This window comes from Tardiphaga alba (genome assembly GCF_018279705.1).
Lineage (GTDB): Bacteria > Pseudomonadota > Alphaproteobacteria > Rhizobiales > Xanthobacteraceae > Tardiphaga > Tardiphaga alba.
The window spans coordinates 4242823-4355977 of record NZ_CP036498.1 but is presented as its reverse complement, the minus strand read 5'-3'; the positions used below and the strand labels follow the sequence as shown (position 1 = coordinate 4355977).

Here is a 113155-nt window from a genome sequence, read left to right as displayed (position 1 = left end):
GAGATCGTCGATGATCGCTATGCGGACTGGCGTGGCATGGATCCGCGTGCGCTGATCGCCGATGATTTCTTCGCGGCCGGCTGTGTGCTCGGCAAGGGTGTCGCACCCGGCAATGCGCCTGACCTGCTGTCGGTGACAGGCCGCGCCGTCGTCAACGGCGTCGAGATCGGACGCGGCACGGGCGCCGATGTGCTCGGCCATCCGCATCACGCACTGGCCTGGCTCGCCAATCACCTCGCGGCCCAGGGCAAGACGTTGCGCGCCGGTGAGTTCGTCCTGACCGGAAGTCTCGTGCAGACCGCGTGGCTGAATGCCGGCGATGAGGTGTGGATGGAACTGTCGGGCCTCGGCAGCGTCGCGGTCGACTTCAAGGCTTGATCGAAGGGGATGCGACGCCGCATCGCCTTTGAAATCATATCCCGCGCTTGAACTACCGGAACACTCGCTTGGCGTCCTCGTCCATGGCGACGAGCATATCCCTTGCGTGGACATAACTGGCCTCGACGATCTGGTCGAAGCGTTTCCATTCGAGCAGGCCCGTGCGCGGGATCTGGGGCTGAAACAGCAGATGCACGTGTTTGCGCATTGATTTCTGCTTGCTGGCCGAGGTGATGAAAGACGAAGCCAGCATGGTTTCGAACACGCTCGGCAGCCGGTAGCGCCGTTTCTTGCGCGGGCGGAATTTGTCGCGCAGCAGCGCCATCGTGCCCGGCACGCTTGCGAGTTCGAATGTACGGCCGTGATCGGTTGAGAGGTCGATACCGATGATCTTGCCGACACCCAGTTCGGCCATCACATCGACAGGGAAGTTGTTGAAGGTGCCGCCGTCGAACATCATATGGCCGTCGATGAAGACGGGCGGCAGCGCGCCGGGAATGGCGTAGCTGGCGATCACGTTGCGCGCCAGCGAGCCGTGTGTGAGCACGGCCTCGCCTCCGGTCGAATAGTTCGATGCGATGACGAAGAACGTCTTCCAGGTATCCTCCATGTCGATGTGGCTTGCAGCGGCATCGAACACGGCGGCGCTGATGGCATCGTGGCTGCGGCGGCCCCGGATCAGCGAAACCAACGGCAGAAAATTGTAGTCGCCGGTGATATTGCCCTTGGGATGCGCAACAAAAGCTTTGTGCACGGCGGTCCTAACGCCGCTCGCATCGAGGCCGAGCGCCATCACCATGCCCATGATGGCACCAATCGATGTGCCGCCGATGAAGTCCGCTTCGATACCGGCTTCTTCGATGGCTTTGACGACACCCACATGCGCAAAGCCCTTGGCGCCCCCACCGGCGAGAACAAGGCCGATGGCGCGACCCGATATGATCCGCGCGATTCGGCGCATGTCGGCATCGAGCGCGGGGCGGATGTGGAAGTGACGCGTCGCCGGCCGTTGCGCCAGCCAACGCGCCGTGCCCGACGGCGATTTCGTCGCCGCGTCGTGCTGCAGCACCAGCGTCCGGTTCGCGATGGAAATCGGCGTAGTGCCGTGCAGGCAGTCGCGTTCGACGGCCGACAGATCCGGTGTCGCGGCGGCGTCTGCGAGCAGCAGCACTTCGTCGGCATGCCGGAGGCAGAATCTCGTCCATTCCGTATCGGTGTGCTCCGCGACGAGATAGAGCGCGCCGTTGTCGGCCTCGACGCCGTTGACGTGGCGATCGACCGCGCCATAGCGCTTCCAGACATCCGCGCCGGTCTGGTTGCCGAGTTGGGCGGCGATATCCGCAGGCGTAATGATCGCGATCTTTGTCGGATCCGGCTGCGCAGTGCGCAGGGCTGCGGCGAAGCGGGCAGCATCGACGCCGGCAGAGATCGGCAGCACGCAGACATTCACGGGCACGGCCGGCGGCGTACCGGCCCGCTCCGCACGGCGGAAGCGCTCGATCACCAGCCTGGTCATCGACAGCGCGATCTGCGGGACCTTGCTGATCGCGGCTTCGACGACGCTGCGCGATACTTTGGCGACTGAAGAATCGCGCATTGCGATAATCGAGGCCGATCGCGGTTCGCCGGTGAACAAAGCCAGTTCGCCGATGGTCTCGCCCCGCCGGATCTCGCCCAGCACCTTGCGGTCGTTTCCATTCATAACGATCGCGCGCAGCCGGCCTGACAGCACGAAATACACATCGTCGCCGGGGTCGCCTTGCCGGAACAGCGTCTCCCCCGACGACAGGTCAATATAGTGAGTGCCTGCCTCGATCGCCGCGAGAATGCCGGCATCGTCGGTGGCGAAATGGTTGCCCAGAATGGTCTGCAGAAGCTGCCGACTGGGTTGATCTGCGAAGTCGGGCGCCGCGCGCATACATCCCCCGAATGCGATAATATTCTTATATGAATTAAGTACCGCCGCACGACATCATCAGTGGTGGATTTGAGTCAACGGAAATGGTGACGCAAGGCGCGCATTCGGCCGTCAAGGTTATTTCTGGTAGTGGGGCCGAAACGACGACGGCCTTCCGTCAGGGGAGCTAACGGAAGGCCGCGTTTGAACACCGCATCGCGTGGGAGCACGATGCGATGTGGGAGCTGGGAGAGCTTTAGAAGGGCAGCAAGACGTCGAGCACCTGCTGGCCGTAGCGCGGCTGCTGCACGTCGGAGATCTGGCCGCGGCCGCCATAGGCGATGCGCGCCTGTGCGATCTTCGAGCTGTCGATGGTGTTGTCGCTCTGGATGTCTTCCGGTCGCACGATGCCGGCGACGATCAGTTCGCGTACTTCGTAATTGACGCGGATTTCCTGCTTGCCTTCGACGACGAGATTGCCGTTCGGCAGCAATTGCGTGACGACGGCTGCGACGCTGGTCTGCAACGCTTCCTGACGCGCCACCGAACCCTTGCCGTCGCTCGACGACGTCGCGTCCGCGGTGATCAGCTTGCCCGGGAGGAGCGATTCCGCCGGCGTCGGCAGCAGCTTGCTGCCGAGGAAGTCGGTGATCCCCGCATCCTCCTTGTTGGTGCGGCTGCGCTGGGTCTGGTTGGCGATATTGGCGCGGTCGGTGAAGTTGACCGTGATGGTGAGAATGTCGCCGATCTGCCGAGCGCGCTGATCCTTGAAGAAGGCGCGTGAACCGCTGCGCCACAGGGAGTTGGCGTTATAGGACGCCACTTCCGGCTTCGGCATCGGCATCTGCACCGGCTTGTAGCCGGGCTGCGTCGTCGGATTCTCGATCGCCGTCAGGGCCGGCCTCTCGCCGATGGAGGCAAGGCGGTCGATGGACGAGCAGCCGCTGCTACCGACACCGGTCGCGAGGAGCGCTGCAAGGGCGAGTGGGCGATTGAACCGATACATCTACTTTACTCAGCTTTGCGAGAGACGGGCACGCGGTCGTTGGCAGCGAGGGCGATGGGAGAGGGAGACGCAGCGACGGGAGCTTGGGAGATCTTTTCAGACGCTGTGGGTTCGGGAGCGGATGGTGCGGGTGCCCGCTCGCCCGGGAGCGGGGCGGCGGACGGGGCGGACACGGTGATTTCGCCGCGACCGGTGACGACGCCGGCAACGCTGCGCTTCGACTGCAGGTTCATGACATTGACGACGTCGCCTTCGGTGCCGGATTCCTGTGCCTTGCCACGGACCGTCAGCTGCAAGCCGGGAGCGCGGTAGACCAGCGTGACGGCCTGGTCGCGCACCACGAGGTCCGGCTTGGAGAGGTCGGCATTGCGGAGCGCCTGACCTGCGCGCAGCTGGCGACGGCTCTGCATGCCGACGGCGCGGTCACGCGAGGCGCCGTCATTGCCGACTTCGCTCTTCGGGCGACGTTCCAGGACGACATCAGACGCTTTCAGAACTTCGTTGCGCTCGACGCCGCGCGCAAGAACGGCGACTTCCAGCGTTTCGACGGCGGTGCCGGTGAAGCGCAGCTTGGTCGCGGGAGCCGCGGTGTCGCTGTTGATAGCGAAGATGACGTCGAAGCGGCCGGTGCGCGTATCGAAGCGCGACGAGATCGGGTCGATGGCGCCGGTGTAGGACGGATCGAGCTGCAGGCTCTGCACGTCGCGGTCGAAAGTCAGCACCAGGTTGGTGGCGTCGCCGAGACCGTTGCGGTGCTCGAGCGCTTTGGCCACATGGTTCTCGAGTTCCTTGCTCTCGATGTTGCGCGACAGGCGCGTCACAGCAATCGACTGCAGGCCGCGGGTATCGACACCGATCACGTGATGTGTGCGCAAGGTTGCGATGATCTGCGCGGTGGTCAGCGTGCCGACCGTGCCGAGATCCGGCGCGCGATAGATCGCGATCTGCGCGGCGTGGCCGGCATTGTCGATGACGTCGCCGATGCGGACCACGTCGCCGGAGATGGAGACATTGGCGCGCAGCGCAGGCACGGCAATGGTGTTGTCGCGGATACCTTGCCCGAATGCAGTCGTCGCGGCAGCGGCGAGCATGGCGGTGGCGAGGAGGAGGGAGCGCATGGTCATGATCAACTCCCTCAGCGGAACATGCCGGATGTGGACTGCAGCATCTGGTCGGCGGCGCTGATGACCTTGGCGTTCATCTCATAGGCGCGCTGCGCGGCGATCAGGTCGGAGATTTCCGTGACCACTTCGACATTGGCCTGTTCGAGGTTGCGCTGCTGCATGTCGCCGAAGCCGTCGGCATTGGCGATGCCGTCCTGCGGCGGGCCCGATGCCGGCGTTTCCGTGAACAGGTTGTCGCCGATCGGGTTGAGACCGGCCTTGTTGATGAAGCGGGTCAGGTTAATGGTGCCCAGCACGGTCGGCGTCGTCGTGCCCGGTACGATGACCGAGACCTGGCCGGCGGAGTTGATGCTGAGCTGCGACGATGCGGTGGGAATGGTGATCGTCGGCTGCAGCAGGTTGCCCTGGGCATTGACGATGCGGCCCTGGCTGTCAGTGGAGAACGAACCGTCACGCGTATAGGTGAAGGTGCCGTCAGTCATCTGGATCTTGAAGAAGCCTTCGCCGCGGATGGCGACGTCGAGGTCGTTGCCGGTGATCGACAGCGTGCCCTGGCCCATCAGGCGCGGGGTGCCGACGGTCTTGACGCCGCCGCCGATATCGACGCCGACCGGGATCATGGTGCCCTGGTCCGATGCCTGCGCGCCGACGCGGCGCACGTGATCGTAGATGAGATCCTGGAACGCGGCACGCTGCTTCTTGTAGCCGGTCGTGCGCATATTCGCGATGTTGTTCGAGATGACCTGAACGTTGAGTTCCTGGGCCGCCATCCCGGTCGCTGCGGTATAAAGTGCGCGCATGGGTCTGTTTCCTTAAGCCGGAACGTCAGCGAGTTTTTCGATGGCGGTACGCCGCGAGTCGCCCTGCGACTGCAGCATGTTCGACAGTTCGGTGTAGGCGCGGGTGACTTCGATCATCCGCGTCATTTCTGTCACCGACGACACGTTCGAGCGTTCGATGAAGCCCTGGTTCAGCTTCGAGGTCACCGACTGCTGCGGATTGGCGCCGGGGCCGGCCGAATAGAGGTTCGAGCCTTCCTTCACCAGCTGCTGCGGCGAGGCGAACTGAACCATGCGGATCTTGCTGCGCACGCTGTCGACACGGTTGGTGCCTTCCAGCACCGTCACGGTGCCGTCCTGCGAGATGTTGATGTCGTGGTCGGTCTGCTGGAACACGATCGGGCCGTTATTGCCCAGCACCGGGAAGCCGCTCGACGTCACGAGCTGGCCCTGATTGTTGATCTGCAGGCTGCCGTCGCGGGTGTAGCGCGTGCCGGCCGGGGTCTGGACCTCGAGGAACGCGTTGCCGTCGATGGCGACATCCAGCGGATTTTTGGTCGGCTCGACAGGTCCGCCAGCAAAATCATGCATGGTGGCGCGGTCCTGCACGAAGGATACCCGGCGATCGCGGCCGACGAAGTTGTCTTCGTGCGCGGTCGGGCTCAGATATTCCTGGAACAGCATCCGCTCGGCCTTGAAGCCGACGGTGTTGATGTTCGCGATGTTGTTCGCCACGACGTCCATTTGACGACGAAGCGTCATCTGCCGCGACAATCCGACGAGACCCAAGTTCTCCATCGGGTAATCTCCCCTGGTCCCAACGAGCGGCTCTCCCAAGCCGGTTCGTGGATCTCGTGAACCACTCAAGCTCTCCCAAGCCGTGGTTCACACCAGTTGAGTAGCGAAACCCGTGCCAAGTCAAAAATTGTTGAATTATCAATCGATTGGTAGATTTTTGCCGGCGCGGGAGGGCGGCAGAAAGGTCTTGTTGACCATATTTGCCGGCAGAATTTTCCTAGTGGCGGCCGAAAATAAAGATTCCATTAACCATTGCGACCTAGCGTCCGGAACAGACAGGGCCTTTGGCGCTGGCAGCATTTGTATCGCGTCTTAGGGCCTGCTTTGCAGCATCGAGCCCATCCCAAACCCCGAACGGGCGAGCGATGGCGGATACCGAAAATTCTGAAGGCGGCGCCCCCGGTGGGGACGAGGCTGGAGCTCCCAAGAAGAGCAAACTCAAGCTGATCATCATCGGGGCCGTCGCATTGGCGCTGGTCGGCGGTGGCGGCGGCTACTTCTTTCTGGCCAAGGGCAAGAAGAAGGACGAGCACGCCGAGGCGGCGCCTGCCGCGGCGAAGCCGCTGTCTTTCGTCGAAGTGCCGGAGATCATGGTCAACCTCGCCGGTCAGCCGGGCGAGCGCGTGCAGTATCTGAAGGCGAAGCTGGTCCTCGAAGTGAAGGATGCGCCGCAGGTCGCGCTGATCACCCCGGCGATGCCGCGCATTACCGATATGGCGCAGGTCTATCTGCGTGAGCTGCGCTCGTCCGATCTCAACGGTTCGGTCGGCATGTTCCGCTTGAAGGAAGAGCTGACGCGCCGGGTCAATGCGGCGATCGCGCCCAATCACGTCAATGCCGTGCTGTTCAAGGAAATCCTCGTTCAGTGAGGGTGTGGGTCTAAAGCAATGTCTACCGAGCAGGTCGATCAGGACGCCATTGCCGCCGAATGGGAAGCATCTCTGGATTCAGAGGACCCCGTTGAGGCGGCTAAAGCTGCGGCCGAAAATGAACTGACCGGCACCATGGCCGAGCAGTGGGCCGCCATGGTGGAAGATGGCGGCCGCGATCTCGGCGGCGGCAAGAACGGCGGCGAGCGCGTCCTTTCACAGGAAGAAATCGACAATCTGCTCGGTTTCAGCGTCAGCGAAATCAATCTCGACGACAATTCCGGCATCCGCGCCATCATCGACTCGTCGATGGTGTCCTACGAGCGTCTGCCGATGCTCGAAATCGTGTTCGACCGCCTGGTGCGGCTGATGACCACGAGCTTGCGCAACTTTACCTCGGACAACGTCGAAGTTTCGCTCGATCGCATCACCTCGGTGCGTTTCGGCGATTACATGAATTCGATCCCGCTGCCGGCGGTGCTCTGCGTGTTCAAGGCGGAGGAGTGGGAGAATTTCGGCCTCGCCACCGTGGACTCCAGCCTGATCTATTCGATGATCGACGTGCTGCTCGGCGGCCGCCGTGGCCAGGCCTCGGTGCGCATCGAGGGACGTCCCTATACGACCATCGAGACCAATCTCGTGAAGCGCCTGATCGAGGTGGTGCTCGCCGATGCGGAGCAGGCCTTCCGGCCGCTGTCGCCGGTGTCGTTCAACATCGATCGGCTCGAGACCAATCCGCGCTTTGCGACGATCACCCGGCCGGCCAATGCCGCCATCCTGGTCCGTCTGCACGTCGATATGGAAGACCGCGGCGGCAATATCGAATTGCTGCTGCCTTACGCGACGATCGAGCCGATCCGCGCGACGCTTATGCAGATGTTCATGGGCGAAAAGTTCGGCCGTGATCCGATCTGGGAGAGCCATTTGGCCACTGAACTTGCGCAGGCGGAGATCGCCGTCGATGCCGTGCTCTACGAAGCCAACATTCCGTTGAAGCAACTGATGTCGCTCAAGGTCGGCGACACGCTGCCGCTCGACATGCGCGCCGATGCGCTGGTGGCCGTCCGCTGTGGCGCCGTCACCCTGACCGAAGGGCGGATGGGACGGGTCGGCGATCGCGTCGCGATCCGGGTCACCAAGCAGTTACGCAAACCACATACGACGCTTGCCATGTTTGAAAAGGCAGACGAACAAACCAAAATGATGGAGGCACAATGAGTCACTCACTGGGAATCGTGATCGAAGGCCTGGTTGCCGTCCTGCTGGTTCTGACCATCGCCTATTGCATGCTGCTCAACAAGCGGCTGAAGAAGCTTAAGGCCGATGAGCAGTCGCTGAAGGCGACCATCGGCGAGCTGATCACCGTGACCGAGATCGCCGAACGTGCGATCGGCGGCCTCAAGCATACGGTGCGCGACGTCAACGAGAATCTCGGCGCGCAGATCAATGCCGCCACGGCACTCGCCGATCAGCTCAAGGCGCAGCTCGCCGAAGGCGATCACGTGGTGCGCCGGATATCGAAGATTGCCATCGCTGCGCGCCCGCTCGTGGCGCAGGCTGAGCCCGAAGCGCCGGCTCCACGTGCCACGTCGGCGCGTGCCAATGCCGCCGCGGCGCAGGCATTTGTCGAGCGACGGAGGCCTGACGGCATCGCTGCATGAAGGCTTTTCGCGATATCCGTATCCTTCCTGTCGTTCTCGTTGCGGTCCTCGGGCTGGCGATCCTCAAGATCGCCGGCCTGGTGATCGATGGCGGCTATGTGTTTGAATATCAGCCGCAGCCCGTGAAAGCGTCATGGGCGCAGGAGATGTTCAATTTCCCCGGCGCACCCAAGCCGGTCGAGACGGATATCACGGGCTCTGTTCCGGACAAGAAAGCCGATCCCGCCAAGCCCACAGTCGGCGCACCCGACGCGATCGCCGTGACCAATACGCGCCCCGTCGAGCAGGCGCCGCATGTCTCCGACGCCGAACGCGCCATTCTCGAACGTCTGCAATCGCGTCGTCAGGAGCTCGATGCGCGCGCCCGCGAGATCGAGATTCGCGAGAGCCTGTTGAAGGCCGCCGAAAAGCGGATCGAGACCCGGGTCGATGAACTGAAGGGCGTCGAGGCCGGCATCAAGACGGCGACCGAACAGAAGGGCGAGGCAGATAGCGCGCGCTTCAAGGGCATCGTCACCATGTATGAAAGCATGAAGCCGAAGGATGCCGCCAAGATCTTCGATCGCCTGGAAATGCCGGTGCTGTTCGAGATCGCCTCGCAGATCGCCCCGCGCAAGATGTCCGACATTCTCGGCCTGATGCAGCCGGAGGCCGCGGAAAAGCTTACCGTGGAGCTCGCGCGCCGTGCACAGGGCGGCGAACGCACGCCGTCCACGGCGGAACTGCCGAAGATCGAAGGCCGGCCGGTCCAGCCGGTGCGTAATTAAAGCGTGATCCCGAAAAGTGGTGTCCGGTTTTCGGACAAGATCACGCTCTTAAGGAGCAAGATCCAGATACATCGAAGATGAATCTGAATCTTGCGAAAATCATTAACAACTCCTTAGAGGGCCGCTTCTAGATTTGGCGTGAGACGGACGAATGGCCGTTCCTCGTACAACGGGCTGAGAGACTCTTCGGAATGCCGCGCAGGACGGACGCTGCATGTTGGACGCGACCCCGCGCTTGGGCGTGGGCGGCTTCGCGCTGCGCCGGTGTCGCCGTGGTCCTCACGCTATCGACGGGCTTTTCCCTCAGTGCATTTGCCCAGAGCGTCAAGGGCACCGCAGCGCTCTCGACCTCCGGCGGCTATGCCCGCATCGTTCTCAAGCTGGCCGAAGATGTCGAATCCGAAGTGAGCCAGGCGGGCTCGGTCGTCATCGTGCGTTTCAAGCGCCCGGTCGATGTCCCCGTCGAAATCCTGTCCGATGCCGCGCCGGACTATGTGGGATCGGCACGTCGCGATCCCGATGGCACGGCCATCCGCCTCGCGCTGTCGCGCCGCGTCACTGTGAATTCGATGACCGCGGGCGAACGCGTGTTCATCGATCTGCTGCCGGATGGCTGGAAGGGCGCGCCGCCCGGCCTGCCGCAGGATGTGGTCAAGGAGTTGTCGGAACGCGCCCGCGCTGCCGAGCGCGCCTTGCGCCAGCAGCGCGCTTCGGCCGACCTGCAGAAGAAGCCGCCGATCCGCGTGCGGACCTCGGTGCAGCCGACTTTCGTGCGCTTCATGTTCGAAACGCCGCCCAATGTGAGCGTCTCGTCGTTGCTGGACGACAAGCGCCTGACGATGACCTTCGGAGCCGCGCTGGTTTTCGATCTCGCCGATGCCAAACTCTCGGCACCGGCCAATGTCGCGTCGATCGGGCAGGCGATGGACGGCAACCGGACGGCTGTCGAGATCGGCCTGATCGGTGATGTCGATGTAAAATCGTTCCGCGACGACAAGAACTACATCGTAGACATCGGTTTCCAGCAGACGGACAAGCCGTCGCCGCTCGCACAGGTCCCACCCGCGACGCCGAAGGCGCCAGAGCCGAAGCCGGCCGAACCTGTGCCCGCGAAAGCCAGCGAGATCAAGCCACCGACATCCGAGACGATCGCGCGCGAGACCGCGGGCGAAAAGCGCGGCGAAGCACCAGCCATCGCTCCTGTTGCGACGGTCGAAGCGCCAAAGGTCGAAGCACCGAAGGTCGAGGCCGCCAAATCTGAGGCCATGAAGCCTGAGGCGGTGACTGTTGTCGAAGCTGCGCCGGCTGCCGCGCCCGTTGTGGCGGTTGCACCGAAGGAGCCGCCACCGCCTGCACCGGCTACGCCTCCGCCATCGCCGGCTGTCGCCGCGCCTACCGGCATTCCGGTCGAGATCAAGCGCAGCAGCGAAGGCACGCGCATGACCTTCGCGTTTCCGGCGCCGACGCCGGTGGCGCTGTTCCGCCGCGGCGACATGCTGTGGCTGGTCACGGATTCCACCAAGCCGATCGATACCAGCACGATCCGTCGCGACAGCGGCTCGATCGTCGCCGATGCCGATGCGATCAAGCTCGACAAGGGGCAGGCGGTGCGCATGCGCCTCAATCGTCCGCAGCTCGCCTCATTGGCGGCCGACGATGCCGGCGGCAACGGACAGGCATGGGTGCTGACGCTGGCGGATACGCGGCAGGTCCAGCCGCAGCCGCTGTCGGCCGTGCGCAACATCGCCGATCCGTCGAAAGCAAGTGTGCAGGTGCCGCTCAGCAAGCCCGGCCTCAAGCATCGGATCACCGATCCCGATGCCGGCGATCTTCTGACGGTGATCACCGCACTGCCGCCCGCGCGCGGTTTCATTCGCCGTCAGGACTTTGTCGAATTCTCTCTGCTTGAGTCCGTGCATGGCGTTGTTGTGCAGACCAATTCGGACGATGTCGCGGTCGATGCCAATATCGACAAGGTCATCCTGACGAAGCCTGGTGGCCTCACGCTGTCGCCGGCGGATGCAGCACCGCAGCGTGCCTCGACGGTCGCCCGTCCGATCTTCGACGTTGGCCAGTGGCGGATCGATCAGGAAGGCCCGTTCAAGGATCGCTACGACAAGCTGATCGATGCCGCGGCGACCGCCGATACCGGTTCGGTCGCGAATGCGCGTCTGGATCTCGCCAAGTTCTACATGGCGCGCGGCATGTATCACGAAGCCAAGGGCGTTGCCGATCTCGCGATCTCTGACATGAAGGTCGGTGAGGAGAGCCCGGCGGCGCTTGTCGTTCATGCCGTGGCGAGCGCGCTGATCGGACGCCCCGAGCAGACCTTGAAGGACATCGCACAGCCGGTGCTGGGGCCGGGTTACGATGCCGAGCTGTGGAAGGCATTCGCATTCGCCAAGCAGGGCAAGTGGGTCGAGGCACGCGAGCGTTTCAAGAATTCGGAATTCACGCTGGCCGCGCTGCCGGCCGATCTGCAGCGGGCCGGCTTGATGCTTGCGCTTCGTGCGTCGCTCGAAGTGAAGGACTATGCCAGTGCATCGGCGCGCGGCAGCGAGCTTGAAGTCGTGGGGATTACGCCCGAGCTGAAGCCGGCAGCGACCATGCTCAGCGGTTGGCTCGATGAAGCGCTCGGGCGCGAGAAGGACGCTTTGTCGAAATACAGCGAGGTGACGAATTCCGTCGATCGCCTGTCGGCATCGGAAGCGAAGCTGCGCGAGATCCTGCTGCGCCAGAAACGCAACGAGATCAGCGACGAGGACGCGCTGAAGGAATTCGAGACGCTGGCCATCACTTGGCGCGGCGACGGGATCGAAGTTCGCGTGCTGCAGCTGCTGTCTCAGATGTATGCCAAGCTCGGGCGATACCAGGAATCGCTGATGGCGGCGCGCACGGCGACCGAGCGCCAGGCCAATAGCGAGGCTGCACGGCAAGTGCAGGACGACGCACAGGCGCTGTTCTCGGAAGTCTATCTGTCGCCGAAGGGCGACAACCTACCGCCGGTGGAAGCGCTGGCGATGTTCTATGAGTTTCGCGAATTGACGCCGATCGGACGTCGCGGTGACGAAATGATCCGCCGGCTGGCGGACCGCCTGGTGGCGGTGGACCTGCTCGATCAGGCCGCCGAGCTGTTGCAGTATCAGGTCGATCACCGTCTCGAAGGTGCTGCCCGTGCGCAGGTCGCGGCACGTCTGGCGACGGTCTATCTGATGGCGCGCAAGCCGGATCGCGCCATCGCGGCGATGCGCACGACGCGTATCGCGGATCTATCGGGCGAGTTGCGCCAGCAGCGCCTGTTGCTCGAGGCGAGGGCGCAGAGCGATATCGGCCGGCGCGAACTTGCGCTCGATATCATTTCGCATGTCGCCGGACGCGAAGCCGTGCGCTTGCGTTCCGACATCTACTGGTCGTCGCGGCGCTGGCGCGAGGCGGCCGAACAGATCGAACTTTATTACGGCGATCGCTGGCGCGACTTCACGCCGCTGACCGATAGCGAGAAGAGCGACGTCATCCGCGCCGTCGTCGGTTACGCCATCGCCGATGATGCGCTCGGTCTGGCGCGGTTTCGCGAGAAATACGCGCCGCTGATGAATACGGGTGCCGACAAGATCGCATTCGACACGGCCAGCAAGCCGAACACCGGCAACAGTTCGGAATTCGCGGCGATTGCGAAGATGGCGGCGTCGGTGGATACGCTCGATGGCTTCCTGCGCGAGATGAAGCAGCGCTTCCCGGACAGCAGCGCCAAGGCGACCGTGCCGGGCATGGCCGACATGAATCCGACCGGCTCACTCCCGTCGATGCCGACGCGGCCGGTGGTGAAGGTGCGCAAGATCGAGATGACGCGGTAATAGAGCGGGCAGCCTCGCTACTGCCCGTAACTCTGCACCAGACTTCCGGCGACCAGCGCCCAGCCATCCACCAGCACGAAGAAGATCAGCTTGAACGGCAGTGACACCACCGCCGGCGGCAGCATCATCATGCCCATCGCCATCAGCACCGAGGCGACCACGAGGTCGATGATCAGGAAAGGCAGGAACAGAAGGAAGCCGATCTCGAAGGCGCGCTTCAGTTCGGAGATCATGAAGGCCGGCACGAGAATGCGCAGCGACAGTTCGTCGGGTGTCGCCGGGGGCGGTTCACGCGACAGGTCCATGAACAGCTTCACGTCCTTCTCGCGCACGTTCTTCTGCATGAAAGTGCGCAGCGGTCCGGAGGCACGGACCAACGCTTCCTCGACAGTGATGTCGTTGGCGATCAGCGGCTTGATGCCGTCGTCATAGGACTTCTGCAGCACCGGTCCCATCACGAATGCGGTGAGGAACATCGCCAGTGCTACGATCACCGTGTTCGGTGGTGCCGTCGCGGTGCCGAGCGCCGTGCGCAGCAGCGACAGCACGACCACGATGCGCGTGAACGACGTCATCATGATCAGGATCGACGGTGCGATCGACAGCACCGTCAGCAGCGCAATCATCTGCACAGCGCGCTCGGTGACGCCGCCGCCACCGCCGCCGAGATTGATGCTGATATCCTGCGCCATCGCCGGGCTCGCGAGGAGCCCGGCGGCGATCAGAACGGAGGTGAAAACTACTCTACGCGGAAGGCTGGCCGGCCTCACGAAGACGACTTCGGACGGCCCAGCAGGGACGCCATCTCGTCTTCAAGATTCTCGAAGCCCGTCTTCACGGGTGGTGCGACCGGTGGGGCCTCGGCGCGGGCGGGAGCAGCGATCGAGACTTCCGGCGAGCGACGCGTTGCGGCAGGCGCATCGGGGGCTACCGAGGGGGCGCCGATACGCGGCTCGGGGGCTTCCACCTTCGCGGGCTCGCCGGCCGGGCGGCGCAGGGCGGCTTCGAGGCGCTGCGCCATATCGGCGAGGTTCTGGTCGGCTGCCGAGATCGCGGCGGGGGTAGATGGCGTGGTGACGGCAACAGGTTCCGGCGTCGGCGCCGCAACGGGAGCGGGCGGCGTGATGGCCGGCGCGACACTGACATTGGCGCGTTCCAGCGGCCGAGCTGGCGGCATGGTACGGATCGGCGGGTCTGCACGCATCGGACGCGGCATCATCGACTCGCTCCGTGGCATTTCGCTGCGAAGCGGACGCGCCGGGGCTGGTTCGGGACGTTCCGGGCGAACGATGGGTTCTGAGCGGATAGTTGGCTCCGGACGAATGGTCGGCTCGGGACGTGCCGGGGGCTCCGGCGCAAGGCTGGCAATGACGGGTTCAGGACGGCGCTCGGGCAGCGGGGCGACCGGGCGGCGCGGCTCCTCGACGAAGGACGGGCGGGCAGGGCGCGTCGGCGCGGGCTCCGGTGCCGGTTCCTGATCGGTCGCGCTGTCGCTGGTGTCGGCCCAGCTCGGCGTGTCGGCGAATGATGGGCCGCGTGCCTCGCGCTGCGGTGCGCCGGCGTCGCGCTCGCGGCCGGGCACGGCGCGCACGATATTGGGCTCCACCACGATGTCCGACGGGCCGCCGATCATCAAGAGATGCTCGACATTGTCGCGACGGACCAGGACGAGCCGGCGGCGGCCATCCACTGCGGCTGCGTCGATCACCGCCAGGCGCGGCAGCCGTCCCCGGCTCGCATTGGCGCCAATCCGGTTGCCGCCGAACCGGCGCACCAACCAGGCCGCGAGGCCGATCAGTGCCAGCACGAACACGAAGGCAAGGATGAAATTGACAGATGATGACATCATGAAGTCCCCAGCCAGACGGTGGCTGTCTCCGCTCGCGCGTTCGAAGCCTGTCGATCATGCGATCGAACACGCCGAACGACGCGGGAATCACGCCCCGTCTGTTAACGCCCCCCGGCAGAACCCGCCGATGGTTAATAATAAACTATGAATCGCCGCAGCCAAAACGACTTCTAACCGCCCCGTCCCTTGGCTGAGTTTTGTGGTTAATCGAGCAATTCGGGCAAAAAAGCGATGCGCGATGCAATAATCCCGTATTTTCGGGATTTCCTTTACGTTTCGGTAATCATCTGCGCCGGAAGTTAACCCCTTATTAACCATACAGGCGGCAAATTCTGCCTAGCGCCGGACATGCCGTCCGGAGCAGAGCGGGGCCCCGATGGCGATCAGCGACATGCCGATGTTGTCGGCGCTGCGGACCAAGATGCAGTGGCATCAGGAGCGTCAGCGTGTGCTGGCGGAGAATGTCGCCAATTCCGATACGCCAAAATTCCGGCCGCGGGATCTCGTGGAACCGAAATTCGACAAAGTGGGTGGCCCCGCTGCAGGTGGCGGCATGGGGCAGTTGCCGATGATGCGAGCCCAGGGCGTCAACATCTCGCCGGCCGGTGCATCGGCCACCTTCGCCCAGAACAATCGCGTCGGCTACGAGACGCGTCCTGCCGGCAATGCGGTGAATCTTGAGGACGAGATGCTCAAGGTCTCCGCGAACCAGATGGACTTCGCCGCGGCAAGTTCGCTCTACAGCCGCAGCCTCGGTCTCCTGAAGACCGCCATCGGCAAGCGCTGAGCCGAGATAGGGGAGAGCTGTCATGGCCAACGACACCAGCGACTTCACACGATCAATGGGCATTGCGACCTCGGGCATGCGCGCCCAGGCCGGCCGCATGCGGATTATCTCCGAGAACATCGCGAATGCGCAGTCGACCGCGCAGACCCCAGGCGGCGATCCCTATCGCCGCAAGGTGCCGACCTTTACGTCCGAACTCGACCGCACGCTCGATGCGCGCACCGTCGGTCTCGGCCGCGTGCGTCCAGACATGTCGATCTTCCCCACGCGTTACGAGCCCGGCAATCCCGCGGCCGACGCGGCCGGCAATGTGAAAGTGCCGAACGTCAATTCGCTGGTCGAAATGACGGACATGAAGGAAGCCCAGCGCTCCTACGAAGCCAATCTCAACATCATCAGCGCCACGCGCCGGATGATCCAGCGCACCCTCGATATCCTCAAGGCCTGAACAGGACACATAGATCATGGCAGCCCCGAACGTCGCCGCGAACGCCTATGCAAGCCTCGCCCGTATCATGGACGGCGCCGGTGGCGTCGGCGGTCTCAACAAGGTCGCCGAAGGTCCCGCCGGTCCCTCATTCGGCGCCGTGCTCAAGGAAGCGCTCGGCAGCGTGATGGATGCCGGCCGCAAGTCGGACGCGCAGACCGTCGCGATGGCCAACGGCAAGGCGAATGTGATGGACGTGGTCACCGCGGTGGCCGAGACCGACGTCGCCGTCTCGACGCTGGTGTCGGTGCGCGACCGCGTCATCCAGTCCTACGAAGACATTCTGAAGATGCAGATCTAGTCGCTGCGCTCTCCGCCGTCATTGCGAGCCCTGACGAATTGCGTAGCAATTCGTTTGGGCGAAGCAATCCAGTTCTTTCGTCCCACACCCCCTGGATTGCTTCGTCGTCAAGTGGCTGCTCGCAATGACGGCGATTTTCTTTCTTGAAGGAACACTCCATGACCGGCCCAGAAACTCTCGACGTTGCCCGCGATGCCATCTGGACCATCGTCCTGGTGTCCGGCCCGCTGATGGTGGTGGGGCTCATCGTCGGCGTGGTGATTTCGCTGGTGCAGGCGCTGACCCAGGTGCAGGAGCAGTCGCTCGTCTTCGTCCCGAAGATCCTGGCGGTCTTTGCCACGATGATTCTGACGCTCCCTTTCATGGGGGACCTGCTGTCGGGCTACATGCTGCGGATATCGTCGCGAATCATCGGGGGGTGATAGACATCCCCATGCGTATCGACATCTCGCTCCTGCCGGCGCTCGCCGCCGCCTTCATGCTGGCTTTCGCCCGCATCGGCGCGATGGTGATGCTGTTGCCCGGCTTCGGCGAGAGCAATATTCCGATGCGCATCAAACTCTCGATCGCGCTGGCGCTGACCCTGATCATGCTGCCGGCGCATCGCGCCGCCTACAATGTCGATATGGGGGCGATCATGCCGATGCTGGTCATGCTGCTGCATGAGATCATCATCGGCATCGTGCTGGGTACCACCGCGCGCGTGACGCTCTCCGCGCTGCAGGTGGCAGGCTCGGTCATCGCGCAGCAGCTTGGTCTCGGCTTCGTCACCTCGGTCGATCCCACGCAAGGCCAGCAGGGCGTGCTGATCGGCAACTTTCTCAATCTGCTCGGCATCGCGCTGATCTTCGCCACCGATACGCATCACCTTGTGATTGCCGCGCTGAACGACAGCTACAAGATCTTCTCGCCGGGTGAGGTGCTTCCCGCTGGCGATGTCGCAGCACTTGCGACCAGCGCCTTTTCCGCTGCCTTCAAGATCGGCGTGCAACTCTCGGCGCCGTTTCTCGTCTTCGGCCTGGTGTTCAATATGGGGCTCGGCGTGCTGGCGCGCCTGATGCCGCAGATGCAGGTGTATTTCGTCGGTGTGCCGCTCTCGATCGTGATCGGTTTCCTGATCTTCGCGCTGGTGCTCACCACGATGATGAGCACCTACATGGATTACTTCTCTGGTGTGATGTACCAGATGATGCCGCGGACATAGGAGGGCGCCTATGGCCGAGGAAAGTGAGAACGAAAAAACACACGACCCCACACAAAAGAAGCTCGACGACGCACACCAACGCGGCGACGTTGCCAAAAGCCAAGAGGTCAGCACCTGGTTCCTGCTGGCCGGCGCGACGCTGGTGCTGTCCAGCTTTCACAGCTCGATCGGTACCGGCCTGCAGACGCCGCTGAAGAACCTGCTGCAGAATTCGTGGATGATCCGCACCGATGGCGCCGCGCTGATCGAACTGACGAAGGAACTCTGCGTCTCGCTGCTGTCCACGCTGGGGATGCCGTTCCTGTTCATCGTCCTGGCTGCGGTGGCCGGCAATCTGATCCAGCATCGGCTGGTCTTCTCCACCGAAGGTCTGACGCCGAAATTCAGCAAGCTCTCGCCGATGGAAGGTGCCAAGCGCATTTTCGGTAAGCAGGCGCTGGCGAATTTCCTCAAGGGGCTGTTCAAGCTCATCGTCGTCGGCACCGTGATGTGCGCGGTGCTGTGGCCGGAGCGCTTTCGGCTCGATGCGATCGTGCGCAACGATCCCAGCGCCATCATCGATATCTCGACGACGCTGGCCTTGCAGTTGCTGGGCTCGGTGGTCGCGATGCTCGCTTTCATCGCAATCGCCGACTTCTTCTTCCAGTATCGGACCTGGTTCGAGAAGCTGAAGATGTCGCTGCAGGAAGTGAAGGAAGAATACAAGCAGTCCGAAGGCGACCCGCATATCAAGGGCAAGATCAAGCAACTGCGCCAGCAGAGCATGAAGAAGCGCATGATGGCGGCGGTCCCGACGGCATCGGTGATCATCACCAACCCGACCCACTACTCCGTCGCCCTGAAATACGAGCGCGGCATGACCGCGCCGATCTGCGTCGCCAAGGGCATGGACGCGATCGCGTTGAAGATCCGGGAAGTGGCGGGCAAGCACGACATCCCGATCGTCGAAAACGTGCCGCTCGCCCGCGCGCTCTATGCCACGGTGGAGATCGACGACGAGATTCCGGGCGAGCACTATCAGGCGGTGGCAGAGGTCATCGGTTACGTCATGGGCCTCAAGCGTGGCCTGTCCGGGCGTCCGCTATGATGCCAAAGAGGTGTTGGAACGCGTGGCAAATCGACGGATTGCCAGCAAATGACGGCCCGGACGGCTTGCGCAGCCCCGTCCGGTTGAGGCACTCAGAAGATGCGCGCAGGCGCGACCTAACCCTTCTAGATAACAGGCGAACCCCCGTCCGATGACTGTCGAGACCGATCACAACGGCCAGATCTTGCCGGCGGAAACGCCGGCAGCGCAGGAGCCGGTCCGCCGCAGTGGCAGCATCGTCCTCGTGCTGCTGATCGCGGCCGCCATCGTCGCTTGTGCGGTCGCCTTCATGACCCTCGGGCGTGCGCAGGCGCAGCCCTATATTCTCGGCCTGCTGGCGCTGCTGGCCATGGTCGGCCTGTTCATGCTGTTCGCCTTTGCGGCAGGCATCATCCGCTTTGCCGAGCGCAATTCCAACGACCCGATCATGCGCGCCGTGGCTGACCACGCATTCGACGGTATTGCAGTCACGGATGGGCACGGCCATGTCGTCTATGCCAACGCGGCCTATCTGACGCTGACCGGCGCGGCCTCGGCCCAGGAGGCGCGCCCGGTCGAGCGTGTCTTCATCGGCAATCCCGATGTCTCGGAAGCCGTATTCCGCCTGCTCAAGGCCGCCCGCGAGGGCAAGCGGCAGCAGGAGGAGGTGCGCGTCACCGTCGCCGACGGCTCGCATGGCCGCTGGTTGCGCATGCGGGTGCGGCCGCTGGGGGCCGGCAAGCGCGAGGCAAAATCGACTGTGTGGTCGGTGGCGGACATCACCCGCGATCGCCAGCGCCAGGAAGACGTGTTCCAGGAGCTGCAACATGCGATCGAATATCTTGATCACGCGCCGTGCGGTTTCTTCTCGGTCAATCCGAAAGGCGAGCTCGTCTATGTCAACGCGACATTGGCAAATTGGCTCGATCACGACCTCGCCGAGATCGGCTCCGGCGGCCTGAAACTGGCGGATATCGTGTCCGGCGACGGCGCGTCGTTGCTCACCTCCATCGTGCCGATCCCCGGCGAGGTGAAGACCGAAGTCTTCGACATCGACCTCAAGCAGCGCGGCGGAAAAGCCGTGCCGGTCAGGCTCTATCACAAGCTCGCTTTCGGCGCGGACGGCGTGCCCGGCGCGTCGCGCACGCTGGTGATCAGCCGTGCCCGCGACGAACGTTCGGATCCGCAGCGCGCTGCCGAAGTGCGCTTCATGCGCTTCTTCGACCACACGCCGATGGCGATCGCCACCGTCGATCTCACCGGCACCGTCGTGCGCGGCAATGCGCGCTTCGCCAAGCTGGCGCAGAGCCTCAATGCCGACGGCACCGTCAACAAGTCGATGCCCGCGGCGGTCAGCGAGCGCGACCGTGCGCAGTTGCTGACGGCGATCGGCCAGGCCGCACAGGGCCAGGGTGACATCGCGCCGGTGGAGTTGCTGCTCGATGGCGCAAAGGAACGCTGGGGCCAGTTCTTCGTGACCGCGGTGGACGAACAGGAGCGCGAGAGCGAATCCGCCATCGTCTATATGCTGGAGACCACCGAGCGCCGCGCGCTCGAGAACCAGGTCAACCAGGCGCAGAAGATGGACACCATCGGCCAGCTGGCCGGCGGCATCGCGCATGACTTCAACAACGTTCTGTCGGCCATCATGATGGCCAATGACTTCCTGCTGAACGCGCACAAGCCGACCGATCCGTCGTTCCAGGACATCATGCAGATCAAGCAGAACGCGATGCGTGCGGCGACGCTGGTGCGCCAGCTGCTGGCGTTCTCGCGCCGGCAGACGCTGCGTCCGACCGTGCTCAATCTCGGCGATGCGCTGTCCGATATCGATCTGCTGCTGAAGCGGCTGATCGGCGAGAAGGTGAAGCTGGACGTCGTTCACGGCCGCGACCTGTGGCCGGTGAAGGTGGATATCTCGCAATTCGAACAGGTGATCGTGAATCTCACGGTCAATGCCCGCGACGCAATGCCGGATGGCGGTTCGCTCACGGTGCGGACCAGCAACATCCCAACCGAGCAGACGGAGAAGCTTGCTTACAAGGGCATGCCGTCCGCGGATTATGTCGAGATCGCCGTCACAGATACCGGCACCGGCATTCCCGCCGAGATCGTCGAAAAGATCTTCGAGCCGTTCTTCTCGACCAAGGATGTCGGCAAGGGCACCGGTCTCGGCCTCTCCACGGTCTATGGCATCGTCAAGCAGACCGGCGGCTTCGTCTATGTGGATTCCAAGGAAGGGCAGGGCACCACCTTCCGCATCTTCCTGCCGCGTCATCACCAGGACAAGGAAGCCGCACCGGATCCCGCCATCGCAGCCGCGATTGCCGCCAAGGAAGCCGCGAAGCCCAAGGCTGATCTCACCGGGCAGGGTACGATCCTGCTGGTGGAGGACGAAGAGGGTCTGCGCGGCCTGAACGCCCGCGGCCTGCGCTCGCGCGGCTATACCGTGGTCGAAGCCTCCAACGGTGTCGAGGCGCTCGAAATGTTCGAGGAGCAGGACCGCAACATCGATCTCGTCGTCTCCGACGTGGTCATGCCTGAAATGGACGGCCCGACGCTGCTGAAAGAAATGCGCGCCCTCAATCCGGACCTGAAGATCATCTTCGTGTCGGGCTATGCCGAAGAGGCGTTCGAAAAGAGCCTGCCCGAGAATCAGCAGTTCGCCTTCCTGCCCAAACCCTTCGCGCTCAGCGCGCTGATCGAGAAGGTGAAGGAGACGATGGCGCCGGACTAACGGCGCTATTCGGTTGTTCCGATATTCCGCGCTGCACCATAAGCGGTTGAAATTGCAGGCCTTGCGCGCTTTAGAACGCCCCTAAACCCGCGACTGAGCGCCGCAGCCATGCGGCGTGAAGCGCGCTTTCTTTTTCCTGCGGCGTCGCCATCTTAGGGGGCGATTTCCCCGTGCCGGGGATTAAGGGAAAAGACCATGACTTTCACGTTCAGCATGCGCGGCGCGATGAAGACGCTCGCCGTTGTTCTGTCGCTGGCCATGCCGCTCACGATCGCCGTCTCGACGATCGCCGATGCGCGTCCGGGCGGCAAGGGCAGCATGGGCTCGCGCGGCTCGAAGACGTTTGCCCCCACGCCGGGCACGGCTACGGCGCCGAATGCGGCCCAGCCTATGAACCGCACCATGCAGCAGCCGGGTTCGCCCGGCATGGCCGGTCCCGCCGCTGCGGGCGCCGCCAGCAAGGGTGGCTTCTTCAACCGTCCGGGCATGGGCATGCTTGGTGGCCTCGCCGCCGGCTTCCTCGGCGCGGGCCTGCTCGGCATGCTGTTCGGCGGCGGCTTCCTCAGCGGCCTCGGCAGCATGATGTCGATCATCGGCCTGCTGGTGCAGGTGGCCCTGATCGTTATCGTCGTCCGCCTTGCCATGAAGTGGTGGCAGCGCCGCAACCAGGGCCAGACCGCATCGGCCTATGCCGGTCCGTCGGCTTCGCCCTATGCCGGTCCCGGCAACGGTCCGGATGCGAACCAGAACGCCCAGAGCAACCACGCTTACGGTGCGCAGCAGCAGGAAGCTCCGCAGGCCGCTCCGCGCAGCGCGCTCGGTGGCTTCGGCTTCGGCGCTTCGCGCCAGGACGAGCGTCCGGTTCAGATCGGTCCGAAGGACTATGAGGACTTCGAGCGCCTGCTGACCGAGATCCAGGCCGCCTGGTCGAACGAGGACACCGACGCGCTCGGCAAGCTGGCGACGCCGGAAATGACCTCGTACTTCGCGAAGGATCTCGCGGAGAACAAGGCCAACAACGACATCAACAAGGTGTCGGACGTCAAGCTGCTGCAGGGCGACCTCGCGGAAGCCTGGCGCGAAGGCAACGACGAATATGCCAGCGTGGCCATGCGCTTCTCGCTGATCGACAAGACGCTGGAACGCGGCACCAATCGCCTCGTCGCCGGCAGCGAGACCCCGACCGAAGCCACGGAAGTCTGGACCTTCATCCGCACCAATGGCGGCAACTGGGAACTGTCAGCGATCCAGCAGGCGTAACACGCCCGCAAGATCGAGAGTGATGCAAGCGCCGCGGGCAACCGCGGCGCTTTTTCGTTGGGCTCTTTGGCGATGTCGGCAAGATGCCCGCGCAAAAATTGTAGGCGTGAAATAGTGGAATAATCGATGCGGTTGCTTGTTGGTCTGTTGCGGCTCACCGCGACTGACTTGTTCATGTTTCAAAAAATGCATTGGAGGAAGCCATGACGAAACTTTTCACGACGCTGTCCTGCGCCGCGCTTTGTGCCGGCGCTGTGGTGCTGGCAAGCAAGCCGGCTGCTGCACAAGGGGCCGATACGAGTTTCTTCGTCACCAGCAACGGCATCGGCAATGGCGGCAATCTCGGCGGCCTCGCTGGCGCTGACAATCACTGTCAGACGCTGGCGCAAGCAGCGGGCGCGGGTGCCAAGACATGGCGCGCTTATCTCTCCACCCAGGCGGCCGACGGCAAGCCTGCCGTGAATGCCAAGGATCGTATCGGCAATGGACCGTGGAAGAACGCCAAGGGTGTCGTCGTCGCCAAGGACGTTGCCGACCTGCACAGTGCCAACAATGCGCTCAGCAAGCAGAACTCACTGAGCGAGAAAGGCGATGTCATCAATGGCCGCGGCGATACGCCGAACCGCCATGACGTGCTGACGGGTTCGCAGGCCGATGGCACTGCATTCGCCGGCGCCGATGATCGCACCTGCAAGAACTGGACGAGCAGCACTCAGGGCGCGGCGATGGTCGGCCATATCGACCGCATCGGCCTCAACGAGGAGCCGCCGGCAAAGTCGTGGAATACGTCGCATCCGTCGCGCGGACCGGATGGTGGCTGCTCTCAGAACGATCTGAAGAGCACCGGCGGCGACGGTCTGCTCTACTGCTTCGCGGCGAACTGAAATCGCTCGCAAGGTGATACAGGAGATCGCCGCGATGTTTACGCCGCGGCGATCAACATCATTTCGGCCGCTGCTGCGGTTCTGGCCTCGGCCTGAGCCACGGCTTCCGCCATTTCGATTATTGCGGGCACCTGCGCCAGTGGGACCGGTCGGGCGTACAGGTAGCCTTGCCCCTTGCTGCAGCCTTCGCCGAGCAGGAAGTGCCATTGCGCCGAGGTTTCGATGCCTTCGGCGAGCACCGGAATGCGCAGGCTGTGGCCGAGCGCCAGCACCGTACGGACGATCGCGCAGGCTGCGGCGTCATCGGGAATGCGGCGGACGAAAGATTGATCGAGCTTGATCTTGTCGAACGGAAAAACGTGCAGCGTGCTGAGCGACGAATAGCCGGTGCCGAAATCGTCCATGGCTATGGAGATGCCCATCGCTTTCAGCTTGCGCAGGATGTGCAGCCCGCGTGTCTGGTCCGCCATCAATGTCGTTTCCGTCACTTCGATCTCGAGGCGCTGCGGCGACAAGCCAGTATCGAGCAGGATCGCGTGAATCGTTTCGGCAAGATCGGCTCGGCCGAACTGCACGGGTGACAGATTGACGGCAATCGTGCCGGGCAGGCGACCTGCTGCGGCATCGCGACAAGCTGTGCGCAGCGCCCATTCGCCCATGTCGAGGATGGCATCGGTTTCTTCCGCGAGCGGAATGAAATCGGCCGGCGACACGCGGCCGAGTTTCGGATGGTTCCAGCGCATCAGCGCCTCGGCGCCACAGATGGTGCCGTCTTCCAGCAGCGCCTGCAGCTGATAGTGAAGTTCGAGTTCGCCATTGGTGACGGCGCTTTGCAGGTCGCGCGCCAGTGCCCGGCGGGTGCGGGCGGCAGCATCCATCTCGCCGTGATAGGCACAGATGGCGCCGCGTTGTGTGGCCTTGCCGCGATCCATCGCGAGTTTGGCATTGCTGAGCAGCTGGTCGCGCTCGGGCGTATCGGTCGGGAAGACCGAATAGCCGATCGCGACCGTGAGCGCGATCGTGTGGTCGCGAATGACGAACGGGGCGGCGAATGACGCCGCAATGCGCATGGCAAACTGTTCGGCATCCGCGGGCTGGCTGCCCGACATCTGCAAAGCGAGAAATTCGTCGCCGCTCTGCCGCGCCAGGAATTCGTCTTCGCCAAGCGCATGCCGCATCCGCGCCGCGGCCTCGATCAGCAGCAAATCGCCGGCGCCATGACCGTAGAGATCGTTGACGTCCTTGAAGCCATCGATATTGATCGCCAGCGCTGCAAGCTTGTGCGCGCGTTCGTGGGATTCCGCGGCCCAGAAAGCGAGGCGCTCGTTGAAAGCGATGCGGTTCGGCAGGCCGGTCATGCTGTCGTTGAACGACAGCTGGTGAATGCGTTCGGCCGACTCCGTCCGTGCTCGCATGTCGATGACATATGACGAGAAGCCGCTGCCCATCACCAGCAGCACGGCCAGCACGACGCCGACACCGAGCATCTTCGCCGGCACCAATTCCGGGGCCAGCACCGCCGATGGATCGGGAACGACATTCGCAGACACCGTCAATGCGTAGTGCATGGTGCAGATCATGAATGCGAGCACGATGGCTGCGCCATGCCGGCACCAGCGCGTCACCGGACGGTTGGCGCGATTGACGGAGAGCGCCGACAGGCCGAGGCCGAGCAGCAGCAACAGCGCGAGTCCATAGCCGCTCCATTGCGTCGTGCCGCTGAAGTGCCAGGCATCGACGCCGATGTAGTGCATCAGGAGAATGCCGACACCCATCACGCCGCCGCCGAGCTCGGGCGCCAAGGTGAAATGCCGGCTGCCGATTTCGAAGCCGACAAGACATGAGAGGATCGCGATGGCGAGTGTGATCGCCACAGGGACGAGGTCGAAGCCGCTATTCAGCTGCGGATCGAGTGCAAGGATCGATATGTAGGTCGAGGCCCAGAGCGCCGCGCCGGTGCCGACAGATGCCATGAACAGCCAGCCGATTCGCGTCGATCCCAATGTGGCCCGGGCGCGCGCGAAGTGGCGCATGCCCACCCAGGTTCCAAATAGGCAGACCGATCCCGCGAGCAGCACGAGAATCTGATGGACGACGAACGTAAAGTGACCCGACATGAAGCTTCCCCTGCGTATCATCCTACGAGGGACAGCCTTAATCGGTTGTAAGGTGGTGCCTTTATCCGCATCGATATAGGTCGCATCGCCAAAACAGGGTTGAAGCCGGGTTAGCATTTCCGCTCGCTGAGGTTGGGGTCTGCGGTCGTAAACGCGCAGAACGAATTCAGCGGTGTTTTGTTAACCCGGCACGTGAACGCGCGAGGAGGTTCCGGAATGCGATACGAGCTGTATTACTGGCCGATGATCCAGGGGCGCGGCGAATATGTCCGCCTCGCGCTGGAAGAGGCCGGCGCCAACTATGTCGATGTCGCCCGCGGCAAAGCCGGCATGGGCGCGATGACGAAAATGCTGGAGGCGAAGAAGGATCTGCCGCCTTTTGCGCCGCCGTTCCTGAAGGCGGGCAATCTGGTGATCGGCCAGACGGCGAACATCCTGCTCTATCTCGGTGCGCGGCACGGGCTGGCGCCGAAGACGGAAGCCGGGCGGCTCAAGCTCAACGACCTGCAACTGACCATCGCGGATTTCGTGATGGAAGTGCACGACACCCATCATCCGATCGGCACGTCGCTCTATTACGAAGACCAGAAGGGCCGGCCAAGCTGCGCACCAGAGAGTTCTGGAACGAACGCGTGCCCAAGTTTCTCGGATACTTCGAGAAGCTGGTGAAGGCCAGCGACGGCGCCTATATCACCGGCCGGAAGATCACCTATGTGGATCTGTCGCTGTTCCAGATCGTCGAGGGATTCCGCTACGCGTTTCCGAAGCGGATGAAGAAATTCCAGCGCGACATCCCGACGCTCGTCGGACTGCATGATCAAGTTGCCGAGCGGCCGAACATCAAGGCCTATCTCGCTAGCGACCGCCGCATCCCGTTCAATGAGGAAGGTATCTTCCGGCGCTACAAGGCGCTCGATAAGTAGCATCTGTAGGGTGGGCACGCTGCGCTTTGCCCACCCTACCAGTGTCACTCACACGTATTGATCGATCCGCGTGCCCTGGCCCGGCGGCAGCGGCGGGCGCGCCGGCGGTGGCGGATTGCGTTCTTCCTGATCCTGCTTCTTCACCTCAGGCGTCCGCGCCTGGATCGGCTGGATCGGTGTGGCCGGGGGCGTGCTGCTCACGCTTGAAACACTCATGACAATGTCCTTGCTTCCAAATATGTCCAGGAAACATGGGCGCGTCTGCACAAAGAGTGATGAATCATTTCCTGCAATTTGAAGCGATCGCCATCGGATATCGCCGCTGGCGAATGATATATTTCCGCGATCGCTAAAATTGTAGCGATGTCACTCGTTGCGGCCGCGCGACATCGAGATCGTCGCAGTGGTCTTGTCGCGGGTGCAGCGGAAGTCGAGGCGGCGAAAGCGCATCTTGATGTCATTGCCGCGCAGTAGCCCCATCCGGCTCAGGCAACGCTGCGAGCCGCGCAGCGTGTCCTGCTTGGGGATGGTGAAGACAACCGCGCCGGCACTGGCGACAAGATCCGTGAAGGCCGGCGCGGGCTTTCGCGTTGGCGATTGCGCGAACAGTTCGTTCGTCACCGTGCGGTTGATGCAGCCAAGCCGGAGCTGTTTTGCCGCCGGGTGGGAGAGATAGATCACATTGGCCGCGGTGCGCCCGATGCTGATGCCGTCGATCTGGCTCTTGAGCTGCTTGGCAAGGTCATCGCAACGATCGGCATGCGCCGGCGAGGCGAGGGCGGCGAAAAGAGCGATGGCGAGATAAGCGGATCTGGATGTCATGATGTCCCCAAGACGATTGAAGCCGGGTGGCGGCTTTGATGCAAGGCCGGAACGCGAGGGTCTTCGCCAATCCCCTCATTGGTGCTACACTCCGGCTATGACCAGAGATCAAGTCAAAGCTGTTCTCGATCGTGTTCTCACCTGGCCGCCAGAGCGGCAGGAGGATGTCGTTCGCATCCTTGAAGAGATGGAAGAACTGGACGCGAGCGAATACCGTCTGTCCGACGAGCAGGTCGCCGAGGTCAAGCGGCGGATGGCGAAGCCCGATCCGAAATATCTGACGCTCGAAGAATTCAACGAGCGGTTCAAGGATTAGAGCTAGCCATGAGGATCATCGTCGAGGAGGAGGCTGCTGCCGATCTCGATGATGCGATCCGATGGATTTCACATGAAAGCCCGCGTGCCGCCGTCAAAATGCGTCGGCGCATCGTTGTGGCGATCAATCGGCTCTCGAACCCGAAGCTCACCGGAATGGGACGCCCTGGTCAGATCAAGGGGACGCGCGAATTGATCGAGCACCCTTATGTCATCGTTTATCGGGTAGATGCCCCCACGAAGGCCGTCATTGTACAGGCCATCATCCACGGCGCCCGCGACCGCCCATCTTCCCCGACATCCGACGAAAACTGACCTTTCCCGCCGGAATCGCGCCCCCGGCCATGTCTTTTGAACCCTTCAAAACTGTGCGGAAACCTCTTAAAAGGGCTCCAAATTCCCGTCCCTTGAGGCCCGTCCCATGAACGCTCCCGCCGCTTTCCCCGACCAGCAGAAGCCGGTTCCGCCCTATAAGCACACCCCGCTGTTCCCGCTGGGCAAGGACACCACGCCTTACAAGAAGATCACCTCCGAGGGCGTGAGCGTCGAAAAGGTGCTGGGCAAGGAGATGCTGGTGGTGTCGCGCGATGCGCTGAAGGCGCTCAGCGAGGCGGCGTTCGGCGACATCAACCACTATCTGCGCCCCGGCCACCTGCAGCAGCTGCGCAACATCCTCGATGACAGCGAGGCCTCGCCGAACGACAAGTTCGTCGCCTTCGACTTCCTGAAGAACGCCAATATCGCCGCCGGCGGCGTGCTGCCGATGTGCCAGGACACCGGCACCGCCATCATCATGGGCAAGAAGGGCTGCAACGTCATCACCGATGGTGAGGACGAAGCCGCTCTCAGCGAAGGCGCGCGCGACGCCTATCTGCGCCGCAATCTGCGTTACTCGCAGGTCGCGCCGCTGACCATGTATGAAGAAAAGAACACCGCCAACAACATGCCGGCACAGTGCGAGATCTATGCCGAAGGCGACGACGCCTACAAGTTCATGTTCATGGCCAAGGGCGGCGGCTCCGCCAATAAGAGCTTCCTTTTCCAGGCCACGCCGTCGGTGCTGACCAAGGATCGTCTGCTTGCGTTCCTGAAGGAAAAGATCATGACGCTGGGCACCGCCGCGTGCCCGCCCTATCACCTCGCCATCGTCATCGGCGGCACGTCCGCCGAGCTGTGCATGAAGACGGTGAAGCTTGCATCGGCGCGCTATCTCGACGCGCTGCCCACCCAGGGCTCGCCGGATGGCAATGCCTTCCGCGATCTGGAGATGGAGCAGGAAATCCTCAAGATGACGCAGTCGTCGGGCGTCGGCGCGCAGTTCGGCGGCAAGTATTTCTGCCATGACGTCCGTGTCATTCGCCTGCCGCGCCACGGTGCGTCGCTGCCGATCGGCCTCGGCGTGTCCTGCTCGGCCGATCGTCAGGTGCTCGGCAAGATCACCAAGGACGGGGTCTATCTCGAAGAGCTCGAACATAACCCCGCGCAATATCTGCCGCAGGTGGAGCAGGAGCTCGGCGGCGAGGTCGTGAAGATCGATCTCAACCAGCCGATGAAGGACATGCTGGCGACGCTCAGCAAATATCCGACCAAGACGCGCCTCTCGCTCACCGGCACCATGGTCGTCGCGCGCGACAGCGCGCATGCCAAGCTGCGCGAACGCCTGGAGAAGGGCGAGCCGCTGCCGGATTACTTCAAGAACCACCCGGTCTATTACGCGGGCCCCGCCAAGACCCCGGATGGCTATGCGTCCGGCGCCTTCGGCCCGACCACGGCCGGCCGCATGGATTCTTTCGTCGATCAGTTCCAGGCCGCCGGCGGCTCCATGGTGATGGTCGCCAAGGGCAACCGTGCGGTCGCCGTGCGCGAAGCCTGCAAAAAGTATGGCGGCTTCTATCTCGGCTCGATCGGCGGCACCGCGGCGAACCTTGCCGAGCACTGCATCAAGAAGGTCGAGGTCGTCGAATATGCCGAGCTCGGCATGGAAGCGATCTGGCGCATCGAAGTCGAGGATTTCCCGGCTTTCATCATCATCGATGACAAGGGCAACGACTTCTTCAAGGAACTGAACCTGGGCTAACGATTAGAGGGGCGGAACCAGATCCGCCCCTCATCCTGAGGAGCCGCGCAATTGCGCGGCGTCTCGAAGGATGGCCGCCAGACTCCGGAGCCAGGCCATCTCATGGTTCGAGACGGCGCTCCGCGCCTCCTCACCATGAGGGGACGGAGCCCCATTCATCCCCGGTTTCCGCACGCTTCCACCCGCACGAAGCCTTGCGGAATTTCTCGCCTCTCGCTAGAACAAAAAGAGTACGCGAGAGATGCCCGTGACCGAATTTACTCCCTATTTTCCGATTGCCACGCTGGCTTTGGCTTTCATCGCCGCGCTGTTTGCGATCGTGGCTGTCATCGTGGTCGCGCGTCGCCCGGTTGCGCTGGAGCGCGCCGAGGTCAGCGAGCTGCTGCGCTTCGAGGGCGACGCCATTCGCGCGGCGTCCGACGCCGAGATCCGCGCTGTCCGGCAGGAGCTGCTGCAGACCATGAGCCAGCAGCAGGGCGCGGCGGCGGACATGATGCTGAAGCTGGAGGACCGCTTGCTCAAGCAGGTCGATAATTTTGGCCAGCGTCTCGCTCTATCGAACCAGACCACCGAAGCCCGCATCAACGAGATCGGCACCAAGCTGAATGCCGATATCGGCCGCATGGAGCAGTCCTCCACCGCCAATCGCGAGGCGTTGCGCACGATGGTCGAACACAAGCTCGATCAATCCGGCGCCGCGCATGCGGAGTCCGCGCGCAACCTGCGCGAGGAGCTGAACAACAGCTTCCACAGCCTGCGCCAGAATGTGGCGGGCACGCTGGGTGAGATCAGCAATCACCAGAAGGAGCGTCTCGACGCGACGAAGCTTGCGATCGACGAACTCACCCGCACCCAGGGCCAGAGCGGCGAGCAGTTGCGCCAGACGGTGGAAGGCCGTCTCGATCAGCTGCGCACCGAAAATGCTGCCGAGCTGGAGAAGGTCCGTACCACCGTCGACGAGAAGCTTCAGACCACGCTGGAAACACGGCTGAACGAGAATTTCGGCCGCGTGGTCGAGCAGCTCAATAAGGCCTATGAAGTGTTCGGCGAGATGCGCAGCATCTCCACCCATGTGGGTGATCTCAAAAACGTCCTCACCAATCCGAAGCTGCGCGGCACGTTTGGTGAGGTGCAGCTGGCGATGCTGCTGCAGGATTTCCTGTCGCCGACGCAATATATCAAGGACGCGCAGATCAAGCCGAATTCGGCAGAGCGCGTCGAATATGCGATCCGCCTGCCGATGCTCGATGGTGACGAAATGCTGCTGCCGGTGGATGCGAAGTTTCCGCGCGAGGATCACGAGCATATGCTCGAGGCGCTCGAAGCCAATGACGTCGAACTGGCCGCGCATTTCCGCAAACAGCTCGAAAACCGCATAAAATCCTTCGCCAAGGACATCGCGAAGAAATACATCAACCCGCCGCGCACCACCGAGCGCGCGATCCTGTTCCTGCCCACCGAAAGCCTGTTCGCGGAAGTGCTGCGCATTCCCGGCCTGTTCGATCACGTCCAGCGCGAATGCAATGTGATGCTGGCAGGGCCGACCACCTTTGCCGCCATCCTCCACGCCTTCCAGGTCAATCATCGCTCGATGGTGATCGCGGAGCGCTCCGGCGATGTCTGGAAGATCCTCAGCGCCGTCCGCACCGAGTTCAAGCGCTACAACGATACGGTGGGCAAGGTCGCCCGGCAGCTGAATACGGCCGCGGGCTCGGTGGCCGAGCTCGACAAGCGCAGCCGCCTGATGGATCGCGCACTGCGCGATGTCGCCGTCATGCCAGATGACGGCAGTGCAGCCCGGATGCTAGGGCTCAATGAAGCGCTGCCCGATGATGGCGACGACGATCTGATCAAGGCCATCGGTGGCGCCGCACGCGACGCCTTGCTGGACGACGACGCACCGTCGCCGGACTGAGACCGATGATGGCCATCGGTCTCGACGGTTTTCGTAAAGGCTGGGTCGCCGTCACCCTCGATGGTGACCGCCGGAGCATCGCTTTTCCATCGGACATCTCGTGGCTCGCAGCGCAGCGCTTCGACCGGGCGGCCATCGACATTCCCATCGGGATGACCGAGGACGGCGATCGTCTCTGCGATCGCCTGGCCCGTGCGAAGCTCAGGCCTCACGGTTCGCGCGTCTTCTCCGGTGCGCGGCGGTGGTTGTGGCAGGAATTCACTGATCCCGCTCGTGCCAATGAAGAGGCCGTGCGGCGTGGACAGTCGCGTGTGTCGTTGCAGCTCTGGCATATCGGCGCCAAGATCATGGAGACGGACGTGTTCATCCGACGGCATCGGCATCTCGATCTGCGCGAGGTGCATCCCGAACTGGTCTTCCTGCGTTTGAATGATGACAAGCCATTGCCGTCGAAACATACGGAGGAGGGGCTCGCACTTCGTCGCGATCTACTCGCTGCAAACGGCTTGCGCGAACTGGATGAGTGGTTGTCGGTCCGGCGCAAAGGCACCGGCGCCAAGCGCGACGATGTGCTGGATGCCTGCGCCGTTGCGCTCGCAGCACGCGATGCGCGGGATTGTTTGCCGAGCGGAGACGCGCCCCATGATTCGCATCAGCTTGCGATGCAGATCTGGTTCTGACGCGTCGACATTTTCATCGACAAAGCGCGACTCAGCCACGCAGTCCATCACGCCGATTAACCATCATCTCCGGGACTCGATTCTGTGCGGACTCACAAGCCCGTGGAGAAAAAAGAAAAGCGGTGACGACTCGCGGACTCCTGTTCCAATGGCATCGGAGACAGAACCGGGATTCGAGGCGGGGCCATGATCGATGCATTGAAGCTGAATGTGACGGTGGTGACCTTGCTCGCCGCGGCCAGCGCGATCAACGGCGTGATGTTTTACCACTATCTCTGAGGTCAGCCGTTACGGCACCGACACCGCGGCCGCCCGTAGGCGGCGGCCGACCAGAATTCTGAAAACGACATATTGCAGTCCGAAAGCGGCGACCTTGGCGCCCATCAGAACCACCGATACGTAGAACGCCCACAGCTTCATGTCGCCGCTCATCGCCACGCCGATGGTGCCGGCGCCCAGCGCAAACATCAGCGCTGCCCAGGCATAGCCTGCAATGGTCACATATTCCGGAATGGTCTCGCTGACGATCGGCGGCAGGTAGCGCAGCATCCAGCCTTTGCGCAGCATGATCGCGCCGATGGCGAAATGGCCGATGCTCGGCTTGGCCAGCACGAAACGCGGATCATTGGTGAGCAGCGTTGCGCCGCCCAGCACAATGACCAGTGCAAGGCTGGCATAGGTCATCACATCGAGTTTCTCTCCCTTGATGCGCGCGCGGATGAATTGCGCGACCGCGCCTGCAATCGCGACGCAGGTCGCCAGGACCACATCGCCGGTGATCAGATAGAGCACCAGGAAAAGGACGGTGGAGAAGAAGTCCTGGCCCAGCTTGGCGAATACGTCCTTCATCGCGGTCTCCGGAAGAGTGAGGGGCAGGTGGTAACGATCAGGACTTCAGCGGCGGCGTCTGGCCGGCGGCATATTTCGCGCGCCGATATTGCGGATACCATCTGGTGAAGTACAGCGCCGCGTTGCGTGCAGCGAATGCAATGGCAAAGCCGATCCATAGCGGCAATCCCGGCACGAACATCACCAGCATGTCGGCCAGCAGCATCAGCACGAAAGCGAATGTCCAGGCCCAGGTGATCACGTAATTGGCGGCAAGGAAGCCAGGCAGCTTCATGGTTTCGGCGTCCACCTGCTCGCGCGCATATTGCAGCGTGAAGGGCGAGCGGATCACCAGCGACAGCAAAGCGATCGCCAGCACGCCGAGATCGACGGCCAGATGCAAGGCTGTCCGGCTCCAGTTACCGTCGATCAAAGTGACGTAGCAGCCGATGGCCGCGAAGAGGAGCGCGGAGCCTGCGGCAAGCATTTTCACCGATCCGCCGCGCGCGACATCCCAGACCACGATGCCAAGCGCCAGCGCGGCAGTCGCGAACAGGCTTGTGGCGGCAGAGGTAAACAGCATCAGCAAGGCGAAGCTGCCGAACGGGGCGAGGATGAGAAAGGTGGCCATGCGGGGTATCCGGTTGCCATTATCTTTACGATGTAAAGATGCGTTTAAGCCTGCCGTTGATATCCGTCAAGCGAAATCTTTACAGTGTAAAAATCATTGTTATAAGCGGGAATGGCCAAATCCGACCGCACCAAGTCTCCCGGCAAGCCGCCGCCAGCGCGGCGCAAGCCCGCCGCTCAGGCAAAGCGCGGCGCGAAGCCTGCCGCAAAGCCGGGCGTCACCGAATCCCCCTATCATCACGGCGACCTGCATGTTGCCCTGCTGAAGGGCGCGCAGATCGTTCTGGAGCGCGACGGGTTCAACGGTTTGACGTTGCGTGCGGTCGCGCGCGAAGCCGGCGTGTCGCATGCCGCGCCGACCCATCACTTCGGCGATCTGACGGGATTGCTCAGCGAACTCGCGGCCGTGGGCTTCCTTAATTTCAACGCGGCGCTCAATGCCGCCAGCGCCACCGGCACCACCCCTGCGGAAAGCGGGCTGGCGCGGGCGCGGGCCTATCTCGCTTATGCGCGCGCGCAGCCCGGCATGTATCAGCTCATGTTCCGCACCGAGCGTCTCGACATGAACCGACCGGCGTTGAAGGAGGCGAGCAATATTTCGTTCGCCAGCCTGGCGCGCGTGGTCGGTGTCGTTCATGCCGGTGATGTCGCCACCGATGCGCTGTCGATGACGCAGGCAACGCAAATCGCGCGCACCTGGTCGCTGGCGCATGGCTTTGCCATGCTCGTGCTGGCGGGGCGGCTGGACTACATTCTGGAGCGTCTGCCCGGCAAGCCGGATGCGGAGACGCTGTTTGTGGAGACGCTGAAGATCAGCGTGCCGCCGCCGCAATAGCGGTGTGAAACCCTGCACGAAGATGCGCGTTGACCGCGCATGGCCAAGAGCACAACCCGCAAGGCTCCCTGGAAACGCGCAAACCCGCGCAAGCGCGCGGGCAAGGCGTCCAAACATCTCACGCCCGCGAAGAAAGCTGCCGCAAAGGCCCGCGCCAAACGCGCCGGTCGGCCTTATCCCAATCTCGTGGACAATATGAACATGGCAAAGTCAGCGAAGAAGAAGACCGCCAAAAAGACTGCGAAAAAGGCTGCCAAGAAGACGGTGAAAAAGAAATCGTCGAAAAAATCGACGAAGAAAGCCGCCAAGAAAACCGCCAAGAAAACTACAAAGAAAACGACCAAGAAGACCGCGAAGAAAAAAGCTTCCAAGAAAGCCGAGAAAGATCCGAAGGGCGGGCTGACGGCCGCTGGCCGCAAGGCTTTTGCGAAAAAGGATGGCGCGCATCTCAGGCCGGGCGTCACCAAGAAGGTGTCGGAGATGACGCTCACCGAGATGCGGCGCAAGGGCAGCTGGGCCGTGCGCTTCTATGGACGTGCGAAACTGCCGCCGCTGGTGGATGGCGAGGGCCGCCCGACGCGTCATGCGCTGTCGGCCCATGCCTGGGGCGAGCCGGTGCCGAAAACAGTCGCAGCTGCGCGAAAAATTGCAGCGAAAGGCGAGCGACTGCTCGAACGTTACAGGGCAGCGAAGGCCCGCGCCTAGCGCGGCAGCGCGAGCTCGATGCTGCGGCCGTTCAGGCCGGCGACTTTCACCTTGTCCTTCTTGCAATCGAAATTGCGCGCGAGATCGTCGGCGGCCTTGCGCGCGATCTCGTTGGCATCCGGATTGGCTTTCACGTCGATATAAGCCACGTGGCAGGCGCCGCCGGGCGGCAGCCGCGTCACCACCAGCATCTGCTTGCTAAGCGGGCGTCCATCCTTGCCGGTGTCGTCGTTGTCCGCGATATGCCAGCGCTGGATCATTGCAAATGGCTTGCCGGCATGCAGCCGCCATTCGATTGTGGGCGTGGTGGAGTTGAACGGGCCGAAGCCTTGCCCCGCGGCGGGCTGGTCATTGGCAGACTTGGCGGTGCGGCCGACTGAAATGGTTTCGCGCAGGTCGTCCTCGCTCTTCACCACCTTGAAGCCGGCCGGGCCGCGGCAGACGCGTTCGGATGCGATATCCGCACCGTCGATCTTGGTGCTGGATATCTTGCGACAATCCTTGTCGGCGGTGGACGAATAGGAACTGCCGATCGGATCGGCGGCGGCAATGGTGGCCGCGCCGACAATCAGCAGCAGGGTGGCGGAAAAACTGGCAATCGTGGTCATGGCGCAAATCCTGAGGCAAATCCTGAGGGACAATTTGCGATTATGACGTCGGCAAGCTGGGGAAGGTTCATCGGAGCAGGCGCAGGGCTGCTGGCCCCGCAGGCGGAATCGATCTAAAAGGCCCGATCCGCATTCCCTTTTTCAGCAGTGTCAGCCCCGCCTCATGTCCGTCTCCACCGCCTCGAAGCCCTATCGCATCGGCCGTTCCAAGACCGGTCTCGGCCTGTTCGCCACCCAGCCGATCAAGAAGGGCGTGAAGATCATCCGCTATTTCGGCCCGCTGCTGGATTCCAAGAACGAGAAGCACGACGCGATCGAGAACAAGTATTTGTTCCAGATCAGCAAGCGCTGGACCGTGGACGGATCGATCCGCAAGAACGTTGCGCGCTACATCAATCATTCCTGCAAGCCGAATGCGGAATCCGACGTCAATCCGGCGAAGAAAAAGATCATCATCCGCTCGATCAAGAAGATCGAGCCGGGCGAGGAGATCAACTACGATTACGGCACGGAGTATTTCAAGGAATACCTGAAGCCGATCGGCTGCAAGTGCGAGGGCTGCGAAGCCAAGCGCGCGAAGAAGCGCGCCAAGCTTCGCGCCGAGAAGGCGAAGGCCAAGGAAAAGGCCGAGCGCAAGGAGCAGAAGCGCGCCGACAAGGCCAAGCGCAAGAAGGACAAGGCGAAAGCCAAAAAGGCTGACGTCAAGAAAGCGCTGAAGAAGCCAGCAAAGGCTGCGAAGAAGGCCAAGGCTGCGAAGGCCACCAAGACGACAAAGGCCGTCGGCAAGAAAGCCAAGGCGAAGAAGGCCAAAGCGAAGAAGGCCAAAGCGAAGAAGGGCTGAGCGGCTCTCGCTTTACCTCTCCCCACCGGGGAGAGGTAAAGTAGAGAATGCGGCGACTGTGAGTTCTTCCTCACGCCGTCTGCACCGCACTGCTCTTGCGCAGCCCGATGAATTGCAGCTCCGCAAATACGCCGACTGCAACCGCCTGCATCGCGACAAAGATCTGCCCGAGCAGGTTCGGGCTCACGGCTCCCGAAAACAGCAGGCCGATGCTGCCGAGGGTCCAGGCGGCATTGCCGATGATGACGGCGAGCACCAGCAATCTCGGCATGGTGTCGCGGGTGCCGAGCCAGCCGATCAGCGCCACATAGGCAATGAGGAACAATCCGGACTCCAGCAATAGCGCGGCGGGAAGCTGCGTCAGTCCCGCCACCAGCCCGGTGGCAAGCGTGAGCAGCAGCGCCATGGCGCCGCTGACCACGGCGTCGATCTGGATGGCACGGCGGAGCAGCAGGGATGGGGTGATCATGGTCGTTCTCCTTCGGTGATCGGTTGCGATGTCGCGAAGATGTCCGGCCAGGGGAGGCAAATCGATTACCTCGGAGGTCATGGAAGCGCAAAAAATCGCATGTTAGCTTTTTGCCATGACCACACAGCTTGCCACGTCATCTTCCGCCCGCCCCATGGCCATCGGCGATCACTTGCGCGAATGGCGGCAGCGCCGTCGCCTCAGCCAGCTCGATCTCGCCGGCGATGCGGAGATTTCCACGCGCCATCTCTCATTCGTCGAAACCGGCCGCGCGGCGCCATCGCGCGACATGGTGATGCGGCTCGCCGAGCGCCTCGATGTGCCGCTGCGCGAGCGCAATGTGTTGCTCGTCGCGGCCGGTTTTGCCCCGGCCTTTCCGCAGCGGACGCTGGACGACCCGGCGCTGGCCTCGGCGCGGCAGGCGATCGATGTGGTGTTGAAGGCGCACGAGCCGCATCCGGCGCTGGCGGTGGACCGGCACTGGAATCTCGTATCGGCCAACCGCATGGTCATGCCGCTGCTCGCGGGCATCCCCGCTGAACTGCTGGCGCCGCCGCTCAATGTGCTCCGGCTGAGCTTCCATCCGCAGGGGCTGGCGGCGCGCACGGTCAATCTCGGCGAATGGTGCGCGCATCTGCTGGAGCGGCTGCATCGCCAATGCGAGGCGACCGCCGATCCCGAACTGATCAGGCTGTATCAGGAGCTGAAGTCCTATCCAGTGCCGGCACGGTCCGCGCCGATCCCGGCGGACAGCGTTGTCGTGCCGTTTCGCATGAAGCATGGCGACGACGTGCTCAGCTTCATGTCCACCACCATGACCTTCGGCACGCCGCTCGATATCACTTTGTCCGAGATCGCCATCGAGACGTTCTTTCCGGTCGATGAGGCAACGACGCAGAGGCTGCGCCTGCTCGCAACTGCGGGATAGGCGCGGGGAACCGCGGCCTTGCCGTGCATCCGCGCGCGGCCTATCTGTGGACGGCAAGACCAAAGGGAGCCTGCCCATGAGCGCCACCAAGCCGCTTCAGATCGATATCGTGTCCGACGTCGTGTGCCCGTGGTGCTATATCGGCAAACGCCGGATCGAGAATGCGCTGGCTTTGGCGCCCGATGTGCCGGTCCATGTGAACTGGCGGCCGTTCTTCCTCAATCCCTGGATTCCGCGCGAAGGCATCGAGCGCTCCACCTATCTCGAAACCAAGTTCGGATCGGTGGACGCCTATAAGGGCATCGCGCAGCGCGTCGTCGCCGCCGCCGAAGAGGAAGGGCTTAGCTACAAGCCCGACTCGGTCAAGCGCCAACCCAACACCATCGACTGCCATCGTCTGATCCATTGGGCCGACGCCATCGGCAAGGCGCCGGAGATGAAGCAGAAGCTGATGGAACTGTATTTCCGCGATGGCGGCGATCTCACATTGACGGACACGCTGGTGCAGGCCGCGGCCGAGATCGGCCTCGATGCCGATGATGTCCGCAAGCGCCTCGCCACCGATGAGGACGTTGCGAAGATTTCAGCCGATGCCAAGGAGGCATCGGACAAGGGAATCTCCGGCGTGCCGACCTATGTCTTCGCCGGCAAATATGCGGTGTCGGGCGCGCAGGATCCGGAGAAGCTGGCGCGGGCGATCCGGCAGGTCTCGGCCGAGATCAATGCGGAAGCTGCGGAGTAGGCGCTGCTAACGTTTGCGTAGCCGACGTATCAGTCGCTTGGCCTGTTCGCGCGCATGGTGGCGTACGGACAGCATCGCGTAAGCGAGTGTCGCCACGGGATCGTGCGGCCGCAATGGCAGCACGACATCGCCGATGGCAAGCCGGTCACGCCAGATCGGATCGATCATCGGATGACCGGGCGCGGCGGTCGAGTCCGCGGACGCGATGGCGGGATCGGCGCAGAGATGGCGGGTGACGTCGAGCGTGAGCTGCACGCCCGGTGAGTATTTCGCGAAACGCTCGTCGATGCCGATCTTGAAGTAATAGGCACGGTCGAGGTGACGCACCATCAGGGCGGATGCCACCGGCGTGGCGCCGGCCATCAGCGTGACGATCTCGCACTGGCCGCGCGCCGCAAGGGCACTCGTCGCCTGCCGGATGAAAGCTTCGTCGCCGGCATTCTGGCTGAGCGCCGTGCCACGCGTGCCCTTCCAGCCGCTGGCTTCGAGCACGAGAAATCTGTCCAGCGCAGCAGCCACATCGTCCGGCGTGCGCGCGACATGGAAGCTGACATCGCCATGCTCGGCGAGGCGATTGCGCTGGCGCCGCAGGTCCTTCAGCTTCTTGGATCCGAGCGCATCGCGCAGCACGTCCTCGGCATCGCGCGTGGCGTCGAGGCAGGCGCGATGATGCGAGGTGATCACGCGCGGCCCCAGATTGTTGGCGCCGAGCACCTTGCGGAGCGTCTGCATCGCCGGACCATCCAGCGAGACGTTGAACAGCACCAGCGCGCGGGCGCCGCGCTGCCGGGCCTGCGTGATCATGGCGCTCAACGCTTCGGGCGCCGCATCGCGATCAAGCAGCGGCGTCGATAGCGTGCCATAGACGTCGGCATTGATGAGGACGGGGAGCGGCAGGCGGAAGGCGCGGCTGAACGGGATGACCGGTAGCAGTCCGATCAGCCGGTTCGGCGCTTTGGCTGCCCAGGCCGTCAGAACGGAGACGTCGGTACGCTGATGCGCGAAGGCATTCACCGCCAGCGCCCAGTTGGCGAGGACATAGCCGCTCGGCTCGATGGCACGGGCTTCGAGCGCGTGCCAGGCGTCCAGCGGCACGTCGATCAGATCGCGCACCGTCTCCAGACCTGCGGCACGCGCCGGTCGCTGCGCGCCATGTTCCGCGACATCCCGCTTGGCCATTGAATGGGCGATCTCGACCACGTCCCGTTTCCCGTTTGGAGAAACGCTAGACGAAAAATGCCAAGATCTGGTTGTCGCAACCGACAAATGCCGGATGATCGGGAAACCCGATATTCACCCTGGAATTTCCCGGGTTCGGGTGCTTCTCACAGGTTTGTGGCGTGAGGGCGGGAATTCGCCTTCGGAGTGCTCTTGTGGAACCCGGTATCTCCGTCGATGGACCGGCCGCGATAGGACTGGAAAAGGACGGGAGCGTCGGGGTATCAACGGGCAGGAGAGGGGATATCGCATGAAAGCATTGATACTGGCCGTGGCGGTCCTGGCCGCCTTCGCAACCACCGCAAATGCGCAGGCACGCCGCAGCGCTCCCGAGGAAAAAGGCCCGCACGCCAATCCGCCCGAGCCGCCGAAGCCGGATGACCGGGCCTACAAGGCCGCTCTCGATCGCATTCCCGATCCCAAGCAGAAATACGATCCGTGGGGCAACGTGGCGCCTGCGCAGACCCCGGCCGCTCCGGCCAAGAAGAAGTAGGCCGTCTATCGCGCACTGCGCGGTTCGCCGTGAACCGCGTTTGCGCTGGTCGCGACCAAATTCATGCAGCGGCAGCCCGTCGCATTGCTGGCGTACGGGCCACCTGATTTCACTTGAAACAGGCGGGGATCATCCGTCGCGCATCCGGCGGTTCCGGGGAGGTCGTTCGATGGTGGGTCCAGTTATCCGCAATGCCGTTGTGGCCGCGGCCGTGATGCTCGGTTCGCAGGCTGCTTGGGCAGAGAGCCGCATCGCGCTGGTGATCGGCCAGTCCGCCTACAAGGCGGTGACGCCACTGCCCAATCCTGCCAATGACGCCAAGGCGATGGCCGCGATGCTGACCGATGCCGGCTTCGAGGTGCAGTCGGCATCCGACCTGTCGCAGAACGAGTTGCGCGCCAAGATCAGCGAATTCGCACAGACCGTCTCTGCCAAGGGACCAGACACCGTGTCGCTGGTCTTCTATGCCGGGCACGGCGTGCAGGTCGACGGCGAGAATTACCTGATGCCGGTCGATATCGATCCCAAACGGGAGATTGATGTCACGCTGCAGGCCGTCCGTCTCAATGACATCATCAACACGCTGACCACGGTGCCGAGCAAGAGCCGGATCATCCTGCTCGACGCCTGCCGCAACAATCCGTTTCCAGGTCTCGCCAAAACGACGCCGCGGGGCCTCGCCCATGTGGATGTGAAGTTCGGGACGGCCGGCACGCTGCTGTCGTTCTCGACCGCGCCCGGCTCGGAAGCCGAGGACGGCAACGGCGCCAACAGCCCCTATACGACCGCGCTGCTGAAAGCGGGGCGCGAACCCGGCCTCCCCATCGAGGATGCCTTCAAGCGCGTGCGCCTGGCCGTCAATCAGGCCACCGAGGGACGCCAGACGCCGTGGGAAAGCTCGTCGCTGGTGAGCGACTTCCGCTTTTTCGGCGCCAGCGCGAGCACCAACGCCAATTCCAGCGCAGGCGGGGATACGAAGGCGCCGCTCGGCAAAAAGTCGGCTGACGACTGGAAGAAGGATCTGAAGGGCAAGACGATCCAGCAGGCCCACGACATGATCGTGTTCGACGGCTCGGTGGAAGCCTATGAGGCGTTTGTGAGCCTCTATGCCGAGCCGCCCTTCGGTCCAGAAGCGCGGGACTGGCTCGATCGGCACTACCGGATGGTCGCCTGGAATATCGCAGTCATCACCAACACGGTCCCGGCTTTCGAGACCTTCCTGGCCAAATTCCCCGATAGTGAACAGGCCCCGACAGCCCGCGGCCTGATCGAGCGCGTGCGCAACAAGCCGGTGCCAGTGGCGACGGCTGCCGCGCCGACCACATTGGCTGCACTGGCCACGCCGGCGCCGACCTGCCCCTGCAATGCCCCCCGGCGGCTGCCCCCGCATCAAAGAAGGCCGAAAAGCCTGCAAAGGCCGACACGAAGAAGCGTGCCGAGCGCACGCCGCGGCGCGAGATCATCGAGGAAGAGATCGTGGTGCGCCGTCCGCCTCCAGCCTATTACGCGCCGGCCCCGCGCATTTATTACGGCGGTGGTGGCGGGTATGGCGGCGGCTACAACCGCGGCGGCGGTTATGGCGGCGGCAGCCGATACTGAGGCGCAGTCCTAGTCGAAGGCGATCCCGATCTGGCGCTCCGTGCTCCAGACGGGATGGCCGCGGCGGATGAACTGATCCGCCTCGATCACCAGATGAAATTGTTCGGGAATGCCCATCGGGCTGGCCACGTCCACCCGTGCGCCCGAGGCCGACAGGTTTCGCACGGTGCAATCGACGCCGCCTCCGCCGACGAAAGTCAGCATGCCGCGTTTTAGAACCCGTTGGCGTGGATGTTCACGTCGCTCGATCATGGCCGTCGTCCGTCTGGTGTCGGACGGGACGCTAGCAGTACCATCTTGCCGGTCATTGAACCCGATCGCAGAGATCCGGGCCTATCCGTTTACGGCTCGTAAATGTCTGGCAGACAATTACCAGCAAAATTTCAGGGAAACTTCAGATCGTGCGCGCCGCGGCGGTGGTAGCCTGGGTTGCGAACCGCCGCTGCCCGAGGGCCGGTGACGTTCGCTTTCGCATCTGTGGGGACGACCATGAAGAAGACCGCCTGCGCTTTGCTGGTTTCACTGACGACATGCCTGGCTGCGCCGGCCGGCGCCGTCACGCTCGATCTGGCGACCATGTCCTGCAAGCAATTCATTGAATCCAAGCCTGACGAGATCCAGATGACGCTGATCTGGCTCGACGGCTGGTACAAGGGCGACTCCGACGAGGCACTGATCGATACCGAAGTCTTCGTGGAAAATGCCAAGAAGTTCGGGGCCTATTGTGCCACCAATCCCAGCGTCAGCATCGTCACCGCTGCCGAGAAGATCCTGGGCGATTAAGGCAGGTGGTCGCGCAGCTGTGTCCGGATATGTCCGCAAGGGCCGATCGGGAAGGGCTGCGCGGCGCCCCGCGGCTTGGCGCGCATGACGTGCGGATGATATAGAGGCCTCGTCAATGACGGAGCCTTTTCCCATGAGACTGTTCAGCGTCCTCGCGGTCCTCACGCTAATGACCGGACCTGCTGCCGCGCAGATGATGAATCTGCTGCCGGAAGTGAAGACCATGAGTCCGGAGGAGAAAGAGCAGGATGCGATCCGGCAGAAGGCCTATCGCGATTCCCTGCGGCAGATCCCCGATAACAAGGCAACGCAGGATCCGTGGGGCAATGTGCGAAGCGACGCGCCGAAGCAGGCCGCACCGGCCAAGCAGCCGCGCACCAAGACCGGCAGCAACGCGAACTGAGCAGCTATATGCGGGGGCGCGAGCAATTGCGCCCGCCCAGGCCGGCCTAGTTGTTCCAGGTCGCCAGCGGGACTTCGAACAGGCCGCCGGCCTCCTCGTTCTCGACCACGATCGCGCCTCTGACGAGACCCGTGCTCCGCACCAGCTCGGCCGCGAGTTCGCGCGCATGCGCCATCGCGCCCTGCTCGGTGTCGAAGCTCACACCTTCCTCATCAAGGAAGGAATTTTCCGAAATGATATGAAAATAAAACAGGGGCAACGGAAACGACCACATCTTGGACGCGTCAACTTTACCGGCAGCACCGGAGGTTGCCGTGGATGATGGTACCGCTAACGCAAGTCATCGGCCGCGTCGATTAAAATCGTACAAATTCGCGGCAAATGCGCGGTTTTTTTAAGTTGCAGCTGCGCGGTGGTTCCATTCCGGACCGCGCTTGATCGGCGTCGCCGGTCGGATGCTATGATTGTCCCGGTGTTGGCTGGTCAGCCGGGCGCCGTCGCCATTCTGTGGCGATGTCCGCCACGGCTGGTCGTGAGGGGACTGCATGACGCGCGATCAATTCTGGTTTTTCCATCCGTTCCGGGTGCGCTACTCCGAAGTGGATGCCCAGGGCGTCGTCTTCAACGCGCACTATCTGACCTATTTCGACACCACCATCACCGAATACTTTCGTGCCCTCGGCTATGACCAGTTTGCCGACGCCAAACAGAGCGGCGTGGATTTTCACGTGGTGAAATCGGTCATCGAATACAAGGCACCGATTCTCTTCGACCAGGAACTCGACGTGGGCGCGCGCGTCGCCAGGATCGGCAATTCCAGCGTGGTGTTCGCGCTCGGCATTTTCGTGAAAGGCAGCGACGCCGTTCGCGCCACCGGCGAGATCGTCTGGGTCAATACCGACCAGGCGACGCATCGTCCTGTCCCGGTGGCTACTGCCGTGCGCGACCTGATCGCATCGCGCGAACAGCATCTGAGGCAGCCGGCATGATGAACGCCGACATCGTCTTCTGTGCAGCGATCGCGGTGATGATCGTCGGCAGCCTCTATGCCGCGCCGCGGATCGTGCGTGATCGCATCGATATGCAATGGGGCCTCGACGGCAAGCCGACATGGTCTGCGCCGAAGGCGCTGGACCTGTGGGGGGTGATTGTTTTCGCACTCGCTCTTCGCGCCGTCATCTGGGCCGCGATGACCTGGACGCCCGATCGCGTTCACGGCGCAGAACTCGGCATCGTGCTGATGTCGATCATCGTCGCTCTGTCGCATCTGTATGTGCTGATGCGCGCGGCGAAGGCTGCATAGGCAGGTGCCGTGATGAGCAAACAGGAGTGTCGATGCCAACGGCTCTGATCTATGTCGGTGCGGCGATCGCCGAGATTGCCGGCTGCTTTGCATTCTGGGCCTGGCTGAGAATGGGGAAACCGGCCTGGATCCTGATCCCCGGTATCGCCTCGCTGATCCTGTTCGCCTATCTGCTGACGCTGGTGGAGAGCGAAGCGGCCGGGCGCGCTTATGCGGCCTATGGCGGCGTCTATATCGCAGCATCGGTGATCTGGCTGTGGCTCGCCGAAGGATTTCGGCCGGATCGCTGGGACATGGCCGGCGCTGCGATCTGCCTTGTCGGTGCCGCCGTGATCATCGCCGGGCCGCGCTGATATCAGGCCGCATCGTTGCACGCCGTTGTGATATCAGGCGCGCTGGCCATTGCGAGCGCAGCAGTGTAAAAGCTCATAGCTTCTTCTCGCATTTGAAGAGGCTACAATGAACGATCTCAGCACGTGGTTTCAGCAGCAGCACCACGGCCTGCACAGTTTCCGATCCTTCCAGCAAAAATTGTCCGATCTCAGCCGCCGCGCGCCCGAGCACAGCGCGCTATGTCAGCTGCTGAGCCATCTCGTCACACCCTATATCGATGCGTATGACGAAGCGCCTCTGCCTGCCGCGGATGCGGCGCGTGCGCATCGGCGGCTGAGCGAGCTATTGGCGAGCATCGATTTTGCTGCACCCGCGGAGCAGCGTCTCGCCGACGTCAACCGTATCGCGCGCTATGAGCTGGTGAGCTAGCGGGCATCGGTCGCTGATATCTGCATCAATCACTGATGCCGTCGCGATCCCTCAGCGTCATCATGGTCGCAGTGAGCAGCGCGACCAGTTTTTCCTGACCGTCACTGACCGCGAACACATCCGCTTGCGTAAGCGTCAGCGTGCGGCCGGGCTTGATCACGCGCCCACGTGCGATGATGCGCTCGCCCATGGCCGGCGCCACCAGGTTGATCTTGAATTCGGTGGTAAGCACGCCCGCGCCGTCCGGCATCAGGCTGAGCGCCGAATATCCCGCCGCACTGTCGGCGATTGCACTCACCGCGCCGGCATGGACGAAGCCGTGCTGCTGCGAGATCGCCGGCGAGGGGATCATCACGATCTCCACCGCCCCCGGGCGATGCTGCCGAGCGAGGCGCCGAGGGTGGTCATGAGGCCTTGTTTGGCAAAGCTGGTGCGGATGCGATCCGGGGTCATGGCAGGGCGTTCCGGCTGGAGGAAGACAAGGTGGCGGGCCGCGTACAGGTTAGCATCGGGCTGCGTCGGAACTGAATGGCGCACAGGGCCGGCAAGGCCGGTGCATGGAAGATCGCGCACCGGTGGCCGGGCCTCTCAAGTTGTCTGTTTTTGTAGACAAATCATGGACGGTCCTGTAATAGCGGCGATATTGCGCACTCACCTGATCGGCTTTTTCGCCCCATGGCCTACAGCATCTACGGCACCCCGCATCGTCCGACCGAGAAGGTATTTTACGGCACCGTTGCGACGCTTGAGCTTGCGGCGAGCGAACTGAAGCGGCTGCGCAAGGCGGGCGTCGCCCAGGTCTATGCGATCGGCATGGCGCCGGAACTCATGACCCAGCCGGTGCGGGCGGGCGCTTCCAACGACTGACACGGTCAGGAACCGCGGGACATGGGCATCACTGCAGGCAAGAGAAAAGCCCGCCGGATGATCCGTGCGGGCCTTTAGAGCGCATGATCCCGGCACATCGATGCCGGTTATCAAAGTCGATCATGCGCCTGCAAACAGTGTCGTCGCGCGGTTGCTAGAGCATGATCCCGAAAAGTGGATACCGGTTTTCGGATAAGATCATGCTCTGACAAACAAAACACTGCAGTTAGATTCGTCGGAGATGAATCTAACTCTAGTGACGAAATCCGAGATACAGGCCCATCATGGTGACGGCCGATATCAGCACGAAGCAAAACAGCCCCCAGCCGATCATGGTCGCTTCGTCCGGCAATTTGCGCGCGGTTCTTTCTTGAACGTTCAAAAGCTCACTCCCTGAAATTCATCGCTTGCACCCGCATCTTGTGGCGAGATTCCGCAAAGCGTAGCGATGGGGATAGGGCAGTCTAGACCGTTTCGATGTTGCGGTGCGGTCTGGGGAAACGTGTAAATTGGTGTAACGGGCGGCTGCAGCGACGCGGACTAGCGAGCGATGTGCAAGACCAGGATAGCGACTGCGGCCCACAACAGCATTCCTGTGAAGATCGTCACAAGCGCAGGCGGGCGCATACCCACAAGGCCGAACAATCGGCGCCCGGTCCTTTCGAAAGCGACATCGATCACCGTCTCGATGATGCTGCCGATCACCACCGTTCTCCGCCATCCAATCTGCCCGACATTAGCATCATTGCTGGACCTCTGCCGACGACGGTGGGACGCAGGCGCGTGTTGGCGACAGGAGGACGCCGAGTGCGTTGATAAATGCCATCAACGCAATGAAAGGCTTCCATAAACTGAAAGAGGCCGCCCACTGAGGCGGCCTCCACATACTTCACTACAGCTGAATTCTATCCCGTATGAGCATAAACATGCTGTTCATGCTCTTGGCTCTCCAGGTCTTCTTGCTTTTTCTTCTTATGTTCGGCGAGCTTCTCGCGTTGTGTCTGGGTGCCTTTGACCACTCCAACTTCGTTGGAGGTCCAGCGAGCGACGGCGCCCTTGGAGAGAGCGACTACATCTGACCGCTTCATCTGCATGCACCTCCTTCTATGTCTAATCAGGTTGCCTTGAAGCCTTGCATATATGGTCGCATCGCACAACGTGCATTCTGTAACGACCTATATTTGATTGCCCTGCCAGATAAGTGGCCAGCATCATCCTTGTTTCTTAAATAGCCAATAATTGATGCCGTCAGGCTCTCTCCAGCTATCTTGCGGTAGGTATCCTGATGTTGACAGCGTGTCCTCTACAGCATCGTACTTCCTAAGAGCTTTAGGCTCCAAGTTGGGATAAAAAGTCTGCATTATAATATATTCAGGATCAGCGTCCGATATTAGCAGCTCAATTGCTTCCCTTAGTCTGATGGTTACTTCCATTCTATTGTCTTTTGGGATGCAAAAGTCTGTCTTTTCCTTAGAGTAATCGGGAAGGGATACGACATCTAGCTCTGGTCCGCTTTTAGTGCGGATGCCAAAACAAAGTTCCAGCTTGTTGTTTTCGTCTGTCTCGAAAAGCAGCACAGACATCACGTTGAGCTCATCGGTGTCCGCGTCGAAGCCAAGGATGAACTCCACGACCCACGCATTGCCGTCCGTTTGATCGGCAAGAGGGCCTTCCAGTTCCCCCAGGTCAAACTCATAAGCCATTCAAATCGCAACCTATTGCAAGGATTTACAACCTAGACGGCAAATTCCTTTTCCAAAAGGGTATTGTTCAAAACAGGTCACTGCCATTTTCAAACTAGGCCACTGAGGTCGGAAACAGGCCAGCATTGAATTTTCTAAAAGAACATATTGCGAACAAGGAACAGATAGGGTACGTTGATTCAGCCGAGCGGCGCTGCCGTTCTGCCCGTCTCTTCGATTTGTCCCCGTCGCGAATCCCTTCATAAGGAGCTAGATCAATGGCTGCCAATCCGACTGCCCTGCGTATCGTTGAAGGATCCTCCGTGGACAAATCCAAAGCCCTGGCGGCTGCGCTCTCTCAGATCGAACGTCAGTTCGGCAAGGGCTCCGTGATGAAGCTCGGCAAGAACGACCGCTCGATGGATATCGACGTGATTTCGTCCGGCTCGCTGGGTCTCGACATCGCGCTCGGCGTCGGCGGCCTGCCGAAGGGCCGCATCATCGAGATCTACGGGCCGGAATCCTCGGGCAAGACCACGCTGGCGCTGCATTGCGTGGCCGAAGCGCAGAAGAAGGGCGGTATCTGCGCCTTTATCGATGCCGAACACGCGCTCGATCCGGTCTATGCCCGCAAGCTCGGCGTCAATGTCGATGAACTCCTGATCTCGCAGCCCGATCACGGCGAACAGGCGCTGGAAATCGCCGACACGCTGGTGCGTTCGGGCGCTGTGGACGTGCTAATCATCGACTCCGTGGCCGCGCTCGTGCCGCGCGCCGAACTCGAAGGCGAAATGGGCGATGCGCTGCCCGGCCTTCAAGCTCGTTTGATGAGCCAGGCGCTGCGCAAGCTGACCGCCTCGATCAACAAATCCAACACCATGGTCATCTTCATCAACCAGATCCGCATGAAGATCGGTGTGATGTATGGTTCGCCGGAAACCACCACCGGCGGCAATGCGCTGAAGTTCTACGCGTCGGTTCGTCTCGACATTCGCCGCATCGGCGCGATCAAGGAGCGCGACGAAGTGGTCGGCAACTCGACCCGCGTCAAGGTCGTGAAGAACAAGCTGGCACCGCCCTTCAAGCAGGTCGAATTCGACATCATGTATGGCGAAGGCGTCTCCAAGATGGGCGAAATCCTCGATCTCGGCGTCAAGGCCGGCATCGTCGAGAAGTCCGGCGCCTGGTTCTCCTATGACAGCCAGCGCCTCGGCCAGGGCCGCGAGAATTCCAAGGCGTTCCTGCGCCAGAACCCGGACATGACCGCCAAGATCGAAGCCTCGATCCGCCAGAATTCCGGCCTGATCGCTGAACAGATTCTCGCCGGCAAGCGCGAAGCCGAGGATGGCGACACCGAAGGGTCGGAGCCCGCGGAAGATTGATGCGCTCATCCGGCTTCGCCGCGCGCGGCCGGATAACGCAAACCCGTTTCGCGGCGGGAGGGTGTGAGGGTCTGTTGCCGATGCCTCGCAATGCCTGCCGCACACACAAGGGGCCCCGCTTGCGGGGCCCTTTTCGTTGTGGGGATTACGGCGCGGGCCGGTTCACCGCATGACACGCCACCCCATCGATCAGCAGCGGCACCTCGCGCCGGCACAGGTCGAACACATCCGGGCAGCGCGGGTGAAACGTGCATCCGCGCGGTGGATCGATGGGATTGGGGATCTCGCCGGACACGGCGATACGCGCGCGGCCGGACATTGCGAGATCAGGCACGGCGCCGAGCAGCATGCGCGTATAGGGCATGCGGGGATGGCTGAAGAGCTCGCGGCCGTCGGCGAGTTCGACGATACGGCCGAGATACATCACCCCGATGCGATCGGCCATGTGGCGGACGACCGCGAGATTGTGGCTGATGAACAGATAGGTCAGTCCCAGCCGGTCCTGCAGGTCGCGCATCAGATTGAGGATCTGTGCCTGCACCGACACGTCGAGCGCCGAGGTCGGCTCGTCGCAGACGATGAAGTCGGCTTCGGAGGCGAGCGCGCGCGCAATCGCAATGCGCTGGCGCTGGCCGCCTGAGAACTGATGCGGGAATTTCACGCCGTCATCGGGATGGAGGCCGACGAGGCGCAGCAACTCGCCGACGCGTGAACGAATCTCGCGCGCGCCGGTGATGAGATCGAAGGCGCGTATCGGCTCGGCGATGATGTCGTCCACCCGCAGCCGCGGATTGAGGCTGGCATAAGGGTCCTGGAAGATCATCTGGATGCGCCGCCGCAGCGCCTTTCGCGCGGCGGCCTGTCGGGGATCGCTCATGGAGACGCCATCGATGCTGACGTCGCCCGCGCTCGGCGGCAGCAGGCCGACCACCATCCGCGCCACCGTGCTCTTGCCGGAGCCGGATTCGCCGACCAGCGCAAAGGTCTCGCCGCGTTTGATCTCAAACGACACGCGGTCCACCGCGGTGAGATATTCACGTGGCGTCCGCTCGATCACGCGGTTGAGCCAGGGCTTCGAGACATCGAACACGCGGCGAAGATCGCACGCCTGCACCAAAGCGGTCATGCCGTGATCTCCACGGGCGCGCGCACCGGCGAGGCCGGGTCATGCAGATGGCAGGCGACGCGCTGCGGGCCGACAGCGATCGGCTCAGGCCTTTCGCTGCGGCAACGGTCGAAGGCAAAACTGCAGCGGGGATGAAAGGCGCAGCCGGCGGGTATCGCCGACAGCCGCGGCATGCTACCCGGAATCTGCACGAGGCGTTGCGATGCATCGCCGGTCAGCGTCGGGATCGCGCCCATCAGCCCCTTCGCATAGGGATGCAGCGGATGCTGCACCACATCGCGCACCGGGCCGATTTCGGCGATGCGGCCTGAATACATCACGGCCACGCGGTCCGATGTTTCCGCGATCACGCCCATGTCGTGGGTCACCAGCATCACCGCCGTGCCGTGGTCGCGGCCGAGCCGCTTGATCAATGCGATGATCTGCGCCTGCACGGAGACGTCGAGCGCGGTGGTCGGTTCGTCCGCGATGATCAGCTCGGGCTCTGCGGCGATCGCCAGCGCGATCACCACGCGCTGCCGCATGCCGCCGGAGAATTCATGCGGATAGGCATCGACGCGCTTGTCCGGCGCGGGGATGCCGACTTCGGCCAGGAGATCGATCGCGCGCTTGCGCGCCGCGCTTTCGGACAACGTGAGATGCGTGCGGATGGTTTCCACCAGCTGGTCGCCGATCCGGTACAGTGGATCGAGGCTGGTCAGCGGATCCTGAAAGATCATCGCGATGCGCTTGCCGCGGATGCGGCGCATCTCGCGCGGCGGAAGATTGTCGATGCGCTGGCCGGAGAGATTGATCTCGCCGCCGCTGATGCGTCCGGGCGGATCGATCAGGCCGATGGCGGCAAGGCCCGTCACCGATTTTCCGGCGCCGGATTCGCCGACCACGCCCAGCACCTCGCCCCGCGCGATCGCGAAGGACACGCCATTGATCGCATGCAGCGCACCGCGCCGGCTGGCGAATTCCACATGTAGGTCGCGGACATCGAGGACGGGCGTGTTCATCAGGATGATCCCGTCATTGCAGCTTCGGATTCAGCGCATCGCGCAGCCAGTCGCCGACCAGATTGATGGACAGGATCAGCGACGCCAGCGCGATGCCGGGAAAGGCGATCACCCACCATTCGCCGGAGAACAGATAATTGTTGCCGATGCGGATCAGCGTGCCGAGCGACGGCATCGTGTCCGGCATGCCCGAGCCGAGAAAGGACAGCGTCGCTTCGGTGATGATGGCGAGCGCCAGATTGATGGTGGCGATCACCAGGATCGGCCCCATCGTATTGGGCAGCACATGGCGCAGCATGATCACGCGCGCGGGCAGGCCGATCAACTGGGCGGCAGCGACATAGTCCTTGTTCTTCTCCACCATCACTAAGCCACGCACGGTGCGCGCATATTGCACCCAGAAACTCAGGCCGATGGCGATCACCAGCACGATCAGCATGGTGCTGGCATCGAGATGATTGCCGAGCAGCGACTTCACGACGCCGTCGATCAGGAGTGCGATCAGGATGGCAGGGAAGGTGAGCTGCACATCCGCGATCCGCATGATCAGCGAATCCACGGCGCCGCCCACATAGCCGGCGATCAGGCCGAGCCCGATGCCGAGCACGGCAGCGAGGCCGACGCCGAGAATGCCGACGATCAGCGAGATGCGCATGCCGTAAAGGATGGCGGAGAACACGTCGCGGCCCTGTTCGTCGGTGCCGAACAGGAACGGCTTCTGTCCTTCCGCCGTCCATAGCGGCGAGATGCGCGAATTCATCAGGTCGAGCTGCGCGGGATCGAATGGATTCTGCATGGCGATCAGCGGCGCCAGCACGGCCGCCAGCACCAGCAGCAGCACGATGCCGGCAGCCACCATGGTCAGCTTCGAGCGGCGGAACGCATAGAAGATGTCGCTATCGATGGCTCGGGCGAGAAGGCCGGGCGTTTGGGGGAGGGGCGCGTCGGTCATGTCGTCCCCCTCACGCCGGCCGGTTGATGGTCGCGCGCAGGCGCGGATCGACGATGGTGTAGAGGATGTCCACCACCATGTTGATGGTGACGAAGATCAGCGACACCACGAGCAAGTAAGCGGCCATGATCGGGATATCGACATTCTGCACGGCCTGCACGAATAGCAGCCCCATACCCGGCCACTGGAACACCGTCTCGGTGATGATGGCAAACGCGATCACCGAGCCGAATTGCAGCCCGGCCACGGTGATCACCGGCACCAGCGTGTTCTTCAGCGCATGGCCGAAGTGAATGGCGCGCGTGGTGAGGCCGCGGGCGCGGGCGAAGCGGATATAGTCGGTGCGCAGCACTTCCAGCATTTCGGCGCGGACGAGTCGCATGATCAGCGTCATCTGGAACAGGCCGAGCGTGATCGACGGCATGATCAGCGCCTTCCAGCCGGAGACGGTGAGGAAACCGGTTGTCCACCAGCCGAGCTTCACCACCTCGCCGCGGCCGAAGGACGGCAGCCAGCCCAGCGTCACCGCGAACAGATAGATCAGCAGGATGCCGATCAGGAAAGTCGGCAGCGAGATGCCGATCAGCGACACCGCCTGCAGCAGTTTCGCCGTGAACGAATCCCGCCGCAGCGCCGAGTAGATGCCCATCAGGATGCCGAAGAACAGCGCGATCACCGTCGCGCAGGTGGCAAGCTCCAGCGTTGCCGGCATGCGCTCCTGCAGCAGCGACGAGACCGGCTGGCGGAATTGATAGGAGACGCCGAACTTGAACTGCGCTGCATTGATGAAGTAGCGCGCGAACTGCACCACCACGGGATCGTCGAGGCCGAGCGAGGCGCGAATCTCGGCGCGCTGCGCAGGCGTGGTGTCGATCGCCACCATCTGGTTCACCGGATCGCCGGCGAAGCGGAACATGGTGAAGGCGATGATGCCGACCGCGATCAGCACACCGATGGATTGTAGGGCACGGCGCAGGATGAAAGCGAGCATGCGATCCTTTCGCTTTCGATGAACTCAGCCCCTCATGGTGAGGAGGCGCGAAGCGCCGTCTCGAACCATGAGTTGGCGAAGGCTGAGCTTGTGGCCATCCTTCGAGACGCGGCCAAGTGGCCGCTCCTCAGGATGAGGAGAGAGTGGGGGGCGGCAGCGCATACGGCGCGCTTCACCTCGCACTACTCCGACTTCACCGCCCAATATGGCAGCACCTGGTTGTCCGGGCGCTGCACGACCTTTACCTTCTTCGACACGCCCCAGGCCAGCGCCTGCTGGTGCAGCGGGATATAGGCCCACTCCTTGTTGGCGATCTCATAGGCCTGCTTGATCAGCTGGTCGCGCTTGGCCGTATCGGTTTCCTGCAGCACTTGGTCGGTGAGCTTGTCGAACTCCTTGTTGCAGTAGCCGCCGAGATTGGTGGCGCCGCGCGGGCTGTTGGGGTCGTCGCGGCAGCCCATGATGTCGAACATCACATTGTGGGAATCCTGCGTGCCTGGCGTCCAGCCGAGCAGATAGAACGAGGTGTTGAAGCCGCCGGTCTTGAAGACCTTGGCGAAATACAGCGCCTTCGGCTGCGCATTCAGGTTCACCTTCACATTGATGCGCGCCAGCATGCTCACCACGGCCTGGCAGATCGCAGCGTCGTTGACATAGCGATCATTCGGGCAATCCATGCCGACCTCGAATCCCGTGGGATAGCCGGCATCGGCGAGCAGCTTCTTGGCGGCGTCGAGGTCGTATTTCGGCCGGGTGAAATCGCCCGCTAGCTTGAACAGCGGCGGCGCGATCATCAGTGCGGAAGGCGTCGACAGCCCGCGCATCACCCGGCTCTTGATCGCCTCGATGTCGATGGCCTTGTAGAAGGCCTCGCGCACGCGGGCGTCCTTGAATGGGTTCTTGCCCTTGATGTTGGAAAACAGCAATTCGTCGCGGATCTGGTCCATGCCGAGGAAGATCGTGCGCAGCTCCGGTCCGGCCAGCACGCTTGCATTGGCGGTGCCATTGACGCGGGCGATATCCTGCACCGGCACCGGCTCGATGATATCGACTTCGCCGGACAGAAGTGCGGCGACGCGGGTGGCGTCGGAGGCGATCGGCGTGAAGATGATCTCTTTCAGATTATGCTCGGGCTTGCCCCACCAGTTCGGATTGACCTTGAACACGGTCTTCACGCCCGGCTGATGGCTCTCGATGGTGAACGGCCCGGTGCCATTGGCGTTGAGCGAGGCGTAGCTCGGCGAGGTGGCCGCGGCCGGCGTCGGCGCCGTCGCATTGTTCGCCTCCGCCCATTTCTTGCTCATGATGTACCAGACGTCCCATTGCGACGTCAGGATCGGGTTCGGTTTGGTCAGGACGATATCGACGGTGTTGTCGTCGATCTTGACGAATTTCGCATCGGCAGGAACCACCGTGGTGAAGTCAGATCCCTTGGCGCGCACGCGATCGGCGGAGAAGATCACATCATCGGCGGTGAAGGGATCGCCATTCTGGAACTTGACGTTCTTGCGCAGGTGAAAGCGCCAGCGCGTCGGCTCCGGCGTTTCCCAGCTTTCGGCGAGCGCCGGAATGAGTTGCAGATCCTTGCCGCGACCGACGAGGCCTTCATAGACCTGGCCATGATGGGCGATGGTCGTGGTTTCGCGCAGCGTATAGGGATCGAGAGATTTGAGGTCGCCTTGATTGGCGTAGCGCAGGGTCTGCGCCGAAGCCGGGGCGCTCGCCGCGGCGAGCAGAATGGTGAGCGACGCCGCCGCACCCGCAACATATCGAAGAAACGACATTCGCATCTCCCGTCACGCTGCAGCCCGACAGTTGAGCTGCACAACCATTGTTGGCGGAGTTCGGCCGGCGCGCAAGCGCGATTTACCAACTCCGGGATGTAATTCCCGGTGATACATGCAAGGTGCAAGCCACTCGCTCGGTCCAACGGCCGTCGCTTGCATCGGGGCGGCGACCGCGGCGATACTGCCGGCGTTGCAGCGATCTGCGGAATGGACAGAGGATATGACGATGAAGGTGACCGTGACCGTGGACTGCACGCCGCTCGAGGCGCGCGAATTTCTGGGTCTACCCGACGTGCAGCCGATGCAGGCGGCGATGATGGATCAGATGCAGCAGAAGATGATGGAGAACATCGACAAGTATTCCCCGGAGTCGATCATGCAGAGCTGGTTCTCGTTCGACCCGAAGGTCGGCGAACGCTTTCAGGACATGTTTGTGAACATGGCCGGGCTGGGGGCGAAGCCGAAGGACAAGAAGTAAGCGTGCTGGAGCGAGCATATCGGTGACGCTCGATCACCTCTCCCCGGTGGGGAGAGGTGAAGAAAGAGCGAGTTGATCACTCAGGGAGCTTACCCCGCCTTCCGCAATCCCGTCATGGCCGCACGCGCCTGCGCGCTGGCCGCATGGGCGTGGCGGGCGATGGCGTCGATCACCGTGGTCCACATGGAGATCGGCAGCGCATGTCCCATGCGGTCGATCAGCATCAGGCGCGCACCGGGGATCGATGCCGCCGTGTCGCGGCCGGCAGCCGGATGCACGAGCGGATCGACCTTGCCATGGATCACAAGCGTCGGCGCGGTGACCTTGGCGAGGCGTTCCTTGCGGCTGCCGGAGGCGAGGATGGCGCGCAACTGGCGGCCGACGCCTTCGGGGCTGAGGCCACGCGCATAAGTGCGCTCGGCGCGGTCGAGATCGCGCGCCTCGTCATCGGGGAAGCTGCCGACGCGCAGGAACAGCCAGGTCTGCTTGAAGCGTTCGATGAAGGCCTCGTAGCCCGTCGGTTGCGGCTTCAGCAGCGTCAGCGTCACGGCGTGGCTCGGCTGTGGCAGGCGAGGATTGCCCGTCGTCGACATGATGGAGGTCAGCGTGCGCACGCGGCCGGGATAGGTGATCGCGATCTCCTGCGCGATCATGCCGCCCATCGACGCGCCGACCACATGGGCCGAGCGGATGCGCAGCACGTCGAGCAGGCCGACCACATCGTCCGCCATGTCGCTGAGCTTGTAGGGCGCGGCCAACGGCGTACCGAGGAAGCGCAGCTTGGCGAGTTCGAACAATGTGAACGGCTTGCCGCCGGTCATCTTCGAGGACAAGCCGATGTCGCGATTGTCCATGCGGATGACGCGAAAGCCATGGCTGGCGAGTTCGCGACAGAAGTCGTCGTCCCAATGGATCAGCTGTGCACCGAGGCCCATGATCATCACCATGGGTTCCGCATCGGAATAGCCGAACACGTCGTAACAGATATCGATCCCGTTCGCGCGCGCCAGCTGGGGCGGCTCATACGGGATCTGGATCTGTGCGGGAAGTGGTTCAGGACGGGCGTTCATGTCAGTGATATGACATGAAATGCGAATGTGAAAAAGTGACAACCGCGTCATCTGTCAAACAAATCGTCGCAGCAATTAACGAGAGATTGCGCAAACCGCTATTATGACAGCGGCTGCGGCATTTGTGACAGCGATTGTGACAATGGAACTGACGCGGCTCGCGCTCAGCTCCCCGCCCAGACGTCGAGCACATAGCGATTGCGCGTGCCGAGATCGTCGATCCAGTTTAGCGCGGCCTTGTCGTCACCGCCGCTGCGTTCGCGCTGGATCGCCATCAGGGCCGCCTTCACATCCGGCTCCATCTTGCCGCCATCGCCGCAGACATAAGTGATGGCGCCTTGCTGGATCAGTTCCCAGACGCGGTCCTTCTGCTGGGTGATCAGGTGCTGCACATAGGTCTTCGGGGTGTCGCCACGCGAGAAGGCGACGTGAAGTTCGCAGATACCTTCCGCTGCAAAGCGCTTCAGCTCCTCTGCATAGAGGAAGTCCTGATCCGGATGACGGCAGCCGAAGAACAGCAGGGCAGGGCCGAGCGTCGCGCCCTGCGCCTTCAAGGCTGCACGCTCCTGCAGGAAGCCGCGGAACGGCGCGAGGCCGGTGCCGGGGCCGATCATGATCAGCGGCACCGCGGGATCGGCGGGCAGGCGGAAGCCCGCTTTGGTCTCGCGCACGATGGCATGCACGGTGTCGCCGGCGCGCCGGCCGCTGAGATAGTTCGAGCAGACGCCGCGATAGATGCCGCGACCGGAAAAAGCGGGCGCCTGCACCACGGCGGTGGTCACGGTGCAGCGCGCAGCATTGCCCTGCGGCGATGACGAGATCGAGTAATAGCGCGGCGCCAGCAGCGACAGCATTTCCAGATAGGCATGGAAGGGCAGTTCGCAGGCCGGATGCTCGTCGAGCAGGTCGAACACCGATTTGCGCTTGGCGAGAATGTCGCTGCGATAGCGTTCGCTGGCGGCGGGATCGTCGCCGACATAGCCGAGCAGTTTGGGCTTGGTCATCGGGCAGCGGGTATTTTCCGCCATGATCTGGATCTGCTTGCGGGTGGCCACCTGCTGCAGTTCGACGAATTCGGTGAGCAGCCGCCCGACCGAGACGACGTCGCCCACGGGCAGTTGCGCGCGGCGGCCGGCGGCAACCTGCAGGCGGATCTGGTCGTCGGGGAGGAAGCCGAAACGCCGTGCCACCGCGTCCACCAGCGCAGGATCGTTGCGCGGAATGACGCTGAGATGATCGCCCACACGGTAGCTCACGCCTGCCGGCAATTCGATCTCGATATGCCGCGTCGAGCGATCGGAGGCGCCGTTCTGCAATTCCCTGTTGGCCTGCACCTTCATCGGCACCACGCCGCCAAGCGTGACCACCGTATTCACCGCGGTCGGCGCCACCGGCTCGATCTGGTAGAGCGGCGCGTCATCGGCGCTGCGCTCGAACCCGGTGGCGAGGCCGAACTCCTTCACCGCGAGCGGGCGCAGCTTGGCGAACCAGTCCTCGAATTGCCCGTCGAGATCGTCGCGGGCATCACCTTCGCCGCGCACATAGGCATTGGTCGCGCCGTGTTCGCGCAGTCTGTCGTCGATATAGCGCGGGATGGATTGATAGGTCGCGAGCCAGTCGCTGTTGCCGCAGCCGAACACCGCATAGCGCACGCCGGCGAAGGCGTCCTTCGGCAGGTCGGTGCCGAGCCAGTTGACGAATTGCGTGGCGTTGTCCGGCGCAGCGCCGTTATAGGAGGCGCAGAAGATCAGCACGCCGCCTTCGGTCGGTAGATGGCCGGCGACATCGTCGAGCGCTGCGAGCTTCGTGGCGAAGCCGTTGACCTCGGCGAGATCGGCGACGCGCGTCGCCAGTTCTTCAGCGGTGCCGAGATTGGAGCCGTACAGCACCAGCAGCGGCGTGTTGTGCGTCGGGCGCGCGCGGCCGGGTGCGACGGGAGCGGCCGGTGCAGCCGCCGTCGCTGTGCCCGCACGCCCCGCAAATGCCCCGCGTTCATGGTCGGCGCGAGGGCGCACCTTGATCTTGAAGCCGTCCGGCTTGATCGTCAGCGTTTCCTTGAGCGCCATCTGGTAGCGCTTGTGGTCGGTCATCTTGAAGCGCTGCAGGATCATGCCCAGCGCCAGCGCCGCCTCATGCATGGCGAAGCCGCGGCCGATACAGGCGCGCTGGCCGTTGCCGAAGGGCTTCCAGGCGTTCGGCGGGCGCTTCGCCTCGGCTTCCTTAGAGAAATTCTCGGGATCGAACACATCCGGGTTCGGTCCCCACACCGAGGGATCACGATGCAGGCCGAGCACCAGCACGGTGACGAAGGTGCCCTTGCGCAGCTTGTATTTGCCGCCGCCGATGGTCTCGTCCTGCACCGGCGCGATTCCATAGGCCGGTGCCGGCGGCCACAGCCGCAGCGCTTCCTTCAGGATCTGGGTGATGTAATGGAGCTGCGACACCTGCTGATAGGTCGGCTTGGCATTGGTGTCGGGGCCGAATACGCGATCGACCTCCTCATAGGCCTTCTTAAGCACCTCGGGATGCTTGAGCATCGCATAGATCGCGCAGGACAGGAGGCCCGACGTGGTTTCATGCCCGGCGATCAGGAAGGTGTTGATCTGGTAGCGAATATTGACGTCGTCGAGCTGCTCGCCGGTCGTCCGATCGACGCCGGTCATCATCGCGCTCAGCATGTCCTTCTTGCCGTCGGTGGCATCGGCAGCCTTGCGGCGTTCGGCGATGATCTCGTCGACCATGGAATTCATGAAGGCGACGTCGCCGGCGAGGTCGCGGCGGCGCTTCTGCATCCAAAGATTTTCCAGCGGCAGGCCGCGGGTCATCATGATGGTTTCGAGTGACCGCACCAGCGATTCCACAAACGGGTGATAGTCGCTGCGATAGAATGAGTTGAAGCGATATTCGAAGCCGCACAGGCCGATCGTGTCGAGGGTCAGCGCCGTCATGTCGTGAACGACGTCGATTTCCTCATCGGTGTTGAGGCGCTCCCATTTCTTCACCAGCTGCTCGGCGATATCCACCATGCTCGGGTGATAGGACTGCATCGCGCGATTGCCGAATGGCTGCAGCAGGATGTTGTGCGCCTTGCTCCAGTTCGGCTCCTTGGTGTCGGCGGTGAACAGCCCGTCACCGCCGACCGCGCGCACCCGGCGCAGCGCGCCGCGCACCGCCTTGTCGAAGCGCTTTTCGTCGCTGAGCTCATCGATGAGGTCGTGGCCCGCCACGATGACGATGGGCGCGCCCATCATGTCGAGCCAGAAGATCGGCCCGAGCTCCTTGGCCAGCCGCGCGAGATCCTGCACCGGCGCATTGGCGTCCAGCGACAGCATATTGCCCACCACCGGCTTCTTCGGCGGATGCGGGATCGGGGCGAGTTTGTTGGTGGATGGCATGTCGCGACGTGTCCTGCGCTTACCCTCCCCTGCAGGGGGAGGGTCGACAGACACTGAAAGTGTCTGTCGGGGTGGGGCTGTTGTCTGTCAACGCCTTCGCATGGGTTTGCAAAAGCGTCATTGTCGTTGGAGCCTGCGGCTACTCCCCACCCCGGACGGCCGTCGCGATGCTGCGCATCGCTGGGCCATCCGACCCTCCCCTGCAGGGGAGGGTGAAGGAAGGGCTGCCTGATCACTATCCAAATCGCTTCCGTCGCCAGTCGATCAGCACCTGGCTCACCTCGTCGGGCTTTTCCTGCTGGGTCCAGTGGCCGCTGTCTTTCACCAGATATTTTTCGAGATCGGGAATGATGTTCTCCATGCCGTCCGCCGAGGAGGGCGGCAGCACCGCGTCGTTTTCCGCCATGATCATCAGCGCCGGCACATGCACGGTGTGATCGAGGCCTTCGGCGCGCGCCCAGTTGGCGCTCATATTGCGATACCAGTTGATGCCGCCGGTGAAGCCCGAGCGCTTGAAGGCGTCGACGAACACCTGCTTCTCCTCATCGGAGAGAATCTTCTGGCGCGGATCATTCGCCGGATCGTAGCCGGCCACCATCTGCGGGAAGGCGAGATTGGTTTTCGCCGAAGCCCCGATGCCGCCGGCGGGCGCATCGCCGACATTGGCATGCTTGCGCGGCATCGGCTTGCGCATGAACATGTCGAAGGTCTTCTCGACATTTTCGCCGAACAGGCGATCCGGCTCGCGGGCGGGATCCTGGAACTGGACGATATACATCGTGTCGCCGAACCGCTTGCGATAGATCAGCAACGGGTCCACCGGTGCGCGGTCCGTATGCGGCGTGTTGACGCCGATCACGCCCGCGGTGCGGTCCTTGTAGCGCAGCGGCATCTGCCAGACGATGAAGCCGCCCCAGTCGTGGCCGACAAAGATCGCCTTGTCGATGTTGAGATGATCGAGCAGGCCCACGAGGTCGCCGGTGAGATGCTCGATACTGTAGTCCTCCACGGCCTCGGGCCGCGATGTCGCGCCATAGCCGCGCTGGTCCGGCGCGATGACGCGGATGCCGGCGGCAGCCAGCGCCTTGATCTGGTGGCGCCAGGAGAACGCCATTTCCGGCCAGCCATGGCACAGCACCATCGGCGGCGCGTCGCTTTTGGGACCGGCGTCGTAATAGCCCATGCGGATGCCGTTGATATCGGCATATTGCAGCGGCGGCATCTCGATCATGGGCATTCCCTAGCTTGCGGATTTGAGCGCATCGGACGACGCGAACGCCGCCTGCAATGCGGCGAATTCATCCGGCATCATGTCGGCCAGCACCTGCACATGCGGGATGATGTTGGCGCCGGCGATGAAGCCGAAATCGAGCTGGTCGCGATAGCTCTGCACGGTGATGTTGAGCGCCAGCCCGTGGGTGGAGATGGAGACCGGGAAGATGTGCAACAGCTCGGCGCCCGCCGCATAGAGCGTCTGTCGCGGGCCGGGCACGTTGGACACCGTGATGTTCGCCGCCGGCGGCAGCACGTCGGAGAGATTGGTGCGGCTGTAGAGCAGCGCCAGGATCTGCACCATGATCGGCGCGCCCAGCAGCGAAATGTTCGACACCTGCGGCATCAAGGCGCGCAGCGGATGCGACATCTCCTTGGATTTGGTGGACTGCGCGATGATCGCTTCCAGCCGCTCCTTGGGATCCTCGATATTGCTGGCGATCGAGCAGATCATGCCGAACACCTGATTGTTGGAATCCGTATTGCCTTCCTCGCGCAGCGAGATCGGCACCGCTGCCGTCATCGCCTTGGCGGGCAGGGCGCCCTTTTCCTTGAGATAGCGCCGCACCACGCCCGACGAGAGCGCGAGCACCACGTCATTGAGCTTGCCGCCCGCCTGCTTCGCCACCGCCTTGGCGGCGGACAGCGACACCGAGACGCCGGCAAAGCTGCGCTCCGACGAGATCGTCTTGTTGAGCAGCGTCGGCGGCGACACCATGCTGGCGATGCTGTCGCGTGATTTCGGATCGGCGATCTTGGACAGCACGTCCGACGTGCTCTTCAACATGGTCGGGATCGAGCCTGCGAATTTCACCGCGCTCTCGATCTGGAACATGGCGTTGTCGAACAGGATCGAGCCGATATCGCTCTTGCCCGAGCGCGGCAGCTCGATGCCCTTGGAATTTTCCAGCGGCTGGGTCCAGAGCTGCTGGTAGGAATTGAGGAAGGAGGCGGCGATGTCGCGCGGCTCCTGCTTGATCTTGGCGCGGACCTCCGGCGCCTCGATCTCGCGCGGGATCGGCGTCACGTCAAAGATCATGTTGGTGAGGGCCGCGCCGGCGCCGCCGTCGATACACGCATGGTGCATCTTCGAATACAGGCCGATCTCGTTGTTCTGCATGCCCTCGAAGACATAGAACTCCCAGAGCGGCCGGGCGCGGTTCAGGAGCTTGGCATGCATCCAGCCGACGATGCGCTCCAGCGTGGCGCGGTCATGCGGGGCGGGCAGGCTGGCGCGGAAGATGTGGCGGTCGATGTCGAACTGGTCGTCCTCGACCCAGTGCGGGTGATCGATGTCGAGCGGCGCCTTTTCCAGCCGGGCCTTCAGGATCGGCGCGACATGCAGCCGCGAGGCGATCATCGCCTTGAAGTCCTCGAAGAAGTCGCCCTGGTAATTCTCCGGAAGGCGGAAGATCGCCATGCTGCCGACATGCATCGGCATCTCCGGCGTTTCCAGATACAGAAACGACGCGTCCATCGAGGACAGCTTTCGGCTGGCTTCCGCCATGATACGACCCTCCCTCATCACCACCTGGACGCCTTGGTCGGCGTTCTACCGGGGAGTGTGCCCGCAGGACGAGCGACTCCGCAATGGCAAAGGCGAGGTCAGGAACGGGGGCGAGGCCCGACTTAAGGCGGTGTCGTATGGCGAGTGATCGGCGCGCCGTGCTGCCAAGACGTGCATCTCAACAGCCGGATTGCCTACTCAGGCACCATCGTGGGTTTCGTTAAATAGCTAATGTTTAAAGCTATTTACGGGTTGGTTGCTGAGCTGCTCCACGATGTTTTGGTCAAGGTGGCATCATGGTGCCTATTTCTTGCTCATTATCACGGATTCGTGATATCGCAGTGCACCATCGATGTTGCGGTGCATTATTTACTATGTCATAGAAGTTGCACCCCGGGCCCACAACGGCGGGACGGGGCGAGCCGAGCCTGACAGCAAGCAAAGCTTTGCGAGGCGGCGCAACCCGAGGATGGAGACGACAATGACGATCGAAACCGAGACCAATTCCGTGCTGAACAACGTCAAGCAGGCCTTCGCGCCGGTGACGGATGCGTTCGCCAAGCTGCAGAACATGGAAGTGCCCGAGGCGACCCGTGATTTCGTCAAGCGCGCTGCCGGCACTGCCAAGGACAAGACCAGCGAATTCCAGGCCAATTCCGAGAAGGTGACGTCGGCGATCGAAACTGCCGTGTCGAACTCGGTCAACGAAGCCGCCAAGATCAGCCGCAACGTGCAGGACGCGTTCTACGCGGACGTGCAGTCTTTCTTCGCCGGCATCGACAAGCTGGCTTCGGCCAAGTCGTTCAGCGAAGCTTTCCAGGTGCAGACCGATCTCGTCCGCGCCCATGGCGAAGTGCTGACCGCCCGCGCCAAGGCCTCGACCGAATATCTCGGCACCCTGGTGTCCGAAGGCGCCAAGACCGCGCAGGACAATTTCTCGAAAGCCACGTCTTTCGCCAAGACTGCGTAAGCTTTCTGCGATCGAGTGATCAGAGTTTTAAGGGCCCGCGCAAGCGGGCCTTTTTTGTGTGTAACGCGCCATCTCCTCAGCCGTCATTGCGAGGAGCCCTTGCGAAGAAGCAATCCAGTTCTTACGGCGCTTGCCACCTTCTGGATTGCTTCGTCGCTTCGCTCCTCGCAATGACGGGGGAGAGTGACAGTTCTTAATTCACCTGCCGCTCTTTTCCTTCCCAATAGGGATCGCGCAGCTGCCGTCGCAGGATCTTGCCGGATGCATTGCGTGGCAGGGCCTGGATGAAATCCACCGTCTTCGGCGTCTTGAACGCAGCGATGCGCTGGCGCGTGAAGGCGATGATATCGACGGCGCTGGCCTCCTTGCCGGGCTTCAGCGCCACCACGGCTTTCACCGCTTCGCCCCAGGTGTCATCGGGCACGCCGACCACGGCAACCTCGGCCACGTCGGGATGATCGCAGATCGCGCTCTCCACTTCGGCCGGATAGATGTTCTCGCCGCCGGAGATGATCATGTCCTTGATGCGGTCGTGGATATAGAGGAAGCCGTCCTCGTCGAGATAGCCGGCATCGCCGGTGCGCAGCCAGTTGTTGCGGTCCAGCGTGCGCGCGGTGGCGTCCGGCAGATTCCAGTAGCCCACCATGTTCGATGCCGAGCGCGTCGCGATCTCGCCGACATCGCCGACGGGCAGCGGCTTGCCGTCGGGATCGAGAATGGCGATCTCGATGCCCGGTAGCGCCTTGCCGGCCGAGCGCATGCAGTTGCGGCCCTCGACATGATCCTCCGGCGCCAGCACGACGATGGTGCCGGTGGTTTCGGTCATGCCATACATCTGCACGAAGCCGCAGCCGAACACCGCGATGCATTCCTTCAGCAGCGCTGCAGGGATCGGCGACGCGCCATACATGATGTATTTGAGCTGCGAGAAATCCATCTCGCGGGCCCGCGGCTGCCGCACGATGAACTGCATCGCCGCCGGCACCAGGAAAAGTTTGCTGATGCCGTAGTCGCGGAAGAAGTCGAGCACCTTGTTGGGATCGAACTCGCGCGCGATCACACTCTTGGCGCCGTGATAGAGGCCGAACACGGCCCAGCCGACGCCGCCGATGTGAAACACCGGCATCGCCACCAGCGACACGTCGGTGTCGGTCCAGACATTCCAGTCCGGGTTTTCATCGGTGCCGCCGATGCGCAGCAGCGACAGGAAATTCTGGTGCGACAGCATCGCGCCTTTCGGCTTGCCCGTCGTGCCCGACGTATAGAGCTGGATCGCGACGTCGTTATTCGTTGTCGCAAGGTTCGGATCGCTGTCGCTTTGCGCATCGCGCCAGGCGGCAAAATCCTGCCACTCCGGCGCGCCGCCTTCCATGGTCATGATGGCGCGGACATGGGGAAGCTGATCCTTGAGGCTGCGGACGAGATCGATGAATTCTGGCCCGACGAACAGCACCGCAGCCTTGGCGTCATCGACGATGAACCCAATCTCCGGCCCGGCCAGGCGCCAGTTCACCGGCGCGGTGACCACCTTGGCCTTCACGGCACCGAGCAGCAGTTCGATGAAGAGATCGCTGTTCTTGCCGAGATAGGCGATGCGCTCATCCGGCTTCACGCCCAGCGCGATCAGGCCGTTGGCGACCTGGCTGGCGCGGCGATCGAGCGCTGCGTAACTGGTCTCGCGCCCCTCGAAGACGAGCGCAGTGGATGCACCGCGGGTTTTGGCTTGCACACGAATGACATCGGCGAGCGTAGCGGCTTCCGCAACGGACATGGTTTCCCTCCCTCCAACTATTTTAGTTGCGAGGAGTGTGAGGGTGTCCGTGCAGGCTGACAAGATGGGAAAGGTGTTGCGGTGCGGTGAGCAAGCGGAGCTTCACTCCTCCGCCGTCATCCTGAGGTGCTCGCCGACTTCGGCGAGCCTCGAAGGATGCGGAGCGGTGCGCCGGCGCTTGCGGCCGTCCTTCGAGGCCGCCGCTGCGCGGCGGCACCTCAGGATGACGGCGGAGTGTGTTGTGAAAGGTGGCGCGTTTACCCGCGCTTCGCCTTGTCCTTCTCGTTCTGCGCCTTGATGCTTTCCTTGGCGGCATCCCAGTCGGCATCGCTCCAGTCGCGCAGCTGATAGAAATTGCCGCCCATCGCGAGGGCCTGCGCGCCGTCCATGGCGATGGTCTCGCCATTGATCCAGTCGCAGCCGCCCGAGATCAGGAACACTGCGAGGTTCTGCAGCTCTTCCATGGTGCCGGTGCGGCCCATCGGGTTCAGCGCCCGGGTCCGCGCGCCGGCTTCATCGCCGGGCTTGATGCGCTTGCTCATGCCTTCGGTGGGGATCTCGCCGGGCGCAATGGTGTTGAGGCGGATGCCGTAGCGGCCCCATTCGGTGGCGAGCGACATGGTCATGGCATGGATCGCCGACTTGCTCATGGCGGACGGCACCACATAGGGCTGCCATTGCGCACCCAGGTGACGGTGATCGATACGACGTTGCCGCGCGTCTTGCCGGCGATCCAGCGGCGGCCGACGGCATGGGTGACGTAGAACGTGCCGTGCATGACGATGTTCGCCACCGCATCGAAGCCGCGTGGCGACAGGTCCTGCGAGCGCGAGATGAAATTGCCGGCGGCATTGTTGATGAGGTCGGTGAGGGGCCGTCGGCCCAGATGCCCTCGATCATCGCATCTACCGCGGCGCTGTCGCGGATGTCGACGCCATGGCTCGTCACCTTGCCGCCGAATTCCGCCATCAGCTCGGTGGCAGTCTCGTCGCACACGCTCTTGCGGCGACCGCAGATGTGCACCTCCGCGCCCAGTTGCAGGAATTTGGCGGCCATGGATCTGCCGAGGCCGGTACCGCCGCCGGTGACGAGAATATTCCGGCCTGCGAGGAGCTGCTGATTGAACATGGGGTGGTCCTGCTTTTGGTGGTTGCGGACGTTTTAATTAGTTGGTTGACTAAAACCTCACAAAGGCGGCGCTGTAAAGCCGGCAAAGAAGTCTAGGAAGGAAACCTCCCATGGAAGATCGCGTCCAGGTGTCCATCACGGGCGGCGTCGCCGATGTCCGGATGGTCCGCGCGGACAAGATGAATGCGCTGGATGCCGCGATGTTTGCGGCCCTGGTGGATACCGCCGACAGGCTTAGCCGTGAAAAGGGGCTGCGCGCGGTGGTGCTGTCCGGCGAGGGGCGGGCCTTCTGCGCCGGCCTCGACATGGGACGATTCGCCGCCATGAAGGAGAGCGGCGGCGACGGGATCGGCGGCGCCCAGAAGCGCGACCTTTCGCTCCGCACCCATGGGCTTTGCAATCATTCGCAGCAGGCGGTGTGGGGCTGGCGGCAATTGCCGGTGCCGGTGATCGCCGCCGTGCATGGCGTCGCTTTCGGCGGTGGCTTCCAGGTCGCACTCGGCGCCGACATGCGTTACGTCGCGCCCGACACCAAGATGTCGATCATGGAAATCAAATGGGGCCTGGTGCCGGATATGGCGGGCACGCCGATCCTGGCCTCGCTGGTGCGCGACGATATCCTGCGCGAGCTGACCTACACCGGACGGATTTTCACGGCGCAGGAAGCGCTGAGCTACGGCCTCGCCACGCGCGTGGTCGATGATCCCCGCGCCGCGGCGCTCGAAGTCGCGCGCGAAATCGCCGGTAAGAGCCCGGATGCGATCCGCGCCACCAAGCGCATGCTCAACAATCTCTCGGTCGATCCCGGCCCGGCGCTGCTGGCGGAGTCCGTCGAGCAGATGAAGCTGATGGGCGCCCCGAACCAGACCGAAGCCGTGCGCGCGAATATCGAAAAGCGCGCGCCGAATTTTGTGGACTAGCGACCTTACACTCCGCCCTCATCCTGAGGAGCCCGCCAAAGGCGGGCGTCTCGAAGGATAGCAGCGGAGCTCCGGCAACTCATGGTTCGAGACGGCGCTACGCGCCTCCTCACCATGAGGGGCTGAGATTTTAAGAAGAACAACAAACTCGGAAACACCATGTCCAACTCCCTCCGCCACGGCGTCATCTCCGGCGACCGTCTGCGTTCCTTCGACGACATCAATGCCCGTGCCAGCCGCATCGCTTCGGGCCTGACAAAACTCGGCGTCAAGCAGGGCGACAGCGTCAGCATCCTGATGCGCAACGACATCGCGTTTCTCGAAGCCGCCTATGCGGTGGCGCGGCTCGGCGCCTATGCGGTGCCGGTGAACTGGCATTTCAAGCCGGAAGAGATCACCTATGTGATCAGCGACTCCGGCAGCCACGTCCTGATCAGCCATGCCGACATGCTGCATCAATTGCGCGATGCGATCCCGGCCGGCATCACCAGCATCAGCGTCCCGACGCCGCCGGAGATCGTCGCGAATTACAAGATCGATCCTGCCATCCTCGGCACGCCCGATGGCGCCATCGATATGGAAAGCTGGATCAACGAGCAGCCGCCCTATGACGGCCCGGCCGTGCCGGCGCCGCACAACATGATCTACACATCGGGCACCACCGGCCATCCCAAGGGCGTGCGTCGTTTTGCGCCGACGCCTGACCAGCAGAAATCCGCAGATGCCATGCGCGTCCGCGTCTATGGCCTCAAGGAAGCCTCGCGCGCGCTGTTGCCGGGGCCGCTCTATCACTCGGCGCCGAATGCCTTTGCGTTGCGCGCCGGCAAGCTCGGCGGCCTGCTGGTGATGATGCCGCGCTTCGACGCCGAGGAATTTTTGCGCATCATCCAGGACGAGAAGATCGACACCATCTTCATGGTGCCGACCATGTTCATCCGGCTGATGAAACTGCCGGAGGACGTCCGCAACAAATACGACATGTCCTCGCTGCGCCACATCATCCATGCCGCAGCCCCTTGCCCGGCCGATGTGAAGACCGCGATGATCGACTGGTGGGGCCCGGTGATTTTCGAATTCTACGGTTCGACGGAATCCGGCGCGGTCACCTTCGCCAATTCCGAGGATGCGCTGAAGAAGCCCGGCACCGTCGGCAAGATCGCCCCCGGTGCGGAACTGCGTTTCCTTGGCGATGACGGCGAAATCCTGCCGCAGGGCGAGATCGGCGAAATCTATTCGCGCATCGCCGGCAATCCGGATTTCACCTATCACAACAAGCCGGAGAAGCGCGCCGAGATCGACCGCGACGGTTTCATCACCTCGGGCGATGTCGGTTACATCGACGCCGACGGCTACGTCTTCATCTGCGACCGCAAGCGCGACATGGTGATCTCCGGCGGCGTCAATATCTATCCGGCCGAGATCGAATCGGCGTTGCATGCGCTCCCCGGCGTGCATGATTGCGCAGTGTTCGGCATCCCCGACGCGGAATTCGGCGAGAGCCTGATGGCGGTGATCGAGCCGCAGCCGGGCGTGGTGCTGGATCTCGCCAAGGTGCGTGTCGACCTCAAAAAAGCGCTGGCGGACTACAAGGTGCCGAAGGCGATGGAGATCCAGAGCAATCTGCCGCGCGAGGATTCCGGCAAGATCTTCAAGCGCCGTCTGCGCGATCCCTATTGGGCGAAAGTGGGGCGGACGATTTAGTCCGTAGGGTGGGCAAAGCGCAGCTTGCCCACCTTGATATTCCGAGCAAGTGATGGTGGGCACGGCGCAAGCGCGCCTTTGCCCACCCTACATATGTCAACTTCATCTTGCATTGCAGCAAGACATGCGACCAAATGCGCTCCCGGCCATTTTTCCCGGAGCTGACTTGTGTCCATGACTTTGCCGAACGATCAGGAAGCCGCCCCGCTGCATGGCGGGCCCATTGCCGACCCGCAGGCTGACGCCCAGCTGAAGGATGACATCCGACTGCTCGGCCGTATTCTCGGCGATACCGTCCGGGATCAGGAAGGCGCCGCGGTCTTCGATCTCGTGGAGAACATCCGCCAGACATCGGTGCGATTCCATCGCAATGAGGACAAGGATGCCCGTCGCGAACTGGAAGCGATCCTCGACGGCATGTCGACGGCCGAGACCGTGCGCATCGTCCGCGCCTTCAGCTATTTCTCCCACCTCGCCAATATCGCCGAGGACCAGAACAATATCCGCCGCATGCGTGCCCAGCGCGCCGATGCCGCCTCCGCCAATGGCACGCTGGCGCATGCCGTGGCGCGCGCGCAGGAGGCCGGCATCGATGCCAAGATGCTCGGCAAGTTCTTCAGCCAGGCGCTGGTGTCGCCGGTGCTGACCGCGCATCCCACCGAAGTCCGCCGCAAGAGCACCATCGATCGCGAAATGGAGATCGCAGCTCTGCTGGATCGCCGCGAGCGCATGCAGCTCACGCCGGAGGAAAACGAGGCGCTGGATGAGGCGCTGCGTCGCGCGGTGGTGACGCTGTGGCAGACCAATCTGCTTCGCCGCAGCAAGCTCACCGTGCTGGATGAAGTCACCAACGGTCTCGCTTTCTACGACTACACATTTTTGCGCGAAGTGCCGCGGCTGCATGGCCGGCTTGAAGACGCTCTGTCCGAACAGGGCGGGCCGGAGGCATTGCCGGCGTTCCTGCGCATGGGCAGCTGGATCGGCGGCGACCGCGACGGCAATCCGTTCGTCACCGCGGATGTGATGCAGGGGACCGTCATGCTGCAGGCGAGGCGCGCCTTCAGCTTCTATCTCGACGAACTCCATGCGCTCGGCGCCGAACTCTCGATGGCCGCGCATCTCTCGGAGGTCTCCGACGAGCTGCGTGCATTGGCCGAACGCTCCCCCGATCCGTCGCCGCATCGTGCCGGGGAACCGTATCGCCTGGCGATCTCCGGCATCTATGCGCGGATGGCGGCCACGGCCCATGCATTGAAACTCCCGAACCGCCGCGCTGCGGTGGGCGATGCGCCGCCTTATGGCTCGGCCACCGAGTTCAGGGCCGATCTCGATGTGCTCGATCGTTCGCTCCATGCCGACAATTCCCGCGTCATCGCGCGCGGCCGGCTGCGCTCGCTGCGCAGCGCGGTGGATTGCTTCGGCTTCCATCTCGCCAGCCTCGACATCCGCCAGAACTCGGCCGTGCATGAGCGCACCGTCGCCGAGCTGATCGATGCAGCGATGCCCGGCAAATCCTATCTGTCGCTGGACGAGGACGCGCGCATCGCGCTGCTCGCGGCGGAGCTAAAGAACGCACGACCGCTGTCGTCGCTGTTCGTCAAATACAGCGAAGAAACGCTCGGCGAACTCGCCCTGTTCCGCATGGCGGCGGAGGTGCACAACAAGTTCGGCGCGGCGGCGATCCCTCAATGCATCATCTCCATGTGCAAGGGCGTTTCCGATATGCTGGAGGTCGCGGTGCTGCTCAAGGAAGTCGGCCTCGTCGACTCCTCCGGCCGCAGCGGTATCAATATCGTGCCGCTGTTCGAGACCATCGAGGACCTGCAGGCGTCTGGCAAAATAATGGACCGGCTGTTCGCGCTGCATGACTATCGCAAGCTCGTCGATAGCCGCGGTGGCGTCCAGGAAGTCATGCTCGGCTATTCCGACAGCAATAAGGATGGCGGCTTCGTCACCTCGGGCTGGGAGCTTTACAAGGCCGAGATCAAGCTGGTCGATGTGTTCGAGCGCCATCACATCCGCCTGCGCCTGTTCCATGGCCGTGGCGGCTCCGTCGGCCGCGGCGGTGGTCCCAGCCATGACGCGATCCTGGCGCAGCCCGGCGGCGCCGTGGACGGCCAGATCCGCATCACCGAACAGGGCGAGATCATCTTCAGCAAATATTCCAATGCCGAAGTCGGTCGCAACAACCTGGAGATTCTCGCAGCCGCCACGCTGGAAGCGAGCCTGCTGGCGCCGAAGCACTCGGCGCCGCGCAGCGAATATCTCGAAGCGATGGAGGAGATTTCCGAACTGGCCTTCAAGGCCTATCGCGGCCTCGTCTACGAGACCGATGGTTTTGTGGACTACTTCTGGGAATCCACCGTCATCAACGAGATCTCGACGCTGAATATCGGCAGCCGTCCGGCTTCGCGCAAGAAGACGCGGGCCATCGAGGATCTGCGTGCCATCCCGTGGGTGTTCTCATGGGCGCAGTGCCGGTTGATGCTGCCCGGCTGGTACGGCTTCGGCAGCGCCATCAAGGCCTGGCTCGACAGGCATCCCGACAAGGGCATGGCATTCCTGCAGGAGATGCACCGCGAATGGCCGTTCTTCCGCACGCTGCTGTCGAATATGGACATGGTGCTGGCCAAGAGCTCCATCGCCATCGCTTCGCGCTATGCGGAACTCGTCGCTGACGAGGTGTTGCGTGAAAAGATCTTCGGCCGTATCCGCGCGGAGTGGCATCTGACCATCGAAACCCTGCTCGATGTCATGGAGCAGGACGGGTTGCTGCAGGGCAATCCGCTGCTGGAACGCTCGATCCGCAACCGCTTCCCGTATCTCGACCCCTTGAACCATGTGCAGGTCGAACTGCTGCAGAAGCACCGCGCGGAAGGCGAGGGCGGCGACGAGCAGGTGCTGCGCGGGATCCAGATCACGATCAACGGGATCTCGGCAGGGCTGAGGAATAGCGGCTAGCTCTTTCCCTCCCCAAGCGGCGAAGCCGCGCAGTGGGGAGGGTGGATCGAACGCGAAGCGTTCGAGACGGGTGGGGCATCCCACGCTCCGACGTCACGTGGTGTTCCCAACCCGTCACGTCTCCTCGCTACGCTCGTCGCCGCGCCACCCTCCCCACGGCGCCGCTTCGCGGCTTGGGGAGGGAGAAGAACATCTCAACAGAAATGCGCGCCCTGTGTTTCCACATAGACCGCATACAATGACTGGCTTGCCGTCATGAACAGCCTGTTCCGCTTCTTGCCGCCGAAACACACATTCGCGCAGGTCTCCGGCAGCCGGATCTGTCCGATGCGTTGCCCGTCCGGTGCAAAGATCTGCACGCCGTCATAGCCGTCGCCCACCCAGCCGGCACCGACCCAGATATTGCCTTCGGTATCGACACGCAGGCCGTCGGGGAAGCCTGACTTGCCGTCCAGCGTCATGTCGATCAGCGGCTTGCCATTCGTGAGCTTGTCGCCGTTCACGTCATATTGCCAGACGACGTTCTTCGCATTCGGATAATGCGTGATGCCGGTGTCGCAGACATAGAGTTTTTTGTAGTCCGGGCTGAAAGCGAGACCATTCGGCTTGAACGCATCGTCGGCCACCTTGCTGATCTGGCCATTGGTCGGATCGATGCGATACACCGCTTCCTTCTGGTTCGGCTGGGTGACGCCCGCCGCCGCGCGTTCGCCTTCATAGAGGTTGATGCCGCCGTAACCGGGATCGGTGAACCAGATCGCCTTGTCGATGGGATTGACCACCATGTCGTTCGGCCCGTTCAGCGGCTTGCCGTTCGCGGCTTCGGCCAGCGTCGTGGTGCCGCCATTGTGCTCGAAGCGGACGAGGCGCGTGCGCTGCGCGGAGAGTTGGCGGCCCTCGGTGTCGAACGAGTTGCCGTTGCTCTCCTGCGAGGGATAGCGGAAGCGCTCGGAGATGTGGCCGTCATCGTCGAGATAGCGCAGCTGGCGATTGGCGGGAATGTCGCTCCAGATCAGATACTGGCCTTGCGCATTCCATGCCGGCCCTTCCGCCCACAGGCAGCCGGTATAGAGCCGCTTGATGACGGTGTTGCCGACCTTCGCCTTGAAGCGCTTGGCGTCGATGACGACGATGTCGGGATCTGGATAGCGCTGCGGCTCCGCATTCGGGCCGAAGTCGCGCGCAAAAGCTGTCGGCGCCACGATGGTCGAGGCGGCGAGGGCACCTGCGGTTTGCAGCAAGCGCCTGCGATTCAGCGATGGGTTGGATGGGGGATCGGTATCACGCGCAGCAAATGGATTTTGCATCGTCGCCTCCCTGTTCGTCTGGCTTTGCTGCCAGTTGCGCAAAGGCTAACGCGTTACGACACGGATACCAGCGAATTCGTTGCTGCCGCGCGGTGGCGGCGCTGCACAAGGTGGACGAATGCGCGTGGGCTGAACGTTTCGGCGGCGAGCGCGACAAAGTTGAAACCTCAATCGTCACATCGGGTTCCTCATGTCGTTCCGTCGTCATATTCATGCGTCGGTGGCCGTCGCCACACTGTTGCTGGCTGCGCCATTCACGGGCGCCGTACGCGCATCGGATGTATGCGCGCCGCCGATCAGCCCGCGCATGATCGTCGCCTGCACCGCCGTCATCGACGATCCCGCCTCGACCGCTGCGCAGCGATCGGAAGCGCTGCGTGGCCGCGCCATCGGACAGGTGCGGCTTGGCAATCGCGCTGCTGCGATCGAAGGACTGACGGCCTATATCACCGCACATCCCGGTGATTTCGACGGTTACAATATGCGCGCCTGGATCCATGCCTGGCTCGACAATCATGACAGTGCGATCGCCGACTACAGCAAGGCGATCGAAATCAATCCGGCCGCAGCGCTGATCTATCTTTATCGCGGCCAGTCCTATCAAATGCGGGAAAACGTGGCCAAGGCACGCGCCGATTTCGACGAGGCCATCCGCTTGAAGCCTGAGGGGGCCGACACCTATCGCAGCCGTGGTCTGTTGCGGCGTCACCACGGCGACACCGATGGTGCGATCGCAGATTTTTCGGCAGCTGTTTCGCATGCGCCGCGGGATGCCTTGTCACTGGCTTTTCGGGGCGAGGCCTATGTTGCTAGGAAAGATTTCGACAAGGCCTTGATCGACTTCGACGCGTCGATCGCGATAGCGCCGAAATTCGACAACGCCTTCAACGGCCGCGGCGAAATCCGGCTGATGCGTGGCGACAATGAGGGTGCTATCGCCGACTTCACGAAGGCCATCACGCTGAATGCGAACAATATTGGCGCGCATGTCGATCGCGCCATCGCGCTGAGCCGGAAGGGAGATTACGTTGCAGCCATCCCCGACTACGATGCGGCGCTGAGACTGACACCCGACGACTCCAGCCTCCGTAATCGCCGCTCGCATGCACTGTTCATCACCGGTCAATATGCGGATGCTGCGGAGGATTTTGCGGACGTGATCAAGAGCGCGCCGGAATATGGCCTGGCGAAGCTGCTGCGCTATATCGCACAGGCCCGCAGCGGCAACGACGCGCTCGCCGAACTCAAACGCAACACGGCGAAGTTCGATCGCAACGACTGGCCATGGCCGATGGTCGCGGTCTATCTCGGTGAGATAACCCCGGACGAGATGATGAAGCGCATGAAGCAGATGCGTCTGGAAGATGATTTCGGCGCTTGCGGCGTGTCGTTCTATCTCGGGCAGTATTGGATGGTGAAAGAGAAGCCGCATGAGGCATTGCCTCATCTAAAACGGGCGGCCAAGGTCTGTCGCGGTGACGGCGAATTCGAGCAGGCGGCTGCGCGCTTCGAAATCAAACGGCATGAAGCGTCACGCTAGAGCGTCGGAGCCAACAAAAAAAGGGCAGCATGTGTGCTGCCCTTTTTCAGATCGAAACGCGCGGTGGAATCACACTTCCTGTTTGCCCGACGCGAAGATCGCGAGCAGCGAGATCACTGCGGCGGCCAGCACGTAGTAGCCGATATAAGCGAGACCGTAATTCGCCTGCAGATAGGTGGCGATATAGGGGGCCAGCGAAGCGCCGAAGATGCTCGCCATGTTGAAGGTCATGGACGAGCCGGTATAGCGCACCGCGGTCGGGAACGGCGACGCCAGCGCTGCGCCGATCAGGCCGTAATTGATGCCGAAGATGGCGAGGCCGATCAGCGCGAAGGCGTAGATGCCGGCGACGCCGCCGCCGAGCAGCGGGGCCACGCAGAACGAGAACGCAATCACCATCAGGCAGTTGGCGATCAGCATGTTGCGGCGGCCGAGCTTGTCGGCGAGCAGGCCGGCGAGGATGTTGGTGGTGCCGAAGGCGATGGCGCCGGCGATCTGCACCTTCAGCGCGTCGAGCAGCGACATCTTCGCCACGCCGACATTGTAGGAGAGCAGATAGGCCGTGCAGACATAGAAGAACACGAAGGTCATCAAGCCGACCAGAGTGCCCAGCACGAGGCTGCGCTTGTGCTTCTTCAACAGCTCGATGCCCGGGACGGCGACGCGCTCGGCCTTGTCGATGGCCTTCTGGAATTCCGGCGTCTCGGTGATGGACAGGCGCACCCACAGGCCGATCACGATCAGCACGATGGAGGCGAGGAACGGCACGCGCCAGGCCCAGCTCAGGAACGCTTCCGGCGACACGAAATGCAGCAGCAGCCAGAAGGTGCCCGATGCCAGGAACAGGCCGAGCGGCGCACCGAGCTGCGGGAACATGGCGTACCAGTTGCGCTTGCCGGGAGGCGCGTTCTCGGTGGCGAGCAGCACGGCGCCGCCCCATTCACCGCCGAGGCCGAGACCCTGGCCGAAGCGACAGATCACCAGCAGCAGTGGCGCTGCGATGCCGATCTGGGCATGGGTCGGCAACAGGCCGATCACCACGGTGGAGATGCCCATGGTGAGCAATGCCGCGACCAGCGTGGTCTTGCGGCCGACGCGGTCACCGAAATGGCCGAACAGGATGGCGCCGAACGGGCGCGCGAAGAAGGCGATGGAGAACACCGCGAAGGACGCGAGCAGGGCAGCCGTATCGTTGCCGGCCGGGAAGAACAGTTTCGGGAACACCAGCACCGCGGCAGTGGCATAGACGTAGAAGTCGAAGAACTCGATGGTGGTGCCCACCAGGCTCGCGGTGAGGACGCGCGCGGGAGAGTTCAGGGCCTTGGATTGCGGCGCGGCCGCGGAGGGCATGGCGCCCGCGTGATCAGTCATTGTCATGTCCAGCAAATGTGGCCCGGCCTGCGGATGCGCGGCATTGGGCCTTGTTATTTGCCGGTCACATAACCGACTTGGGCGGGAACTGGAATTCTTTATTGCGAAATTCGGGCAGGCACGGGTCAGATAAGGGTGATTTGCATAGCTAATTTTAGAATATAATTTCGTTTTCGATTTTGGGTTGTGAAGTTACGCACAACTCCGAAGCTTGAGAGAGGGCGCCGATCTCTCAGCCGTCATGCCCGGGCTTGTCCCGGGCATCCACGTCTGTGTCTCGTGAGAGGAAGAAGTGGATGGCCGGGACGGGCCCGGCCATGACGGAGAGTGTAAGCTTACACCGGATCCCAGCTGAAGATGTCGGCCGAACGGTCCAGCTTGTAGAACGACGACTTCAGCGCCGGCATGCCGTGGTCGGCGAGGGTCTGCGGGGTCCAGCCTTCGTCGCGGTGGATCGAGCGGATCGGGCGCGACTGGCCCATCAGGAAGATCTCGTTCATGCGCGCGGCAAAGATCTGGCCGGAGACGTCCTTGCCGGCATCCGACAGCAGGAAGGCCACCAGCGGGGCGATCTTTTCCGGGCCCATGCGCTGCATGCGTTCGACGCGCGCCTTTTCGGCTTCGGTCTCGGTCGGGATCGAGCCGATCATGCGGCTCCAGGCGAAGGGCGAAACGCAGTTCGAGTTCACGCCGTAACGCTGCATGTCGAGCGCGATCGACTTCGACAGGCCGACGATGCCGAGCTTGGCGGCAGCGTAGTTCGCCTGGCCGAAATTGCCGACGAGACCCGAGGTCGAGGTGAAGTGTACGAACGAACCGCTGTTCTGCTCGCGATAGATGCGGGCGGCGGCATGCGAGGTGTAGAACGAGCCCATCAGATGGACCTTGATCACGGCCTCGAAGGCGTCGATGGACATCTTGTGGAAGATGGCATCGCGCAGAATGCCGGCATTGTTCACCACGCCGTCGAGACGGCCATAGGTGTCGACGGCCTGCTTGATGATCTTGCTGGCCGGAACGGCTTCAGCGACGGATTCAAAGTTGGCAACGGCCTTGCCGCCGGCCTTCTTGATTTCCTCGACGACTTCTTCGGCCGGTGCGGCAGAGGTGCCGGCGCCGTCGGTCGAACCGCCGGGATCGTTGACGACGACGCTGGCGCCTTCAGCGGCGCAGAGCAGCGCGATGCCGCGGCCGATGCCACGCCCCGCGCCGGTGACGACGACAACCTTGCCGTCAAGCATTTTGGTTTTTGCCATGTGTAGTTCCTCTTGGTTGGGATTCAATTGTCGTCATTGCGAGGAGCGAAGCGACGAAGCAATCCAGTTCTTTCTTCGTGTCGCTCTGGATTGCTTCGCAATTCGTCAGGACTCGCAATGACGGTTGATGGGTGAGAGTTATTTCTCGTTCGTGAAAATCACCGTCCCCGACGCGGCGAACATGCCGCCGACGCCGTGACAGACCGATATCTTCGCATCCTTCACCTGCGCCGGCGCGATGCCGCGCATCTGCCGCACGCTCTCCTGCAGCGCGTACATGCCGTACATGCCGGAATGCATATAGCTGAGGCCGCCGCCATTGGTGTTCATCGGCAGCTTGCCGCCCGGCCGCGTATTGCCGTCGGCGATGAACTTGCCGGTCTCCTCATGCGGCATGAAGCCGAGATCACCGAGGCCATAGAGCGGCAGATGCGCGAAGGCGTCGTAGATCATGAGATGATCGACATCCTTATGCGTGATGCCCGCCTCCTGGAACGCGGTTGGCCCGGCCACGCGGAAGGCGCGCGAGGAGTCGAACGTTTCCATCTGGCTGACCATCGGCGTTTCCACGCTCTCGCCGGTGCCGAGAATGTAGACCGGCTTGTTCGGGAAATCCTTGGCACGATCCGCCGAAGTGAGGATCAGCGCGCCGCCGCCATCGGTGACCAGGCAGCATTGCAGGATACGGAACGGATAGGCGATCATCTTCGAGTTCAGCACGTCCTCGACGGTGATCGGCGCCTTCATCATCGCGCGCGGATTCTTTGCGGCCCATTCGCGCTGGAATACGGCCACCGACGCGATCTGCTCATGGGTGATGCCATGCGTCTTCATGTAGCGCAGCACCGGGATCGGGAACATGCTCGGCGGGCCGTAGACGCCGTAAGGCGCTTCGAACTGGCCCTGCAGCGAGTCTGCCGGAATCGAGCGCGGCAATTTGCCGATCATCGACTTGCCGGACTCCGCATGCGTGATCAGCACGGTCTTGCACAGCCCGGCCTCGATCGCCGCGGCAGCGTGGCGGACATGCAGCATGAAGGAGCAACCGCCCACCGAGGTGCCGTCTACCCAGGTTGGCGTGATGCCGAGATAATGCGCGAGCTGCTGCGGCGTCTCGACAGCCGTGGCGATGCCGTCGATGTCCGACAGCTTCAGCCCGGCATCCTTGATGGCGTTGAGCGCCGCATCTGCATGGAGCTGGATCTGCGACATGTGGGGGATGACGCCGAGTTCGGTGGTCTCGGCTGCGCCGACAACGGCGACTGCGTTTCTGCGCATGATCTCAGCCTTTCGCCGGACGGAACACGGGAAGGGTGAGCGTGTCATCCACCTTCTGGAACGCGACTTCGAGCTTCATGTCGAGTTCGAGCGCTTCCGGCGTCTGCTCGCAATCGATGATGTTGCTCATCAGGCGCGGGCCTTCATCGAGCTCGACAACCGCAATGGCATAAGGCGGCGTGAAGCCCGGTGCGGCCGGGCGATGATTGATGACGTAGCTGTAGAGAAAACCTTTGCCCGATGCCTTGAACACCGAAACATTCCGCGAGGCGCATTTCGAACAGAACGGGCGCGGCGGGAAATACACATGCGAACAGTCGTCGCAGCGCTGCAGGCGGAGTTCGCCGGTCTTGGCGCCGTCCCAGTAGTGCTGGGTTTCCGGTGTCGGTTTCGGGCGTGCCCGCGCGGGTTCGGCCATATGATTTCCTCCAGTGCCGGGATCCTCCCGGTTCGTTGTCGCGAAGGACATTCCACATTTGCGGTGGGGCGGTCCAGCGTCCATGTTGCATAGCCGTATCCGGAGATCGCGGACCAAATTTGACACCAATCTGGTGGGATGGTCTGACTGACACAAGCGCTGCAACCCTGTCGGGAATGGTGCTGCAAAATACCGGGAAACGAAACAAGCGAGGCTCCATTGCGCAAAATCAGGATCGGCTCAGGCGCCGGCTATTCCGGTGACCGCATCGAGCCCGCGGTCGAACTCGCCGAGAAGGGCGACATCCAGTATCTCGTCTTCGAATGCCTGGGTGAGCGCACGGTGGCGTTGGCGCAGCAGGCGCGGATGAAAAATCCCGACAGCGGTTTTGACCCCCTGCTTGAAGAACGCATGCGTGCGGTGCTGCCGATCTGCGCCAGCAAGGGCATCAAGATCGTCACCAATATGGGCGCCGCCAATCCCGAAGCCGCGGCGCGAAAGACGGCGGAGATCGCGAAAGCGATGGGCCTGCCGAAACTGAAGATCGCCGCCATCGTCGGCGACGATGTGCTGGATGCCTGCAAAGGCAGCGATCTGCCGGTGCTGGAATTCGACAGCACCATGCGCGGGCTCGGCAACAAGGTTCTCTCCGCCAATGCCTATCTCGGCGCCGAGCCGATGGCGGCCGCATTGAGGGACGGCGCGGATGTCGTCATCACCGGCCGCGCCTCCGATCCCGCTCTGTTTCTCGCACCGATGATCCATGCCTTCGGCTGGTCGATGTCGGACTGGAATCTGCTCGGGCAGGGCATCGTGGTCGGCCATCTCCTGGAATGCGCGGGCCAGATCACCGGTGGATACTTTGCCGATCCCGGCTTCAAGGATGTGGAGGGCCTCGCTCGGCTTGGCTTCCCCATCGGTGAAGTCAGCGAGGACGGCACGCTGGTCGTCACCAAGGTCGATGGCTCCGGCGGCGAAGTGTCGGCGCGCACCTGCAAGGAGCAGTTGCTCTATGAGGTGCACGATCCCAAGCGCTATCTGCAGCCCGATGTGGTCGCGGATTTCTCGCAGGTGACCATCGAGGAGATAGGCCGCGACCGTGTCCGCGTCACCGGCGGGCAGGGTACGCCGCGGCCGGACACGCTGAAAGTCTCTGTCGGCTATGTCGACTCCTATATCGGCGAGGGCCAGATGTCCTATGCCGGCTCCAATGCCGTGGCGCGCGGGCGTCTCGCGCTCGACATCGTGCGCGAGCGCCTGAAGCTCACCGGCGTCGTCACATCGGAGACGCGCTTCGATCTCATTGGCGTGGACTCACTGCATGGTGAGACCCTCGGCGCGCGATCGGAGCCCTATGAAGTCCGCGTCCGCGTCACCGGTCGCACCGATAGCTTGCGTGAAGCCGTGCGCATCGGCAACGAGGTCGAGACGCTCTACACCAACGGCCCCGCTGGCGGTGGCGGCGCCACCAAGTCGGCGCGCGATGTCGTCGCCGTCGCATCCGTGTTGTTGCCGCGTGAACAGGCGACCCCATCCGTCCGTTTCGTGGAGGCCTGAGCAGATGCGTCACACCACGCGTGTCATCCCCGCGCAGGCGGGGATCCATTACCTCCGAGGTTTGCCGCGAAGCGCTGTCACTGCCGTCGTGCTTCTTATAATTCGACAGCGTGTATGGATCCCCGCCTACGCGGGGACGACGATGGAGAGCGGGTCATGAAGCTGCGCGATATCGCTCATTCCCGCACCGGGGACAAAGGCAACATCTCCAACATCTCGGTAATTGCCTTTGACGCAAAGCTATATCCGTTGTTAGTATCGCAGGTGACCGCCGCGCGCGTGAAGGACATGTTCAAGGACATCGTCCAGGGCGAGGTGGTCCGCTACGAACTGCCCAATATTTCCGCACTGAATTTCGTGATGGATCAGGCACTTGGTGGCGGGGTCACGCGATCCCTGGCGCTCGATGCGCATGGCAAGTCGCTCAGCTCCGCGCTGCTCGATCTGGAAATCGAGGGCGGTATCGGCGATACCGACGAGGCGCCGTGATTGATCCGGTCACGGCCTGACCAAGCTACTGGACAGGAACCGTGACCATGTTTGCTCCCACGCTCGCCAGCCTCGCCGCCGATCTTGCCGCCGGCCGCACTACTTCCCGCAAATTGGTCGAGGACTGCCTCGCCAAAATCGCCGATCCCAAGGGCGAGGGGCAGCGCGTCTACATCCATGTGGACAAGGATGCTGCGCTCGCCGCTGCCGACGCCATGGACGCGCTGCGCAAGGCGAAAGCCGCGCCGTCGCGCTTTGCCGGCATTCCGATCTCGATCAAGGACCTGTTCGACATCAAGGGCCAGGTCACCCGCGCCGGCTCGCGCGCGCTCGATGACTCTGCACCGGCTGACAGCGATGCGCCCGCGGTGGCGCGTCTGCGCGCGGCCGGCTTCATTCTGATCGGCCGCACCAACATGGTCGAATTCGCCTATTCCGGCATTGGCACCAATCCGCATTACGGCACGCCCAAGGGCGCCTGGCAGCGCGAGGTCGGCCATGTGCCGGGCGGCTCGTCCTCAGGCGCCGGCGTCTCCGTGCTCGACGGCATGGCCCATGCCGCGCTCGGCACTGATACCGGCGGCTCCTGCCGCATTCCCGCGGCGTTCAACGGCATCGTCGGCTACAAGCCGACCCAGCGCCGCGTGCCGCTCGACGGCGCCGTGCCGCTGTCCTTCACGCTCGACAGCATCGGCCCGCTGGCGCGCAGCGTCGCCTGCTGCGCGGCGATGGATGCGGTGCTTGCCGGCGAGCCGGACTTCGAACTTACCCCGCGCGCCATCAAGGGCATGCGGCTCGCGATCCCGACCACGATCGCGATGGACGAACTCGATCCGATCGTCGCGGAAGTGTTCGAGCGCACGATAAAACTGCTCACCGAGAAAGGCGCGCTGATCGAGCGTATCGAAGTCACGGCCTTCAACGATATCCCGTTGATGAGCAGCAAGGGCGGCTTCACTGCGGCCGAGAGCTTTGCCTGGCATCGCGAGCTGCTGACGGCCAAGGGCGATGTCTACGATCCCCGCGTCTCGGTCCGCATTGCCCGCGGCGAGGCGATGACCGCCGCCGACTATATCGATCTGCTGCCGATGCGCCGCTCGCTGATCGCGCGCGTCGAAGCCACCATCGCGCCTTACGACGCGCTGGTGATGCCGACCTGCGCCATCGCGCCGCCGTCGATCGCCGACATGGCCGACGACAAGGTGTTTGCCAAGAAGAACCTGATGGCGCTGCGCAACTGCACGCTGATCAACATGATCGACGGCTGCGCCATCTCGCTGCCGATCTCGCGCAAGAACGAAGCCCCGGTCGGCCTGATGCTGGCCGCCGCCGGTGGCAACGACCGCAGGATCTTCGAACTCGCCGCGGGGATGGAGGCAGTCATTAGCGGCTGAGACTCTTTCTTCACCTCTCCCCACCGGGGAGAGGTCGCCGCGTCTTCGCGGCGGGAGAGGGGAGCCACAAGCGACGTCGCTCGCGGCGCCCCCTCTCCCTGACCCTCTCCCCGCAAGCGGGGCGAGGGGACACAACGGCCGGTGCCAGATTTCTCGAGAGGACACTACTTATGACCACCATTGCACTCACGCTCGACGCCAAGGGCGCGCAGACCCCGCTCACCGTCACGCTCACCCAGGGCGTCATCGCCGGCTGGACCGGCCGCGATCCGGTCGCGCGCGATCATCACATCAAGGAGCTGCAGGCGCTCGGCATCGCGCCGCCGGCAACGACGCCGATCTATTATCGCTGCGCGGCGCGCCGCTTCACCACCGATGGCATGATCGAATGCACCGACATCAATTCGTCGGGCGAGGTCGAATTCTGCCTGATTGCCTCCGGCGGCAAGGTCTATGTCGGCGTCGGCTCCGATCACACCGATCGCCAGGTCGAGACCTACAACATCACCGTGTCGAAGCAGATGTGCGACAAGCCCATCGCGCCGGTGGTGTGGGAGCTGTCCGAACTTCTCCCGCATTGGGACCAGATCATCCTGCGCTCCTGGGCGACCATCAAGGGCGAGAAGGTGCTGTATCAGGAAGGCACGCTGAGCGGCATGCTGCCGGTCGCCGAGCTCATCAAGAAGGGTTTTGGCGGCGATACGCTACCCGACGGCACCGCCATGTTCGGCGGCACCTTTGCGGCCAAGGGCGGCATCCGCCCGGCCGACCGCTTCGACTATGAGATCGAAGACCCCGTGCTGAAGCGCAAGATCAGCCACGGCTATGACGTGAAGACCTTGCCGGTGGTGGGATAATGCGATTGTAGCCTGCATGGAGCGCAGCGAAATGCAGGGACCGGCGGCACGTTGAAACGCCGGTCCCCGGATTGCGCTGCGCTCCATCCGGGCTACGAATCCCGGAAATCGGGTGGCGCCGTCGCCGCCATTCCCCACAATGCAGCCCCAACTGCCGATGATCGGCGCATATCCGGAGCGGCTGCATCATGCCATCTGCAACTCTCGCCAAACGCCCCGCATCCGATCCGCGCCTCGATGCCATCGACTGGCAGCGCATCGGTGCCGATCTCGACGCACAGGGCTGCGCCGTCTTCGACAAGCTCCTCAGTCCCGCCGAATGCCGCGTGCTCGCTGCGCTGTATCCCGATGACACCAGCTTCCGCAGCCGCATCGTGATGGCGCGGCATGGCTTTGGTCGCGGTGAGTACAAGTATTTCAACTATCCGCTGCCCGATCCCATCGCGGTGCTGCGGCCGGCGCTCTATGGCCCCCTCAGCGCCATCGCCAATCGCTGGAACGCGACCATGGGCATCGATGTCAGCTTTCCCGGCGACCACGCCGCCTTCCTCAAGCGCTGCCATGAGGCCGGCCAGACGCGCCCGACGCCGCTGCTGCTGCAATATGAGGCCGGCGACTTCAACTGCCTGCATCAGGATCTCTATGGCGAGCATGTCTTCCCGCTGCAGGTCGCGATCCTGCTGTCGCAGCCGGGCAGGGATTTCACCGGCGGCGAATTCGTGCTCACCGAACAGCGCCCGCGGATGCAGTCGCGCGCCGAGGTGGTGTCGCTGCAGCAGGGCGATGCGGTGGTGTTCGCCGTGCATCATCGCCCGGTTGCCGGCGCCCGCGGTTCCTATCGCGTCAACCTGCGCCACGGCGTCAGCCGTGTTAAGAGTGGCCGGCGCCATACGCTCGGCGTGATTTTTCACGATGCAAAGTAGTTGAATGACGGACCTCTTCGCCGCCACCACCGATGCCCAGCCTTCGCGCGAACAGCTCGGCGAGGGCGCTGTGCTGTTGCGCAACTGTGTCGGCCATGACGAAGCGGCGCTGCTGGCCGATCTCCGCGCCATCATCAAGGCCGCGCCGTTCCGTCATCTGGTCACGCCGGGCGGTCACACCATGTCGGTGGCGATGACGAATTGCGGTCGCGTCGGCTGGGTGTCCGATAGCAGCGGCTATCGCTACGATCCCGTCGATCCCGACAGCGGCCAGACCTGGCCTTCGATGCCGCCCTCGCTGCGCAGCCTGGCGGCACGCGCCGCTGCGGAAGGAGGCTACAAGGGCTTCACCCCCGATGCCTGCCTGATCAATCGCTACAAGCCCGGCGCCAAACTCTCGCTGCATCAGGACAAGGACGAGCTCGATCTCGGCGCGCCCATCGTCTCGGTCTCGCTCGGTTTGCCCGCCACATTCCTGTTCGGTGGCCTCACGCGCAATGTGGCCCAGAGGCGCTATCGCCTGACCCATGGCGATGTGGTCGTCTGGGGCGGCCCGTCGCGGCTCGCCTATCACGGCGTCGCCCCGCTGCCGGCGGGGGAGCATGCGGTGATGGGCGCCCAGCGCATCAATCTCACCTTCAGGAAGACCCGTTGATATCCGAGGCTTGAACGCTTTCCTTCGCCGCCGCGACCATTCTATGGTCGCACGGGGTGAGGGGATCATGAGCGAACAGGAACGAACCGAAATATCGGGTGCGGCCAGCACGAATGCGGGTGCATGGCTTGGCGTGCTGCAACTGGTCTTCACCCTCGGCTGGGTCACCTATGTGATCTATCTGCCGAAGCTCGCTGCCGATGTCGGTATCGCGCCGGTGGTGGTGATCTATATCCTGATGCTCGATCAGGCGATCTTCACCATCACCGATACGCTGATGGGCGTGATGGCCGACAAGGTCGCGCGCTTGGTCGGGCGCCTCGGGCTGATCGTCGGCATCATCACTGCCGTCTCGTGCGCATGCTTCGTCGCGTTGCCTTTCGTGGCTGGCGCCGGGCCGAAGGCGCAGGTCGCGCTCATCGTGCTGATCGTGATCTGGTCGGTGACGTCTTCGGCCTTGCGTGCGCCGCCGCTGACGCTGCTCGGGAAATATGCAGCGCGTCCTTCGCGGCCGATGCTCGCCGCGCTGGCGATGCTGGGTTATGGCCTCGCCGGAGCCGTCGCGCCGTATATGGGGGCGTCGCTGCGCGGTGTCGATCCGCGCGTGCCTTTCGTCATAGCCGGCGTCACGCTGCTGCTGGTGACGCTGGCGCTGTCCCGCGTCGAGCGTGGTCTGGTGCAGGTCAGCGCGCGCACGACACCCGCGCTGCCCGTGCAGGACAAGGCGCTCGGCCGCATTCCGCTGCTGTTCATCGCTGCCATGGTGATCCTCGCGCTCGGCTTCCAGTTGCATGTCAGCATCAACAGCGTGCCGTTGTTCCGCCGGTTCGCGCAGCCGGCGGATCTGCAATGGCTGCTGCCGGTGTTCTGGATCGGCTTCAACATTGCGATGTTTCCGGCCAGCACGGTGGTCAAGCGGTTCGGCGGCATCGTGGTGCTCGGCGCTGCCGCGCTAGTCGGTGCCGTCGCCGTGGTGGCGGCAGAGCTCGCGCCCACGCTCCATGTGCTGGTCGCTGCGCAATTCGTCGCTGGCGCCGCATGGGGCTGCATGATGATGAGTGCCGTCACGGCGGCGATGGCGATCGGCGAAACCGGTGCCGAAGGCAAGGTCGTCGGTCTCGTGTTCTCGGCGCTCGCGCTGGCGACCTTCGCGCGCATGGGCGCAATCGCCGGCGGTCTGCCCGGCATGCCCGATTATGCGCTGCTGCTCGGATGGCTGCCGGTGATCTGCTGGGGGATCGCCGGTGCCATATTGCTGATGTTGTTCGCACGCCGGAATTCGGTTTAATCGCGCGATTAAAATCTGCTGGCCAAGGCCATCCGCCATGTTACGCTTTCCTCAATAACAACCAGACTGAGGAAACGACCAATGACCCGAACGGGCATCCTGGCTGCCGCTCTTTTCGCATGCCTCAATGGCTCCGCACTTGCCGAGCCGATCACCAAACCACTCTCCATCGCCGTGCTGAACGACAAGAGCTCCGTGTTCTCCGATGCCGGCGGCACCGGCAGCGTGGTCGCAGCACAGCTCGCCATCGACGATGTCGGCGGCAAGGTGCGCGGCCAGCCGGTGAAACTGCTCGGGCCCGATCACCAGAACAAGACCGATATCGGGATCTCGCTGGCGCGCGATCTCTATGACCAGCAGAAGGTGGATGCGATCTTCGACATCGGCAATTCCGCCATTTCGCTCGGTGTGCAGAATCTCGCCCGCGAGCGCGGCAAGGTCCTGGTGCATGTGGGCTCCGCCACGGCCGATGTGTTCGGCAAGCAATGCGCGCCCACGGCTGCCATGTGGCTTTACGATACGTATTCGCTCGCGCAAGGCATCGCCAAGGCGGTGGTGAAGGATGGCGGCGATACCTGGTTCTTCATCACGGCGGACTACGCCTTCGGCATCGCCATGCAGGCGGAAGTCGCCAAGGTCGTGGAAGGCGCCGGCGGCAAGGTGCTGGGTTCGGTGAAGCACCCGGTCGGCACCATGGATTTCTCATCCTTCCTGCTGCAGGCGCAAGGCTCCGGCGCCAAGGTCATCGCATTGGCCAATGCGTCGGGCGACACCGTCACCAATATCAAGCAGGCGCGCGAATTCCAGATCGGCGAAGGCAAGCAGAAGCTGGCCGTTTTGATCTTCTATCTCACTTCGGTGAAGGCGCTGGGCTCGGAGGCGACCCAGGGCGTGCAGTATCTCGAAGGCTATTACTGGGACAATGACGATGCGAGCCGCGACTTCGGAAAGCGCTTCATGGCCAAGCACGGCAAGATGCCCACGCATGCGCAGGCCGGCGTCTATAGCGCCGTGAAGCACTATCTCCGCGCCGCCGAAGCCGCGGGCGACAATGACGGCCTCACGGTGATGCGCAAGATGAAGGAAATGCCGGTGGACGATTTCTTCGCGCCCGGCGCCAAGCTGCGTGAGGACGGCCGCCTGATGAACGACATGCTGCTGGCGGAAGTGAAGAAGCCGTCGGAAGTGAAGGGCGAGTGGGACCTGCTCAAGATCAAGGGCAAGGTGAAAGCCGCTGATATCATGCGCCCGATCAGCGAAGGCGGCTGCACCCAGCTCGATCCGCCGGTGAAGTAGGAGACGTCATTGCGAGGAGCGGAGCGACGAAGCAATCCAGTTCTTTCTTCACTTGGTTCCTGGATTGCTTCGCTTCGCTCGCAATGACGGCGAAGGCTACACCTTCTTCGGATGAATGAACGCCCATGGGCTCACTTCGGAGTCCCGCGGCACATCCACCGCGATGAGATACGGCCCGCCATCCGCCAGCGCCTTTTCCAGCGCGGGCTTGAACTCCGCCGGTGACTTCACTCGCGCAGCGCCCACGCCGAACGACTCCGCGAGCTTCACGAAATCCGGATTGACCAGATCCGCGGCCACCACGCGGCCGTCGAACACATTGAGCTGGTCGCGGCGCACATTGCCATAGGCGTTGTTGTCGAACACCAGCACGACAACGCCGATCTTGAACTGCACCGCCGTCGCCAGCTCCTGCACGGCGAACATAAAACCGCCATCGCCGGTGATCGCCACCACCGGCCGGTCCGGATGCGCGACCTTGGCGCCGAGTGCTGTGGGAAAGCCGGAGCCGAGCGTGCCCTGATAGCCCGAGGTGATGAAGGTGCGCGGCTGATAGACGGGGAAGCCGTACCAGGAGGTGAAGCCGACCTGCGACAGCTCGTCGGTGACGATGGCATTGTCCGGCAGCACGTCGCGCAGGATGGCGAGATAGTCCATCTGCGGCTGGACCACCTGGATATCCTTCGCTGCCTTGGCCGATGCCGCGCGGATCGCATCGCGGCGGCCGGATGTCTTCGTATAGCCCAGCTTGCTCACCGCAGCAGCCAGCGCGCGCGTGCCTTCGGCGGCATCGGCAATCACAGGCGCATCGACGGCGAGGCGCCGGAATTCGACGGGATCGATATCGATGCGAACAGACTTCAGCCCGTCCGGCCTGAACGGCCAGCGGAACGTGGCCGGCAATTCCATCCGCGAGCCGATGCCGATCATGAGGTCGGTCTGCGGCCATAGATTATACGCAGCCGCCATGGTCAGGCCGAGCTCATGCGCATTGCTGACAATGCCGCGGCCGGAGCGGAATGCGACCACGGGTGCATCGATCATCTCGGCGAGTTCAAGGATTTCTGCGCCGGCATCCATCGCGCCCGCGCCGACAAAGATCATCGGCGCCTTCGCCGCCTTGATCAGCGCCGCCGCCGCCTTGATCCGATCGGGATCGGGCGCGGGTGCCTTGAACGGCGCGAGCGTGGCCGCGTCGGCCGTCTCGGCCTTCTGCGTGAACACATCCCACGGCATTTCCAGCGCCACGGGGCCGCGGCGGCCGGACATCATCTCCTGAAATCCGCGCGCGACTTTGGTCGGCGCATCCGCGGGATATTCGATCCGCTCGGCCCATTTGACGAATGAGCGCAGCGTCGTGAGCTGGTCCGGCATCTCATGCAGATGGCCGCGGCCACGGCCGAGATAATCTGATGGCACCTGCCCGGTGAGGCACATCACCGGCTCGTTGCAGCCGAAGGCCGTCAGCATCGCAGCACTGGCATTGAGGATGCCGGGGCCGGGCACCACGCTGAACACGCCGGGCTTGCCCGAAGCGCGCGCATAGCCGAAGGCCATATAGCCGCAAGCCTGCTCATGCCGCGCGCCGATCACATTCAGCTTGGCCTGATGGAAGGCATCGAACAGCCCATAGACCTGTGCACCGGGCAGGCCGAACACGGTGTCGATCCCGTGAGCCCTAAGCCCGCTGACAATGGCTTCGCCGCCTGTTTGTTGAGTCATGATGATTTCCTGCGTCTCTTGCTTCACCTCTCCCCACCGGGGAGAGGTCGCCGCGTCTTCGCGGCGGGTGAGGGGCTTTCACAAATGACGTCGCTTGCGGCGCCCCCTCACCCCAACCCTCTCCCCGGCGGGGAGAGGGGGCGCACCTGCGCTTGCGGTAAATGATCATTCATCCACCACGCCATTGCGCAACGTGCCGATGCCGTCCGCTTTGATCTCGATCACATCGCCGGGCACAAGATAGCGCGGTGGATCGAAGCGCGCACCGGCACCGGTCGGCGTGCCCGTGACGATGACGTCGCCCGGCACCAGCGTCGTGAAGGTCGAGATATAGCTCAGCAGATAACGAAAGCCGAACATCAGCCGCGAGGTGCGATCGTCCTGTCGCAATTCGCCATTCACATGCGTGGTGAGGCGGATATCGGCGATCTGGCTCTCGTCGGCATAAGGCACGATCCACGGGCCGAGGCTGCCGGTGGAGTCGAAATTCTTGCCCTGCGTCACGTTGAACTTGGCATGCCGCACCCAGTCGCGGATCGTGCCCTCATTGCACAGCGTCAGCGCCGCGATATGATCCAGCGCATCGCGCTCAGTGATATGTCGGCCGGCCTTGCCGATCACCAGCACCACTTCGCCTTCATAATCGAGCTGCTTTGAGGCCTTCGGGCGCACCAGCGGCATGCCGTCGCCGACAAAGGAACGCGGTGTGCGCATGAACATCGACGGGAATTTCGGTGCGTCCTGACCATCCTTGTATTCGGCATTGCGATCCGGATAGTTCACGCCGATGCAGATGATCTTTTCCGGCGCCGGGATCGGCGGCTGCAGGGCGACATCGTTCAGTGCGAAATCCGCCGGCTGGTTGGCGGCCGCATCGATCAGGCGCTGCAGAGCTTGATGTTCGATCGCCTCGCGCAGCGTCGGATAGTCGCCGCCATAGCGTGCGGAGAGATCGACGATGCCATCATCGGTGACGGCGCCGTATTTCAGGGCGCCGTTGATGGTGAAGGTGGCGAGGCGGGCGGTCATCGATCATTCTCCATCACTGCAATGACGCTTTGCTTGTCCCTCCCCAAGCCGCGCAGCGGCGCAGTGGGGAGGGTGGATCGATGCGAGCGTCCAGCGAGCATCGAGACGGGTGGGGTGTTTCCGCAAACGCTGATGTCACGTGGGGATAGACCCCACCCGGCGCTACGCGCCACCCTCCCCACTGCGCACGGCTTTGCCGTGCTTGGGGGAGGGATGCCACTGGCCTGGTGCCCATCCCATCAGTCCGCAATCGTCACATCCGCCACGAACAGCGGCTCCCGCACCGCCTGCTCATTGAACGCCGAGCCCTGTTCGAACCATGAGCGCGGTGCCGGCGCGCCCCAGAGCGTTTGCCGGCGCGGGTCCTTCAGCGACCAGCGCAGCGGTTCGTGGTCGCTGTCCATGGTCTGGTAGTCGCAGGTGTAGAGTTCGAGGCGATGTCCGTCGGGATCGCGCACATAGAGAAAGAACGCGTTGGAAATGCCGTGTCGTCCGGGGCCGCGTTCGAGATTGGCGAGATAACCGCTTGAGGCCATGACGTCGCAGAGATGCACGATGTTCATCGCCGTCGGTACCCAATAGGCGAAATGATGCAGGCGCGGTCCCTTGCCATTGGTGAAAGCGAGATCGTGGACATTGCCCTTGCGATGCATCCAGGCGGCGGCAATGCGGCCGGCGTCACCATCTTCCTCGGCATATTCGGTCAGCCGAAAGCCGAGCCGGGCATAGAAGTCGATGGTGTCCTGCAATTCGGCGGCGAAGACGTTGAAGTGATCGAGCCGCTGCGGATGGCATCCCTTGTAGAGATCGAAGCGCCGCAGCAGATGCGGGCGCTTCTCCATGGAAGCGCAGAGTTCAAGCTGGAAGCCGAACGGATCGGTGGCCTGCAGCGTGCGGCCCTGGAACGGGCGCGCGACGAAAGAATAGGTGATGCCATTGGCAGCAAAGAAGGCGCCGGCCTTGTCGAGGTCATCCTCGCTGGCCACGCGAAAACCAAGGCGGTGGCATCCGGCGATCGCAGCCTTGCGCAGCACCAGCGAGTGATGCTGATGCTCCTCGACCGCGCGCAGATAGACGGTGTCGCTGTCGGCGTCCTCCACATGAAGCCCGACAATATCTTCATAGAATTTACGGCTTGCTGCGAGATCGGTGACATCCAGCACCACATGGCTGGCGCGCAGGATGTTGAAGGGCGGATCGAAGACATGAATGGGCGCGGGCATGGACGTTTCCCTTTCCGTCATTGCGAGGAGCGAAGCGACGAAGCAATCCAGTTCTTTCTCGCTTGCGGCTCTGGATTGCTTCGCTCCGCTCGCAATGACGGCTGATAGAGTGGCTAGATCCCCAGTTTCTGAATCTTGTGCGTCCCCTTCGCCAGCGAGACGTGTTTCGTCTCCATGTAGAAGTCGAACGAATAGTCGCCGCCGTCGCGCCCGATGCCCGACGCCTTCATGCCGCCGAATGGCGTCGGCAGATGGCGGACATTTTCCGAGTTGAGCCAGATCATGCCGGCCTCCAGCGCATCTGCGACGCGCAGCGCGCGGCCCATCTCCGCGGTCCACACATAGCCGGTGAGGCCATACTGGACGTCATTGGCGATCGCGATAGCCTCCGCTTCATCCTTAAACGGGATCACCGTCAGGAACGGCCCGAATACTTCTTCCTGGGCCACGCGCATGCCGGGCTTGGCATCGATCACCAGCGTCGGCTGCACATAGTGTCCGCCGCCCGGGCCATCATGCGCCTTGCCGCCCACGGCGATGGTGGCGCCGTCCTTGCGCGCCACATCGAAATAGCTGCAGACCTTGGCATGATGCCGTTCATGGATCAGCGGGCCCACTTCGGTTGCGGGATCGAGCGGGTGGCCGATCTTCAGTGCTTTCACGCGGGCGACAAGCTTCTCGATGAACTTGTCCGCGACACTGCTCTGGATCAGTAGCCTGCTCGATGACGTGCAGCGCTCGCCGTTCAGCGAATAGATCATGAAGACGACGGCATCGAGCGCGCGGTCGAGATCGGCATCGTCGAACACGATCACCGGGTTCTTGCCGCCGAGTTCGAAATGCACGCGTTTCAAGGTCTTTGCGCCTTGCGCCATGATGGCGGAGCCCGTGGCGCTCTCGCCGACAAAGGCGATGGCCTTGATGGCGGGATGCTCGGTCAGCGCCTTGCCGGCTTCCTCGCCGATGCCATGCACGGTGTTGAGCACGCCATCGGGCAGGCCCGCTTCCTTCGCGAGCTTCGCCAAAAGATCTGCCGTGATCGGCGACCACTCCGCCGGCTTGTGCACCACCGTGCAGCCTGCCGCGAGCGCGGGCGCGATCTTCCAGGTGGAGAGCATGAAGGGCGTATTCCACGGCGTGATCACGCCGACAGGGCCGATCGGCACGCGTGTCGAGATATTCCAGTGCTCTTCCGCCGGTGTGTTCAGCCCGTCGCGCGCTTCGACGCAGCGATCCGCATAGAAGCGGAAATTCTCGGCGCCGCGCACCGCCGCCTTGGACATGAAGCGCCAGGCCTGGCCGGTGTCGATACATTCCAGCGTCGCGATATCGTCCGCATGGTCCTCGATGGCATCGGCGATCCCGTGCAGCAATTTGCGCCGCGCGGCCGGTGCCAGGTCGCGCCATGCCTTGAACGCGTCATGTGCGGCCTTCGCCGCCTTGTCGATATCCTCTTTCGTTCCGCGCGCGGCGGTCGCGAGAAGGGCGCCGTCGATCGGCGAGGTGGTCTCAAAGGTTTCGCCGGATGACGCGGCGACGACCTCGCCATTGATGCGATGGCCGATGCCGTCGGCGCGCAGCGCCTTCAGCAGTGGCGCGGCGCGTTCATGATTGGCTTTGAGGACAGCGGCGGGATCGGCAGGGGACTTAGCCATTGGCGGCCTCGGGTTTCAGCATGTCGTGGATGTTGTTGCGCTTCCAGCTCGTCGCGGGATCGTTGATCTGGATGTCGAGCGAGAGCGCGAATTTGCTGCCGGCCAGAAATGCCGGATCGAAGAAGGTGGAGACCGCATCGAAAATATGCGCGCCGGCCTTCTGGCGTGCCTCCAGCGAGCGGCCTTCGCCGATCCGCAGCAGGATATCGACGAAGCCGGCATCGGGCAGGCCGTCGGCGATGGCGTAATGCTCGCAGCGGATGGCGCGGACGCGGATGCCGCCGAGCGGGAAGATGCCGGTCTCCACCGCCGCCTTGCGCACCACTTCGCACAAGGCGCCGATATCCGCGGCGGTACCGACATTGGCCGAATATTCGATGCTGAAATGCGGCATGTTTCGTCCCTGACCGGAGCCGTCTTGCGCGCGGCTTCCGGCCAAACACTTAACATGTTAAGTGATCGCGATCAAACGGCGTGAGATGAATTTCCATTGTGCGTCGCACGCGCCGGAACACGAGGCTGCCATGACATCTCCCACCAAATCGCGTGCGCCCGCCAAGATCCCGATGCGTGATTTTTCGCAATCGCTGCCGATGTCGCTGCTGCGGGCGCGGGAAGGCGTGATGCGCCACTTCCGTCCATCGCTGCGGGCGCATTTTCTCACCGAGCAGCAATGGCGCATCCTGCGTGCGCTGGCGGCATCCGGCGAGATCGAGGTGACGGAACTGGCGCGTGTGGCGTTCCTGCTCGGCCCCAGCCTGTCGCGCATCCTGCGCGACCTCGAGGAGCGCAAACTGATTGCGCGGCATCTCCTGAAATCTGATTTGCGCCGCAACATCGTCTCCATCACCGCAAAGGGGGTGAAGCTCATCGAAACCGTCGCGCCCAGCTCCGAAGCGATCTACGGCGAGATGACGAAGCGCTTTGGCGCGCGAAAACTCGCCGAATTGCAGGCGATGCTGCATGAACTGGAGGCGTGCCTGCAGGCGATGCCGAGCGACGGCGGCGACGAGGCCGATATCTCCTCTGCATAATTTTGCAGCAAAGTCGTTTCTGCAGTGCTGCCATGAATGAGCTGCGATGAATTCATCGTACGAATTTCACAGTCACTGTAGACAGGCATCGAAATTTTCGCTCAACTCCACGTCGTCACAATCGAAGAAGGCTGGCGATCAAGTCCGGCCTCTTAGGGAGGATTTGATGACGCTGACCCGACGTGGATTCACGGCCGGCATTGCCGCCGGTTTGGCTGCTCCTTACATTATCGGACATGCGCGCGCCCAAGGTGGCGGAACGATCAAGATCGGCATGTGCGCGCCGATCACGGGCCCCGCGGCCGAAGCCGGCAAATATGCCACCGGCGGCGCCAAGCTCGCGGTCGAGGCCATCAACAAGGCTGGCGGTATTCTCGGCAAGCAGATCGAACTGATCATCGAGGACGACCAGACCACCAATCCAGGCATCGTGCTGGCGTTCTCGAAGCTCGCCGCCAATCCCGAGATCGTGGGCTTCCTCGGCTCGATCCGCTCCACGCAGGTCCATGCAATGGCGCCGGATGTCATGAAGCTCGGCAAGCCGGTGATGTTCGGCGGCACCGATCCGAATCTGACAAAACTCGGCAATCCCTGGCTGTTCCGCTTCCGCCCCAATGACAGCTATTCCGGCCGCGTCATCGCCGAATATGGCGTGAAGACACTCGGCAAGAAGAAGTGGGCCGTGCTGCATTCCACCGATGCCTTCGGCACCGCCGGTGGCAAGGCGCTGACCGAAGCACTCGGGCCATTGGGCGCCACCGTGGCGATCGATCAGGGCTATGCCAATCAGAGCCAGGATTTCACGCCCGTCGTGCTGGCGATCAAGCAGTCCGGAGCCGACATCCTCGGCTCGTACTTCACCTTCGAAAACGATCTCGGCATCTTCGCCCGCCAGCTGCGCCAGCTCGGCGTCAACATTCCGTGGGTCGGCTCGCCCTCCATCGTCAATGTCACCGCGCTCAAGCTCGCAGGGCCGGCGCTGTACGGCACTTATGGTGTGGCCGACTATGCGGAAGAATCGTCGGATGCGTCCAAGGCCTTCGGCAAGACCTATCGCGATGCCTTCAAGGTCGCGCCGGACAATCAGAGCTCCTGGCCGTTCGACGCGATCAACGTGCTGGCACTGGCGATCAAGAATGCCGGCTCCACCGATCCGCAGAAGATCCGCGAGGCGATTCTGGCCATCAAGAAATATCCGGGCGCCGAGGGGGAATACAATTTCGACAAGAACGGCGACGGTCTGCACGGCTACAACATCGTGAAAAACGACAAGGGCAACATCGTCTTCGACAAGCACATCGAGTTCGATAACTGACGGCTTCGTCGTCATCCCGGGGCACGCGCGTCTTTGCGCGTGAACCCGAGATCCCGAAATGTTTCGCGCCTGCCTCTCACCCGTCATTGCGAGCCCCGAGGATTGGCGAAGCCAATTCTTCGGGCGAAGCAATCCAGAAGCAACAAGCGCGGAAAGAACTGGATTGCTTCGTCGCTACGCTCCTCGCAATGACGATCGTGAAAGTCTGAAATGGATCTCGTCCTCCAACTCCTCTTCACCGGCATCGGCATCGGTTCGGTCTATGCGCTGGTGGCGCTCGGCTTCGTGCTGATTTTTCGCGCGACAAACGTCGTGAATTTCGCGCAAGGCGAATTCTCCATGGTGGCCGCCTATCTGATGGTGGTCTGCGCCGTCGATCTGTCGCTGCCTTACTGGCTGTCCTTCATCATCGCGCTGGCCGGCATGGCGGTGATCGGCGTCATCTTCAATCTCGGCGTCTATTATCCGCTGCGGCATCGCACCTATCTGCCGGTGATCATCGCCACCATCGGCGCGTCGATCCTGATGGCCAATGGCGTGCTGGCGCTGTATGGCCCGCAGCCGCAGGTACTGCAGGGCTGGTTCGATACGCCCGGCATCCAGCTCGGCCCGGTCTATCTCGACAACCAGTATCTGCTCATCATTGCGGTCACGCTGGCGCTCGTGGTGTTCAACTGGTGGTTCTTCGAACACACCATGATCGGCAAAAAGCTGCAGGCGACGTCGCAGGACAAGGAGATGGCCTCGCTGCTCGGCATCTCCGTCTCCACCATGATCATGATCACCTTCATCTATTCCGCGGTGCTCGGCGGTCTCGCCGGCATCCTCGTCGCACCCATCCTGTTCGTGTCGATCCAGATGGGCGCCACCATCGCGCTGAAGGCGTTTGCCGCCACCATCATCGGCGGCTTCGGTGACGTGGCCGGCGCCATCATCGGCGGCATCGCGCTCGGCATCATCGAGACGTTTGGCGCCGCTTATATCTCCGTTCCCTACAAGGACGGCTTCGCCTTCCTGGTGCTGGTGCTGTTCCTGATCTTCCGTCCGCAGGGCATCTTTGGCGAACGCGTCGCGGAGAAAGCATGAGCACCACCGAAAATATCCAGTCGGTCGCCGATATCGCGCGCCCGAAGCCGCTGCTGATCCGTCACGCACCATATTTCATCGCGGCCGCCATCGTCGTCTTCCTCGCGGCGTCGATGCGGTTCGACGGCTACATTCTCAACATCCTGATGCAGGCGACGACCTTTGCCATTGCCGTATTCGGCCTGTCCGTCGTGCTCGGCCTGTGCGGCCAGATCAATCTGGCGCAGGCCGCGTTCTTCGGTTTCGGCGCCTATGCGGTCGGCCTCGGCACCACGGACTATCAGCTCAATTACTGGCTCTGCCTGTTCGGCGGCTGCGCCATGGCGCTGGCGGCCGGCGCTTTGCTCGGCCTGTCCACGTTGCGGCTCGGCGGGCATTACCTCGCCATGGTGACGATCTCGTTCCAGCAGATCATCACGCTGATCATGATCAACGCCATCTGGCTCACCAAGGGTCCGGACGGCGTGTCGAAGATCGGCCGTCCGTCGATCTTCATGTCGTCGCAGGCCTATCTCGCCTTCTGCGTCGCGGTGCTCGCCATCGTCGGCTATCTCGTTTGGCATCTGCCCGATACCAGGCTCGGCCGCGCCATGCGCGCGGTGCGCGACAATGAGTTGGCAGCCGGCGTCGCTGGCATCGATGTGTTCCGCACCAAGATCTACGCCTTTGCCATCTGCGCGCTGCTTGGCGGTCTCGGCGGCGGGTTGTTCGCAGGCGGCTTTGCCTATATCTCGCCGGATCAGTTCTCCTTCGCCGAATCCATCGTGTTCCTGACGATGTCGCTGCTCGGCGGCGTGGCGTCGCCGATCGGTTCGGCCATCGGCACGGGTTTGCTCATCCTGATCCCGGAATGGCTGCGCTTCCTCAAGAGCGTGCCCGGCCTCTATCTCGCCATCTACGGCCTGTCGGTGATCCTGATCATCCGTTTCATGCCCGATGGCATCTGGGGATGGGTCAGCATGGCCTATGATCGCCTGCGTCCGCCGAAGAAGGTGATGCCATCGACCGCGCCGCTCGTCCTCAAGCCCGCGGCGACCGGCGACGAGATGGTGTTGCGTGTCTCCAGCCTGTCGAAGCATTTCGGTGGCCTCAAGGCTGTCGATGAAGTCGACATCGCCGTGCATCGTGGCAGCGTGCATGCGCTGATCGGCCCGAACGGCTCCGGCAAGACCACCACGCTCAACGTGTTGTCGGGCCTGTATGAGGCGACATCCGGCAAGGTCATGCTCGATGGCACCGATGTCACCACCATGCCGCCGCATCTGCGCACGGCCGCGGGGCTTGGCCGCACGTTCCAGAACATCCGCCTGTTCCGCTCCATGACGGCGCTGGAAAACGTCATCATCGGCGCCGAGCGGCCGGGCAATACGCTGATCGGCAAGGGCGATCATGCAGCCCTCACCGAACGCGCGCTGGCGGCGCTGACCTTTGTGGGCCTCGGCTCGCGCGCCAATGAGCTGATCTCCAGCTTCTCCTACGGCCATCAGCGCCTGATCGAGATCGCGCGCGCGCTCGCCGGCAATCCGACCCTGCTGCTGCTCGACGAGCCCGCGGCCGGTCTGAACTCGTCGGAGAAGATCGAACTGCACGAGCTGCTCAAGCGCATCGCCGCGCAGGGGCTGACCATCCTGATCATCGATCACGACATGACGCTGGTGTCGGAAGCTGCCCAGCACATCACCGTGCTCAATTTCGGACGCCGCATCGCGGACGGCGAGTCGATGGCCGTGCTGCGCCATCCCGATGTCGTCTCTGCCTATCTGGGAACTGCGTGATGGCGCTGCTCGAAATCAAGGACCTCCACGTCCGCTATGGCGAGATAGTCGCCCTTCAAGGCATCAGCTGCAAGGTCGAGGAAGGGCAGGTGGTCACATTGCTCGGCGCCAATGGCGCCGGCAAGTCGACCACGCTGCGCGCCATTTCCGGTCTGGCCAAACCCAGCGAGGGCGACATCCTGTTCGATGGCAAGTCCATCGCCGGCCTCGGCCCGGAGGCCATCGTGCGCCTCGGCATTTCGCATGTGCCGGAGGGCAGGCGGGTGTTTCCCGGCCTGACGGTGAAAGAGAACATCATGCTCGGCGGCTCCAACCGCAAGGCGAGCAAGGCCGATCTCGCGCGCGAGGCGGATGCCATGTTCGATCTCTTCCCGGACATCCGCAAATTCACCGATGCGCTCGGCTGGACGCTGTCCGGCGGACAGTTGCAGATGGTGGCGGTTGCGCGCGGATTGATGGCCAAGCCGCGGCTGCTGCTGCTGGACGAGCCCTCGCTCGGCCTCGCCCCCGTCATCGTGCAGGCGGTTTTCCGCATCATCACGGAGATCCGGCAATCCACCACGGTCTTGCTTGTGGAGCAAAATGCGCGCATGGGACTTTCTGTCGCCGATCATGGCTACGTGCTGGAAACCGGCCGTATCGTGCTCGACGGCAAACCGGAGGATCTCTGGGCCAACGAGGCCATTGCAGCCGCCTATCTCGGCGGTCACGGCAAGCCCGCCGCGGGCTTGCCCGCGCATTAGGCCTCAACGCCCAACAACAAGGACGAATGTCCCGCCATGGTTACAGTTCAAGTCGACAAACTGATCGCCTTCGTCGCTGATGTGTTCGAGCATGCGTCTTCCACCAAGGAGGAAGCCAAGCGCATCGCCACCTATCTCACCACGGCGAACCTCACCGGCCATGACAGCCACGGCGTCATCCGCGTGCCCGTCTATATCCGCTGGCGCAATAACGGGATGATCATCCCGAACCAGACCATCGAGATCCCCGTCGATACGCCGTCCCTCGCTGTCGTCGATGGCCGCTTCGGCTATGGCCAGACCGTCGGCCCGCAGGCCGTGCAACTCGGCATCGACAAGTGCAAGGCGGCGGGCCTGTCCGCGGTCGCCACCAAGAATTCCGGTCACATCGGCCGCATCGGCGACTGGGCCGAAATGGCTGCGGCAGAAGGTCTCGTCTCCATCCATTTCGTCACGGCTGCGGGCTCCGTTCTCGTCGCGCCTTATGGCGGCGTCGAGCGTCGCCTTTCCACGGCACCATACTGCGTGGGCATTCCGCGCGCCGGCGGCCCGCCGGTGGTGCTCGATTTCGCGACCTCGGTGGTGGCTGAAGGCAAGGTCCTGGTCGCCTCGCGCGGCGGCAAGAAGCTGCCCAAGGGCGCGCTGATCGCACCGAATGGCGATCTCAGTGAAGACCCGTTCCTGCTTTACGGTCCCAATGTGGATGGCACCCGCGATCATTCCAAGGGTACCGGTGCCATCCGTGCCTTCGGCGATCACAAGGGGTCTGGTCTGGCGCTGATCTGCGAATTGCTCGGTGGCGCGCTCACCGGCAACGGCGCCACCAAGCATGGCCGCCCGTTCGCCAATGGCATGTTCTCGATCTATGTTGACCCGAAGAAGATCGACCCCGCCAATTTCTTCGATGGCGAAGTCGCGCGCTATGTGGATTTCTTCAAGAGCGCCAAGCCGGCCGCCGGCGTCGATGCCGTGATGATCCCCGGCGACAACGAGGCGAAGACCCGCGCCGACCGCACGGCGAACGGCGTGCCGCTGCCGGACGAGACCTGGGCGGCCATCGTGCAGACCGCGCGCGATGTCGGTGTCAGCGAAGAGGCCGTCAAGCACGCGACATCGTAAGCCAAATACTCAACCGTCATGCCCGGGCTTGTCCCGGGCATCCACGTCTTTACTATCAGCAGCCGAAAAGGCGTGGATGGCCGGGACAAGCCCGGCCATGACGTCTCAATAGAAGCGGAGGAAATACCAATGGCAAACAAGGTCAAGGAAATCTGGGCAAAGGGCGGCGCCGTCGTCAATGCGTGGCTGGCGATCCCGTCGGGCTTCTCCGCCGAGGTGATGGCGCAGTGCGGCTTCGACAGCGTCACCGTCGATATCCAGCACGGCGTGCAGGACTATCAGTCCATGGTCACCTGCTTCCAGGCCATGAACGGCCATGACGTGACGCCAATGGTGCGCGTGCCATGGAACGAGCCCGGCATTATCGGCAAGGTGCTCGATGGCGGCGCCTATGGCGTGATCTGCCCGATGGTCAACACCAAGCAGGAAGCCGAGAACTTCGTCCAGTACTGCAAGTATCCGCCGCGCGGCACCCGCTCCAACGGTCCGATCCGCGCCGGCATGTATGGCGCCGGCGGCACCTATCAGGACACGGCGAATGCCGAGACGCTGTGCATCCCGATGCTGGAGACCAAGACCGCCGTCGACAATATGGAAGCCATCCTCGATGTCGAAGGCATCGCCGGCGTCTATATCGGCCCCAGCGATCTCGGCTTCTCCTATGGCCTCGTGCCGAAGCTCGACCGTGAAGAGCCGGAGATCCTCAAGATCTACGACAAGCTCATCAAGGAATGCGACAAGCGCGGTATCGCGCCGGGCATCCACTGCTCGGGCCCGGTCGGCGCCGCCAAGAACATCGCCATGGGCTTCAAGCTGGTGACGCTGCTCAATGACAGCGGCATCCTCGCCACTGGCGCGAAGAACTGGGTCGCCGAGACCCGCAAGAACTCCGGCGGCAAGGCGTAAGGCTCGTTCCTGTAGGGTGGGCAAAGCGTCAGCGTGCCCACCTTGACCATCCGTGCATGGGATGGTGGGCACGTCGCTACGCGCCTTTGCCCACCCTACGAACCCGTGCCAATTCATGACATCATGATGTCCACGAAACCGTGATCCATGCGACATCATGGTGCGCGGATTGTAACTGTATTGCAGATCGACAGCCCGGATCGGTCGTGATACCTCGGCTTCATTGTCGAATGAGGCTCTCGTGACGTTTTTCGCCCGCATGTCCCGCTCTCGCATCCTGCGCCTTCCGCGCCGGGCGCTGGTGGCGTTCGTGCTGGCGACTTACCTCATCACCGGCGCCATGCATGGCCTGTGCGGCCTAGATGTCACCAACGCGTCGGTCGAAACGATCATGTCGATCGCCGACCGGGGCATCGGCCATTCCGACATGGGAACCGTCGCCGACAATCACTGCCACGGCTGCTTCTCCATGACGGCGGAACCGCTGGTCTTCACGACCAAGCCGGTGTCGCTCAAGACCCGCGCGCTGGTGTTTCACGATGACCAACGCCGCGAATGGCCTGGTGCCATCGATCCACGTCCCCCAAATTCCTGACCTGAACATAACCGCCGGGCGCCTCGCGCCCTGACTCTGTCGTTCGTCAGGCTTTTATCATGTTCTCGACATACGCCACGCGTTTCGCGTGCGCGGCTGTGCTGTTCGTCGCATTCATGCCGGCGGGGAAAGCGCATTCGCAAACCCTCACCATGGGCAACGCGCTGCAGCGCGCGCTCGCGGCCAGTCCGCGTCTTACTGCGGCAGAACGCGACATCGGCATCGCGCGCGGCCAGCGCATCCAGTCCGGCGCGCTGATCAATCCGGAAATCTCCTATGAGATCGACGGTGCGCTCGGCTCCGGCGCCTATCGCGGCACGCGCTCGGCGGATTCAACGCTGCAGATCAGCCAGATGTTCGAACTCTGGGGCAAGCGCGATGCGCGCATCGCCGCGGGGCAGGCGGGGCTCGATGCGGCGGGCATCGAGCGGCAGGCCATCAGGCTGGAGGTTCTGTCCGAAACCGCCATCGCCTTTCTCACCGTGCTCGGCCTGCAGCGCCGGATCGAGATTTTGAACGAGCAGGTCGAGGCCATCGACCAGATTTCGCCGCTGCTGCAACGGCGCGTCGAGGCGGGTGCGTCCTCCGTCGCTGAAACCGGCCGCGCCGATGTCGCCTCCGCGCTGGTGAAAGCCGATCGCGAGCGCACCAAGGCGGCACTCGCCTCCGCGCGCCGCGAGCTTGCTATCCTGATGGGCGATGCGGCGCCAAAGTTCTCCGTCGTGTCCGGGCGTCTCGATCCGGGCGGTCGTCCGCCGTCGTTCCAGTCCGTGGTGAACGCCATCGATGCCAATCCGCAGCTGGTGCGCTGGAAGGCGATTTTCGCCCAGCGCAATGCGCAGCTGCTGCTGGCGCGCCTGAAGCCTTATCCGGATGTCACCATCTCCGCCGGCATGCGCCGCTTCCATGACACCGGCGACAATGCCGTGCGCCTGTCGGTTTCGGTGCCGATCCCGATCTTCGACCAGAACCAGGGCAATATCCTCTCCGCGCAGGAGAGCCTCGCCAAGACCGCCGCCGAGCGACAGGCCAATCGCAACACGCTGATCGTCGTGGCCGGTCGCGCCTATGACACGCTGCAGGGCTCGCTGCGTGAACTCAGCATCCTGCGCGAGACCGGCATTCCGAAAGCGCGCGATGCGGCTGCGGCGATTTCCGAAGGCTACGGGCAGGGCCGCTATTCGCTGCTCGAAGTGCTCGATGCGCAAGCGAGCGTCGCCCAGGCGCGGCTGCGCGAGCAGGAAGCGCAGCAGAACTTCCATGTCGCCGTCGCCACCATCGAGGGGCTGGTCGGCAATCCATTTGCACTGGCGCGGGGGAGCGCACGATGAACAAGCCACTCATGATGCTGATGGCGGCCGCAGCGCTAGCTGTCGGCGCCGGCGTCTATCTCAATGCGCCCGCAGGCATTGCGGCGCCGGCCGCGAAAGCGAGCGAGAAAGGGCATGGCGGCAAGGGCCATAGCGACAAAGATGGCGAGAAGGGCCACGCCCATGCGGAGGAGGGCGTCGTCCAGATGTCCGATGCCAAGCTTGCGGCTGCAGGCATCGAGATCCTGACCGCCACGGCGGGCACGCTGCACAACTCCATCATCCTCAACGGCATTCTGCAGCCGAACCAGGAAGCGCTGGTGCAGGTCACGCCGCGCTTCCCCGGCGTCGTGCGCGAGATCAAAAAGCGTATCGGTGACACCGTCGAGAAGGGCGAACTGCTCGCCAAGATCGAGAGCAATCAGAGCCTCACCACCTATGAGATGCGCGCGCCGATTTCCGGCACCGTGATCGATCGCCAGATCTCGCTCGGCGAATATGCGTCCGAGCAGAAGCCGGCCTTCATCGTCGCCGATATTTCCACCGTCTGGGTCGATCTCTCCGTCTATCGCCGCGATCTCGCCCGCGTCCGCATCGGCGACACCGTGCAGATCGATGTCGGCGATGGCGGCACGCCCATCGAAGCGCAACTGTCTTACGTCTCGCCGGTCGGCAGCAGCGATACGCAGAGCGCGCTGGTGCGCGCGGTGGTCGCCAATGAAGGCATGCGGCTGCGCACCGGCCTGTTCGTGTCGGCGCGGTTGATCCTCTCCGCCAAGCAGGTCCCCGTCGCGGTCAAGAGCACGGCGCTGCAGACGGTCGACAACAAGAATGTCGTGTTCGTCCGCAATGGCGAAAAATTCGAGGCCCGCGAGGTCGAGCTCGGCGCGCGCGATTTTGAGAATGTCGAGATCGTGTTCGGCCTGATGGACGGCGATCGCTACGCCGCAAAGAACAGTTTTGTCGTCAAGGCCGAACTCGGCAAGTCGGAGGCGTCGCATGACCACTAAGCGCGCTCCCGAACACTCTCCAACCCTCATCCTGAGGAGCCGCGCAGCGGCGTCTCGAAGGATGGCGACGGAGCTCCAACAGCTCATGGTTCGAGACGCGCGCGAGGGCGCGCTCCTCACCATGAGGGACGGTGTGACACGATGATCAACGCCATTCTCGCTTTCTCCATCCGCCAGCGCTGGTTCGTGATGATCGGCGTGCTTGCGGTCGCCGCTTTCGGCGCGTGGAATTTCACCCGCCTGCCCATCGACGCCGTGCCGGATATCACCAATGTCCAGGTGCAGGTGAATGTGGAAGCGCCCGGCTATTCGCCGCTCGAAGTGGAGCAGCGGATCACGTTCCCCGTCGAAACCAATATGAGCGGCATTCCGAACCTGCAATATACGCGCTCGCTGTCGCGCTACGGGCTCAGCCAGGTCACCATCGTCTTCAACGAAGGCACCAATATCTATTTCGCGCGCCAGCAGGTCAGCGAACGCCTGCAGCAGGTGAAGGACCAGCTCCCCACCGGCATCGAGATCGCCATGGGCCCGATCTCCACCGGTCTCGGCGAAATCTACACTTTTGCGCTCGACGCCAAGCCCGGCGCCAAAAACGCCGACGGATCGCCGATCACGCCGATCGATCTGCGCACGGTGCAGGACTGGATCGTCAAGCCGCAGCTGCGCACGGTGCCGGGGGTCGTCGAGGTCAACACCATCGGCGGCTATGAGAAGCAGTTCCACGTGCTGCCCGATCCCAGCAAACTGATGGCCTATCGCCTCAGTTTCCGCGATGTGATGACGGCGCTTGCGGCCAACAATGCCAATGTCGGCGCCGGCTATATCGAGCGCAATGGCGAGCAATATCTCGTTCGCACGCCCGGCCAGGTTGCCAATCTCGACGACATCCGCAATGTGGTGATCGGCTCGCGCAGCGGCGTGCCGGTGCGCATCAGCGATGTCGCCGATATCAAGATCGGCACCGACCTGCGCACGGGTGCTGCGACCCTCGACGGCAAGGAGACGGTGCTCGGCACCGCCATGCTGCTGATGGGGGAGAACAGCCGCACAGTGTCGCAGCGCGTCTCGGCGAAGCTCGAGTCCATCGCGCAGACACTGCCGGACGGCATCGTCGCCCGCGTGCTCTATGACCGTACCAAACTGGTGGAAGCCACTATCAAGACCGTCGAGACCAATCTGCTCGAAGGCGCGCTGCTGGTCATCGTCATCCTGTTCCTCATTCTCGGCAATTTCAAAGCCGCGGTGGCCACCGCTTTGGTCATTCCGCTCTCCATGCTCATCACCATCAGCGGCATGGTGGAGAGCAAGGTCAGCGCCAATCTCATGAGCCTTGGCGCCATCGATTTCGGCATCATCATCGATGGCGCTGTGATCATCGTGGAGAATTGTCTGCGCCTGCTCGCCCATGAGCAGGAGAAGCGGGGCCGTTTGCTGACGCGCGATGAACGCTTCGCGACGATCCTGGCCGGCTCGAAAGAGGTGATCAAGCCGAGCCTGCTCGGCACGCTGATCATCGCTGTGGTTTATCTCCCCGTTCTGACGTTGACCGGCGTGGAAGGAAAAATGTTCACGCCGATGGCGCTCACGGTGCTGATGGCGCTCGCCGGTGCATCGATCCTGTCGATGACCTTTGTGCCGGCCGCCGTCGCGTTGCTGGTCACGGGCAAGGTGACGGAGAAGGAAAACGCCTTCATGCGCGGCGCCCGCCGCCTCTATCTGCCCTTGCTGGCGCTCTCGATCCGCTTCCGCGGTTCGGTCGCCATCATTGCTGTCGCGCTGCTGGTGATCACCGGCTTTGCCGCCTCGCGCATGGGCGGCGAGTTCATCCCGAGCCTCGATGAAGGCGATGTCGCTCTGCACGCCATGCGCATCCCCGGCACCAGCCTGACCCAGGGCATCGACATGCAGATGCGGCTGGAAAAGAATTTGCTGGAAATGCCGGAGGTAAAAGAGGTGTTCTCCAAGCTCGGCACGTCGGAAGTCGCCACCGATCCGATGCCGCCCAATGTCGCCGACACGATCGTGATGCTGAAGCCGCGCGACCAGTGGCCGGATCCGAAGCGCAGCAAGGCCGATCTCGTCGCTGCCATCGAGCGGCAGGGCGAGCTCTTGCCCGGCAATGTCTATGAGCTGACCCAGCCGATCCAGATGCGTTTCAACGAACTCATCTCCGGCGTGCGCAGCGATGTCGGCGTCAAGATCTTTGGCGACGATCTCGACCAGCTGCTGCAGACCGCCGGCAAGGTGGAGGCCGTGCTGCGCGGCGTGCCCGGCGCCGCCGACGTCAAGACCGAGCAGGTCACCGGCCTGCCGATGCTCACCGTCAAGCTCGATCGTCCTGCTCTGTCGCGGCTCGGGCTCAGCGTCCAGGATGTGCAGGCCATTGTCGAGACGGCGGTGGGCGGCAAGCACGCCGGTCTCGTTTTCGAGGGCGATCGCCGTTTCGATCTCGTGGTGCGGCTGCCCGAGCATATGCGCACCGATATCGAGGCGATGAAGAACCTGCCGATTCCATTGCCAGCCACGGAAGCGCCGGCAGCAGCAACACGCGCCTCGCTGACCAGCAACTCGCCGCTGTCGCAGATGCGTTACACGCCGCTGTCGGCGGTGGCCTCCATCGAGGTGACGCCGGGGCCGAACCAGATCAGCCGCGAGAACGGCAAGCGCCGCATCGTGGTGTCGGCCAATGTGCGTGGCCGCGATCTCGGCTCCTTCGTCGGCGATGCGCAGGCGCAGGTGGCCGAGAAGGTGAAGCTGCCGTCCGGCTACTGGATCGGCTGGGGCGGCCAGTTCGAGCAGCTGGTCTCCGCCACCAAGCGTCTCACCATCGTGGTGCCCGTCGCGCTGGCGCTGATCTTCCTGCTGCTGTTCATCTCGCTCGGCTCGGCAGCCGATGCGGCACTGGTGTTCAGCGGCGTGCCATTGGCGCTCACCGGCGGCGTCGCCGCGCTATTGTTGCGTGACATCCCGCTGTCGATCAGCGCCGGCATCGGCTTCATCGCGCTCTCCGGTGTCGCGGTGCTGAACGGCCTCGTGATCATCACCTTCATCGAGCGGCTGCGCGCTGATGGCATGAAGATCGTCGAGGCTGTCCGCGAAGGCGCGCTCACACGCCTGCGCCCGGTGATGATGACGGCGCTGGTGGCCTCGCTCGGTTTCGTGCCGATGGCGATCGCCACCGGCCCCGGCGCCGAAGTGCAGCGGCCGCTAGCCACCGTGGTCATCGGCGGCATCATCTCGTCCACCATCCTCACGCTGCTGGTTCTGCCTGCGCTCTACATCCTGTTCCGCCGGGAAAGAAACGTTCAGCCGTAGGGTGGGCAAAGCGCAAGCGTGCCCACCTTCACATGCACGACACGCGAAGGTGGGCACGTCGCTGCGCTCCTTTGCCCACCCTACAAACCTCAGAAGGAAACCACTGATGAAGAAGATTCTGCTCGTCACTTCCGCATTGCTGTTCGCCACGCCGGCACTGGCCCAACACGTCCATCACAAGGGCCCGAATGGCGGCCCGATGGAAGATGTCGCCGGCGTGCATGTGGAGATGACGGCGTCGGGCAAGACGCTGACCTTCCATGTGCTCGATGACGCCAACAAGGCGATATCGACGACCGGCTATTCGGCTTCGGCACTGCTCACAAATGGCAGCGAACGCGAGACGATGTCGCTCACCGCCTCCGGTCACACGCTCAAGGGCGAAGCCAAGGCGGATATCGTTAAGGGCACGGCGGTGAGCATCACGCTGAAGACCGCGGACGGCAAATCCGGTCAGGCGAAGTTCAAGTACTAAACCCATCCCGCATGTTCCGCGGTTGCAAAAATCCGCGCCGCGGAAACACGGCGTGTTTTTGCCTTCCGCCATCGAATAGGTCATGCTCGACGGACTTGTCCAAAGAGACAAGGTGAACATCCGGAGGGACACATGACGATCGATCTGCGTCTGCTGAATCGACGCCAATTTGTGACAGCTGGCGCAGGCGCCGCTGCATTGCTGAGCGCGCCGTCAATCCTGCGCGCCAATAGCTGGCCGACCAAACCCATCAAGATTCTCGCGGGCTCTGCAGCCGGCGGCCAGACGGATCAGTTCGCGCGCGTCTATGGCGAATATCTGCAGCGCGAACTCGGACAGACCGTGGTGGTGGAGAACAAGGCGGGCGCCGGCGGCGCTGTCGCCGCATTGGAGCTGAAGCGCGCCGATCCCGACGGCCACACGCTGATGATCTGCAACACCACCGCCTATATGCTCAATCCCGTCCTCATCAAGGACATCAAATACAACGTGCCGCAGGATTTTGCGTGGGTGACGGTGATGCCCGGCGGCAGCCTGCCACTGGTGGTGAGCGAGAAGACCGGCGCCAAGACGCTGAAGGATTTCATCGACTATGCGAAGAAGACCGAGAAGGTGAATGTCGGCACCTATGCCGCCGGCTCCTTCGCGCATATGGTGATCGTCGAGCTCAACAAGCAATACGGGCTGAAGATGGAGGCCGTGCATTATCGCGGCGAGGCGCCGATGTGGAGCGATCTCGCCGGTGGCTCCATCGATGCCGGCATCGGCAGCTATGCCGCGGCATTGCCGGTGCTGCAGACAGGCAAGGGCCGCGCGGTGGCGGTGTCGCGCCGGCGCATCGCCGCATTGCCCGATGTCGCGACCTTCAAGGAGCAGGGCGCTACCTCGCGCGCGCATACGCTGCTGACGTTCCAGGGCTGCATGGCGCCGGCCAAGACGCCGCCGGAGATCATCGCAAAGCTCAATGCGCTGTTCGTCGCCGCCAGCAAGACCGATCGCGTGAGCGAATTGCTCAAGAGCCAGGGCGTCAATGAAGGCCCGATGAATCTGGAGGCCAGCAACGCCCTCTACAAGGACGAAGCGCCGGTGTGGGCGGAACTCGCGGCAGCGCTGGGGCCGGTGCAGTAGGGGTGCGCAACGACGCGCCGGGGCCGATGGCGTCCCTCCTCGGAGCGAAGCGAATGGGGAGGGTCCGCCGATAGGCGGGGGTGGGGTGGCTCACCACGTGACGTCAGCGCTTGCGGAAACACCCCACCCGTCTTGAAGCTCGCTGGACGCTCGCTTCAAGCCACCCTCCCCAGTCGCTGCGCTCAGGGGAGGGAAAAGAACGGCGCGAAACTGTTCCTATTTTGTTCTTGACTTAATTCCCCATCCGACTATGTTCCCTCTCGTCCCGCCTCACTGAGAGGGGTGGTTCGCGATCGTCACGATCTGCGAGGTGGGATGCGGTGACGTTCTCGGGCGTCAGGCGCGGCGGGAGGGCGACAGGGCGGTGCCACAAGCACCGTGAGTCATCTTTCCAAGGCGCTGGCGACGATGCCTCGGAGCGCCGGCCAAGTCGTGCCGTCCCGTGCCTAGAGGCACGCAAGGTCGAGGGTTTTCAGGTCAACCGGCTTGAAAAACAAACTCAACCCTAGGGTGACCAATCAGCACCCGGGAGAGTACGAAGCAACCGGAAGCAGCATCGCGTGCGGAACGTCGGGCAAGGTAGCAAGTGCCCGTGGTCCGAAAGTCCTGGCGTTTCGCTCTATGCCGAAGACGGCATTGGCGTCAGGCCCAAGGGTGCATCGGGCACCCGGCGTTCCGCGCGCCCTCTTTCGGGGGAGTGGGAAGGCAAGAGGCACGACGGCGCCCCCGCGCCGCAAACAACAGGGGGAATGACGCATGTCTGCTGCGGATTTCGTAGCCCGGATGAAGCGCAGCGCAATCCGGGATCCGGCGCTTCCGCATATCTCCGGTCCCCGGATTACGCTTCGCTTCATCCGGGCTACGGGCTAGACTCGTTCCAAACAAGGTTGGCCAAGGCCAAACAACAAGCGCGCGAGGAAATCCAGATGGCTCCGTCTCCCGTCATTCGCCTGCATCCCGACGACGCCGTGCTGATCGCGCGCACCATGCTGCTGCCCGGCGTCGAGGTGACCAAGGGCGTCACCACATCGGAGCGCATTCCCGCCGGCCATAAAGTGGCGATCCGGCCGATCGCGGTGAACGAGCCGATCTATCGCTATGGCCAGATCATTGGCTTCGCCACCCAGCCGATCGCGCCCGGCCAGCACGTGCATACGCAGAATTGCGGCATGGGCGATTTCGATCGCGATTATGCTTACGGCGTCGATGTGAAGCCGACACCGAATTTCGATCTGCCGGCCACCTTCATGGGCATCAAGCGCAGCGATGGCCGCGTTGCCACGCGCAACTATATCGGCCTGCTCACCTCGGTGAATTGCAGCGCCCATGTCGCCAGCCTCGTCGCTGACGTGTTCAAGCGAAACCCTTTTAGCGGGCACGATCCGCTCGCCGATTATCCGAATGTCGATGGCGTCGTCGCGCTCACCCACAAGACCGGCTGCGGCATGACGCAGGACGAACCGCTGACATTGCTTCGCCGCACGCTCGGCGGCTATGCGCGCCACGTGAATTTTTCGCACGTCGTCGTGCTCGGCCTCGGCTGCGAGATCAACCAGATCGGTGGTCTGATGCAGGAGCAGAAGCTCGCTGGCCGGCTGCGCGAAATGCAGATCCAGGAGATCGGCGGCACGCGCAAGACCACGGAAGCCGGCATCGCCTTCGTCAAGGAGGCGCTGTCGGATTCCAACAAGGTGACGCGCGAGGAAGTCTCCGCAAGCGAACTCACCGTGGCGCTGCAATGCGGCGGCTCCGATGGTTATTCCGGCATCTCGGCCAATCCCGCGCTCGGCGCCGCCAGTGACCTGCTCGTGCGCCATGGCGGCACGGTGGTGCTGTCGGAAACGCCGGAGACCTATGGCGCCGAACATCTGCTTACGCGCCGCGCCGTCTCACGCGAAGTCGGCGAAAAGCTGGTCGGCCTGATGCGCTGGTGGGATGCCTATTGCGAGCGGGAGGGCGCCGAGATGAATGCCAATCCGTCGCCCGGCAACAAGGCCGGTGGCCTCACCACGATTCTCGAAAAGTCGCTCGGCGCCATGGCCAAGGCCGGCTCCACCAATCTCGTCGATGTGCTGAACTATGCCGAAACCATCACCAAGAAGGGTTTCGTCTTCATGGACACGCCCGGCTACGACCCGGTCGCTGCCACAGGGCAGGTCGCGGGCGGCGCGAATATGGTGTGCTTCACCACCGGCCGCGGCAGCGTGTTCGGCTGCAAGCCGGCGCCGTCGATCAAGCTCGCGACAAATTCGCCGATGTTCAAGCGCATGGAAGACGACATGGACATCAATTGCGGCACCGTGCTCGATGGCGACGAGACCGTGCAGGAATGCGGCCAGCGTATCTTCGAACTGATCCTCGCCACCGCATCGGGCCAGCGCACCAAGAGCGAGGGTTTTGATGTCGGCAGCGCAGAATTCGCGCCATGGGTGCTGGGCGCCACGATGTAGCGTCCCTGCCGGTGGACACGGCGACGGTCATGACCAACAATACCGGCATGACCTATCGCCACAGCATCGACAGCACGACCTACACCTTCGCGGATCTGCGCGATCTCCTCGCCAAGGCAACGCCGGCGCGATCCGGCGATCGTCTGGCTGGTGTCGCAGCCGAGACGGCCGAGCAGATGGTCGCCGCGCGGATGGCGCTGGCCGATGTCCCGCTCCGGCAATTTCTGACCGAAGCCGTCATCCCCTATGAGAGCGACGAGGTCACGCGCCTGATCGTAGACACGCATGACGCTGCAGCATTTGCGTCCATCGCATCACTCGAGGTCGGCGGCCTTCGCGACTGGCTGCTGTCCGATGCTGCGACACCTGAGGTGCTGAAGGCGCTCGCGCCCGGTGTCACGCCGGAAATGGCGGCGGCGGTGTCGAAGCTGATGCGCAATCAGGATCTGATCCTGGTGGCGAAGAAATGCGAGGTCGTGACCCGCTTCCGCAACACCATTGGCCTGCGCGGCCGCATGAGCGTGCGGCTGCAGCCGAACCATCCTTTCGACGATATCCGCGGCGTATCGGCGTCGGTGCTCGACGGGCTGCTGCTCGGCGCCGGCGATGCCTGTATCGGCATCAATCCGGCCAGCGACGATCCCGCGGTGCTCGGCCGGCTGGTGCGGCTGCTCGATGACGTCATCGTCAAACTCGCTATCCCTACCCAAAGCTGCGTGCTGACCCATGTGACCACGTCCATCGACCTGATCGCGCAAGGCGCGCCCGTCGATCTCGTCTTCCAGTCCATCGCGGGCACGCAAGCGGCGAACAAGAGTTTTGGCATCGACCTCGCGCTGCTCAAGGAAGCGCATGACGCCGGCCTGTCGCTGAAGCGCGGTACGGTGGGCGATAATGTCATGTATTTCGAAACCGGGCAGGGTTCGGCGCTGTCGGCGGACGCCCATCACGGTGTCGATCAGCAGACC

106 protein-coding genes and 2 pseudogenes (2 of these 108 running past the window's edge) are annotated in these 113155 nt (G+C 63.1%); 65 read left to right on the top strand and 43 right to left on the bottom strand.

The genetic code is table 11. The features are described 5' to 3' along the window. On the top strand, positions 1–378 hold the end of the coding sequence (locus tag RPMA_RS20855) for a 2-keto-4-pentenoate hydratase (protein ID WP_211909574.1). 411 nt of this gene lie to the left of the window's left edge; 378 of the gene's 789 nt are visible here — the last part of the coding sequence; its start codon lies off the left edge, out of view; it ends in the stop codon at positions 376–378. A 52-nt stretch (positions 379–430) separates the two neighbouring features. On the opposite strand, the gene RPMA_RS20850 is transcribed toward RPMA_RS20855, so the two are convergent. From RPMA_RS20850 to flgF, 5 genes are all read right to left on the bottom strand, one after another. Further along, entirely contained in the window at positions 431–2296 is a 1866-nt protein-coding gene (locus RPMA_RS20850) for a patatin-like phospholipase family protein (RefSeq protein ID WP_211909573.1), read from the bottom strand. 235 nt (positions 2297–2531) lie between these two features. Beyond that, complete coding sequence (gene flgH / locus RPMA_RS20845) at positions 2532–3281, bottom strand: flagellar basal body L-ring protein FlgH (RefSeq protein WP_211909572.1); 750 nt, start codon at positions 3279–3281, stop codon at positions 2532–2534. A 5-nt stretch (positions 3282–3286) separates the two neighbouring features. Next, positions 3287–4405, bottom strand: a complete 1119-nt coding sequence (gene flgA, locus RPMA_RS20840; RefSeq protein WP_211909571.1) for a flagellar basal body P-ring formation chaperone FlgA — start codon at positions 4403–4405, stop codon at positions 3287–3289. A gap of 11 nt (positions 4406–4416) precedes the next feature. Then, positions 4417–5205 (bottom strand): flagellar basal-body rod protein FlgG, encoded by a 789-nt coding sequence (gene flgG, locus RPMA_RS20835; protein WP_211909570.1) that lies wholly within the window; start codon positions 5203–5205, stop codon positions 4417–4419. Between the two features lie 12 nt (positions 5206–5217). Beyond that, positions 5218–5982 carry a flagellar basal-body rod protein FlgF gene (flgF, locus tag RPMA_RS20830; protein ID WP_211909569.1) on the bottom strand — a complete coding sequence of 255 codons (765 nt, stop codon included), beginning with the start codon at positions 5980–5982 and terminating at the stop codon, positions 5218–5220. 365 nt (positions 5983–6347) lie between these two features. On the opposite strand from flgF, the gene fliL reads away from it, so the two are divergent. From fliL to RPMA_RS20805, 5 genes are all read left to right on the top strand, one after another. Beyond that, positions 6348–6851: a flagellar basal body-associated protein FliL gene (gene fliL / locus RPMA_RS20825; RefSeq protein ID WP_211909568.1), complete on the top strand. Its 504-nt coding sequence runs from the start codon at positions 6348–6350 to the stop codon at positions 6849–6851. A gap of 18 nt (positions 6852–6869) precedes the next feature. Next, positions 6870–8069, top strand: a complete 1200-nt coding sequence (gene fliM / locus RPMA_RS20820) for a flagellar motor switch protein FliM (RefSeq protein ID WP_211909567.1) — start codon at positions 6870–6872, stop codon at positions 8067–8069. After that, positions 8066–8512, top strand: a complete 447-nt coding sequence (locus tag RPMA_RS20815) for a DUF6468 domain-containing protein (RefSeq protein WP_211909566.1) — start codon at positions 8066–8068, stop codon at positions 8510–8512. Before fliM ends, RPMA_RS20815 begins: the two co-directional genes overlap by 4 nt. Next, positions 8509–9279 (top strand): MotE family protein, encoded by a 771-nt coding sequence (locus RPMA_RS20810; RefSeq protein WP_211909565.1) that lies wholly within the window; start codon positions 8509–8511, stop codon positions 9277–9279. Before RPMA_RS20815 ends, RPMA_RS20810 begins: the two co-directional genes overlap by 4 nt. 191 nt (positions 9280–9470) lie before the next feature. Next, positions 9471–13133 (top strand): tetratricopeptide repeat protein, encoded by a 3663-nt coding sequence (locus tag RPMA_RS20805; RefSeq protein WP_408056454.1) that lies wholly within the window; start codon positions 9471–9473, stop codon positions 13131–13133. A gap of 17 nt (positions 13134–13150) precedes the next feature. Here RPMA_RS20805 and fliP read toward each other — a convergent pair whose 3' ends face one another. Then, positions 13151–13903: a flagellar type III secretion system pore protein FliP gene (gene fliP / locus RPMA_RS20800; protein WP_211909563.1), complete on the bottom strand. Its 753-nt coding sequence runs from the start codon at positions 13901–13903 to the stop codon at positions 13151–13153. Next, positions 13900–14982: a flagellar biosynthetic protein FliO gene (locus RPMA_RS20795; protein WP_211909562.1), complete on the bottom strand. Its 1083-nt coding sequence runs from the start codon at positions 14980–14982 to the stop codon at positions 13900–13902. Before RPMA_RS20795 ends, fliP begins: the two co-directional genes overlap by 4 nt. A gap of 376 nt (positions 14983–15358) precedes the next feature. Between RPMA_RS20795 and flgB the strand changes: the two genes are divergently transcribed. From flgB to RPMA_RS20750, 9 genes are all read left to right on the top strand, one after another. Beyond that, on the top strand, positions 15359–15769 hold the full coding sequence (gene flgB / locus RPMA_RS20790) for a flagellar basal body rod protein FlgB (RefSeq protein ID WP_211909561.1): 411 nt from the start codon (positions 15359–15361) through the stop codon (positions 15767–15769). Between the two features lie 22 nt (positions 15770–15791). After that, a complete protein-coding gene (gene flgC / locus RPMA_RS20785) occupies positions 15792–16217 on the top strand; it encodes a flagellar basal body rod protein FlgC (RefSeq protein WP_211909560.1) in 426 nt (141 codons plus the stop codon). Between the two features lie 16 nt (positions 16218–16233). Continuing rightward, complete coding sequence (gene fliE / locus RPMA_RS20780) at positions 16234–16557, top strand: flagellar hook-basal body complex protein FliE (protein ID WP_211909559.1); 324 nt, start codon at positions 16234–16236, stop codon at positions 16555–16557. A gap of 158 nt (positions 16558–16715) precedes the next feature. Beyond that, positions 16716–16979 carry a flagellar biosynthesis protein FliQ gene (gene fliQ, locus RPMA_RS20775; RefSeq protein WP_211909558.1) on the top strand — a complete coding sequence of 88 codons (264 nt, stop codon included), beginning with the start codon at positions 16716–16718 and terminating at the stop codon, positions 16977–16979. Between the two features lie 11 nt (positions 16980–16990). Then, positions 16991–17761 carry a flagellar biosynthetic protein FliR gene (gene fliR / locus RPMA_RS20770; protein WP_211909557.1) on the top strand — a complete coding sequence of 257 codons (771 nt, stop codon included), beginning with the start codon at positions 16991–16993 and terminating at the stop codon, positions 17759–17761. 10 nt (positions 17762–17771) lie between these two features. Then, positions 17772–18848 carry a flagellar biosynthesis protein FlhB gene (gene flhB, locus RPMA_RS20765; RefSeq protein WP_211909556.1) on the top strand — a complete coding sequence of 359 codons (1077 nt, stop codon included), beginning with the start codon at positions 17772–17774 and terminating at the stop codon, positions 18846–18848. Between the two features lie 151 nt (positions 18849–18999). Then, entirely contained in the window at positions 19000–21564 is a 2565-nt protein-coding gene (gene cckA / locus RPMA_RS20760; RefSeq protein WP_211909555.1) for a cell cycle histidine kinase CckA, read from the top strand. 195 nt (positions 21565–21759) lie between these two features. Next, the gene (locus RPMA_RS20755; protein ID WP_211909554.1) at positions 21760–22824 is read left to right on the top strand and encodes a Tim44 domain-containing protein; all 1065 of its coding nucleotides are present in this window, start codon (positions 21760–21762) and stop codon (positions 22822–22824) included. Between the two features lie 203 nt (positions 22825–23027). Further along, entirely contained in the window at positions 23028–23708 is a 681-nt protein-coding gene (locus RPMA_RS20750; protein ID WP_211909553.1) for a lectin, read from the top strand. A gap of 38 nt (positions 23709–23746) precedes the next feature. Here the strand turns inward: RPMA_RS20750 and RPMA_RS20745 are convergent, their stop codons facing one another. Continuing rightward, a complete protein-coding gene (locus RPMA_RS20745) occupies positions 23747–25825 on the bottom strand; it encodes a bifunctional diguanylate cyclase/phosphodiesterase (protein WP_211909552.1) in 2079 nt (692 codons plus the stop codon). Positions 25826–26041: 216 nt separating this feature from the next. Here RPMA_RS20745 and RPMA_RS20740 point away from each other — a divergent pair. Further along, positions 26042–26748: pseudogene (locus RPMA_RS20740) on the top strand (glutathione S-transferase). A gap of 48 nt (positions 26749–26796) precedes the next feature. Here RPMA_RS20740 and RPMA_RS20735 read toward each other — a convergent pair. Continuing rightward, complete coding sequence (locus RPMA_RS20735) at positions 26797–26964, bottom strand: hypothetical protein (protein ID WP_211909551.1); 168 nt, start codon at positions 26962–26964, stop codon at positions 26797–26799. 150 nt (positions 26965–27114) lie between these two features. Then, a complete protein-coding gene (locus tag RPMA_RS20730) occupies positions 27115–27570 on the bottom strand; it encodes a hypothetical protein (protein WP_211909550.1) in 456 nt (151 codons plus the stop codon). 97 nt (positions 27571–27667) lie between these two features. On the opposite strand from RPMA_RS20730, the gene RPMA_RS20725 reads away from it, so the two are divergent. From RPMA_RS20725 to RPMA_RS20705, 5 genes are all read left to right on the top strand, one after another. Continuing rightward, positions 27668–27886, top strand: coding sequence for a hypothetical protein (locus RPMA_RS20725; protein WP_211909549.1), 219 nt, complete (start codon positions 27668–27670; stop codon positions 27884–27886). A gap of 8 nt (positions 27887–27894) precedes the next feature. Further along, on the top strand, positions 27895–28200 hold the full coding sequence (locus tag RPMA_RS20720) for a type II toxin-antitoxin system RelE/ParE family toxin (protein WP_211909548.1): 306 nt from the start codon (positions 27895–27897) through the stop codon (positions 28198–28200). A gap of 106 nt (positions 28201–28306) precedes the next feature. Next, positions 28307–29962: a fumarate hydratase gene (locus RPMA_RS20715; RefSeq protein ID WP_211909547.1), complete on the top strand. Its 1656-nt coding sequence runs from the start codon at positions 28307–28309 to the stop codon at positions 29960–29962. Between the two features lie 247 nt (positions 29963–30209). After that, the gene (gene rmuC, locus RPMA_RS20710; RefSeq protein ID WP_211909546.1) at positions 30210–31877 is read left to right on the top strand and encodes a DNA recombination protein RmuC; all 1668 of its coding nucleotides are present in this window, start codon (positions 30210–30212) and stop codon (positions 31875–31877) included. Between the two features lie 5 nt (positions 31878–31882). Beyond that, positions 31883–32557 (top strand): DUF429 domain-containing protein, encoded by a 675-nt coding sequence (locus RPMA_RS20705; protein WP_211909545.1) that lies wholly within the window; start codon positions 31883–31885, stop codon positions 32555–32557. A 288-nt stretch (positions 32558–32845) separates the two neighbouring features. On the opposite strand, the gene RPMA_RS20700 is transcribed toward RPMA_RS20705, so the two are convergent. Further along, complete coding sequence (locus RPMA_RS20700) at positions 32846–33406, bottom strand: inner membrane-spanning protein YciB (protein ID WP_211909544.1); 561 nt, start codon at positions 33404–33406, stop codon at positions 32846–32848. A gap of 37 nt (positions 33407–33443) precedes the next feature. Then, positions 33444–34016, bottom strand: coding sequence for a hypothetical protein (locus RPMA_RS20695; protein WP_211909543.1), 573 nt, complete (start codon positions 34014–34016; stop codon positions 33444–33446). A gap of 111 nt (positions 34017–34127) precedes the next feature. Between RPMA_RS20695 and RPMA_RS20690 the strand changes: the two genes are divergently transcribed. Together RPMA_RS20690 and RPMA_RS20685 are read left to right on the top strand one after the other, a co-directional pair. Next, positions 34128–34850, top strand: a complete 723-nt coding sequence (locus RPMA_RS20690) for a TetR/AcrR family transcriptional regulator (protein WP_211909542.1) — start codon at positions 34128–34130, stop codon at positions 34848–34850. Positions 34851–34889: 39 nt separating this feature from the next. Continuing rightward, positions 34890–35555, top strand: coding sequence for a DUF6321 domain-containing protein (locus tag RPMA_RS20685; RefSeq protein WP_211909541.1), 666 nt, complete (start codon positions 34890–34892; stop codon positions 35553–35555). Here the strand turns inward: RPMA_RS20685 and RPMA_RS20680 are convergent. Then, a complete protein-coding gene (locus RPMA_RS20680; protein ID WP_211909540.1) occupies positions 35552–36163 on the bottom strand; it encodes a hypothetical protein in 612 nt (203 codons plus the stop codon). The genes RPMA_RS20685 and RPMA_RS20680 overlap by 4 nt on opposite strands. Before the next feature lie 163 nt (positions 36164–36326). Between RPMA_RS20680 and RPMA_RS20675 the strand changes: the two genes are divergently transcribed. Beyond that, a complete protein-coding gene (locus RPMA_RS20675; RefSeq protein ID WP_211909539.1) occupies positions 36327–37004 on the top strand; it encodes an SET domain-containing protein in 678 nt (225 codons plus the stop codon). Between the two features lie 70 nt (positions 37005–37074). Here RPMA_RS20675 and RPMA_RS20670 read toward each other — a convergent pair whose 3' ends face one another. Then, on the bottom strand, positions 37075–37473 hold the full coding sequence (locus RPMA_RS20670; protein WP_211909538.1) for a hypothetical protein: 399 nt from the start codon (positions 37471–37473) through the stop codon (positions 37075–37077). A gap of 115 nt (positions 37474–37588) precedes the next feature. Here RPMA_RS20670 and RPMA_RS20665 point away from each other — a divergent pair, with 115 nt between their 5' ends. Both RPMA_RS20665 and RPMA_RS20660 read left to right on the top strand, forming a co-directional pair. After that, the gene (locus RPMA_RS20665; protein WP_211909537.1) at positions 37589–38401 is read left to right on the top strand and encodes a helix-turn-helix domain-containing protein; all 813 of its coding nucleotides are present in this window, start codon (positions 37589–37591) and stop codon (positions 38399–38401) included. A 76-nt stretch (positions 38402–38477) separates the two neighbouring features. After that, positions 38478–39143 carry a DsbA family oxidoreductase gene (locus RPMA_RS20660; RefSeq protein WP_211909536.1) on the top strand — a complete coding sequence of 222 codons (666 nt, stop codon included), beginning with the start codon at positions 38478–38480 and terminating at the stop codon, positions 39141–39143. A gap of 6 nt (positions 39144–39149) precedes the next feature. Here RPMA_RS20660 and RPMA_RS20655 read toward each other — a convergent pair whose 3' ends face one another. Further along, entirely contained in the window at positions 39150–40343 is a 1194-nt protein-coding gene (locus tag RPMA_RS20655) for a GNAT family N-acetyltransferase (RefSeq protein WP_249225320.1), read from the bottom strand. Positions 40344–40611: 268 nt separating this feature from the next. Here RPMA_RS20655 and RPMA_RS20650 point away from each other — a divergent pair, with 268 nt between their 5' ends. Together RPMA_RS20650 and RPMA_RS20645 are read left to right on the top strand one after the other, a co-directional pair. After that, positions 40612–40854, top strand: coding sequence for a hypothetical protein (locus RPMA_RS20650; RefSeq protein ID WP_211909535.1), 243 nt, complete (start codon positions 40612–40614; stop codon positions 40852–40854). 169 nt (positions 40855–41023) lie between these two features. After that, the gene (locus RPMA_RS20645) at positions 41024–42466 is read left to right on the top strand and encodes a caspase family protein (RefSeq protein ID WP_249225318.1); all 1443 of its coding nucleotides are present in this window, start codon (positions 41024–41026) and stop codon (positions 42464–42466) included. Here the strand turns inward: RPMA_RS20645 and RPMA_RS20640 are convergent. Next, positions 42463–42705, bottom strand: coding sequence for a PilZ domain-containing protein (locus RPMA_RS20640; protein ID WP_211909534.1), 243 nt, complete (start codon positions 42703–42705; stop codon positions 42463–42465). The two genes, RPMA_RS20645 and RPMA_RS20640, sit on opposite strands and share 4 nt — an antisense overlap. 237 nt (positions 42706–42942) lie before the next feature. On the opposite strand from RPMA_RS20640, the gene RPMA_RS20635 reads away from it, so the two are divergent. Then, a complete protein-coding gene (locus tag RPMA_RS20635) occupies positions 42943–43236 on the top strand; it encodes an HdeA/HdeB family chaperone (protein WP_211909533.1) in 294 nt (97 codons plus the stop codon). A gap of 133 nt (positions 43237–43369) precedes the next feature. Next, positions 43370–43639, top strand: a complete 270-nt coding sequence (locus tag RPMA_RS20630) for a hypothetical protein (protein WP_211909532.1) — start codon at positions 43370–43372, stop codon at positions 43637–43639. Between the two features lie 46 nt (positions 43640–43685). Here the strand turns inward: RPMA_RS20630 and RPMA_RS20625 are convergent, their stop codons facing one another. Next, on the bottom strand, positions 43686–43841 hold the full coding sequence (locus tag RPMA_RS20625; protein ID WP_211909531.1) for a hypothetical protein: 156 nt from the start codon (positions 43839–43841) through the stop codon (positions 43686–43688). Between the two features lie 343 nt (positions 43842–44184). Here RPMA_RS20625 and RPMA_RS20620 point away from each other — a divergent pair, with 343 nt between their 5' ends. From RPMA_RS20620 to RPMA_RS20605, 4 genes are all read left to right on the top strand, one after another. Next, positions 44185–44628 (top strand): acyl-CoA thioesterase, encoded by a 444-nt coding sequence (locus tag RPMA_RS20620; RefSeq protein WP_211909530.1) that lies wholly within the window; start codon positions 44185–44187, stop codon positions 44626–44628. After that, entirely contained in the window at positions 44625–44942 is a 318-nt protein-coding gene (locus tag RPMA_RS20615; protein WP_211909529.1) for a hypothetical protein, read from the top strand. The genes RPMA_RS20620 and RPMA_RS20615 overlap by 4 nt, the downstream gene beginning before the upstream one ends. 32 nt (positions 44943–44974) lie before the next feature. Beyond that, positions 44975–45295: a YnfA family protein gene (locus RPMA_RS20610; RefSeq protein ID WP_211909528.1), complete on the top strand. Its 321-nt coding sequence runs from the start codon at positions 44975–44977 to the stop codon at positions 45293–45295. A gap of 106 nt (positions 45296–45401) precedes the next feature. Then, positions 45402–45704 carry a hypothetical protein gene (locus RPMA_RS20605; RefSeq protein WP_211909527.1) on the top strand — a complete coding sequence of 101 codons (303 nt, stop codon included), beginning with the start codon at positions 45402–45404 and terminating at the stop codon, positions 45702–45704. 25 nt (positions 45705–45729) lie between these two features. Here RPMA_RS20605 and RPMA_RS20600 read toward each other — a convergent pair whose 3' ends face one another. Continuing rightward, positions 45730–46056: a PaaI family thioesterase gene (locus RPMA_RS20600; protein WP_328516529.1), complete on the bottom strand. Its 327-nt coding sequence runs from the start codon at positions 46054–46056 to the stop codon at positions 45730–45732. A 323-nt stretch (positions 46057–46379) separates the two neighbouring features. On the opposite strand from RPMA_RS20600, the gene RPMA_RS20595 reads away from it, so the two are divergent. After that, on the top strand, positions 46380–46571 hold the full coding sequence (locus RPMA_RS20595; RefSeq protein WP_211909526.1) for a hypothetical protein: 192 nt from the start codon (positions 46380–46382) through the stop codon (positions 46569–46571). Positions 46572–46824: 253 nt separating this feature from the next. Here RPMA_RS20595 and RPMA_RS28280 read toward each other — a convergent pair whose 3' ends face one another. The 4 genes from RPMA_RS28280 to RPMA_RS20580 all read right to left on the bottom strand — a co-directional run bounded on the left by RPMA_RS28280 (position 46825) and on the right by RPMA_RS20580 (position 48274). Continuing rightward, positions 46825–46953, bottom strand: coding sequence for a hypothetical protein (locus RPMA_RS28280; protein ID WP_256438170.1), 129 nt, complete (start codon positions 46951–46953; stop codon positions 46825–46827). A 158-nt stretch (positions 46954–47111) separates the two neighbouring features. Beyond that, complete coding sequence (locus tag RPMA_RS20590; protein WP_211909525.1) at positions 47112–47276, bottom strand: hypothetical protein; 165 nt, start codon at positions 47274–47276, stop codon at positions 47112–47114. 200 nt (positions 47277–47476) lie between these two features. After that, positions 47477–47665, bottom strand: a complete 189-nt coding sequence (locus tag RPMA_RS20585; protein ID WP_211909524.1) for a hypothetical protein — start codon at positions 47663–47665, stop codon at positions 47477–47479. Between the two features lie 117 nt (positions 47666–47782). Further along, positions 47783–48274 carry a hypothetical protein gene (locus tag RPMA_RS20580; protein ID WP_211909523.1) on the bottom strand — a complete coding sequence of 164 codons (492 nt, stop codon included), beginning with the start codon at positions 48272–48274 and terminating at the stop codon, positions 47783–47785. Positions 48275–48531: 257 nt separating this feature from the next. On the opposite strand from RPMA_RS20580, the gene recA reads away from it, so the two are divergent. Then, the gene (recA, locus tag RPMA_RS20575) at positions 48532–49635 is read left to right on the top strand and encodes a recombinase RecA (RefSeq protein WP_211909522.1); all 1104 of its coding nucleotides are present in this window, start codon (positions 48532–48534) and stop codon (positions 49633–49635) included. Positions 49636–49780: 145 nt separating this feature from the next. On the opposite strand, the gene RPMA_RS20570 is transcribed toward recA, so the two are convergent. The 5 genes from RPMA_RS20570 to RPMA_RS20550 all read right to left on the bottom strand — a co-directional run bounded on the left by RPMA_RS20570 (position 49781) and on the right by RPMA_RS20550 (position 55489). Further along, positions 49781–50761: an ABC transporter ATP-binding protein gene (locus RPMA_RS20570; protein ID WP_211909521.1), complete on the bottom strand. Its 981-nt coding sequence runs from the start codon at positions 50759–50761 to the stop codon at positions 49781–49783. Then, positions 50758–51762 (bottom strand): ABC transporter ATP-binding protein, encoded by a 1005-nt coding sequence (locus RPMA_RS20565; RefSeq protein ID WP_211909520.1) that lies wholly within the window; start codon positions 51760–51762, stop codon positions 50758–50760. The genes RPMA_RS20570 and RPMA_RS20565 overlap by 4 nt, the downstream gene beginning before the upstream one ends. A gap of 13 nt (positions 51763–51775) precedes the next feature. Further along, on the bottom strand, positions 51776–52714 hold the full coding sequence (locus RPMA_RS20560; protein WP_211909519.1) for an ABC transporter permease: 939 nt from the start codon (positions 52712–52714) through the stop codon (positions 51776–51778). A gap of 10 nt (positions 52715–52724) precedes the next feature. Beyond that, a complete protein-coding gene (locus tag RPMA_RS20555) occupies positions 52725–53705 on the bottom strand; it encodes an ABC transporter permease (RefSeq protein ID WP_211909518.1) in 981 nt (326 codons plus the stop codon). Between the two features lie 182 nt (positions 53706–53887). Continuing rightward, entirely contained in the window at positions 53888–55489 is a 1602-nt protein-coding gene (locus RPMA_RS20550) for an ABC transporter substrate-binding protein (RefSeq protein WP_211909517.1), read from the bottom strand. A 229-nt stretch (positions 55490–55718) separates the two neighbouring features. Here RPMA_RS20550 and RPMA_RS20545 point away from each other — a divergent pair, with 229 nt between their 5' ends. Continuing rightward, complete coding sequence (locus RPMA_RS20545) at positions 55719–55970, top strand: DUF6489 family protein (protein ID WP_211909516.1); 252 nt, start codon at positions 55719–55721, stop codon at positions 55968–55970. An 89-nt stretch (positions 55971–56059) separates the two neighbouring features. On the opposite strand, the gene RPMA_RS20540 is transcribed toward RPMA_RS20545, so the two are convergent. The 4 genes from RPMA_RS20540 to RPMA_RS20525 form a co-directional block, all read right to left on the bottom strand. Then, positions 56060–57040: an alpha/beta fold hydrolase gene (locus tag RPMA_RS20540; RefSeq protein ID WP_211909515.1), complete on the bottom strand. Its 981-nt coding sequence runs from the start codon at positions 57038–57040 to the stop codon at positions 56060–56062. Between the two features lie 164 nt (positions 57041–57204). Continuing rightward, positions 57205–60435: a bifunctional cytochrome P450/NADPH--P450 reductase gene (locus tag RPMA_RS20535; protein WP_211909514.1), complete on the bottom strand. Its 3231-nt coding sequence runs from the start codon at positions 60433–60435 to the stop codon at positions 57205–57207. 235 nt (positions 60436–60670) lie between these two features. Beyond that, on the bottom strand, positions 60671–61666 hold the full coding sequence (locus RPMA_RS20530) for an alpha/beta fold hydrolase (RefSeq protein WP_211909513.1): 996 nt from the start codon (positions 61664–61666) through the stop codon (positions 60671–60673). A 9-nt stretch (positions 61667–61675) separates the two neighbouring features. Further along, on the bottom strand, positions 61676–63214 hold the full coding sequence (locus tag RPMA_RS20525; RefSeq protein WP_211909512.1) for a WS/DGAT/MGAT family O-acyltransferase: 1539 nt from the start codon (positions 63212–63214) through the stop codon (positions 61676–61678). A 481-nt stretch (positions 63215–63695) separates the two neighbouring features. Between RPMA_RS20525 and RPMA_RS20520 the strand changes: the two genes are divergently transcribed. Continuing rightward, on the top strand, positions 63696–64184 hold the full coding sequence (locus tag RPMA_RS20520; RefSeq protein WP_211909511.1) for a phasin family protein: 489 nt from the start codon (positions 63696–63698) through the stop codon (positions 64182–64184). Between the two features lie 193 nt (positions 64185–64377). Here the strand turns inward: RPMA_RS20520 and RPMA_RS20515 are convergent, their stop codons facing one another. Next, positions 64378–65955, bottom strand: coding sequence for a fatty acid--CoA ligase (locus RPMA_RS20515; RefSeq protein ID WP_211909510.1), 1578 nt, complete (start codon positions 65953–65955; stop codon positions 64378–64380). 257 nt (positions 65956–66212) lie between these two features. Further along, positions 66213–67083: pseudogene (locus RPMA_RS20510) on the bottom strand (SDR family oxidoreductase). A 110-nt stretch (positions 67084–67193) separates the two neighbouring features. Between RPMA_RS20510 and RPMA_RS20505 the strand changes: the two are divergent. From RPMA_RS20505 to ppc, 3 genes are all read left to right on the top strand, one after another. Continuing rightward, complete coding sequence (locus tag RPMA_RS20505; RefSeq protein WP_211909509.1) at positions 67194–68003, top strand: crotonase/enoyl-CoA hydratase family protein; 810 nt, start codon at positions 67194–67196, stop codon at positions 68001–68003. 159 nt (positions 68004–68162) lie between these two features. Beyond that, positions 68163–69704, top strand: a complete 1542-nt coding sequence (locus RPMA_RS20500; RefSeq protein WP_211909508.1) for an acyl-CoA synthetase — start codon at positions 68163–68165, stop codon at positions 69702–69704. A 174-nt stretch (positions 69705–69878) separates the two neighbouring features. Further along, positions 69879–72665, top strand: a complete 2787-nt coding sequence (gene ppc / locus RPMA_RS20495) for a phosphoenolpyruvate carboxylase (RefSeq protein WP_211913753.1) — start codon at positions 69879–69881, stop codon at positions 72663–72665. 194 nt (positions 72666–72859) lie between these two features. On the opposite strand, the gene RPMA_RS20490 is transcribed toward ppc, so the two are convergent. Next, a complete protein-coding gene (locus RPMA_RS20490) occupies positions 72860–73972 on the bottom strand; it encodes an SMP-30/gluconolactonase/LRE family protein (RefSeq protein WP_211909507.1) in 1113 nt (370 codons plus the stop codon). Positions 73973–74162: 190 nt separating this feature from the next. On the opposite strand from RPMA_RS20490, the gene RPMA_RS20485 reads away from it, so the two are divergent. After that, positions 74163–75512 (top strand): tetratricopeptide repeat protein, encoded by a 1350-nt coding sequence (locus RPMA_RS20485; RefSeq protein ID WP_211909506.1) that lies wholly within the window; start codon positions 74163–74165, stop codon positions 75510–75512. 69 nt (positions 75513–75581) lie between these two features. Here RPMA_RS20485 and RPMA_RS20480 read toward each other — a convergent pair whose 3' ends face one another. The 4 genes from RPMA_RS20480 to RPMA_RS20465 all read right to left on the bottom strand — a co-directional run bounded on the left by RPMA_RS20480 (position 75582) and on the right by RPMA_RS20465 (position 79835). Continuing rightward, positions 75582–76883: an MFS transporter gene (locus RPMA_RS20480; RefSeq protein WP_211909505.1), complete on the bottom strand. Its 1302-nt coding sequence runs from the start codon at positions 76881–76883 to the stop codon at positions 75582–75584. Between the two features lie 335 nt (positions 76884–77218). After that, complete coding sequence (locus RPMA_RS20475) at positions 77219–78139, bottom strand: SDR family NAD(P)-dependent oxidoreductase (protein ID WP_211909504.1); 921 nt, start codon at positions 78137–78139, stop codon at positions 77219–77221. Between the two features lie 138 nt (positions 78140–78277). Continuing rightward, on the bottom strand, positions 78278–79417 hold the full coding sequence (locus RPMA_RS20470; protein WP_211909503.1) for a thiolase C-terminal domain-containing protein: 1140 nt from the start codon (positions 79415–79417) through the stop codon (positions 78278–78280). A gap of 4 nt (positions 79418–79421) precedes the next feature. Further along, positions 79422–79835 carry a Zn-ribbon domain-containing OB-fold protein gene (locus RPMA_RS20465; RefSeq protein ID WP_211909502.1) on the bottom strand — a complete coding sequence of 138 codons (414 nt, stop codon included), beginning with the start codon at positions 79833–79835 and terminating at the stop codon, positions 79422–79424. 219 nt (positions 79836–80054) lie between these two features. Between RPMA_RS20465 and RPMA_RS20460 the strand changes: the two genes are divergently transcribed. From RPMA_RS20460 to RPMA_RS20425, 8 genes are all read left to right on the top strand, one after another. Further along, positions 80055–81392, top strand: a complete 1338-nt coding sequence (locus RPMA_RS20460) for an acyclic terpene utilization AtuA family protein (protein ID WP_211909501.1) — start codon at positions 80055–80057, stop codon at positions 81390–81392. Between the two features lie 156 nt (positions 81393–81548). Then, positions 81549–81881 carry an AtuA-related protein gene (locus RPMA_RS20455; RefSeq protein ID WP_211909500.1) on the top strand — a complete coding sequence of 111 codons (333 nt, stop codon included), beginning with the start codon at positions 81549–81551 and terminating at the stop codon, positions 81879–81881. 47 nt (positions 81882–81928) lie between these two features. After that, complete coding sequence (locus tag RPMA_RS20450; protein WP_211913752.1) at positions 81929–83275, top strand: amidase; 1347 nt, start codon at positions 81929–81931, stop codon at positions 83273–83275. A 170-nt stretch (positions 83276–83445) separates the two neighbouring features. Continuing rightward, a complete protein-coding gene (locus tag RPMA_RS20445) occupies positions 83446–84132 on the top strand; it encodes a DUF2848 domain-containing protein (RefSeq protein ID WP_211909499.1) in 687 nt (228 codons plus the stop codon). Between the two features lie 188 nt (positions 84133–84320). Next, entirely contained in the window at positions 84321–85055 is a 735-nt protein-coding gene (locus RPMA_RS20440) for a 2OG-Fe(II) oxygenase (protein ID WP_211909498.1), read from the top strand. Between the two features lie 4 nt (positions 85056–85059). Continuing rightward, a complete protein-coding gene (gene alkB / locus RPMA_RS20435) occupies positions 85060–85710 on the top strand; it encodes a DNA oxidative demethylase AlkB (protein WP_211909497.1) in 651 nt (216 codons plus the stop codon). Between the two features lie 67 nt (positions 85711–85777). Next, positions 85778–86998 carry an MFS transporter gene (locus tag RPMA_RS20430; RefSeq protein WP_211909496.1) on the top strand — a complete coding sequence of 407 codons (1221 nt, stop codon included), beginning with the start codon at positions 85778–85780 and terminating at the stop codon, positions 86996–86998. A gap of 81 nt (positions 86999–87079) precedes the next feature. After that, positions 87080–88294, top strand: coding sequence for an ABC transporter substrate-binding protein (locus RPMA_RS20425; RefSeq protein WP_211909495.1), 1215 nt, complete (start codon positions 87080–87082; stop codon positions 88292–88294). A 96-nt stretch (positions 88295–88390) separates the two neighbouring features. Here RPMA_RS20425 and RPMA_RS20420 read toward each other — a convergent pair whose 3' ends face one another. From RPMA_RS20420 to RPMA_RS20400, 5 genes are all read right to left on the bottom strand, one after another. Next, a complete protein-coding gene (locus RPMA_RS20420; protein WP_211909494.1) occupies positions 88391–90016 on the bottom strand; it encodes a thiamine pyrophosphate-dependent enzyme in 1626 nt (541 codons plus the stop codon). Positions 90017–90181: 165 nt separating this feature from the next. Next, positions 90182–91045 (bottom strand): fumarylacetoacetate hydrolase family protein, encoded by an 864-nt coding sequence (locus tag RPMA_RS20415; RefSeq protein WP_211909493.1) that lies wholly within the window; start codon positions 91043–91045, stop codon positions 90182–90184. Positions 91046–91284: 239 nt separating this feature from the next. Beyond that, on the bottom strand, positions 91285–92268 hold the full coding sequence (gene hpaD, locus RPMA_RS20410; protein WP_211909492.1) for a 3,4-dihydroxyphenylacetate 2,3-dioxygenase: 984 nt from the start codon (positions 92266–92268) through the stop codon (positions 91285–91287). Positions 92269–92381: 113 nt separating this feature from the next. Next, positions 92382–93923, bottom strand: a complete 1542-nt coding sequence (gene hpaE / locus RPMA_RS20405) for a 5-carboxymethyl-2-hydroxymuconate semialdehyde dehydrogenase (protein ID WP_211909491.1) — start codon at positions 93921–93923, stop codon at positions 92382–92384. Next, on the bottom strand, positions 93916–94317 hold the full coding sequence (locus RPMA_RS20400) for a 5-carboxymethyl-2-hydroxymuconate Delta-isomerase (RefSeq protein ID WP_211909490.1): 402 nt from the start codon (positions 94315–94317) through the stop codon (positions 93916–93918). The genes hpaE and RPMA_RS20400 overlap by 8 nt, the downstream gene beginning before the upstream one ends. Positions 94318–94447: 130 nt before the next feature. Between RPMA_RS20400 and hpaR the strand changes: the two genes are divergently transcribed. The 15 genes from hpaR to RPMA_RS20325 all read left to right on the top strand — a co-directional run. Next, entirely contained in the window at positions 94448–94957 is a 510-nt protein-coding gene (gene hpaR, locus RPMA_RS20395) for a homoprotocatechuate degradation operon regulator HpaR (protein ID WP_249225317.1), read from the top strand. 166 nt (positions 94958–95123) lie between these two features. Next, a complete protein-coding gene (locus RPMA_RS20390) occupies positions 95124–96272 on the top strand; it encodes an ABC transporter substrate-binding protein (RefSeq protein ID WP_211909489.1) in 1149 nt (382 codons plus the stop codon). Positions 96273–96482: 210 nt separating this feature from the next. Further along, positions 96483–97358: a branched-chain amino acid ABC transporter permease gene (locus tag RPMA_RS20385; protein ID WP_211909488.1), complete on the top strand. Its 876-nt coding sequence runs from the start codon at positions 96483–96485 to the stop codon at positions 97356–97358. Next, entirely contained in the window at positions 97355–99133 is a 1779-nt protein-coding gene (locus RPMA_RS20380) for a branched-chain amino acid ABC transporter ATP-binding protein/permease (RefSeq protein ID WP_211909487.1), read from the top strand. Before RPMA_RS20385 ends, RPMA_RS20380 begins: the two co-directional genes overlap by 4 nt. Next, positions 99133–99876 carry an ABC transporter ATP-binding protein gene (locus RPMA_RS20375; protein ID WP_211909486.1) on the top strand — a complete coding sequence of 248 codons (744 nt, stop codon included), beginning with the start codon at positions 99133–99135 and terminating at the stop codon, positions 99874–99876. Before RPMA_RS20380 ends, RPMA_RS20375 begins: the two co-directional genes overlap by 1 nt. Before the next feature lie 36 nt (positions 99877–99912). Beyond that, complete coding sequence (locus RPMA_RS20370; RefSeq protein ID WP_211909485.1) at positions 99913–100995, top strand: malate/lactate/ureidoglycolate dehydrogenase; 1083 nt, start codon at positions 99913–99915, stop codon at positions 100993–100995. A gap of 129 nt (positions 100996–101124) precedes the next feature. Continuing rightward, on the top strand, positions 101125–101901 hold the full coding sequence (locus RPMA_RS20365) for an HpcH/HpaI aldolase family protein (protein WP_211909484.1): 777 nt from the start codon (positions 101125–101127) through the stop codon (positions 101899–101901). Between the two features lie 241 nt (positions 101902–102142). After that, complete coding sequence (locus RPMA_RS20360) at positions 102143–102496, top strand: hypothetical protein (RefSeq protein ID WP_211909483.1); 354 nt, start codon at positions 102143–102145, stop codon at positions 102494–102496. 59 nt (positions 102497–102555) lie between these two features. After that, complete coding sequence (gene ihpA, locus RPMA_RS20355; RefSeq protein ID WP_211909482.1) at positions 102556–103827, top strand: divalent metal ion exporter subunit IhpA; 1272 nt, start codon at positions 102556–102558, stop codon at positions 103825–103827. Next, positions 103824–104816 (top strand): divalent metal ion exporter adaptor subunit IhpB, encoded by a 993-nt coding sequence (gene ihpB / locus RPMA_RS20350; RefSeq protein ID WP_211909481.1) that lies wholly within the window; start codon positions 103824–103826, stop codon positions 104814–104816. The genes ihpA and ihpB overlap by 4 nt, the downstream gene beginning before the upstream one ends. Before the next feature lie 141 nt (positions 104817–104957). After that, a complete protein-coding gene (locus RPMA_RS20345; RefSeq protein ID WP_211909480.1) occupies positions 104958–108134 on the top strand; it encodes an efflux RND transporter permease subunit in 3177 nt (1058 codons plus the stop codon). 106 nt (positions 108135–108240) lie between these two features. Next, positions 108241–108609: a hypothetical protein gene (locus RPMA_RS20340; protein WP_211909479.1), complete on the top strand. Its 369-nt coding sequence runs from the start codon at positions 108241–108243 to the stop codon at positions 108607–108609. Positions 108610–108741: 132 nt separating this feature from the next. Next, positions 108742–109737, top strand: a complete 996-nt coding sequence (locus RPMA_RS20335) for a Bug family tripartite tricarboxylate transporter substrate binding protein (protein ID WP_211909478.1) — start codon at positions 108742–108744, stop codon at positions 109735–109737. A gap of 926 nt (positions 109738–110663) precedes the next feature. After that, positions 110664–112187 carry a UxaA family hydrolase gene (locus RPMA_RS20330; RefSeq protein ID WP_211909477.1) on the top strand — a complete coding sequence of 508 codons (1524 nt, stop codon included), beginning with the start codon at positions 110664–110666 and terminating at the stop codon, positions 112185–112187. 47 nt (positions 112188–112234) lie between these two features. After that, positions 112235–113155: the 5' portion of an ethanolamine ammonia-lyase subunit EutB gene (locus RPMA_RS20325; protein ID WP_211913750.1), read on the top strand. It continues 462 nt past the right edge of the window; the window shows 921 of its 1383 coding nt (coding positions 1–921); its start codon is at positions 112235–112237; its stop codon lies beyond the right edge, outside the window.

Excerpts from the sequence above, each read along its gene's own strand:
- RPMA_RS20665 (WP_211909537.1), top strand. The coding sequence starts at position 37,589 with ATGACCACACAGCTTGCCACGTCATCTTCCGCCCGCCCCATGGCCATC.
- RPMA_RS20650 (WP_211909535.1), top strand. The coding sequence starts at position 40,612 with ATGAAAGCATTGATACTGGCCGTGGCGGTCCTGGCCGCCTTCGCAACC.
- RPMA_RS20400 (WP_211909490.1), bottom strand. The coding sequence starts at position 94,317 with ATGCCGCATTTCAGCATCGAATATTCGGCCAATGTCGGTACCGCCGCG.
- RPMA_RS20615 (WP_211909529.1), top strand. The coding sequence starts at position 44,625 with ATGATGAACGCCGACATCGTCTTCTGTGCAGCGATCGCGGTGATGATC.
- fliM (WP_211909567.1), top strand. The coding sequence starts at position 6,870 with ATGTCTACCGAGCAGGTCGATCAGGACGCCATTGCCGCCGAATGGGAA.
- RPMA_RS20475 (WP_211909504.1), bottom strand. The coding sequence starts at position 78,139 with ATGGCAAAAACCAAAATGCTTGACGGCAAGGTTGTCGTCGTCACCGGC.
- RPMA_RS20595 (WP_211909526.1), top strand. The coding sequence starts at position 46,380 with ATGGCCTACAGCATCTACGGCACCCCGCATCGTCCGACCGAGAAGGTA.
- flgH (WP_211909572.1), bottom strand. The coding sequence starts at position 3,281 with ATGTATCGGTTCAATCGCCCACTCGCCCTTGCAGCGCTCCTCGCGACC.
- RPMA_RS20585 (WP_211909524.1), bottom strand. The coding sequence starts at position 47,665 with ATGCAGATGAAGCGGTCAGATGTAGTCGCTCTCTCCAAGGGCGCCGTC.
- hpaR (WP_249225317.1), top strand. The coding sequence starts at position 94,448 with ATGACATCTCCCACCAAATCGCGTGCGCCCGCCAAGATCCCGATGCGT.
- RPMA_RS20715 (WP_211909547.1), top strand. The coding sequence starts at position 28,307 with ATGAACGCTCCCGCCGCTTTCCCCGACCAGCAGAAGCCGGTTCCGCCC.
- RPMA_RS20530 (WP_211909513.1), bottom strand. The coding sequence starts at position 61,666 with ATGATCGAGATGCCGCCGCTGCAATATGCCGATATCAACGGCATCCGC.
- RPMA_RS20450 (WP_211913752.1), top strand. The coding sequence starts at position 81,929 with ATGTTTGCTCCCACGCTCGCCAGCCTCGCCGCCGATCTTGCCGCCGGC.
- recA (WP_211909522.1), top strand. The coding sequence starts at position 48,532 with ATGGCTGCCAATCCGACTGCCCTGCGTATCGTTGAAGGATCCTCCGTG.
- cckA (WP_211909555.1), top strand. The coding sequence starts at position 19,000 with ATGACTGTCGAGACCGATCACAACGGCCAGATCTTGCCGGCGGAAACG.
- fliE (WP_211909559.1), top strand. The coding sequence starts at position 16,234 with ATGGCAGCCCCGAACGTCGCCGCGAACGCCTATGCAAGCCTCGCCCGT.
- RPMA_RS20680 (WP_211909540.1), bottom strand. The coding sequence starts at position 36,163 with ATGACCACGATTGCCAGTTTTTCCGCCACCCTGCTGCTGATTGTCGGC.
- RPMA_RS20545 (WP_211909516.1), top strand. The coding sequence starts at position 55,719 with ATGAAGGTGACCGTGACCGTGGACTGCACGCCGCTCGAGGCGCGCGAA.
- RPMA_RS20555 (WP_211909518.1), bottom strand. The coding sequence starts at position 53,705 with ATGCTCGCTTTCATCCTGCGCCGTGCCCTACAATCCATCGGTGTGCTG.
- RPMA_RS20620 (WP_211909530.1), top strand. The coding sequence starts at position 44,185 with ATGACGCGCGATCAATTCTGGTTTTTCCATCCGTTCCGGGTGCGCTAC.
- hpaD (WP_211909492.1), bottom strand. The coding sequence starts at position 92,268 with ATGCCCGCGCCCATTCATGTCTTCGATCCGCCCTTCAACATCCTGCGC.
- fliL (WP_211909568.1), top strand. The coding sequence starts at position 6,348 with ATGGCGGATACCGAAAATTCTGAAGGCGGCGCCCCCGGTGGGGACGAG.
- RPMA_RS20635 (WP_211909533.1), top strand. The coding sequence starts at position 42,943 with ATGAAGAAGACCGCCTGCGCTTTGCTGGTTTCACTGACGACATGCCTG.
- RPMA_RS20675 (WP_211909539.1), top strand. The coding sequence starts at position 36,327 with ATGTCCGTCTCCACCGCCTCGAAGCCCTATCGCATCGGCCGTTCCAAG.
- RPMA_RS20705 (WP_211909545.1), top strand. The coding sequence starts at position 31,883 with ATGATGGCCATCGGTCTCGACGGTTTTCGTAAAGGCTGGGTCGCCGTC.
- RPMA_RS20725 (WP_211909549.1), top strand. The coding sequence starts at position 27,668 with ATGACCAGAGATCAAGTCAAAGCTGTTCTCGATCGTGTTCTCACCTGG.
- fliQ (WP_211909558.1), top strand. The coding sequence starts at position 16,716 with ATGACCGGCCCAGAAACTCTCGACGTTGCCCGCGATGCCATCTGGACC.
- RPMA_RS20490 (WP_211909507.1), bottom strand. The coding sequence starts at position 73,972 with ATGCAAAATCCATTTGCTGCGCGTGATACCGATCCCCCATCCAACCCA.
- RPMA_RS20515 (WP_211909510.1), bottom strand. The coding sequence starts at position 65,955 with ATGTCCGTTGCGGAAGCCGCTACGCTCGCCGATGTCATTCGTGTGCAA.
- RPMA_RS20550 (WP_211909517.1), bottom strand. The coding sequence starts at position 55,489 with ATGTCGTTTCTTCGATATGTTGCGGGTGCGGCGGCGTCGCTCACCATT.
- RPMA_RS20720 (WP_211909548.1), top strand. The coding sequence starts at position 27,895 with ATGAGGATCATCGTCGAGGAGGAGGCTGCTGCCGATCTCGATGATGCG.
- RPMA_RS20630 (WP_211909532.1), top strand. The coding sequence starts at position 43,370 with ATGAGACTGTTCAGCGTCCTCGCGGTCCTCACGCTAATGACCGGACCT.
- RPMA_RS20570 (WP_211909521.1), bottom strand. The coding sequence starts at position 50,761 with ATGACCGCTTTGGTGCAGGCGTGCGATCTTCGCCGCGTGTTCGATGTC.
- RPMA_RS20645 (WP_249225318.1), top strand. The coding sequence starts at position 41,024 with ATGGTGGGTCCAGTTATCCGCAATGCCGTTGTGGCCGCGGCCGTGATG.
- RPMA_RS20385 (WP_211909488.1), top strand. The coding sequence starts at position 96,483 with ATGGATCTCGTCCTCCAACTCCTCTTCACCGGCATCGGCATCGGTTCG.
- RPMA_RS20525 (WP_211909512.1), bottom strand. The coding sequence starts at position 63,214 with ATGGCGGAAGCCAGCCGAAAGCTGTCCTCGATGGACGCGTCGTTTCTG.
- RPMA_RS20390 (WP_211909489.1), top strand. The coding sequence starts at position 95,124 with ATGACGCTGACCCGACGTGGATTCACGGCCGGCATTGCCGCCGGTTTG.
- RPMA_RS20565 (WP_211909520.1), bottom strand. The coding sequence starts at position 51,762 with ATGAACACGCCCGTCCTCGATGTCCGCGACCTACATGTGGAATTCGCC.
- RPMA_RS20465 (WP_211909502.1), bottom strand. The coding sequence starts at position 79,835 with ATGGCCGAACCCGCGCGGGCACGCCCGAAACCGACACCGGAAACCCAG.
- RPMA_RS20690 (WP_211909542.1), top strand. The coding sequence starts at position 34,128 with ATGGCCAAATCCGACCGCACCAAGTCTCCCGGCAAGCCGCCGCCAGCG.
- RPMA_RS20440 (WP_211909498.1), top strand. The coding sequence starts at position 84,321 with ATGCCATCTGCAACTCTCGCCAAACGCCCCGCATCCGATCCGCGCCTC.
- RPMA_RS20815 (WP_211909566.1), top strand. The coding sequence starts at position 8,066 with ATGAGTCACTCACTGGGAATCGTGATCGAAGGCCTGGTTGCCGTCCTG.
- flgA (WP_211909571.1), bottom strand. The coding sequence starts at position 4,405 with ATGACCATGCGCTCCCTCCTCCTCGCCACCGCCATGCTCGCCGCTGCC.
- RPMA_RS20735 (WP_211909551.1), bottom strand. The coding sequence starts at position 26,964 with ATGAGTGTTTCAAGCGTGAGCAGCACGCCCCCGGCCACACCGATCCAG.
- RPMA_RS20420 (WP_211909494.1), bottom strand. The coding sequence starts at position 90,016 with ATGACTCAACAAACAGGCGGCGAAGCCATTGTCAGCGGGCTTAGGGCT.
- RPMA_RS20380 (WP_211909487.1), top strand. The coding sequence starts at position 97,355 with ATGAGCACCACCGAAAATATCCAGTCGGTCGCCGATATCGCGCGCCCG.
- fliR (WP_211909557.1), top strand. The coding sequence starts at position 16,991 with ATGCGTATCGACATCTCGCTCCTGCCGGCGCTCGCCGCCGCCTTCATG.
- RPMA_RS20540 (WP_211909515.1), bottom strand. The coding sequence starts at position 57,040 with ATGAACGCCCGTCCTGAACCACTTCCCGCACAGATCCAGATCCCGTAT.
- ihpA (WP_211909482.1), top strand. The coding sequence starts at position 102,556 with ATGTTCTCGACATACGCCACGCGTTTCGCGTGCGCGGCTGTGCTGTTC.
- RPMA_RS20505 (WP_211909509.1), top strand. The coding sequence starts at position 67,194 with ATGGAAGATCGCGTCCAGGTGTCCATCACGGGCGGCGTCGCCGATGTC.
- RPMA_RS20535 (WP_211909514.1), bottom strand. The coding sequence starts at position 60,435 with ATGCCATCCACCAACAAACTCGCCCCGATCCCGCATCCGCCGAAGAAG.
- RPMA_RS20365 (WP_211909484.1), top strand. The coding sequence starts at position 101,125 with ATGGCAAACAAGGTCAAGGAAATCTGGGCAAAGGGCGGCGCCGTCGTC.
- RPMA_RS20805 (WP_408056454.1), top strand. The coding sequence starts at position 9,471 with ATGCCGCGCAGGACGGACGCTGCATGTTGGACGCGACCCCGCGCTTGG.
- RPMA_RS20850 (WP_211909573.1), bottom strand. The coding sequence starts at position 2,296 with ATGCGCGCGGCGCCCGACTTCGCAGATCAACCCAGTCGGCAGCTTCTG.
- RPMA_RS20750 (WP_211909553.1), top strand. The coding sequence starts at position 23,028 with ATGACGAAACTTTTCACGACGCTGTCCTGCGCCGCGCTTTGTGCCGGC.
- flgF (WP_211909569.1), bottom strand. The coding sequence starts at position 5,982 with ATGGAGAACTTGGGTCTCGTCGGATTGTCGCGGCAGATGACGCTTCGT.
- RPMA_RS20375 (WP_211909486.1), top strand. The coding sequence starts at position 99,133 with ATGGCGCTGCTCGAAATCAAGGACCTCCACGTCCGCTATGGCGAGATA.
- flgC (WP_211909560.1), top strand. The coding sequence starts at position 15,792 with ATGGCCAACGACACCAGCGACTTCACACGATCAATGGGCATTGCGACC.
- flhB (WP_211909556.1), top strand. The coding sequence starts at position 17,772 with ATGGCCGAGGAAAGTGAGAACGAAAAAACACACGACCCCACACAAAAG.
- RPMA_RS20425 (WP_211909495.1), top strand. The coding sequence starts at position 87,080 with ATGACCCGAACGGGCATCCTGGCTGCCGCTCTTTTCGCATGCCTCAAT.
- RPMA_RS20485 (WP_211909506.1), top strand. The coding sequence starts at position 74,163 with ATGTCGTTCCGTCGTCATATTCATGCGTCGGTGGCCGTCGCCACACTG.
- RPMA_RS20745 (WP_211909552.1), bottom strand. The coding sequence starts at position 25,825 with ATGTCGGGTCACTTTACGTTCGTCGTCCATCAGATTCTCGTGCTGCTC.
- RPMA_RS20500 (WP_211909508.1), top strand. The coding sequence starts at position 68,163 with ATGTCCAACTCCCTCCGCCACGGCGTCATCTCCGGCGACCGTCTGCGT.
- RPMA_RS20415 (WP_211909493.1), bottom strand. The coding sequence starts at position 91,045 with ATGACCGCCCGCCTCGCCACCTTCACCATCAACGGCGCCCTGAAATAC.
- RPMA_RS20610 (WP_211909528.1), top strand. The coding sequence starts at position 44,975 with ATGCCAACGGCTCTGATCTATGTCGGTGCGGCGATCGCCGAGATTGCC.
- RPMA_RS20330 (WP_211909477.1), top strand. The coding sequence starts at position 110,664 with ATGGCTCCGTCTCCCGTCATTCGCCTGCATCCCGACGACGCCGTGCTG.
- alkB (WP_211909497.1), top strand. The coding sequence starts at position 85,060 with ATGACGGACCTCTTCGCCGCCACCACCGATGCCCAGCCTTCGCGCGAA.
- RPMA_RS20640 (WP_211909534.1), bottom strand. The coding sequence starts at position 42,705 with ATGATCGAGCGACGTGAACATCCACGCCAACGGGTTCTAAAACGCGGC.
- RPMA_RS20810 (WP_211909565.1), top strand. The coding sequence starts at position 8,509 with ATGAAGGCTTTTCGCGATATCCGTATCCTTCCTGTCGTTCTCGTTGCG.
- RPMA_RS20340 (WP_211909479.1), top strand. The coding sequence starts at position 108,241 with ATGAAGAAGATTCTGCTCGTCACTTCCGCATTGCTGTTCGCCACGCCG.
- RPMA_RS20600 (WP_328516529.1), bottom strand. The coding sequence starts at position 46,056 with ATGATCCCCTCGCCGGCGATCTCGCAGCAGCACGGCTTCGTCCATGCC.
- RPMA_RS20455 (WP_211909500.1), top strand. The coding sequence starts at position 81,549 with ATGAAGCTGCGCGATATCGCTCATTCCCGCACCGGGGACAAAGGCAAC.
- RPMA_RS20445 (WP_211909499.1), top strand. The coding sequence starts at position 83,446 with ATGACCACCATTGCACTCACGCTCGACGCCAAGGGCGCGCAGACCCCG.
- RPMA_RS20755 (WP_211909554.1), top strand. The coding sequence starts at position 21,760 with ATGACTTTCACGTTCAGCATGCGCGGCGCGATGAAGACGCTCGCCGTT.
- RPMA_RS20520 (WP_211909511.1), top strand. The coding sequence starts at position 63,696 with ATGACGATCGAAACCGAGACCAATTCCGTGCTGAACAACGTCAAGCAG.
- flgB (WP_211909561.1), top strand. The coding sequence starts at position 15,359 with ATGGCGATCAGCGACATGCCGATGTTGTCGGCGCTGCGGACCAAGATG.
- RPMA_RS20685 (WP_211909541.1), top strand. The coding sequence starts at position 34,890 with ATGGCCAAGAGCACAACCCGCAAGGCTCCCTGGAAACGCGCAAACCCG.
- RPMA_RS20560 (WP_211909519.1), bottom strand. The coding sequence starts at position 52,714 with ATGACCGACGCGCCCCTCCCCCAAACGCCCGGCCTTCTCGCCCGAGCC.
- flgG (WP_211909570.1), bottom strand. The coding sequence starts at position 5,205 with ATGCGCGCACTTTATACCGCAGCGACCGGGATGGCGGCCCAGGAACTC.
- RPMA_RS20700 (WP_211909544.1), bottom strand. The coding sequence starts at position 33,406 with ATGAAGGACGTATTCGCCAAGCTGGGCCAGGACTTCTTCTCCACCGTC.
- RPMA_RS20470 (WP_211909503.1), bottom strand. The coding sequence starts at position 79,417 with ATGCGCAGAAACGCAGTCGCCGTTGTCGGCGCAGCCGAGACCACCGAA.
- RPMA_RS20335 (WP_211909478.1), top strand. The coding sequence starts at position 108,742 with ATGACGATCGATCTGCGTCTGCTGAATCGACGCCAATTTGTGACAGCT.
- RPMA_RS20345 (WP_211909480.1), top strand. The coding sequence starts at position 104,958 with ATGATCAACGCCATTCTCGCTTTCTCCATCCGCCAGCGCTGGTTCGTG.
- RPMA_RS20430 (WP_211909496.1), top strand. The coding sequence starts at position 85,778 with ATGAGCGAACAGGAACGAACCGAAATATCGGGTGCGGCCAGCACGAAT.
- RPMA_RS20795 (WP_211909562.1), bottom strand. The coding sequence starts at position 14,982 with ATGATGTCATCATCTGTCAATTTCATCCTTGCCTTCGTGTTCGTGCTG.
- RPMA_RS20605 (WP_211909527.1), top strand. The coding sequence starts at position 45,402 with ATGAACGATCTCAGCACGTGGTTTCAGCAGCAGCACCACGGCCTGCAC.
- RPMA_RS20370 (WP_211909485.1), top strand. The coding sequence starts at position 99,913 with ATGGTTACAGTTCAAGTCGACAAACTGATCGCCTTCGTCGCTGATGTG.
- RPMA_RS20730 (WP_211909550.1), bottom strand. The coding sequence starts at position 27,570 with ATGACATCCAGATCCGCTTATCTCGCCATCGCTCTTTTCGCCGCCCTC.
- ihpB (WP_211909481.1), top strand. The coding sequence starts at position 103,824 with ATGAACAAGCCACTCATGATGCTGATGGCGGCCGCAGCGCTAGCTGTC.
- RPMA_RS20480 (WP_211909505.1), bottom strand. The coding sequence starts at position 76,883 with ATGACTGATCACGCGGGCGCCATGCCCTCCGCGGCCGCGCCGCAATCC.
- RPMA_RS20660 (WP_211909536.1), top strand. The coding sequence starts at position 38,478 with ATGAGCGCCACCAAGCCGCTTCAGATCGATATCGTGTCCGACGTCGTG.
- ppc (WP_211913753.1), top strand. The coding sequence starts at position 69,879 with ATGACTTTGCCGAACGATCAGGAAGCCGCCCCGCTGCATGGCGGGCCC.
- RPMA_RS20670 (WP_211909538.1), bottom strand. The coding sequence starts at position 37,473 with ATGATCACCCCATCCCTGCTGCTCCGCCGTGCCATCCAGATCGACGCC.
- RPMA_RS20580 (WP_211909523.1), bottom strand. The coding sequence starts at position 48,274 with ATGGCTTATGAGTTTGACCTGGGGGAACTGGAAGGCCCTCTTGCCGAT.
- RPMA_RS20695 (WP_211909543.1), bottom strand. The coding sequence starts at position 34,016 with ATGGCCACCTTTCTCATCCTCGCCCCGTTCGGCAGCTTCGCCTTGCTG.
- hpaE (WP_211909491.1), bottom strand. The coding sequence starts at position 93,923 with ATGGCTAAGTCCCCTGCCGATCCCGCCGCTGTCCTCAAAGCCAATCAT.